The following is a 114,452-nucleotide window of genomic DNA, read 5'->3' as shown; positions in this document are numbered from 1 at the left end:
TCACATGCGTGCCGCAGCCCATGGCCTCCAGCACCGGCAGGTTGAAGCCTTCGGCGCGGTAGGGCGAGACGTAGGCGTCGGACAGCGCGTACAGCGAGCGCAACTGCGGCAGGTTGAGGCTGGTCGACAGGATGGAGATCCCGTCCCGCACCTGCGGCGAGTTCAGCTGCGGCGCGCGCGCCGCCAGCTCGGCGAAGACGCGCTCGACGCCGATGCCGTACAGGCCCTGGTGGTCCTTGAGGATCAGCCGCACCGGCAGGCCTTGCAGCCGCAGTTCGGCGAAGGCCAGCAGCAGCAGGTCGATGCCCTTGTTCCAGGTCGCGACGCCGACGTTGGTGAAGACGGTCTCGTGCGGCTGCATGCCCAGCGCCGCGCGGGCGGTCTGGCGCTGCTCGGGCGTCATCGGGAAGAAGGTGTCGGTCTTGTAGCCGTGCGGGACGACCAGGACCTTGTCCGCGTCGAAACCGAAGTCGACCAGGCGCGCCTTGGACCAGCGGGTCGGCGTGACGACGAAGTCGTCGCCCTGCGTCAGCGCGGAAGGCGCCATCTCGGGCGGGTCGAAGCTCTTGCCGGACAGGCCGAACTCGGTGACCACGAAGGTGGCGTTGCGGCGCGCGGCGGCCGGATCGCCCAGGCGCACCGGCGACGCGATGCGCAGGCGCACGTCCATCACGCGATCGCCGGGATCGGGCAGGGCGTCGATGATCGCGCGCTCCTCGGGTGCGAAGCCGGAGTCCAGCTTGCTCTTGTCCCAGTGCGGCATGAAGAAGGGCGCGTCCTTGTGGAACAGCTCGAACCGCGGGTCTTTCACCATCTCCAGGATCTGGTTCTGGTTGACCATCGCGATGGAGTGGTTCACCCCCCGCCAGCCTTCGATGCACAGTGTTTTCAACGCGGAATCCCCTTTGGATGCTCAGGACGCGCACCCCGGCGGGCGCCGTCCTTCCGATCGATCTTTGGGCCATTGTGTCGCGCCGTGGGCGGGGACCATGCCAGGATAAGGGGGACGGGGAGCGGTCAACTCCTCGCGGTGACGCGGGCGCGGTCGCTGGCGTCACGCCGCGGCCGCAGGCCTTGTGCGGGGAGCGCGGAGACGGCGGGGCGATTCAGCCCGCCATGACCATCGTGTCGTGCAGGGTCGAATCGGAGAAGACCGGGACCGCGGACAGCCGCGCTTCGTCCAGCCGGCCGGACCGGGTGTCGACGGGGGCCGTGCCCGGGCGGGGCGCGGCGTCCAGGGCGAGCAGGATGGTGCCGCCCACGGCCGTCTGTATCCGGCCGCCCAGGGCCAGGCGACCGCCTCCGAGCAGGCGGTCCGCGCCGTCGTCGCCACCCGGCTGCATCGTGACGCGGGTGTCGAGGCCGCCGGACCAGCCTTCCACCGCCTGCATCGACTGGACCACGTCCAGACCCGAGGGTCGCCAGTGAGCAGGATCCGCCACGAGGGCGGCGATCTCGCGCTGGAGGTCTTCCGCCTGGTCGAGCGCGCCCGGATCCTGTGGTGTCCCGGGCAGCGGCGGCCGCTGCAGCACGCAGAGCCGGTCCATGCAGGCGTTGATCGTCTCCGCAGCCTCCGGCGTCAAGGTCTGATGTTCACGGTAGGTGCGCGAGCCGGCGGCCGGCAGATTGACCAGCTGGTGCATGAAGTCGTCGTACTTCCGGTCGCCGCCGCGGGGCCTTCCGTCCGGGCCCGGTTCTCCGAGCGCAGTGACCCACCGCGCGCGCTGGGCATTCATGGCCCGGATGAAGTCGTCGCGGACGCTGAACTCCCGGTCGAGGGTCGACAGCTCCGGACGAAGCCGTCCCTCCTCGGTGACGAGGCGGACGAGGCCGTTCCGCGCCTGGATCACGAACTCCGTCTCGACGCCGACCCGAAAGCGCCCGAATGGCGCGATGCCCCGGCCGGACGGTATGTTCAACCCGGGATCGCCGGGACCCAGACCCCAGCCTGCGCGCAAGGCGCTGCGAGACCCGTGCTCCGCCTGGACGCTGCGGGCCATGCCGGCCACGTCCCGTGTCCGCTTGCGGTCGAACAGGGTTTGCTTCACGCCGACGCCCGCCGAGGCCGAGACGGCGAGGCCGGGCGCCAGCTTCGCGGAAGCCGACGCATCGAGGGTCACGGACATGTCCGCCGTGACGGCCCGGCCCTCATTCCAGCCGAACGAGATGTCGCGGAAGTCGCCCAGCCTGTCCACCATCTGCGCCCACATGGCGCCGCCATGGGCGGGGCGTTTGGCCTTGTCCTGGTCGGCGATCTGGAAGATCGAATTGATCACCAGCTCGTTCATGCGCTGCCAGTCGCCGGCCTTGAGGCCGGCGCGCTGCTCGGCCGACAGGGCCTCGTGCTCCCGACCTGCCTTGCGGGTGCGGATCATCAAGCCCCGCGAAACCAGGTGCGCCCCGCCGATCCGGGCCATCGCCTGGGCGGAGGCGCTCACGGTCGGACCGGCCTGCGCGCCGACTCGGAAGCCGGCGCCGACCGAACCGCTCACCTTGCGTTCGCTGCCGAGATAGAGCGTCCCGGTCTCGGCGATGCCGGCCCTGAACACCGCGGCGCGGGCATGCTCGGCGCTGACCTCCACGACCGGCGTGATGGCCGTGCCCAGCCCGCCCAGGCCGGAGACCTCCATGAGGCCGTATCCGGCCGTCACGCCGACGCCATGACGGCGGCCGTCGCTGTAGGTGCCGGGACGGCCTGTGGTGGCGGCGTTCATGACCTGCCGCAGCATGTCGCGACGCTCGGGCGGAGAGGCCGCATTGAAGCTCTGCTGAAGGCGCTGGGCGTCGTCGCGTGTGTCCAGATCGCCCTGCGGCGTCTTGATGACCGCGGCCTTGGTGACGGGACCGGCTTTCAACAAGGTCGCCAGCGGCGACTTGTCCTTGCCGGCAAGACGTCGCAACACGCGCACCGGCAGGCGGGCCTGGTGCATCCTGGTCGGCAGGCCGCCTTCCGGCGTCTTGCAGGCGAGATCGATGTAGGTGACGAACTTGCGCAGGCGCTTGGCCATCAGGTGGAAGTCCGAACCCTGGCCGCTCTTCGTGAAGCCGTTGCGCAAGGCGACGTAGGCCGGCTTGAGCTCACGATGCACGTCGGCCTGACCTGGCGCGCGCCGGAGGTTGTCCGTGGCGTAGACGAAGGCCTGGGCGGCGAGAGTGGCGGGGTCTTCTGCCTCGCGCGGCCCACCAGGGATGCGGCGCGCGTTGCCGGTTCCCAGACGGGTTGCATCGAGCAGCTTGTCCCGTTGCGGGTGGGCATCGACGGCGGCACGGATGTCGGCCATCGACTGCGTGCCTCCGACGGCGAGGCCGGAGGCGAGCAGGGCGTCCTCGGCGTGGAGGCCGAGTTTGTAGAGCTCGAGGGCTTCCTGGGCTCGGCCGCGGCGCGGATCACCAACCGGGGGCAGGACGAGGTCCTGCAGGTCGAGCAACGCCTGGAACCCGCCCGCCGTCGACGCCAGCGCGCGCCGCGCCGCATGGGTCATGCGCGCGACGGCAGGCGAGCCCCTGCCCAGGTCGGCGGGTGACGGCGAGGGCGCATCGACGCCGCGGGTCGAGAGCTCGTCCAGAGCCGGTGGTGTCTCCAGACGCAGTCGCTGGTACACCTGCGAGGCCTGCTCCGGATCGGCGGTGACGGAGCGGAGTACCGTGGCGATCAGCAAGGATTGCTCGTAACGCAGCCGGTGATCGTCGGGGTGCTGGTCCGGGTCCGGATTCGGGTGGTCGAGCAGGGTGGCCGCGAGCCGGGTCGTGGCGAGCCGGGTCGGTGGCGAGGTTGCCGGGAACATTCGAACGATGGCGGCGTTGAAGGCGACCGCGCCGCCGGAGGCTTTCCTCGCTTCAGCAACTCGACTGTCATGGCCCTTGCCGACCTGACCGGTCGGTGGCGTTGATCCCTGCGTCAGCCCTTGTGCCACGCTGCGGGCGGCGGCACCGCCGTGGCGTTCGACCGCTTGCAGGCTGCGCCCGCTGGCTGTTGTGGTGGCCTCGAAGATCTGGGGGCGTTCCTTCAACGAGATCTCGGGCGACGCGTTGCTGTGGGACAGGCTGATCGGCCCGATCGCGACATCGAGGCGCGGCATGGCCGCGCGCAACCGCAGTGCATCGAAGGGACGGCGAAGCCGATCCATCCACCGCGGCTTGGGCGCCGGGGCGGCGGTACGCGGCTCCGGTGCTGGCGGCCGAAGGGCCACGGCAAGCGTTTCGATCGATCGACGCACGGCGTCTGCAGCGGCGTCGGCCTCGACGTTCAGTTCGTCACGATGCGCCGTCGCGCGCCGCGCCGTCTCCTCGGCGGCGATGGCGATCTGTTCCCGCTCGAGCTGGGAAGTCGCCGTCGCCCGAGCCCCCGGTTCATGAGCGCCTTTGACCACGTCCCGGCGTGCCCGCGTTGCGGACCGCGCCGCGTCCAAGGCCTCTTGCGCTGCAGCCTGATGAACATCGAGCGCGGGACCATGATGGGCCAGCGTGACAGCCAGATGCTGTCGCAGCATGCGCAGGGCGTCGTGGAAGTCGTCTTCGGACGTCCCGGGCAGGGCCATCATGTCCGCCGCCTGCGCGTCGGTGGTTGTCCCCAGCCGGATGAGTTCCTCCGTGGACTGTTGCCGCGCCGCGAGAACAGTGGTCGCAGAAGCTTGCGCGTCGATGCACGCCAGCATCGCTGCATGGGTACTGGTGGCAAGGGCAGCCGCACGCTCGATCTCGGGATCGACGGGAGGGGTCTGGATCGGCGCGGCGGACCGACCTCGGCGAAGCAGGCTCGACCGGCGAGCCCGCGACGAGGGAAGGGAGCCTGTCCGGTCGCCGGCCTCGGACGGTGGCGATCCTGCCGCTTCGGACGTCCTCATCGTCGCCGCGGTGACGTCGGGTGTCGCGCTGCGGAAGGACCATCCAAAGAGACAGAATTGCATCGTCGGTCTTCCATGGCGAGACGACGCGCCGAGCGTCCCGGATCACTGTCGGACCACCCTACCTCGACGCGTGGCGGCCAGATAAGGGGGACAGTGCCGAGGTTGTCGTTCGCGGTTCGTTCGTGAACGGCGAAGCCAAGCGAAATGCAAACGTCCTGCGGTGTGCCCGCGAACGAGGTCAGAGCAAAGGCGCGTTGCCGTTGTTCTCGTCGTCCTGACGCTTCAAGACGGACAGCGCCGCATGCGTCAAAGCTGCGTGGGCATGGCCCTCGGCGCCCGACGGAGCGACGGCGGGCGTCGATCCCGACACGCCATCGGAGAGCAGCGCGGTATCGGACACCTTCGGCGACGCGAGCAACTCCGACGCGGCCGGCACCGCCGTGGTCACGCCCGTGTCCGCCGCCTTGGCGAACCAGACGTCGCCCATCTGGTGCATCACGCCGTCCGCGGTCTTGTAGCCTGAGATCAGCCCGACCAGGTTGCCGTGATCGACGGTCGAGCTCGACTGCGCGTGCAGGTCCAGTTCAACGATGCCGAGCTCGGCCAGCGACTTCAGTTCGCCCGCATCGGTCTTGCCGTTGCCGTTGGCGTCGGCCCAGATCCGCAACTGGCTGAATCCGGCGTCGAGCGCATTGAGGGCATGGTCGCCGTTGGCGTCCAGGGCCTGCATCGCCTCGTAGCCGTTGGCCGCGTGCTTGCCGTTGGCCAGCACGGTGCCGGTGCCGAAGAGTTCGGCCCCCGAGTCGATCTGACCGTTGCCGTTCAGATCGCGGGCGAGCAGACCGTTGCCCTGTGCCATCCACCCCCACTGCTGGGCGTGGCCGGTGTTGTTCATGTCGAAGCTGACGCCCTGCGCCGCGGACACCGTCCCGAGGCCGTGGCCGTCGAGGTTGAGCATGATCGGCGTGGCCAGGAACAGCGCATCGAGCTGCGCGCCGGACATCGCGTGGATGGTCTCGGTGCTGAACGCCATCACCTGGTCCATGCTCAGCGCGGCCAGATCGCGGGTCTCGAAGCCCACGATCGCGTCGCTGCCGATCGCGTGGATCTGATCCACCGTCAGCGCCTTGGCCTGATCGCGGCTCAACGCGGTCAGGTCGTCGCTGGACATCGTGGCGAAGGCTTCGGACGTGATGGCCGCGAGTTGCTGCGTCGTCAGCGACGCGACCTGCCGGCTGTCGAGCGCCTCGATCGCGTCGGAGTTCATCGCGGCGATCGCTTCGGTGTGCAAGGCGCGCAGTGTCTGCGTCGTCAGTCCGTGGATCTGGTCCGAGCCCAGCGCCGCGAAGACGTCCGTGGACAACGCGTTCAGGGTCGCCGTGCCCAGGGCGCGGAAGGCCGACGACGTCAATGCCGCGTAGTCCTCGGTGCCGAAGCCGGTCAGCTGCGCGCCGGTCATCTCGACCAGCTGCGTGCTGGTCATCGCGTGGACCTGGTCGGTGGATAGCGCCGCGAAGTCGCCGGCATCCATCACCCGGATCGCCCTGCCCGGCAGCAGCGCCACGTCCTGCGCATCCAGCGCCGCGATCTGGTCGCTGGTCCAGGCCAGCACCTGGACATTGGTCAGACCCAGCACCTGCGCGGTGCCCAGCGCCTGGATCTGGTCAGTGTGCATCGCGGCCGCCTGCTGGAAGGTCAGCGAACCGACCTGGTCCGGCCGCAGGGCGGCGATCTGATCGGTACTGAACAACGCGATCTGGTCCGAGCCCATCGCCTTCAGCGCCGTGGTGTGGAGGACGGCGAGGTCCTGCGTTTCGAGCGCGGCGATTTGCGTGCCGCTCAATGCCGCGAGTTGCGACGAACGCAAGGCCGCGAACTGCAGCGTCGACAACGCCGCCAGCGCCGTGGGATCCATGGCCGCGATCTGCAGCGACGTCAGTGCCGCGACCTGCTTGGCCGAGAGCGCGGCGATCTGGTCCAGGTCCAGCGAGCCGAACTGATCGCTGGAAAGGCCAAGCAGCGCCTGCGAGCCCAGGCTCGCGAGTTGCGCCGTGCTCAGGTGATCGATCTGGTCCGCGGTCAGTCCCAGCAACTGTTTGGAACTGAGCGCCGCGAGCTGCGTGCTGCTCAGCGCAGCGATGCTGTCGACGTTCATCGCGCCGAGCTGGGCGGAGGACAGCCCCAGCAGCGCCCGCGAGTTCAGGCCGACGACGTCCTGGAATTCGAGCTGACTGATCTGATCGGTCGTGAACGCCGCCAATTGCTTTGACGAGAACACCGCGAACTGCGCCGAGTCCAGTGCGTTCAAGTCGGCCTGTTCCATCGACGACAACTGGGCGGTCGTCAGCGAGGCGACCTGGTTGGTGCGCATCGCCGCGAACTGTTCGGGCACGAGGGCATTGAGCTGGTCGGTGGTGAAGCTCTGCAGCGCCTGCACGCTCAGGCCGCGCACACCGTCGGTCGACAGCGCGTCGATCTGCGAAGGGGTCAACGCGGCGACCTGGCCCGTGCCGAGCAGCGCCGTCTGCGCACTGCCGAAAGCGCCGACCTGCTCGCGGCTCAACACGTGGATCTGGTCGGTCGTCAGTGCGGTCAGGTAGATCGGCTTCACGCCGGCGAGAAGCTCGGGCGCCAGCGCGCCGATCTCGTCCGTGGAGATCGCCGCCAGTTGGAACGAGGTGAGCGCCGCGAAGTGGACCGATCCCAGCGCATTGAAACTGTCGTGATCGAGGCTGCGTACCTGCGCCGTGCTCAGCGCGGCGAGCTGGCCGTCGCGCAGCGTCGCGACGCCGGTCGGTCCGAGGGCATCCAGCTGATCGGCACTGAGGCCGCGGATCGCCAGCGTGGAGATCGCCTGCAGCGCCTGCGGCGACAGCGCCTGCAACTGGCTCACGGTCAGCGCGCCGATCTGCGCCGCATTGAGGGCGCCTGACTGCGAGGTGCTGAAGGCGGCCACCAGGTTGACGTCCAGGGCCTGCACCTGCGCGCTGCTCAGCGAACGGATCACTGTCGCGTTCAACGCGCCGAAGTCCTCGGGCTCGAGCTGCGAGACCTGATCGGTCGTCAAGCCACGGAACTGCGCCGAGGTGAAGGCAGCGAACTGCGCCGTCGTCAGCGTGTTCAGGTCTTCCACCGTCATCGCGGACAGCTGCGCCGTGGTGAGCGCCCGGATCTGCGCACTGGTCAGCGCCTGCAACTGGTCCGAGTTCAGCACGTCGAGCTGGTGATCGGTCAGCGTCGCGATCACCCGCGTCGTCAACGCCTGGATCGCGCCGGTGCCAAGCGCCGCCAACTGCTCGTCGCTGAGATCACGCAGTTGCGTCGTCGACAACGATCCCGTCTGGGAGCCGCTCAGCGCGGCCAGCTGTTCCGAACTCAGCGACGCCAGCTGCGCCGGCGTCAGTCCGCGCAAGGTGGCGCTGCTGAGCGCGGCGAGGTCCTCGGTGGTGAGCGAATGGAACTGATCCGGTGTCAGCGACTGCAACTGCTTGGAGCTCAGCGCCGCGATCTGCGCGGTCGACAGCGCGGCCAGGTCGTCGGTATCGAACGCGGCCAGTTGGCGCGTCGTCAGCATCGCGATTTGCACGGTCTTCAGCGCACCGAGCTGCTCGGCGCTCATCGCTCCGAGCACTTCGGGCTTCAGGCCCACGAGCGCGCTGCTGCTCAGCAGCCGCAGTTCATCGGTGCTGAAAGCTGGCAGTTGGTCGCTGCTCAGTCCGATCAGTTGGGTCGAGGTCAGGCTCTGCACCTGCCGCGAGCTCAGCGCGTCGACCTGGTCCGAGGACAGCGCGCCGAGTTGCTGCGAGTTCAGCGCGCGCAGACCCTTGGTGCCGATCGCGGCGAGGTCCTCGCCCTCGAGTGCCGCGACCTGGGTGGTACTCAGCGACTTGATCTGCAGCGTGTTGAGCGCGCCGGCCTGCTCGGTCGTCAGCGCGACGAGCGCATCGGTGCTCAGCGTGCGGAACTGCTGGCTGGTCAGCGCGGCGATCTGCTTGCTGTCCAGCGACTGCACCGCATCGGACGAGAGGTGCGACACGGCGGTGGTGCTCAGGCCGCGCACGGCGCCCGTGGTCAAGGCCTGCAGCGCCTCCGTGCTCAGCGCGCTGAGCTGGTCGCCGCTCAGGCCCTTGGTCTGGTTGCCGCGCAGCGCGCCGATCTGGGCGGTATTGAAGGCGTTGAGCTGATCGACGCTCAGCGCGCCGATCTGCACCGTGTTCAACACCTGCATCGAGGCGGTGCTGAACACGGCCACCTCGTCGGTGGTCAACATGCCGATCTGTTGACTGCCCAGGCCGCGCACCTGCACCGACGACAGCGCCGCGATCTGGGTGCTGTCGAGCGCGGTGAACTGGTCGCTGTCCATGCGGCGAAGCCGGTCCACGGTCAGGGCCGGGATCTGCGTCGTCGTGAGCGCGTGGATCTGGTCGGTGGTCAGTGCCGCTAGCGAGGCCGTCGTCAGCGTGCGGATCGCGGCGGTGTTGATCGCCTGGACGTCCTGCAACTCCATCGCCGCGAGCTGCCCCGACGCCAGGTAGTTGAGCTGCCGGGCGGAGAGCGCGGAGACCTGGACGGTCGTCAGCGCCACCACCTGCTCGGCGGTCAGCAAGGCCCACTCCGACCCCGTCAGCGTCGCGAGCTGCGTGGTGGTGAGCGCTGCGATCTCCGCGGGAGTGAGCGAACCGACGTCGAAGGTGGCCATGCGGGAGTGGAGGGTACTTCTGAAACCTGTCTGGTCTGTCGTTTGCAGCCCCTCGACAAGCGTCGAGTGGGCGAGGGCCGAAACCCGCGCGTCGTGAGCGGCAAACGGCAAACCGGGGGCGCGAGGCCCCCGGTTCCGGTCTGCCGCTTAGATCAGCGGAGCAGCGCCGTTCTGGTCGTCTTCATGCAGCTTCTTGTAGGCCGCGCTCATGACGTCGTGGTTCACCGTGTCGGTCGCCGCGGAGGTGGTCGCCGCCGCGGTGGCCGTGGCGGTGTGGGCCGTCGCGCCGCCGAGCAGGTTGGCTTCCGGCTGGGCGAGCAGGTCGCCCAGGTGCGGCGTCGCCGCCGTCGCGCCGGTGGCCGTGTGCTGCGAGCCGTCCTTGGCGAACCACACGTCGGTCATGTCGTGCGTCGTGCCGTCCGACTTGGTGAAGCTCGACACCAGGCCCAGCACGTTGCCGTTGTCGACCTCGGTGCCCTTCGTCGCCCCCAGATTCAGGTCGGTGATGCCCAGGTCCGCCAGCGTCTTGAGCTCGCCCGCGTCGGTCTTGCCGTCGTGGTTGGCGTCGACCCAGACCTGCAGCTTGCTGAAGTCCACGTCCTTGCCGTTGATGTGACCGTCATGGTTGGAGTCCAGCGAGGCGAGGGCGGCGAAGCCGTCCAGGCCCTTGCGACCGTTGACCGTGGTGCCGGCGCCGAAGAGCTCCGCACCGCTGTCGATCGAGCCGTTGCCGTTGCGATCCATCACCAGCAGACCGTCGTTGCCGCCGACCCAACCCCACTTGTCGTTGTGACCGGTGGCGTTCAGGTCGAAGTTCACGCCGTGCGACGCGGACACCGTCTGGATGCCGTTGCCGTCCAGGTCCAGCACGATCGGCGAGGCCAGGAACAGGGCATTGGTCTGTTCACCGGTGAAGCCGGCCGTCTGGTCGGAGGTCATCGCCAGCACCTGCTGCATGTTCATGCTGGCCAAGTCCTGCGTGTCCCAGCCGATGAACTGGTCGGACGTCATCGCCACGATCTGGTCGGTCGACAGACCTTGCACCTGGATGGAGGTCAGCGCGTGGATGTCGCTGGAATCCATCGCCAGGATCTGGTCGGTCGTGAAGGCGTGGAACTGCGAGGACGTCAGCGTCGCGAAGTGCGTGCTGGTCATCGACGCGATGTCTTCGGTCGACAGGGCCGCGATCTGGTCCGTGCCCAGCGAGCGCAGTTGCGCCGTGCTGAATTCATGGACCTGGTCGCTGGTCAGCGCCGCGATCTGGTCGGTGTTGAACGCGTGCAGGGCGGTCGTGCTCAACGCATGGATGCCGTCGGTCGTGATCGACGCGATGTCGGCGGTCTCGATGCCGGCCACCTGCGTCGCGCCCACCGCGCTCCACTGCTGCGAGGTCAGGGCGTGGATCTGATCCGAGGTGAAGGCCTCGAAGTCGGCCGAACCGAAGGCCACCATGTTCGCGCTGCTGATCGCCGCGAGGTCGCCCGAATCGATCGCCTGCACCTGGTCGGTGGTGAAGGCGTGCAACTGGGCCGAGCTCAGCGACACGATCTGCTGCGAGGTCAGCGCCTGCACGTCGTCGGTGGCCAGTTGGCTCACCTGCAGCGTGCTCAACGCGGCGACCTGCTGCGTGCTCAGCGCGGCGATCTGGTCGGAGCCCAGGGCTTCCAGCTGCGCGCTGTCCAGCGAACGGATCGCCAGCGTGCTCAGGCTGCGCAGGTCACCGGTCTCGAAGGCCGCCATCTGGTCGGTCGTCAGGCCGTCGACCTGTGCCGAGGTCAGCGCCGCGGCTTGCGACGAGCTCAGGGCGACGATCGCGTCGGTGCTCAGCGCGCCGACTTGGGCCGAACCGAAGGCCTGCAGTTGCGTCGAGGTCAACGCGGCGACGTCGTCCGTCGTCATCGTCGAGATCTGCGCGGTCGTCAGGGCCTGCAGCTGGGCGTTGCTCAGCGAGCGGATCTGGCCGCTGGTCAGCGCGTTCAGGTCGTCGCTGGTCAGGTTGGCGATCTGGCCGGTCGTCAGCGAGGCGACCTGTAGCGTCGTCAGCGCGGCGATCTGGTTGCTGTCGAGCGCTTCCAGCTGATCCGTGCCGAGAGCGCGCAGGGCGACCGTGGACAGCGCACGCAGATCGGCGGTTTCCATCGCGGCCATCTGATCCGTCGTCAGGCCCTTGACCTGCGCCGAGGACAGCGCGGCCACTTGGCCGGAGGTCAGCGCGACCACCGAGTCGGTGCTCAGCGCGCCGATCTGGGCCGAGCTGAACGCCTGGACCTGCTGCGAGGACAGTGCGGCGACGTCGTTGCTTTCCATCGCGGAGACCTGAGCCGTCGTCAGGGCGGCGACCTGCTGGGTCGTCAGCGCCTTGACCTGGGCGCTGGTCAGCGCGTTGAGGTCGTCCGAAGTCAGATTGCTGACCTGGCCAGTCGTCAGCGCCGCGACCTGCTGGGTCGTCAGCGCGGCGACCTGGTCGGATCCGAGGGCCGCCAACTGGTCGCTGGTCAGTGCACGCAGGGCGACCGTCGACAGGGCCTTCAGGTCACCGGTTTCGATCGCACCGATCTGGTCCGTCGTCAGGCCGGCGACCTGCTTGCTGGTCAGCGCGGCGACTTGCAGCGAGCTCAGCGCCACGACCGCTTCGGTCGTCAGGGCGCCGACCTGATCGGAGCTCAGCGCTGCGACCTGGTTCGTGGCCAGCGCGGCCACGTCGGCGGTCTCCATCGTCGAGACCTGGGCGGTCGTCAGGGCGGCCACTTGGGCGGTGCTCAGCGCCTTGATCTGCGCGCTGGTCAGCGCGTTGAGGTCATCCGAGGTCAGGTTGCTGACCTGGCCGGTCGTCAGCGCGGCGACCTGCTGGGTCGTCAGGGCGGCGATCTGGTCGCTGCCGAGCGCTTCCAGTTCGGCCGAGGTCAGCGACGCCACCTGACCGGTGGTCAGGGCGCGCAGTTGACCGGTGGTCAGCGCGGCGAAGTCGTCCGTGGCGAACTGGCTGATCTGGCCCGTCGTCAGCGCGGCCACCTGGGTGGTGGTGAGCGCTTCGACCTGATCGGTGCTCAGTGCCTGCAGCTGGTCGCTGGTCAGGGCGCGCAGGGCGACCGTCGACAGCGACTTCAGATCACCGCTTTCGATGGCGGCCATCTGGTCCGTCGTCAGGCCGGCGACCTGCTTGCTGGTCAGCGCGGCGACCTGTGCGGAGGTCAGGGCGACGATCGAGTCGGTGCTCAGCGCGCCGACCTGGGCCGAACTCAGTGCGGCGACCTGGTTGGTGGCGAGCGCCTGCACGTCAGCGGACTCCATCGCGGCGACCTGGGCGGTCGTCAGCGCGGCGACCTGCTGGGTCGACAGGGCCTTGATCTGGCCGCTCGTGAGGGCATTCAGGTCGTCGGAGGTCAGGTTGCTGACCTGGGCGGTCGTCAGCGCGGCGACCTGCTGGGTCGACAGCGCGGCGATCTGGTCGGAGCCCAGCGCTTCCAGCTGGGCCGAGGTCAGCGCCTGCAGGGCGTTGGTCGACAGGGCCTTCAGATCCGCCGTTTCGATGGCGGCCATCTGGTCCGTCGTCAGGCCGGCGACCTGCTTGCTGGTCAGCGCGGCGACCTGCGTCGAGCTCAGGGCGACCACGGCGTCGGTGCTCAGCGCGCCAACCTGGGCCGAGCTCAGCGCGGCGACCTGCTGCGAGCTCAGCGCGGCGACGTCGGCGCTCTCCATCGTGGAGATCTGCGCGGTCGTCAGCGAGGCGACCTGCTGGGTCGACAGCGCCTTGATCTGGCCGCTCGTGAGAGCGTTCAGGTCGTCCGAGGACAGGTTGCTGACCTGACCGGTCGACAGCGACGCGACCTGGTTGGTCGTCAGCGCGGCGATCTGGTCCGAGCCGAGTGCGTCGATCTGGTCGGTGCCCAGGGCACGCAGGGCCGTGGTGGACAGCGCCTTCAGGTCACCCGTTTCCAGGGCGGCCATCTGGTCGGTCGTCAGACCGGCAATCTGCTTGCTGGTCAGGGCGGCAACCTGCGCCGAGCCCAGAGCGACGATCGCCTCGGTGCTCAGGGCGCCGACCTGGGCCGAGCCCAGGGCCTGCACCTGCGCGGTGGTCAGCGCGGCGACGTCGTCGCTGGTCATCGTCGAGACCTGGCCGGTCGACAGCGCGGCGACCTGCTGGGTCGACAGCACCTTGATCTGGCCGCTCGTCAGTGCGTTCAGGTCGTCCGAGGACAGATTGCCGACCTGCGTGGTCGTCAGCGCGGCGACCTGCTGGGTCGTCAGCGCGGCGATCTGGTCGGAGCCCAGCGCGTCAAGCTGGTCGGTGCCCAGGGCACGCAGCGCGACGGTGGACAGAGACTTCAGGTCGCCCGTCTCGATGGCGGCGATCTGGTCGGTGGTCAGGCCGGCGACCTGCTTGGTCGTCAACGCGGCGACCTGGGTGGAGGTCAGCGCGACGATGGAGTCGGTGCTCAGCGCGCCGACCTGCGACGAACTGAGTGCGGCGATCTGGTTGGTCGCCAGCGCGGCGACGTCACCCGACTCCATCGTGTTGATCTGGCCGGTGGTCAGCGCGGCGACCTGCTGGGTCGTCAGCGCCTTGATCTGGCCGCTCGTGAGGGCGTTCAGGTCGTCCGAGGACAGGTTGCTGACCTGGCCGGTCGTCAACGCGGCGACCTGCTGGGTCGTCAGCGCGGCGACCTGGTCGCTGTTCAGCGCGTCGAGCTGGGCGGTGCCGAGCGCGGCGATCTGGGCGGTGCCCAGAGCACGAAGCTGACCGGAGGTGAACGCACCGAAGTCATCCGTGGCGAGCTGGCTGACCTGACCGGTCGTCAGTGCGGCGACCTGGGCGGTCGTCAGCGCCTGGACCTGGTCGGTCGACAGGGCCTGCAGCTGGTCGCTGGTCAGGGCGCGCAGGGCGGTCGAGGACAGGGAGCGCAGGTCCGCCGTCTCGATGGCGGCCATCTGGTCTGTCGTCAGGCCGGCGACCTGCTTGCTGGTCAGCGCGGCCACCTGGCCCGAGGTCAGGGCGACGACCGAGTCGGTGCTCAGCGCACCGACCTGGGCCGAGCTCAGCGCGGCGACCTGGTTGGTGGCGAGCGCCTGCACGTCGGCCGATTCCATCGTCGAGACCTGGGCGGTCGACAGCGCAGCGATCTGCTGCGTCGACAGGGCCTTGATCTGGCCGCTGGTCAGCGCGTTCAGGTCGTCCGAGGTCAGGTTGTTCACCTGGCCGGTCGTCAGCGCAGCGACCTGCTGGGTCGACAGGGCGGCGATCTGGTCGGAGTTCAGCGCCTCCAGTTGGGCGGAGGTCAGCGACTGCAGCGCGTTGGTGGCCATCGCCTTCAGGTCGCCCGATTCCAGGGCGGCCATCTGGTCGGTGGTCAGACCGGCGACCTGCTTGCTGGTCAGCGCGGCCACTTGCGTCGAGGTCAGCGCGACGATCGAGTCGGTGTTCAACGCACCCACTTGCGCGGAACCCAGCGCGGCAACCTGCGCCGTGGTGAGGGCCTGCACGTCGGCGGACTCCATCGTCGACACCTGCGCGGTCGTCAGGGCGGCCACTTGCGCGGTGCCCAGCGCCTTGATCTGCGCGCTGTTCAACGCGTTCAGGTCATCGCTGGCCAGGCCGGCGACCTGCGCGGTCGTCAGCGCGGAGACTTGGACGGTGCTCAGTGCCGCGACCTGGTCGGAGCCCAGCGCGTTCAGTTGATCGGTGCTCAGGGCGCGCAGCGCGGTGCTGCTCAGCGCGCGGAGGTCGCCGGTCTCGATGGCGGCCATCTGGTCGGTGGTCAGGCCGGCGACCTGCTTGGTCGTCAGCGCGCCCACTTGAGCGGAGCTCAGTGCGACGATCGCGTCCGTGCTCAGCGCGCCGATCTGGGCCGAGCCCAGCGACTGCAGCTGCGCGGTGGTCAGCGCGGCGACGTCATCGCTGGTCATCGTCGCGATCTGGCCGGTCGTCAGCGATGCGACCTGTGCGGTCGACAGCGCCTTGATCTGGCCGCTCGTGAAGGCGTTCAGGTCATCGGAAGTCAGGTTGCTGATCTGGCCGGTCGTCAGCGACGCGACCTGGACGGTCGACAGTGCGGCGATCTGGTCGGAGCCCAGTGCCTCGATCTGGTCGGTACCCAGGGCGCGCAGCGCCGCGGTGGACAGCGCCTTCAGATCGCCCGTTTCCAGGGCGGCCATCTGGTCGGTGGTCAGGCCGGCGACCTGCTTGGTCGTCAGCGCGCCCACCTGGGCGGAGGTCAGTGCGGCGACGTTCTCGGTCGACAGCGCGCCGACTTGCGCGGATCCCAGCGCGGCAACCTGCGCCGTGGACAGGGCCTGCACGTCGGCGGATTCCATGCCGTTGATCTGGCCAGTGGTCAGTGCGGCGACTTGGGCCGTCGACAGCGCGCGAATCTGGGCCGAGCCCAGCGCGTTCAGGTCGTCGGAAGCCAGTGCCTGAACCTGGGCGGTCGTCAGCGCAGCGACTTGCGCGGTCGTCAACGCGGCGATCTGGTCGGAATTCAGGGCGTCGATCTGCGCCGTCGTCAGGGCGCGCAGCGCATTGGTCGACAGCGCTCGGACGTCCACGGTCTCGATGGCGCCGACCTGGTCGGTCGTCAGGCCGCCGACCTGCTTGGTCGACAGCGGGGCGACCTGCTGCGAGCTCAGCGCGGCGATGTTCTCGGTCGACAGCGCGCCGACCTGGTCGGAGTTCAGCGCGGCGATCTGTTGCGTGGACAGCGCCTGGACGTCGTTGCTCTCCATCGTGGAGATCTGCGACGTCGTCAGGGCGGCGACCTGAGCGGTCGACAGCGCCTTGATCTGGGCGCTGGTCAGCGCGTTCAGGTCGTCGGAGGTCAGGTTGGCGATCTGGCCGGTCGTCAACGCGGCGACCTGGGCGGTCGTCAGCGCGGCGATCTGATCGGAGCCCAGCGCGGCGATCTGGTCGGTGGTCAGCGCGCGGATGGCCGCGGTGCCCAGCGCCTTCAGGTCGCCCGTTTCCAGGGCGGCCATCTGGTCGGTCGTCAAGCCCGCCACCTGCTTGGTCGACAGCGCGGCGACCTGTGCGGAAGTCAGGGCGACGATGTTCTCGGTCGACAGCGCGCCGACCTGGTCGGAGCTCAGCGCCTGCACCTGGCCGCTGGTCAGCGCCTGCACGTCGGCGCTTTCCATCGTCGAGACCTGCGCGGTCGACAGGGCGGCGACCTGGGCGGTGCCCAGCGCGCGGATCTGGGCGGAGCCCAGTGCGTTCAGGTCATCGCTGGCGAGCGCCTGAACCTGGCCGGTCGTGAGCGCGGCGACCTGCTGGGTCGTCAACGCGCCGACCTGGTCGGAATGCAGGGCATCGAACTGGTCGGTGGTGAGGGAACGGATCGCGGCCGTGGACAGGGCGCGCAGATCCTGCGATTCCATCGCGGCCATCTGGTCGGTGGTCAGGCCGGCGATCTGCTTGGTCGACAGGGCGGCGACTTGTGCCGAGCTCAGCGCGGCGACGTTGTCGGTCGACAGCGCGCCGATCTGGGCCGAACTCAGCGCGGCGACCTGGGCCGTGGTCAGCGCCTGCACATCGGCACTTTCCATCGCGGAGACCTGGGCGGTCGACAGCGCCGCCACCTGGGCGGTGCCCAGCGCGCGGATCTGGGCCGAGCCCAGGGCGTTCAGGTCATCGCTGGACATGGCCTGGACCTGGCCGGTCGTCAGCGCGGCGACCTGGCCGGTCGTCAACGCGCCAACCTGGTCGGAGTTCAGCGCATCGAACTGGTCGGTGGTCAGCGAGCGGATCGCGGTCGTGGACATGGCGCGCAGGTCGCCCGTTTCGAGGGCGGCGACCTGGTCGGTCGTCAGGCCTGCGATCTGCTTGGTCGACAGCGCGGCGACCTGGGCGGAGCTCAGCGCGGCGATGTTCTCGGTGGACAGCGCGCCGACCTGGGCCGAGCTCAACGCCTGGACCTGGCCGGTGGTCAGCGCCTGGACGTCGGCGCTTTCCATCGTGGAGACCTGGGCGGTCGACAGCGCGGCGACCTGGGCAGTGCCCAGCGCGCGGATCTGGCCCGAGCCCAGCGCGTTCAGGTCGTCGCTGGACATGGCCTGGACCTGACCGGTCGTCAGCGCGGAGACCTGCTGGGTCGTCAGCGCGGCGACCTGGTCGGAATTCAGCGCGTCGAACTGGTCGGTGGTCAGCGAGCGGATCGCGGCGGAGGACAGCGCACGCAGATCCTGGGATTCAATGGCGGCGACCTGGTCGGTCGACAGACCGGCCAACTGCTTGGAGGTCAGGGTCGCGAACTGGCCGGAGGTCAGCGCGACGATGGCGTCGGTGGACAGCGCGGCAATCTGGGCCGAGCTCAGCGCGGCGACCTGGCCGGTGGTGAAGGCCTGGACGTCGGCGGACTCCATGCCCGAGACCTGGTCAGTCGACAGTGCGGCGATCTGGGCGGTGCCCAGCGCACGGATCTGCGCGCTGCTCAGCGCGTTCAACTCGTCGGTGGACAGCACCGCGACCTGGCCGGTCGTCAGCGAACCGATCTGGGTGCTGGTCAGCGCCGAGACCTGGTCGGAATTCAACGCCTGGACCTGGTCGGTCGACAGAGCGCGGAGAGTGGCGGTCGAGAGCGCCTTCATGTCATCGGAGCTGATGGCCGCCATCTGGTCGGTCGTCAGGCCCTTGACCTGGGTGGAGCTCAACGCGCCGATCTGGCCGGAACTCATCGCCTCGATCGAATCGGTGCTCAGGGCGCCGACTTGGGCGGAGCTCAGCGCGCGCACTTGTGCCGTCGTCAGCGCCTGCACATCGGCGCTGTCGACGCCGGCCAACTGGTCGGTCGTCAGCGCGGCGATCTGCTGCGTGGTGATGGCACGGATCTGGTTGGTGTCCAGGGCGGCGATCTCGTCGCTGGCCAACTGGCGGATCTGCTGCGTGGACAGCGCGCCGATCTGCGCGGTGGTCAGCGCGGCGACCTGGTCGGAATTCAGCGCGGCGATCTGGTCGGTGCCCAGCGCCTTGACAGCGGCGGTGCTCAGCGCGTGCACGGCGTCCGAGGTCAGCGCGGCGGCTTGGTCCGAGGTCAGCGCGGCGGTCTGGGTGCTGCTCAGCGCGGCGGCCTGGTTGGTCGCCAGAGCGGCAACGCCCTCGGTGGAGAGGGCGGCGACTTGTTGGGAGCTCAGGGCCTTGATCTGGTCGGTCTTCAGGGCCTGCAGGTCGTCGGAGGCCAGGGTGCCGATCAGGCTGGTGGAGAGGGCGGCCACCTGCTGCGAGCTCAGCGCGCGGATCTGGTCGGAGGCCAGCGCGTTCAGGTCGTCGGACTCCAGGTTGCGCACCTGTTGCGTGGTCATCGCGACGACCTGCTTGGTCGTCATCGCGCCGAACTGGTCGGAGCCCAGGGCATTCAGTTGCGCGCTGGTGAAGGTCTGCACCGCGGCGGTGGACAGCGCCCGCAGGTCTTCCGACTCGATGGCCGCGATGTTGGACGTCGTGAACAGCGACACGGCCTTGGTGCCGAGCGTGGCGAACTGCGATGTCGTCAGCGCCTGGAACTGCTCGGTCGTGAAGGCGGCCCAGTCTTCGCTGGTCAGGCGCGCCAGGGTCGTCGACGTGAGGGCGGCGATCTGGTCGGTCGTCAGGTTGGTAATCAGCGATGCCATCTTGGAACTCCGTGAACCTATGGGGGCGGATGCGCCCATAGGCGCGAGGTGGATTGGGTCAGCTTGTTGCCGGGCACCCGAACTTCCGGACGCCGTCATTCGGTTTTCGGTCGCCGATTGACAAACTTGAGCTAGCCCGGAAATGTTATTGGCGGCGCGCTTAACGTGAACGGAACAAAAGGGCCCGGAGTCGGCCTCAGTTCACGGTTACAGAAGCGGCGTAAAGCCCGCGAACGCGGGGGAGGGGATGCTTGCCGAGGCAAGGGATTCCGGCATCGTCATTGAACGATCGTTCACTTGTCACGTGCCAGACATCCAATGGTGATCGGCACTTACGCGCGATCCTGAAATTCGAATGGACAACGCTGAGCGCATTGAGGCGCGGATAACTGCCACCAGAGGTGACTGCTACAAAATGTAAACAGTGTGAACGAAGTCTGACCGGATCCATGACTGGCACCCGCCTCGGGCGATTCCCGGGTGTGTCGGGCGTGATAAGTTCACGGGTTTCCAGCCAGTCCGCCACGCTCAGTTTCAAGGGTATGAACGTTCCCATTAGTTATTGACGTCGAATTAATATGACAACGAACGCAACGAAGCCCTTCCGGATCCTCGGCATCCAGCAGATCGCCATTGGCGGATCGGACAAGGCAGCACTGCGCCGGTTGTGGGTGGACATGCTGGGGCTGCAGGTCACCGGCAGGTTCGTGTCAGAGCATGAGAACGTCGACGAGGACATCTGTGCGATCGGTGCCGGGCCGTACCGGGTCGAGGTCGATCTGATGCAACCGCTGGATCCGGAAAGGAAGCCGGCGGTTCATGCGACACCGCTCAATCACGTCGGGCTGTGGGTGGACGATCTGCCCAAGGCGGTCGAGTGGATGACCTTGAACGGCGTCCGTTTCGCGGCGGGCGGTATCCGCAAGGGAGCGGCGGGTCACGACATCTGCTTCATCCACCCGAAGAGCAGCGGCGAGTTCCCGATCGGCGGGGAGGGCGTGCTGATCGAGCTGGTCCAGGCGCCTGACGACGTGGTGAGCGCCCTGGGCGGCCCTGCCGGACCAGGGGCCTGATCCGCGCAGCCGGTGTGCCGCCTACGCCAAGGCTGGCACCGTCACCAGAACTTCCACCAGGGCGAAGGCTCGGAACGCTCCTCCATCGTCGCCTTGCGCCGCATGCCTGAGCGCTGGAAGTGCAGCAGGGGGATGGAGAACGGATCGACGCTCGCCGCGCCGCCGCCCTCGAGTTGATAGCCGAAGCGGGCGAGCAGCACCTCCTCGCCCAACTCCAGCGGATGGAAGGGCAAGGGATAGGCGTCCTCGCCGTCGTCGCCGGTCACGCCCTGCTGCTCCGCCCAGTACGGCGCCTCAAAAGGCAAGGGCTCTCCGATGTCCTCCAGGATGCCGCTGTCAGGGGACAGGCTCAAGGAGCGGATGAGGCGTCCGTCCTCCCAGACGGCAAAGGCGAACCAGTCGACCACGCTGTGCATCGCGTGCAAGGTGATCCGGCGCTTGCCGGCGATGTCGAGGAAGCGGCCCGGTAGTTGCGAGGGGTGGTCGACCGCGAACTCGCTGGCCGCGATGACGGAGACGCCGGGGAAGCAGCCGATGAACATCAGCGGGTCCGGCGGATTGGTGTAGCTCAGGTCGCCTTCGCCGATCAGTTCGAGCGATTCTCCGGGGAAGAGCGTTTCCGCCAGCGCGCGCGAGGCGTCGCGGTCGAGCGCCGGCTGCGCTTCCAGGGCCACGCGAGCGTCGCCGTCCGCGATGACCAGCATCCAAGTCTTGGCCCCCATGCGCCATCCTCTCCGATCGATGGCGAGGATGGTAATCGCGTCAACCCTGGTACGGCCCTTTCCCGGGCAGCGCCCACAGCAGGCCGAGCGTTGCGCCGGCCGGCGCGACGGTGAGGTGGTCCTCGCCGGCCAGCACGCGGCTCTCGATGCGCAGCGACTGGTAGCGGCGCTTGCGCAGCAGCGCCTCGAACCGGCGCGTGTCGGCGACGAGGTCGTTCTCCTTGTTGAAGCGCGGTCCCGGCGCCACGGCCTCGTAGGCGCCGACGTATTGGAAGACCCGGGCCGCCAGATCGGTGTGCTGCTTCGCATAAGCCGCTTCGCGCTCGAACATCAGGTGGCGGTCGAACCAGAACGACGGACTGCCGAGGATGTAGTGGCTGAACAGCGCCGGCTTTGCGAACAGCACCTGCGCCGCGAAGAGCGCACCATAGGAATGTCCGAGCAGGACGCGGCGGTCCGGGTCGAGCCGGTACCTGGCGGAGATCGCCGGCACAGCGACCTCGGCCAGGTACTGCAGGTAGGCCGCTCCTTCGCCATAACGAGGTGCGCCATAACGATCGGCGGGCTGGCCCGGCCGGGTTCGGGGATCGCTGGGGGTGTAGTCGCGCGAACGCATGTCCACGGCGGACTCATCCGTCGGCCCGGCCAGCCCGATGACGGCGAAGTTGGCAAGGTTGCGCCCCTGCTGGCCCACCCGGTTGCGCAGGGCCCGTACGAGCGGGAACGCATACGGGGCGTCGGTCACGAAGACGGCCGGCAGCGGACCGGCGTTCTGTGATGCGTTCTGGGGCGCATTCGGCGGCAGGTCGACCCAGACCTCGTAGCGGCGGCCGGTGGCCGGATCGGGCAGCGGGTGGACGAAGGTGCCTGGGAGGGCGTAAGGCCCGGTGGCATCCGGCAGCGCGGGGGCGGCGATGGACCGGACGGTCGGCATCAGCAGCGAGCCCAGCGCCGCGGCGAGGACTTGCCTGCGGTCGGTCATGCGAGGGAGTGGGAGCAACGAAGGGTCGCGAGTGTCGCGTCCAGTCGCAGCGGGCCGCTCCCCGGAAGCCGTTACGTGCGTTACGTGCGGCGTGCGCTCGAACGCGCGCCCCGCACGGGGGGCGCCTCAGTCGACCAGGATGTTCCGGTTCTTCAGCGTCAGGTGGATCTTGTCGCCGACCGTATCCTTGTTGAAGGGCTTGACGATGTAGCCGGTCGCGCCGAGTTGCGCGGCGCGGATGATGTCCTCCTTGCGCCCCTCGGCGGTGACCAGCAGCACCGGCACCTTGCGCAGCGGATCGGACTCCGGCTTGGCGCGTAAGGCTTCCAGGAACTGGAAACCGTTCATCACCGGCATGTTCACGTCGCTGAGCACGAAATGGATCGGCTCGCCGGATTCAGCGGAGAGCTCGAGCTGGCGCAGCGCCGCCTTGCCGTCCTCGGCTTCGAGGATCTTCTTGAAGCCGAGTTCGCGCAGCAGTCCGGAAATGATGCGGCGCATGGTCGAGAAATCGTCGACCACCAGGAAACAGAACTCTTCGCGTTTGATCGTCGTGACCATGTGGAACCCCTTCAGGGGGGGAATCCTAGCGCGAGGCGGCTCAGGCGTATTCGTCGAGGAAGGCGCCCAGGGTGGCGTGAGCGGGGGAGCGCCTCGCGTCGGCTTCATCGGCCCCATCGGTCTCCTGCTCCTGAACCTGTGTCGAGCCTTGAGGGGCGGCACTCTGGCCGGAGCGCTCCGCCGCCTTCGCCTGCGCGGCCTCCGCCGCCTGTTTCTGGATCTGGGCGATCTGGTCCATCACCATCTGCATCTGGGACTGCAGCAGCTTCTGGCGCTTTTCCTTCGCTTGGGCGTCCATCGTCGAGTCCGACGCGAGGTCCTTCATCTGCTTCTGCAACTGCTTGAGCTGCGATTGCAGGCGTGCGATCTGCGCGTCGGGGCCCGTGCCGGAAGCCGCGGACGAGGTCCCCGTCGAGCTCGACGTTGAGGAGGCGGAGGGAACGGCGACGTGCATGATGGATTCCTGGGCGATGCTCCGATATCGGCCACCGGGGCCGGGTCTTGAGTGGCCCGGAACCCCCCGGGTGTGACGCGGGCGCATCCCCGGGCCCGCACCGGGGCTCGCATCGGGGTCATGGCGCAGGGGGTAGCATCCCCGGATGACTTCGACAACGCCTGACCCCGTCGCCGCCCTGTTGCGCCACGCCGCTTCCACCTGGATCGCGCCACGCTTCCGCCATCTGGCGGACGACGAGGTGATGGAGAAGGCCCCCGGCGAGTGGGTCACGACCGTCGACCGCGATGTCGAGGCCTTCCTGACCCCCGAACTGCGCGCGCTGGTGCCCGGCTCACGCGTCGTCGGCGAGGAGCAGTGCGCGGAGACGCCCGAGCTGCTCGACCAGCTCGACGAGGGCGCCGTGTGGCTGGTCGATCCGCTGGATGGGACCTTCAATTTCATCTCCGGGCGCGAACCGCTGTCCTCGATGGTGGCGCTGCTGGAAGACGGCGTGACCGTCGGGGCCTGGATGCTCGATCCGATCTCGGGCGTGCTGCATCACGCCCGTCGCGGGCAGGGCGCCTGGCGGGAGTCGGAGCGGCTGCACGCAGCGCCGGGCTCCGGGCTGAGGCGGGCCGTCGTCAAGACGCGCTTCCTGCCGCAGGAGCATCAGGACCGCGTCGCGACCTGGCAGGGCGTCGAGATCCTCCCCGGCCTCAACTGCGCCGGCGCCGAGTATCCCGCGCTCGCCGAGGGCGCGTTCGATGCGACGCTGTACTGGCGCAAGCTCGCCTGGGACCATGCGCCGGGCACGCTGTTCATCACGGAAGCCGGCGGCTTCGCGGCGCGGCTCGATGGCACACCCTATCGCGCCGGGGATCGGCAGCCGGGCTTGCTCGTGGCGCGCAGCCGGGAGGTGTGGGACGAGGCGGCTGCAGCCTGGAAGACGACTGCGTGAGGCCAGGCGCGGGCTCTCCACGGGGCATGGGGCCTCCCTCCGGGAACCCCAAGCCCCATTCCGGCCCCACTCGCAGTCGCTGACGTCGCTCCCGTCTTGCGCTCGCTGACTTCCGGGGACGGTTGCATCGGTCGGTAGCGGTGCGGAACGCCGTTTGCCGCCTGCCGTCGATGACGGCTTCCCTCGATATCGCACGCCGGCTCGATCGGCTGCCCTGGTCGCGCTGGCATTGGCGCGTGGTGCTCGCGCTCGGCGTCGCCTGGGTGCTGGACGGACTCGAAGTCACCCTCGTCGGCTCCGTCGGCGCGGTGCTGGAAAGACCTGACACCCTCGGGCTGAGCGCCGTCCAGGTGGGCTGGTCGGGGTCGCTGTACCTCGCGGGTGCGATCGTCGGCGCGCTGATCTTCGGGCGGATGTCCGACCGGCTCGGACGCAAGCGGCTGTTCCTGGCGACGCTCGCGATCTACGCCGTGGCCACGCTTGCGACGGCCTTCTCCACCGACTTCACCTTTTTCGCGCTGTGCCGTTTCGTCACCGGCCTGGGCATCGGCGGCGAGTACGCCGCCATCAATTCCGCGATCGACGAGCTCGTGCCCGCCCGCGTGCGCGGCCGTGTGAACCTCGCCATCAACGGCAGCTTCTGGATCGGCGCGGCGCTGGGCGCCGCGTCCAGCCTCCTGCTGCTGCATCCGGACGTGCTCGGCCCGGTTCAAGGCTGGCGGGTAGGTTTCGGGATGGGTGCGCTGCTGGCGGTCGGCATGGTGCTGGTGCGCCGTCATGTGCCGGAGAGTCCCCGTTGGCTGCTCCGTCATGGCCGAGTCGAAGAAGCCGGCCGGATCATCGACGCCATCGAGGCGGAAGTCGCCGCCCAGCACGGACCGTTGCCGCCGGTTCCGCCGGCGGCGCAGGGCGAGCATCGCCGCGCCGTGCCCACGATGCGCGAGGTGCTGCACGTGCTGCTGCGCCGCTACCGCGTGCGCAGCGGCGTGGCCCTGGCGCTGATGCTGGCGCAGGCCTTCTTCTACAACGCGATCTTCTTCAGCTACGCGCTGGTGCTCACGCGCTTCTACGGGGTCGCCGACCATCGGGTGGCGCTCTACATCTTCCCGTTCGCGCTCGGCAACGTGCTGGGCCCGCTGATCCTGGGGCCGCTCTTCGACCGGGTCGGCCGCCGCCGCATGATCGCGCTGACCTATGGTTTGGCGGGCGTCGGTCTGGCGGCCACCGGCGTCGCTTTCGTGGCGGACGTGCTCGATGCGCGCTCGCAGGCGCTGTGCTGGTCGGCGGTGTTCTTCTTCGCGTCCGCGGCGGCCAGTTCCGCCTACCTGACGGTCAGCGAGATATTCCCGCTCGAGATGCGCGCGATGGCGATCGCGATCTTCTACGCGGTCGGTACCGGGGCAGGGGGGTTCGCAGCGCCGCTGCTGTTCGGGTGGCTGGTGGAGAGCGCGGATCGCGGCAACGTCGCGATCGGCTACGGCATCGGCGCGGCGTTGGTGATCGTGGCGGGGCTGCTCGCGCTGCGCTTCGGCGTCGATGCGGAGTGCAAACCCCTGGAGGACATCGCGCCGTCGATGGACCATGCCTGAAAGCTCCCTTTCCCGCTCGCGGGTGAGGACAGGGGTCAGGGCCAGCGGCGATGGAGGTGCTGAAGCCGTTGAGGGTGGACGCGTCAGCGCTTCCCGAACCAGCGCCGCACGCGGCGCTTCCAGTCCAGCCACTGGCGGTGGCGCGAACGGTCGATGCGCTTCACGTCGATCAGCGTCACGTCGCCGCAGGCCGACATCGTGTGCAGGCCGCTGGCGAAGTCGCGATGCGCGAGGTCGCCGGTGAAGGTCGCCGGCAGCGCCTGGACCTCGACGGCCTCCGGTGACAGTCGGTTGAAGCGCACCCAGCGCGTCGCGCCGCCGTAGCCGGTGCGGCTGTCCTGCACGGGCAGCGTCACGAGACCGTCCGCGCCGACGAAGGGCGTGCCGGCGGGACGCGCGCCGTCATTCGCGGACCTCACCGGATTCGCGCGATGCGGCGTCCAAGGACCCTGCAGCGTATCGGCATGGGCGACGTGCAGTTCGCGCTGGTCGCGCTTGTCCGGGCCGATGACCGCATAGAACATCCACCACACCCCGTCATGCCGCAGCAGCGAGGCGTCGACCGCGCGCACGCCCGGCAGCAGCGCGCAGACCCGCTCCCAACGTTCCCAGCGCTCGGCGCCATCCACAGCGCGGTAGAGCGCGACTTCCTCCGCCTGGCTGGACTCGGGGACCATCCAGACCTGACCCTCGTACTCGAAGACGAACGGATAGGAGAGGTGGAAGGGTGTCCGCAGCACCGGCCTGGGTGCGCTCCACGCGCCGCTGCTCAGGTCGAGTGTGAGACGTTGCAGGTCGGCGCGCTTGGTGCGGTAGTCGAAGTTCTCGACGAAGACATGCAGCGCGTCGCCGTCGCGCAGAGCGAAGGGATCGGCGTAGTAGCGCCAGTCGCCGGCCTCGGGCATCCAGACGATACGGTCGCGCAGTTCGCGCAGACGTTCGGGGCTGAGCAGATCGATGCGTTCGGGGACGACGCCGACGGTCCAGAAGTCCGACTTCGGACGCTTAACCATGAACCTCAACCATGGACGTCCTCGACGCTCAGCCCGGTCAGGTCCTGCACCCGGGCGCCCTGGCGCACGAGCACGTCCTGGTAGAGCCCCAGCGTGGCCCGCACGGCGGTCGAGCGGTCGTAGCGTTGCATGTCGTAGTCGACGGGGCGGCGGTTGTCGCGTTGCCGCTGTGCGAGCGACGCGGCGATCGCCTGGCCCATCGCCGGCACGTCGTCGATCGCGACGATGGCCGACTGCGCCGGATCCAGCATCTCGCGCGCACCCAGCGTGGCGGTCGCCACGATCGGCAGGCGGGCGCGCATGGCTTCGAGGATCGCCAGCGGGAACTGCTCCTCACGCGACGAGGACACGTACAGGTCCATCTCGCCGAGCAACTCGTCGACATTCCAGCGGAAGCCGAGCAGGTGGATGCGCTTGTCGCCACCGCGCAGCGACTCGAGTTCGGCGCGCTGCGGTCCTTCGCCGATCAGCACGAGATGGGCGTTCGCCGGGGCGTGCTGCTGGAAGGCCCGGATCAAGGTGTGCATGCCCTTGGCCGCATGCAGCCGGCCGACGCAACCGATCACCGGCGCGGCCTGCGGGATGCCGAGCTCCATGCGCAAGGAGCCGGACGGCGCCTTCGCGGCGCAGGAGCCGGGACTGCGTTCCGGGGCCCAGTTGTAGATGACGCGATGCATGCCGCTGAATTCCTTCAGGTGACCGACCTGCGCCGAATTGACGCATACCAGCGCGTCCATCCGCGCATGGTGATGCGTCTTGTACCCGACATGCAGCGTGCCCACCCGGGCGCTGTGTCTGGCCGCCGCCACTGCCTTGCAGGCAGGGCCGAGGTGGCCGTGCACGACATCCGCGCCCAGCTTCGCCGCCAGGCGGCGCACGCGGGCGCCGCGGAGCAGCGGCAGACGCAGACCGTGATAGCTCACGCGCTGGTCCAGCGCATGGCGGACCGCGGATCCCGCCGGCCCGATCACATGGACCGTGTGGCCCAGCGCGGCCTGGGCGTTGGCCAGGTCGACGCAGTGATGCTCACCACCGGCGATGCGAGACGAGAAGACCACATGGACGATGGAAAGTGCGCGCATGACGTCGAATCGGCAAAAAGGATAAATAACGTCCGGAGTCTATTTCTTAACATTCAGCAATAAAGCGGGATTTCCCCCGAGAACGTGGGGTGTACGGTGCGTCAATAGCAAAGGTGTGCGCTATTTCCAGTGCGGTGTTCACGCGAGGCAAACAGTCGGCACAGAAGTGGCGCGGCCCGGTGCCCGGACAGGGCGTAGTGGCCCTGGCATGGCGGAAACGCCATGTAACCAAACCGGCAGGCTCGCTCCTGCGTGCGGCGGCGCGACGAAGCGCTGTTTCCCTGGGATGAACTGCGGGGCGTGACCACCTGCATGCAGGGTCATTGAAGTTAAGCTAGCGCGCCTTTTTGCGGCTTTCGCACGAAGGACACATCTTTACGCCACCTGCCACGTTCCCCCGGAGCCCGCTTCATGCTGCGTCTGTCGCTGATTGCCCTTGTCGTTGCGTCCCTGCTTGCCGGTTGCGGCAAGTCCTCTCCCGACAAGAAGGCGTCGCCCGCGGCCGAGGCAGCCAGCGCGCCCAGCCTGCTGGTGGCCAATGAGGACGTCCAGACCCTGGGCGTGAGCGCCTATGCCAGCGGCCCGGTCATCACCGGCTCGATCCAGCCGGAGCGCCGCGCCGACCTGCGCGCCGAAGTGCAGGCCATCGTGCTGCAGGTCTACAAGGAGAATGGCGAGCGCGTGAAGCGCGGCGACCTGCTGGTCCGCCTGGACGACACCGCCATCCGCGACACGGTCCAGTCGGCCGACGAATCCGCCCGCGCGGCCTCGCAGAGCTTCGAGCAGGCCGAGCGCCAATATCAGCGCCTGAAGACGCTGCAGGCGCAGGGCATGAGTTCCATCCAGGCGATGGAAGACGCCGAGATCCGCCGCAACAACGCGCAGAGCGACCTGGTCGCCGCCCGGGCCCGCGTGGCTACGGCGCGCCAGCAGCAGCAGCGCACCGAGGTGCGCGCGCCGTTCGACGGCGTCGTCAGCGATCGCAAGGTCTCGCCGGGCGACTCGGCGCAGATCGGCAAGGAACTGATCAAGGTGATGGACCCGGCGTCCATGCGTTTCGAAGGCCTGGTCTCCGCCGACCGCATGTCCGAGCTCAAGCTCGCGCAGACGGTCTACTTCCGCGTCAACGGTTATCCGCAGGTGGACTTCCAGGGCAAGGTGCGCCGCATCGCCCAGGCCGCCAACGCCAACACGCGCCAGGTCGAGGTGCTGGTCGACTTCGCCGGCGCCCAGCAGCCCGGTGTGGCCGGGCTTTATGCGGAAGGCCGCGTGCAGACCAACAGCGTCTCCGCACTGATGGTGGCCGACAGCGCGCTGGTGCGGGAGGGCGACAAGTCCTTCGTCTGGCGTGTGGACGGCGGCAAGGTCGCGAAGACGCCGGTGACCCTGGGCGCGCGGGACGACCGTCAAGGCTTGTACGTGGTGACGGGCGGGATCAAGCAGGGCGACCGCATCCTGCGCAGCCCGACCAGCACGCTGCTCGACGGTCAACGCGTCGAGCTGAGCAAGACCGCGGTCTCCGCCGCAGGGACCACCAGTCCGACGACGGGGTTGACCGGCTCCAGCGGCGCGCCCGCGGCAGGGTCGACGACATCGGGCTCGACCGCCGCGCCGCTGCCGGTGCTGCCGGTGGCTTCGGCCGCGTCGGCCCAGTGATGCGCACAGGAGCCTGAACCATGTTCCTTTCCAATTTCTCGGTCAAGAAGCCGATCGCGATGATCGTGATCATCATCGGCTTGATGGCCCTGGGCCTGCTGGCCCTGTCCAAGCTGCGCGTTAACGAGCGGCCCGACGTCGACCTGCCGCTGCTGGTGGTCAGCATCAGCTATCCCGGGGCGTCGCCGGAGACCTCCGAGCGCGAGATCGTCAACCGCATCGAGAAGTCGCTGCAGAGCATCTCCGGCGTGAACGAGGTCCGCTCGACCTCGGGCGAGGGCTCGGCGCAGCTGCTGCTGTTCTTCAACTTCGACAAGAACATGATCGAGGCGGCCGACGAGGTCCGCAACGCGATCGCCGCGGTCCGCCACAAGCTGCCGACCGAAATGCGCGAGCCGGTGCTGCAGCGCGTCGACCCCTCGGCGCAGCCGATCATGCAGCTGGCGCTGTCGTCCAGCAGCCAGTCGCACGCCGAGATCTCGCGGATGGCCGAGGACCAGTTCGCCGACCGCTTCCGCGCCATCCCCGGCGCCGCGACGGTGACGGTCAACGGATCGCTCAAGCGTGAACTGTCGGTGCTGCTGAACGCGCAGAAGCTGCGTGAATTCAACGTGTCCGTGACCGAGGTCGTCAACGCGCTGCGCATGCAGAACACGACGGCGCCGGTGGGCAAGGTGCGCGGGCAGCTCGAGGACCAGAGCATCCGCCTGCTGGGCCGCATCGAATCCCCGGCCGACTTCAACCAGATCGTCGTCAAGCGCTCCGGCAGCGAGCTGATCCGCCTGGGCCAGGTCGCCACGGTGCAGGACGGCTTCGCGGAGCAGACCGGCCTGTCGGTGCGCAACGGCCATCCGAACGTCGGCATCATGGTGACGCGCTCGCGCGACGCCTCGACGGTAAGCGTGGCCAAGGAAGTCCGCAAGCTGGTCGAGGAGATCGACAAGACGCTGCCCAAGGGCACCAAGCTCGAGGTGGTGCAGGACGGCGGGCAGGACGCGCAGGACAGCCTGAACAACGTGATCCACGCGCTGGTGTTCGGCGCGGGCCTGACGATCTTCGTCGTCTACGTGTTCCTGAACTCGTGGCGCTCCACGATGATCACGGCGCTGTCGCTGCCGACCTCGGTGATCGCGGCCTTCATCGCCGTCTGGCTGTGCGGCTTCACGCTGAACTTCATGAGCCTGCTGGGCCTGTCGTTGGCGATCGGGGTGCTGATCGACGACGCGATCGTGGTGCGAGAGAACATCGTGCGCCACATGGAGCGTGGCGCCGACCGCCGCACCGCCGCGCTGAAGGGCACGGCCGAGATCGGCCTGGCCGTCGCGGCGACGACCTTCTCCATCGTGGCCGTGTTCATCCCGGTGGCCTTCATGCCGGGCGTGTCCGGCGAGTGGTTCCGGCCGTTCGGGCTGACGGTGGTCGCCTCGGTGCTGGTGTCGCTGTTCATCTCGTTCACGCTGGACCCGATGCTGTCGGCGTTCTGGGGCGACCCTCCGGGGCACCATGAAGCGCCCAAGACCCATTGGGTGTCGAAGAAGCTGCATGCCTTCAACGAGTGGTTCGACCGCCAGGCCGACGGCTATGGTCACGTGATCGCCTGGGCGCTGCATCACCGCACCTGGATGGCCGTGTTTGCGGTCCTGAGCTTCGTGCTGGCGATCTTCCTGCAGGTCACGCTGGGCGGCACGAGCTTCCTGCCGGCGTCGGACTCCGGGACCATCGCCATCGAGGTCCGCACGCCGGCCTCGTCCAGCCTGGAGTACGCGCGCCTGAAGATGGGCGCCGCGTCCGCGCTGGCGCGCGAACTGCCCGAGACCGTGGCCACCAACGAGAGCGTCAACGCGAGCGGCGGGCGCATCTACGTGGACCTGGGCAAGAGCACGAAACGCAAGCGCAGCGCCGCCGAGATCGCCGCCGACCTGCGCACGCGGGTGGCGCGGCTGGTGGGCGCGGAGTACGTCGTGCTCGACGACCTGAACAACGGCGCGCAGAAGCCGGTGCAGATCCGGTTCTCCGGCGCGGACTCGCGCAAGCTGATGGAGATCACCACCGACTACATGGAAAAGCTGCGCCGCGTGCCGGGCGCGGTGGACGTGGGCCTGTCGGAACAGGATCCGCAGAACGAGCTGCAGATCGAGCTCAACCGCGGCCTGGCCAACACGCTGGGGATCTCGGTGGGCGACGCGGCGAACTCGTTGCGCGTGGCGTTCGCCGGCGTGGAAGTCGGTGACTGGATCGACCCGAGCAGCGAGACCCGCGACGTGGCGGTGCGTCTGGCGCCGGAGGACCGCGTCGACGCCAGCAACATCGAGCGCCTGCCGATCGCCGTGACCGGCGCCGGCGTGATGGTGCCGCTGGAGCAGATCGCGACGGTGACCATGGGCAAGGGCCCGGCCAAGATCCAGCACGCGGACGGCAAGCGGATGATCGCGGTGTCGGCCAACGCACATGGCCGCTCGCCTGGTGAAGTCACCAGCGACGCGTTGAAGCTGGCCAAGGCGATCAACTTCCCGCCGGGCTACGGCATCGAGCTGGCAGGCGCGGCCAAGGACCAGCAGGAGGTGTTCAGCGCGATGGGCATCGCGCTGGCCTCGGGCATCGGCCTGATGTACCTGATCCTGGTGATGCAGTTCGGCAGCTTCACCGCGCCACTGGGCGTGATGCTGTCCTTGCCGCTGTCGCTGATCGGCGTGGTGCTGGCGCTGCTGCTGACCCACGGCACGCTGAATCTGATGAGCTTCATCGGCATCATCATGCTGGCGGGCCTGGTGGCGAAGAACGCCATCCTGCTGCTGGACGCGGCCCGCCAGGAGGAGGCGGCCGGCGTGCCGCGCGAGGAGGCGCTGATGCACGCGGGCCGCAAGCGCTTCCGGCCGATCCTGATGACCACCTTCGCGCTGATCGCCGGCATGCTGCCGGTGGCGGTGGGCATCGGCGAGGGCGGCGAGTTCTACCGCCCGATGGCGGTGGCGATCATCGGCGGCACGATCACGTCGACCTTCCTGACGCTGCTGATGGTGCCGAGCTTCTACGACAGCATCGAGATCAAGCGCGACAGCTTCCTGGCGAAGTTCCATCGCCGCGAGCAGCGCTGGACGACCGCGGGCGCGCTGGTCGCGGGCATCGTGGAGTTCGTGCTGTTCCTGACCTTCATCCGCTTCGTGTTCCGTCTGGTGATGCGCGGTTGGGACATGGTCAGCGGGAAGCACCGCCGTCCGGTCGATTTCACGACCCACGGCGCAGGCGACGACTGACGCCTGACGCCTGGTCCGGTCCGACCCGGTGAGGGGTCGCTCGGCTGGACGGGCGCCGCGACGCAACGCCCAGCAATGCAACGAAAAGAGCGCCTCATCGAGGCGCTCTTTCTTTTGGGCGGTGTCTTGTCGATCAGCCGCGTCGCAGGCGGCGCCACCAGCCGTCGCCGGACATGCGGGACGTGTCCGCGCCGGACAGGTCGTAGGCCCTCGCGGCGGGTGCGCGAAGTTCGACTTCCGTGCCTGCGCCGGCGTGCGACGTGAGCCGGTAGGCGATGCCCGCGAGCTCGGCGCGCTCGCGCATCCCGGACAGACCCCAGTGGCCCGGACGGCCGCCACGGTCCTGCACCTCGTCGGGCACGCCGACGCCGTCGTCCCGCACGAAGAGCATGAAGCTCGCCTCGTCGTACCGGAGCGTGACCTCGATGCGCTGGGCCTGCGCGTGCTGGAACGCGTTGAAGATCGCTTCGCGCGCGATCAAGCAGAAGGACGCCGACAGCGCCGGCGCCAGCGCCCGGGGCGTGCCCTCGACGCCCAGCGCGAAGGCGGCGCCGTGTGTATGCGAGAGCTCGCGCCCGAGCGCTTCCAGCGTGTGCTCCAGCAGGTTGGCATCAGGCGGCGGCAGACGCAGATCGGTGACACGGTCGCGACCTTCGATGAGCAGTGCATCCGCGTCCGTCAGCACGCGTTCCATGGCCGCGCGCTCCGTGCCCGGGAGGCGGCGCGCGATGGCCTCGAAGCGCAGGATCAGGCCGTAGACACCTTGCAGCAGCGTGTCGTGCAGGTCCCGCGCGATGCGCTCACGTTCCTGCACACGCGCGGCGAGGCGCTCCTGCTCGTGCAGTCTCCGCTGGCGGGCGCGCAGTGCGGCCAGCGCGCCCAGCGTCGCGAGACCCACGAGCACGGCCGCCGCACGGAACCAGGCGGTCTGCGTCAGGGTCGGGGCGATCTCGAAGCGCAGTGCCGCGGGCGTCGTGCTCCATGGCCCGCCGTCCTGCGAGGCCTCGACCTGGAAGTCGTAGGTCCCCGGACCGAGGTTGGTATAGAAGGCGCGACGTCGCGCGCCCGCGTCCTGCCAGTCGCGGTCCTGCCCGATCAGGCGGTACCGGAAGCGTGTGCGCTCTGGCTGGGCGAGGCTGATCGCGGTGTAGGCGATCTCCAGGTCTCGCGTGCCCGATGGGAGAGGCCGCGAGCCGCTGCCGCCGTTGCCACTGCCGTTGCTGTTGCCCTCGGGACTGGCGCCCGGCATCGGTTCGCCATGCACGAACAGCCCTTGGACCTCGACCCGCGGTGCTGCCGGCTTGCCCGGGGGCAGGCGTTCGGGATCGATGCGCACAACGCCGTTGCTCAGCGAGAACCAGAGCACGCCATCCGGTGTACGTGCCGCCGTGCGCAAGGGCCACGACTGCTCGGCCCGACCGGAGAGGCCGTCGATCAGGTCGAAGCGGCGCCCCGAGGGACGAGTCGCGCCGCCGCTCGATGCGGTCAGCGCGCGGCGGACCTCGTCGGCGGTCAGCCGCGTGATGCCGTTTGCGCCGTTGAGCCACAACTCGCCTTCGGGCGTTTCGACGATGCCGGAGACGCCGTCCAAGGCATCGGTGTCCGCCAGGCGCAGCATCGGCATGCCCGGCTCGGAGGCGAGCTGCACGCCGCGTTCGCCGCCGATCCACAGGCGCGATCCGTGCCGCGCGATGACCTTGATCGCGCCGACTTTCAGGCCGTCAGCCGACGTCAGCGGCGTCGTCTTGCCGGCTTCGTGCCGCAGCACGGTGCCGTCGTTGTAGCCGATCCAGACGCGGCCGCGGTCGTCCGTGCCCATGGCATCAGGTCCCTTGAGCGGGAAACCTTCGCTGCCGGAGAGGCGCGTCACCTGACCATCGGCGTAGCGCATCAGCCCATAACGATGCGCGTTGAACCAGAGTGCGCCCGTCGTGTCCTCGGTGATCTCGAAGACAGGAACGGTCCACGGTTGCCCGTCGGGCGTGGGCACTTGAACGAAGCTCGCCCCCTCTTGCCGCCACAAGCCGGTGCGGCCGCCGACCCAGAGCCGTTGCCGGCTGTCGACGAACACGGCGGTGAAGGTCTCCATCCGAGGATCGGTGGGGATCTTCTCCGGCATCGATGCGCCAGGGCCCAGCCGCTGGATGGAGTTGCCGGAGGCGATCCAGACGCGGCCTTGCGCGTCGGCCGTCATCGCGATGCTGGCGCTGCGGTCGGGCAGTTCGACGCGATCCACGGCCGCGCCGCGGAAACGGTCCAGCCCGCCGTTGGTACCGACCCAGATCGCGCCGTCGCGGTCCTGGAACACGCGTGTGACCAGTTCCCCGGAGAGGCCCTTGTCGGTACCCAGGAACTGATGCGCCGTCGGCGCGGAGGCCGCCGCGCCCTCGATCGCGAGACGATTGAGCCCGTCCTTCGCGCCGAACCAGAGCTTGCCGCTGCGGTCGAACGCGGGCATGAAGAAGCTCTTCGGGACGGCGACCGGTGGCAGGATGGCATCGGTCGACTCGCCGGGCAGCGGCAGACGCAGCAGACCGCGGACGGCGGGCGACATGTCGTTGGCCCAGGCGCGGCCGCCGCCGATCACGAGCTGAGATTGACCGAGCGCTGGCATGTCGACGGCGGTGAAGCGCGCAGCGCGTGCCGGCTTCACGAAGATGGCGCGGTCGGTGACGACCCAGACGTTGTCGCCGCCGTCCACGGCGACATTGAGCGTGGGTGGGGGATGGCCGCTGGCATCGACGTAGCCGGACTCCGGTCCGACGGCGATCCAGGCGTCGCCCTGGCGCTTCAGCAGCGCGCGACCGGTGGCGGTCCAGAGCGTGCCGTCGCGTTCGGCGGCGAAGGCGCGCGTCGAGTACGCGAAGTGTCCGCCCGCGGGATCGACATGGAGAACGCGGCCCTGGCGCACCAGCGCGGCGCCGCCGTCGAGCAGGCCGACCCACAGCGCGTTGTCCTTCGTCGCGAAGAGCGACAGCACCTGCCGGCTCGGCAGCGACTCTCCGGCGATCGTGTCGAAACGCTCGAAGCGCACGCCGTCGAACCGGAAGAGCCCGGTGCCGGTCCCGAGCCACAGATAACCGTCGGTCGTCTGCGCGATCGCCATCACCGGGCCCGGCATCCCGTCCTTCAGCGTCCAGGTCGTGTGCTGCAGGTGCGCGAGCGGCTGCTCGGAGGGCGTCGACGATTGCGCGAGGACGAACGACGCCGAGCCGACAGTGAGAGCGAGTGCGAGGGCGAGGGCTTGAAGGGGGAGCAGGCGCGGTGCGGAGATCGGTCTCACACCACCCGCCCCGGATTGAGCAGGCCTCGCGGATCCAGCGCCTGCTTGATCTGCCGCATCAGCTGCATCGCCACCGGGCTCTTGCGCTGCGCGAGTTCCTCCCGCTTGAGCTGCCCGATGCCGTGCTCGGCGGAGATGGAGCCGCCGTGCGCCGTCACCTGGTCGTAGACGACCTCGTTGACGGCGGCCTCGTGCTCGCGCAGGAAGTCGGCGGGCGCCACGCCTTCCGGAGCCTGCACGTTGTAGTGCAGGTTGCCGTCGCCCAGGTGGCCGAAGTCCACCAGCCGCGAGCCCGGGAAACGCTCCGCCAGCAGCGCGTCGCAGCGCTCGACGAACGCGGGGATGCGCGACACCGGCAGCGCGATGTCGTGCTTGATGTTCAGGCCTTCCTCGCTCTGCGCCAGCGGGATGGACTCGCGCAGGTGCCACATCGCCTGGCTCTGCGACAGGCTCTCGGCCACTGCCGCGTCGTCGATCGCGCCGCGCTCCAGCGCTTCCTCGAGCAGCCCTTCGAATTGCGCGCGGGCGTGGTCCTCGCCTTCGCTGTCGGACAGCTCCAGCAGCACCGTCCACGGGCGAGGCCCGAGGGGCTGCGCCAACTGCGGGAAGTGCTTGCCGACCAGCGCCAGCGACAGCGCATTCATGACTTCGAATCCGGTCAACGCCGCGCCGCAGCGCGAGCGCGCCAGGTCCAGCAGCGAAACCGCGTCGCCCAGCGTGTCGCAGGCGGCCAGCGCCGTCATCCGGGCGCGCGGCAGCGGATGCAGCTTCAGCGTCGCCGCCGTGATCACGCCCAGCGTGCCCTCCGAGCCGATGAACAGGTCGCGGAGGTCGTAGCCGGTGTTGTCCTTGCGCAGTCCCGACAGGCCGTCCCAGACCGTGCCGTCCGCGGTCACGACCTCCAGGCCCAGACAGAGCTCGCGGGCGTTGCCGTAACGCAGCACCTGCGTGCCGCCGGCGTTCGTCGCGAGGTTGCCGCCGATCGTGCAACTGCCTTCGGCCGCCAGGCTGAGCGGGAACAGCCAACCCGCCTCGCGCGCCGCCTGCTGCACGTTCTGCAGCACGCAGCCGGCCTCGACGGTCATCGTCAGGTTGGAAGGATCGATGTGGCGGACGCGGTTCAGGCGCTGCAGGCTCAGCAGCAGTTGCGTGCCGGAGTCGTCGGGGACGCCGCCGCCGACCAGTCCGGTGTTGCCGCCTTGCGGCACCAGCGGCACGCCGTGCTCGCGGGCGAGCGTCACGACCGCGGCGACCTGCGCCGTGTCTGACGGCCGCACCACCGCGAGCGCGCGCCCCACGTAGCGCTTGCGCCAGTCGCGCTCGTAGCCGGAGAGATCGTGCCCGGCCGGCAGCAGCACGTGCGCATCGCCCAGCGCCGCGCGCAGCGCTTCGATCAGGGCGGCACTCATGCGGCGTCCTTCGTGGTGTTCCTCGTGCCGTTCTTCGTTGACGCGTCGACTGCCTCGACCTCATCAGGCCGGGCTTCAGCCAACCGTGCCTCGGCCAGCCGCTGCCGGATCTGCGCGGCGCACGCGACGAAGATCGTCACCGACAACACCACCTCGACCCACGCGAGCGCCATGCCGACGCCGCCTTCGGACGTGCCGCGCACGAGGCCTTCGGTCACGTAGAGCCAGATCATCAGGCTCAGCCAGCGGTAGGTGTACATGCGGTAGCGCCACAGGCCGGGCAGCGGCAGCAGCAGCGGCAACGCCTTGATCGCGAGCGTCCCGCGTCCGGTCGGCGCGAGCCAGAGCTCCCAGACCAGGCACACGAGCGCCAGCGCCAGCGTGGCGAAGAAGGCGAGCTGCCGGCTGCCGCGTTCGCGCGCGGTGGGCGCCGTGCGGGGAGACGGGGAGGCCGGTCCGGACCTCAAGGGAGTGGCCGGCGAGGCGGCATCGAGGCTTGACATGGCTGGCATCATAGCCAGCATGATCAGTGAAGTTCAGGCGCAGACGCAGAGCTGGCGCGAGGGAATCCGGGAGCTCGGACGCGAGCTGTTGACGTGGCCGTATGCGCGCACGCTGCGCCTGTTCGTGCAGCGCTTCCGCGAGGAGCGGCTGGGCCTCACGGCCGGCAGCCTGACCTTCACGACGCTGATCTCGCTGGTGCCGCTGCTGACCGTCGCACTGGCCCTGTTCACCGCGTTCCCGATGTTCTCCAGCTTCCAGTCCGCGCTGGAGAAGTACTTCCTCAAGTCGCTGATCCCCGACAACATCGCGCGCCCGGTGCTGATGTCGCTGACGCAGTTCGCGGCCAAGGCGAACCGGCTCGGCGTCGTCGGCCTGATCGTGCTGGCGGTGACCGCGCTGTCGCTGATGCTGACGATCGACCGCACGCTCAACCAGATCTGGCGGGTGCAGCGGCCGCGTCCGATCGCGCAGCGCGTGCTCGTGTACTGGGCCGCGCTGACGCTGGGCCCGCTGCTGCTGGGCGGCAGCCTGACGGTCACCAGCCTGCTGGTCTCGGCCGGCCGGGACCTCGTCGACAACCTGCCGCGCGGGCTGGTGGTGCTGCTCAACAGCGTGGACCTGCTGGTGCTGTGGGCCGCGATCGCGGGGCTCTTCCACTACGTGCCCAACACCGACGTGCGCTGGCGCCACGCGCTGACCGGCGCGGCCTTCGTCGCCGTGGCCTTCCACCTGGCCAAGCTGGCGCTGGCCTGGTACGTGAAACAGGTGCCGACCTATTCGACGCTCTATGGCGCGTTCGCGGCCGTACCGATCTTCCTGATCTGGATCTACGTCGGCTGGTCGATCGTGCTGCTCGGCGCGATCCTGGCGGCGAATGCGCCGGCCCTGGCCGGCGGTGTCAGCGTGCGCGGCAACAAGCCCGGCATGCAGATGGCGCTGGCGCTGGACGTGATCCGCGAACTCGACGCGGCGCGCGCCGGCGGCGAATCGGGGCTGTCGATGCTGGGCTTGTCGCAACGGATGTCGGTCGACCCGCTGCAACTGGAACCCGTGATCCAGCACCTGCAGAAGCTGGACTGGATCGGGCGCCTGGAAGAGGACGGCGCGCAACGTCTGGTGCTGCTCTGCGAACCGTCCTCGACGATCGCCGAGCCCCTCATCCGCGCGCTGCTGGCGGACCGCCAGCCGGGCCTGTCGGCGCTGTGGGAGAAGGCCGGCTGGGAACAGACGACCGTGGGCGTGCTGATCGGACGCACGGCGCCCGCCGCGATCGTCGGGTCCGCCGGACCCGCGATGACGCTGACGCCCGCGGCGTCCTCGACCCCGGCGGCTACCGCAGCCAGGTGACGGCCACGCCGCCGATCACCGCGAGCAGCGCCACCACCGAATAGATCGCCCGCCGGTACGGCGGCTTGGGGCGCGTCGCGCCGGTGGGTTTCATGCCGTACTTCGGCGTCGCGCCGAGCGGCAGCGCCGCCTTGTCGATCAGGGGGGTCGAGCGGTGTTCGCGTGCCCGCTGCTCGGCGACGCGCAGACGCGCGGATCCATCCAGCAGCTGGAGCTGCTTCGCCTGGGTTTCGGTATCGATCGTGGCCGGTTGGGTCGGGGTGGGGATGTGGGGGTGCTTGTCTGAAAACGAGCGTTGCTGCATGTGGACTGCCTTGACTGCAATACGCTCCCTCGCCTCCGCGAAGCGACCGATTGTCACGACACGGACGCGCGGGTCAAGTAACAGGAGGTAGGGGCGAGCGAGGGAAAAGCCGCATGCCTACGCATGCAGCACGACGAGCAGCGCCGTCGCCGCCTTCTTCGACAGGTTGCGGATCGCGTGCGCGCCGTCGACTGCGTAGCGCGCGGTCTCGCCGGTCTTGACCATCTGCCGGCTCCCGCCGGCGGTCACCTCGAGTTCGCCGCCCAGCACGCTCAGGTGCTCGCGCGAGCCGGGCTCATGCGCGGCCGACTCCAGCGCGCCGCCCGGCTGCACGGTCAGCTCGTACCACTCGAAATTGCCGGCCAGGTCGATGGGGCCGAGGATCCGCAGCCGGCACAGGCCGTCCGGGCTCGACAGCCCCGGCGTGCCGTGCGACGCGACGATCTCGATCGGCGGCGCGGCGGGTCTTTCGCCCCCCAGCAACTCTGACAACTCCACCCGCAGCGCATTGGCCAGCCGCCACACCACGGCCACCGTGGGATTGGCCTGGTTGCGCTCGATCTGCGAGAGCATCGACTTGGACACGCCCGCTCTTCGCGACAGTTCGTCCAGCGACAGGCCCTGCGATTGCCGCAGCGTCTGCAAGGTCGCGCCGACACGCGGCGGTTCCAGTTTCTCTGAGGGATTGGCGGACATCGGCGGTGGCTGGTGTTCGGTGAGGTTCGGAGAAATCAGGGAGTTCGGTTAGCGTTCCGGGGAGCGCCGACGCCTTGACCGGCTGCGGCACTTCCTTGATACTGCACGGCTGTTCGATATAACGAACACGTTCGATTTAACGGATTGTGCCGCAGGAGCACCGCATGACCAACATCGTCCCCCCGTCCATCGCTGCATCCACGGCGCCGTCCACCGACGACTTCTATCGCCACCTGCAGAACGAGCTGCAGGGCATCCGCGACGCTGGCCTCTACAAGAGCGAACGCATCATCACGAGCCCGCAGGGCGCGGTGGTGACGACGAAGGACGGTCGCGAGGTGCTCAACCTGTGCGCCAACAACTACCTGGGCCTGTCCTCGCACCCGAAGGTGGTGGAAGCCGCCCATGAGGCGCTGCGCACGCATGGCTATGGCCTGTCGTCGGTGCGTTTCATCTGCGGCACGCAGGACATCCACAAGGAACTCGAGCAGCGCCTGGCGCGCTTCCTGGGCACCGAGGACACCATCCTGTACGCGGCCGCCTTCGACGCCAACGGCGGGCTGTTCGAGCCGCTGCTGGGCGAGCAGGACGCGATCATCAGCGACGAGCTGAACCACGCCTCCATCATCGACGGCATCCGCCTGTGCAAGGCCAAGCGCTTCCGCTACAAGCACAACGACATGGCCGACCTGGAGGTCCAGCTGACGGCGGCGCGTGCCGCCGGCGCCCGCCACGTCATGGTCTTCACCGACGGCGTGTTCTCGATGGACGGCACGATCGCGCAGCTCGACAAGATCCGCGAGATCACCAACCGCTTCGGCGCTTTGCTCGCGATCGACGAGTGCCACGCCAGCGGCTTCATGGGCAAGACCGGCCGCGGCACGCACGAGCACCGCGGCGTGTTCGGCAAGGTCGACATCATCACCGGCACGCTGGGCAAGGCGCTGGGCGGCGCGTCCGGCGGTTTCACGACCGGCCGCAAGGAAGTGATCGAGCTGCTGCGCCAGCGCTCGCGTCCCTACCTGTTCTCCAACACGGTGGCGCCGAGCATCGTCGGCGCGTCGATCGCCGTGCTGGACCTGCTGGAAGGCAGCACCGCATTGCGCGACAAGCTCGAGGCCAACACGACCTACTTCCGCGAGGCGATCCAGCAGGCCGGTTTCCAGATCAAGCCGGGCACGCACCCGATCGTGCCGGTGATGCTGTTCGACGCGGTCAAGGCGCAGCAGCTGAGCGCGCGCCTGCTGGAGCTGGGCGTGTACGCGGTCGGCTTCTTCTATCCGGTGGTGCCGAAGGAACAGGCGAGAGTGAGAGTGCAGATCTCGGCCGTGCATGAGCGCGAGCATCTGGAGAAGGCGGTCGCCGCGTTCGCGCAGGCGGGCCGCGAACTGGGCCTAGTGAAGTAAGAAGAAGCGATAGAAGTAGATCCCATGACGAAGATCCTGTTGATCGGCGCGAACGGCCAGATCGGTTCCGAACTGGCGGTGGAGCTCGCGAAGCGCCATGGCAACGCCAACGTGATCACCAGCGACGTCGCGCCGCAGGGCCGCGTGCCGCAGCTGACGCACGAGATGCTGGACGTGACGGACGCGGCCGCGCTGGCGGCGGTGGTCAAGCGCCACGGCATCACGCAGGTCTACCACCTGGCGGCGGCGCTGTCGGCCACCGGCGAGAAGCACCCGATGTGGGCCTGGGACCTGAACATGAAGGGCCTACTCAACGTGTTGGAGTTGGCCCGCACGGTGAAGCTGGAGCGCGTGTTCTGGCCGAGTTCGATCGCGGCCTTCGGTCCGCGGACGCCCAAGCGCGACACGCCGCAGACGACGGCGATGGACCCGTCGACGATCTACGGCATCTCCAAGCTGGCCGGCGAGGGCTGGTGCCGCTGGTACCACGCCAACCACGGCGTGGACGTGCGCAGCCTGCGCTACCCGGGCCTGATCAGCTGGAAGACGCCGCCCGGTGGCGGCACGACCGACTACGCGGTCGAGATCTTCCACGAGGCGCTCAAGCACGGCCGCTACACCTGCTTCCTGAAGGAAGACCAGGCGTTGCCGATGATGTACATGCCCGACGCGCTGCGCGCGACGCTGGAGCTGATGGAAGCGCCGGCGGACCGCATCACCGAGTGGGGCAGCTACAACCTGGCGGGCGTGAGCTTCACGCCGGAGCAGATCGCGGCGTCCATCCGCCGCCGGATCGCGGGCTTCACGATCGACTACGCGCCGGACTTCCGCCAGAACATCGCGGCGAGCTGGCCGCAGTCCATCGACGACTCGGTCGCGCAACGCGACTGGGGCTGGAAGCTGGGTTACGACCTGGACGCGATGGCGGACGACATGCTGGCGTCGCTGAAGGCGCAGGCGGAGCAGAAGGCCGCCGGCTGATCAGGCGGGGGGCGTTTCACCTCGGACGAGGATGTGCCGCATCTGCCGCCCAAGACCTTCGATCTCCTCGAGCGTCTGCCTTCTCTGGCGCGCCCGGAGATCCCGGTCACGCGGCAGCAGTGCGACATCGTTCTCGTGCTCGCGCGCGGTGATGGCGGCAAGACGCTGCAGCCATTTCACATGACCAAAGTGGGTGATGCCGTAGCACTGACGGACTTTCCAGACGGCCTCTCCGCTTTCGATCGCCCGGCGGGCCGATGTCGCAACGGCGACCGCTTGCAGCGCAACGTTCAAGGTCTTATCGAACCCCAGTTGTGCCGTGACCCACGCCACGTTCTCGCCGCGCGAGACCGCTTCCACGGCGTCGATGCGATTCCTGGGTTCACGATGACGCAAGGTCTTCACCGAATCCGGCAGGGTGAGGGCGAGTTCTCGTAGTGCCTTGGCGGCCTTGCCTTTCTGATCGAAAGGCAGCCAGGTGAATGCCGTCCGCAGGTCCAGCAGTGCCTGGGCGCGCTCCGACGGCCTGAGATCTTCCGCTGCGGCGAGCGCAGCTTCGAAGCTGGCGGCATCGAACATCCGTGCGAACGCATGCGCGAAGCGCGCCGAGGCCGATTGATAGGCGATGGCCAATGGACGCGCGACGGCTGGGGCGATGCGCACCGGGTGGGCAAGACTCAACGCGATCATGTCCCTGGTGGGTAGGTGACCGGCAATCATCTCCAACAGCTCCGGGGGCAAGTCCGTCATCGACGTCTGGTCGTCATCGGTGGCGAAGTCGGCTGTCGCGCGGGAGGCTGGCTGCTCCTCGGTGCGCGCCAGGTCGTCGACATGCGCGCTGGGGATGGGAACGACGGAGAGTGTCATCGAGGACTCCGAGTGACCGCGTTCGGCATTGAGTGCTGCGCAAGCCACGTTGTTGGTTGGGGAGAATGCCTCTGTGCGAACACCTGGACCGCAAGTTCCGGCGCGACAATGCGATCGGCCTTTTGACTCGTGATCGCACCGCATGTCCCGACTCGCCACCGAATTCCAACGTCTCTATGCCGCCGGTCGCGAGGGATCGGTGCGCGCGCTCGTGCTCGACGTCGGTCGCCCCTCGGACTGGGACCTGCTCGGTGCCGTGTGGCGTGGCGTGCAACTCGATCTCTCGCTGCCCGCGCCGGGCATCGCCATCGCGGGAGAGAACAGCTATCAGCTGTGGTTCTCGCTGCAGCAGGGATGCCCGCAAGACGAGGCGAGGGCGTTCTTCGACGGCCTGAAGGCGCGCTACCTCAGCGACGTCGCCGCGCCGCGCATCCGTTGTCTCACGGAGCCGCCCGCGGTGCCGGCCGAAGTCAAGGAAGGTCAATGGTCCGCCTTCGTCGCTCCCGACCTGGCGCCGGTGTTCGTCGAGGCGACCTGGCTCGACATTCCGCCCGGCGTCGAAGGGCAGGCGGACCTGCTGAAGACGCTGAAGGGCATCGCGCCCCAGGAGTGGCGCGCGGCGATGGAGCAACTCGCGCCGGCAGAGGCGCAAGACCTGGCACCCAAGATTGCATCGTCGTCGCCGGAGACCCCGGCGGCAGCGTCCTCTTTCTCGTCGGCCACTAGCTTCACCGACCCCCGAGCATTCCTGCTGCAGGTGATGAACGATGCGTCGGTGCCGATGGCGTTGAGGATCGAGGCGGCGAGGGCGTTGCTGCCACTTGCTTGAGCCATCCGCGACGACTTCACCCCGCCAACACCAGATTCCCATCCGGATACTGTCCGCACATGAAATCCACGAAGGCCTTGACCTTCGGACTCGCGAGCCGGCGCGAGGTGTGCAGCACCCACAGCTCGACCTCCTTGCCGGGCACGGCGCCCCATTGCACGAGCTCGCCGCGCGTCAGCTGGCTCCAGACGATCGACTGAGGCAGCAGCGCGACCCCCGCGCCCGCGATCGTGGCGTCCCGCACCATCAGCATCGACGACAGCCGCAACACGGGTCGCGGCGCGAGCGCCGGCGCGCCGCCGTCGAGTTCCCAGACGTCCCCCTCCTGCGTGGTGCTCACCACGGCGGGGACGTCCACAGGGGTCTTCTTCGATGCGGCCTTGCCGGCGGCGGATCTGCCGGAGGCCGGCATCGCGAACGACGGTGCGGCGACCACCACCAACCTGTCTTTCGCAAAGCAACGCCCCACGAACGTGGTGTCCATCCGCGGGTTGGGACGGATCGCCACGTCGAAACGCTCTTCGACGAGGTTCACCACGCGGTCCTCTCCGACGACCTCGACGGTCACGCCGGGGTAGAGCGCCCGGAACTCCGCGCACAGGCGACCCATCGCCAGCTGTGAGAACAGCAGCGGCGCAGCGACGCGAAGCTGCCCGCGCACTTGACCGGCGCCCTCGACCGCGGACGCGAAGGCGTCGGCCACCTCGTTCATCGGACCTTCCGTCCGGCTGAGCAAGGCCTGACCCGCTTCCGTCAGCTCCAGCCCTTTGGTACTGCGCTCGATGAGGCGCACGCCGAGCTGCTCCTCCAGATCGGCGACACGCCGCGACAAAGTCGCCTTCGACCGTCGGCTGGCCCGGCTCGCCCGCCCGAAGCCGCCATGCGTCGCGACCAGATTGAAGTCCGCCAGTGCGTTCAGGTCCATATGTTCCATCCATGAGACAGCATGTATGAATTTTGGCGTCTGTGTTTATTGAATGCAACGTCCTATCGTTCATCCATCGCAACCCCACCGATGGAAAGAACTGAACCATGACCACCGTGCAAGCCCTGACCCTGAACGCCTACGGCGGTACCGACGCCGCCACGATCTCCACGACCGCCTCCCCGGTCGCGCAATCCGGCCAAGTGCTGGTGCGCGTGCGCGCCGCGGGCCTCAACGCCCTGGACTGGAAGGTGCGCGAGGGTTACGTCCGCGATGCCTTCCCGATCGTCTTGCCCGCGGTGCTCGGCATCGAATTGGCGGGCGTCGTGGAGGCGGTCGGTCCCGGCGCCTCGCGCTTCCAGGTTGGCGACCGCGTGATGGGGCCGCTCGGCGGTCTCGGCGCCTATGCCGAGCTGGTGGCCGTGGACGAATCCAACCTGGCTCCGACGCCCGGATCGCTGGATGACCTCACCGCGGCCTCGCTGCCGGTCGCCGTGCTCGCCGCCTGGCAGAGCCTGCACTTCGCCGGCCCGTTCTGGCCGTCCCAGCGCGTGCTGGTCCACGGCGCGGCCGGTGGCCTGGGCCGTTTCGCGGTCCAGTTCGCGAAGCGCGCCGGTGCCCACGTCATCGCGACCGCGTCCGGCGACGACGTCGAGGCGGTTCGCGCACTCGGCGCCGACCAGGTCATCGACTACCGGACACAGCGCTTCGAATCCGTCATCCGCGACATCGACCTGGTGCTCGACTACGTCGGTGGCGACGTGCTCGACCGCACGTGGCAGGTCTTGTCCCGGACCGGCGTCGTCGTCGGCACCTCGTCGCCCGGGATCCTCGCCAGCACGCCGTCCGGGCTGCGCGGCCTGTGGTTCGTCATGAAGCCCGACGCCGCGCTGCTGGAGCACCTCGCGCAGCAGGTCGCCCGAGGCGAACTCCAAACGCGCGTCGGCGAGGTCGTGCCCTTCGCCGAACTGCCCGCCGCCATCGAGCGCCACCGCAACGGCGCCATCCACGGCAAGGCCGTCGTCGATTTCACCGCGTGAGCGCGGCGGTCCCGACCTTCCTTTCGCCTCCTCGTTCCCTCTCGCTCCCTTCAGTTCCCAACCACCCAGGAGATTTCCATGAGCATCCTCGTCACCGGTGCCAACGGCACCATCGGTTCCCTCGTCGTCCAAGGTCTGTCGCGCCAAGGCGCCTCCGTGAAGGCGCTGGTCCGCAAGTCGGGCAAGGCGTCACTGCCGGACGGCGTCGCCGAAGTCGTCGCCGACATGTCAGACATTCCGTCGATGCGCCGTGCGCTGTCGGGCGTGCGCACCCTGTTCCTGCTCAACGCGGTCACGCCGGACGAAGTCACACAGGGCCTGCAGACGCTGAGCCTGGCACGCGAGGCCGGCATCGAGCGCATCGTCTACCTGTCCGTGATCCACGCGGACCAGTTCACCGACGTGCCGCACTTCACCGGCAAGCACACCATCGAGCGGATGATCGAGAGCCTTGATCTGCCCGCGACCGTGCTGCGCCCGGCCTACTTCATGCAGAACGATCAGCAGGTGCAATCGGTGATCGAAGGCTACGGCGTCTATCCGATGCCCATCGGCAAGGCGGGCGTGGCGATGATCGACACGCGCGACCTGGCGGACGTCGCCGTCGCGGAACTCCTGCGCCGCGACGCTGCGCCGGAACCGCTGCCGCGAGAAGTGCTCGACGTCGTCGGGCCGGAGGAACTGACCGGTGCGTCGGCGGCCGAAGCCTGGAGCCGCGTGCTGCAACGGGAGATCCGCTACGGCGGCGATGACCTGGCTGCCTTCGAGGCTCAGCTCGCCAATGCCGCGCCGTCCTGGATGGCCTACGACATGCGGTTGATGATGGCGCGCATCCAGCGGCACGGCATGAAGCCGGCGGACGGCGCCTTGCAGCGTCTGGAGGCGCTGCTCGGTCGGCCGTTGCGCCGATATGCGTCACTGGTCCGGGAACTCGCCAGCAGGGCGTGATCACTTCCGGGTGAGATTTAGCCTTTCAGGCCGGCATTCGGCGAATGCTTCTTTTCGAACTTGAGCAGGTGCTGGCCTGCGTCGGCGCGCCTGTCGATACCGTGCGCATCCAGGAAGTCCGCTGCGCGGCCTCCAGCCCGGACGGCACGTTCTCCGGGACCGAGGACAGAAGTCCAGGTCAACTGCTTGCGTGCCAGGTTGAAGCCTTCCGTCCGAATGCCGTACTTGTGGGCGACATCCTGCACATTGGCCCCCTCCGCAACTTCAAGGCCAGCCTTGCCCTTGGCCGCGATTTCTTCCAATCGTGACAGGCCGGAACGGGGGCCGTAATCCGTCTCGATGACTTGAACGGATCCTTCCTCCTGCCCGACGTCCTCTGCTTCCCCGCAATCATCACATTCGAATCCCAGACCGCCTCCAAGTGCAAGAGTGCAGTCGATATCCGTCAGGCCATAACGTTCGGCGATCTCCCGGACATTCCCGCCCGCCTTGACCTCGTCGCCGGCCGGTCCATCGCAGGCCATGGAATTGAATTTGTGGATGAGCGCATGGCCCTGGGTGTTGTCCGGCAACTGGGATGTCAGTCGGCCCATCTCTTTCAGCTTCTCCTGCTGATTCCATGGAGGCAGTTTTTCCACCTCAGCCAGCAAGCGCTGAAAATTTTCTGTGGCTGCTGCGGTGTCTGAGCTGCCCGAGACGCCGTACGCGCCGCCTGCGGAGGGGAAAGTCGGGTTCATCACATCGTCCTGATTCTCGTGAACGCGAGATCCCCGGCTGCCAGATCGTCAGACGGGGCACGAAGCGAATCAGTGATGCGTGAATCGGCAGGGGTTCAGGGAGACCACTGCACCGATATGAAGATCTAGTCGGGGAGCTTGCCAACGTGCGTTGACGCAGACGGCTTTGCATGGAGCCTTTTCAAGTACTCCGCCTCAAACGCCTCCAATTGACGAGTTGAATCGCAGTGCCTAGGAAGGCCAAGCCGGGTCCTGACCTCTTCCGCGCTCATTCCACCTTCGATGGACTTCTTTCCAGGGCCAGTGACAGCAATGTGGTACAGCGTCCAAATTGCATAACCATCAAGCCGCAAACCGAATTTGTGGGCAACGCCCTGCGGGTTGGCGCCGTCTGCGACTTCCTGCGCCGCCATGCCTTCGACAGCAAGTTCTTCCAATCGGGAGAGCCCGGACCTGGGGCCATAGTCGTAGTCGCATTCGAAAACGAAAGCAGGTGCTCCCAGCGCACGTTGGCAACTGACATCGGAGATGCCATATCGCTCGGCTATGTCTTTCACGTTTCCTCCCGCTCTGACCTCATCGCCCGCAGGGCCCTGGAGAGCAAGGGAGTTGTATTTGTGAATGAGGTCGTGACTCTGCGGATTGAAGGGGAGAAGGTGCGCCAGATCCCCCAGCTCCTTCAGCTTTGGCATCTGCCTGTCAGAGGGTAGCTTTTCCACCTCATCCAACAGGCATTGAAATTCGTGGATCGGTGAATCGGCCGAGGTGCCGGAAACGCGGGAGGTCGTGCCGACAGAGTGGGCTGTTGGGTTCATTGCATCGCATCCTGATTGTCGCGAACTCGAATCCTCGGCTGCGGAATTGCCAGTCGAGGTGCCAGGATGGATATGTCATGAGCAAATCGGCGGGGGTTCGCCGGAAATGATTCAGAAGCGAATTTTCCCCACCCAAATGTCCTTGTACATGACCCAATCGCCCATGAAGCTGTACAGCGGGCGCTTGAACGACGCGGGTTTGTTCTTCTCGAAACCGAAGTGCCCGATCCACGCGAAGGCGTAGCCGCAGAGCAGCCCGATCAGCAGGAAGCTCCACGTCTGCGTGACCAGCGCGTAGGCCAGGCACAGCAGCCCCAAGGTCGAGCCGACGAAGTGCAGCCGCCGGCAGGTCCGGTTGCGGTGTTCGCCGAGGTAGAACGGATAGAACTCGGCGAAGCTCCGCATCGCTTTCACGCGGTCGGCGCCCGCGTCCGATTCCTCGGGCGCGTGGGGCAGGGGGCTGGTGCTCATGGTCGTCTCCTGGCGCGGCCCTCTCGGGCCGTCTGCTTGGCTGATGGCGTCACCGTACGGCGCTCAGGCCAGCGCCGCCTTCAAGGCATTCAACATCCCCTCCGGCGCCTCGGTCATCAGTGAATGCCCGGCCGGCAAGGTCTGCACGCGCGCGCCCGACAGCTCGGCCAACTGCTTCGCGGCTTTCGGCGGCGTCATCGCGTCCTTCGCGCCGAGGATCATCTCCGACCGGATGCCGGCCGCGGTCACCTGCGCGACAGCCTCCGGCGCGCCCTGGTAGCGATCGCAGACGAGGAAGTCGTGCTCGAACAGGTTGCCGTGCTCGCCGTAGCCGTCCTGCATGCGTTCCATCAGCGCCAGGTTGCCGCCGTGCATCCACGCGCCCGGTCCGGGATACGAGGGCTTGCCGGCCACCGTCGAATGCGAGAACGCATTGACCATCGCCATCGCCGCCCGTGGCCGCTCGCGCGAAGTGCTCAGCAGCGCGTCCGAGACCTTCATCGGCCACGCGGTGCCGACCATGACCAGCCGCGACACGCGTGCCGGACGCCGCGCCGCAGCCTCGAGCGCGATCAGCGAGCCCATCGAGTGCCCGACCAGCGCCACCGTGCCATCGGCGTTCACGCCGGCGGCGTCGAGCACCTCGTTGATCCAGTCGCCAAGCGTCTCCACGTCGCCCAGCGCCGGGCCCTCGCTGCGCCCATGCCCCGGCAGATCGACCGCCAGCACGCCGTGCCCGTGATGGGCGAAGTGGCGCGCCAGCAGCGTCCACACGCTGTGGTCGTGCAAGGCGCCGTGGATGAACACGACGCAGGGCAGGGCCGCGTCGAAGCGCTTGCCGCCGGTGTATGCATAGGCCGCGCGGCCCTGGACCTTGAGCTTGTTCGCACTCATTTCGAAGCCACCTTCAATGCGGACTTCAGATCGGCGATCAGGTCGTCGGGGTCTTCGAGGCCGATCGACAGGCGGATCGTCCCGGCACCGATGCCCGACGCCGCGAGCGCCGCGTCGTCCATCCGGAAATGCGTCGTCGACGCCGGATGGATCACCAGCGAGCGGGCATCGCCCACGTTCGCCAGGTGCGAGAACAGCCGCAGCGATTCGATGAAGCGCCGGCCCGGCTCGCGTCCGCCTTTCAGGTCGAAGCTGAACACCGCGCCGCTGCCCTTGGGCAGCAGCTTCTGCGCCAGTGCGTGGTCACGGTGCGAGGCCAGGCCCGGGTAGTTCACGCGCTCGACGATGTCCTGCGCCTCGAGGAACTCCGCGATCTTCTGCGCGTTGCTCACGTGGCGCTGCATCCGCAGAGGCAGTGTCTCGATGCCCTGCAGGATCAGCCACGCGGTGTGCGGGCTCATGCAGGCGCCGAAGTCGCGCAGGCCCTCGCGGCGTGCGCGCAGCAGGAAGGCGCCGACGGTGCTTTCCTCCGAGAAGACCATGCCGTGGAAGCCGTCGTACGGCTCGCACAGTTCTGCGAAGCGGCGGCGCTCACCGCTCGCCGCGTGCGCGCGATCCCAATCGAAACGGCCGCCGTCGACCAGCAGCCCGCCGACGACGGTCCCGTGTCCGCACAGGAACTTGGTCGCCGAGTGGTAGACCAGGTCCGCCCCCAGCGCGATCGGCTGCTGCAGGTAGGGCGTCGCGAAGGTCGCATCGACCAGCAGCGGGCGATGCGCGTCATGCGCGATCTGTGCGATCGAAGGAATGTCCAGCACGTCCAGACCGGGATTGCCGAGGCTCTCGCCCAGCAGCAGCTTCGTCTGCGGACGGATCGCCGCGCGCCAGCCGTCCAGGTCGCCGGGGCGCACGAAGGTCGTCGCTATGCCGAAGCGCTTGAGCGTGTAGTGCAGCAGGTTGTGCGATCCGCCGTACAGGGCGCTCGACGCCACGATGTGGTCGCCGGCCGCCGCGATCGTCGCGATCGCCAGGTGCAGCGCCGCCTGGCCGCTGGCCGTGGCCAGGCCGCCGATGCCGCCGTCCAGCGCGGCGATGCGCTCCTCCAGCACCGCGGTCGTCGGATTCGACAGCCGCGAGTACACATGCCCGCTGCGCTCCATGTTGAACAGGCCCGCGGCCTGCTCGGCGCTCTCGAACACGAACGAGGTCGTCAGATGCAGCGGCACCGCCCGCGCGCCGGTGGTGGGGTCGGGCGCGGCCCCGGCGTGTAGCGCCAAGGTATCAAAGCCCGGGTCGGATGGACCTGACATGGGTGTCTCCTGCTTGTTATGGTGTCCAGTCGTGTCTGGCGCCGGGCATTGTGTGCTATGTTGGCAGTCAACATTTCTCTCTCGCGGCCATGAAAGTCTCCGACATCCTGCGCGTCAAGGGCAGCACGCTCTTCACCGTCTCCCCCGACACCCCGCTGGCCCAGGCCGCCGAGACCATGGCCGAGCGCGACATCGGTTCGCTCGTGGTGATGGAGTTCGGCGACCTGGTTGGCATGCTGACCTTCCGCGAGGTCATCCAGGCCGTGGTCGGCAACGGCGGCAGCGTCGGGACGCGGCTGGTGCGCAGCGTCATGGACGACGCGCCGCTGACCTGCACGCCCGAGACCGAGATCGACGAGGTCCGCCGCATGATGCTCGGCCGCCACGCGCGCTACATGCCGGTGCTCAACGGACGGCAGCTGATGGGCGTGATCTCGTTCTACGACGTGGCCAAGACGGTCGTCGACGCGCAGGACTTCGAGAACCGCATGCTCAAGGCCTACATCCGCGACTGGCCGGCGGAAGACGGCGCGAACGCCGCCTGATCGACAGCTGTCCGTCGCCCCAAGAAAAAACGCCCCGGTCTCCCGGGGCGTTCTTCATTGCAGGATCGATGGCCCTTGCTCGAAGGCAAGGGCCGGGGGCTTTTACATCCAAGCCACGCCGTAGTAGTCGTAAACCTTTCGACCGTATTCATCGGAGTACTCGGGACGGTCGGTCTGCGCATACCGCGGCGCCTTCTCGAGCTGGTCCTCGCGCAGCGGCACGACGTAGCCGTCCAGGCTGGTGTCGTACTTCAGCATGTTCCAGGGGATCGGATACCGGTCGGTCCCGATGCCCATGAACCCGCCGAACTCGAGCGCCGCATAACGGACCAGGCCCGAGCGCTTGTCGATCACGAGGTTGTCGATCGAGCCGAGCTTGTCGCCGTTGCCGTTGTAGACCTTGGTGCCTTCGACGCGGTCGGAAGCGATGGTGGTGCTTGCCATGAGGGTCTCCTGGTGGGTTGGGATAGGAGGTTCAAGGCAATCGCCGTGCCGCCGTCGACGCAGGCAGGGGAGCGGGAATTTCTCTTGCCTCGACAAGGGACATCCTCCCCACCTCCGACCGCGTTCCGCCGCGGCCGCCTTGCATGCCCAAGCTGCCCCATGCCGTTCAGGAAGCCATCGACATCGTCGGCGAAGCCGCGCAAGGCTGGAGCGACGACAACGCGCCCAGCATGGGCGCAGCGCTGGCCTACTACACGCTGTTCTCGATCGCGCCGCTGCTGCTGATCGTCATCAGCGTGGCAGGCCTGGTGTTCGGCGAGCAGGCCGCGCGCGGCGAGGTCATGGCGCAGCTCTCCGACCTGCTCGGCACCGACGGCGCCATGGCGGTCGAGGACCTGCTCAAGCGCGTCAACCGGCCGGAGGAGGGCGGCTGGGCCGCCGCGATCGGCACCATCGTGCTGCTGGTGGGCGCGACCTCGGTGTTCGCCGAACTGCAGAACTCGCTCAACCGGATCTGGAAGGCGCCGATGGCGCGCAGCGGCCCGGTCTGGCAAGGCCTGGTGACGCTGCTGCGCAAGCGTCTGCTGTCGCTGGGCCTCATCCTCGGCCTGGGCTTCCTGTCGATGATCTCGATGGTGGCCAGCGCCGCGCTCGCCGCGATCAGCAAGTGGTGGACGCCGTGGCTGGGCACCGAGTTCGTCCTGCTCGCCCAGATCCTGAACGGCACGCTCGCCTACGCGTTGATCACCCTGATGTTCGCCGTCATCTACAAATGGGTGCCCGACGTCCCCGTGCGCTGGCGCGATGTCTGGGTCGGCGCGCTCATCACCTCGGCGCTCTTCAGCCTCGGCAAGACGCTGATCGGCCTGTACATCGGCCGCAGCGGCGTGAGCTCCGCGTACGGCGCCGCGGCCTCGCTGGTCGTCATGATGCTGTGGGTCTACTACTCGACCCAGGTGTTCCTGATGGGGGCGGAACTCAGCTGGGCCTTCGCCAAACGCCACAGCCTGCGGGAGCAGGCGGCGGAGACCGCCACGCGCGCGCTGAAGGCGGGTTGACGATCGGCCACGGGGCCGATGGACACGGCGATCCCGGCGATCCGTCGCCGCGGACGCGGCATCGACGCTAGCGGACGATCACCCGGAAACCCGCGCCGATCCTCGTTCTTCGTCCGGCATGCCGCTTGCCACGTGGACGGGATGATCGCCACGTCCCTCGAGCAGCGCGCCCCCGCCGCGCCCAGTCCTCCGGAGCTGGGTGAAGCGGCCGCGTTGCTGCGCGAGGGACCGCTGCCCATCGACGCGCTCACGCTGGCCGAGGAACGCCATCGCCGCTGGTGCAACGTGCGTCGCGTGCTGCTGATCCGGCTGGACGGCGTGGCGGGCGTGCTGGCCTCGACGGCCTCGTTCGCGGCGGTGCACGAGACGATGCCGTGGACGCAGCTGACGCTGCTCGCGGCGCCCGACGCCCTGGAACTGCGGCCGCATCTGCAGGCGGTGGACGACGTCATGACCTTCAACGCGCCGTGGACCGCCGGCGGCGCCGCCGCGCTGGATGCCGAGCCGCCGACCATGCGCGGCGACGCCGAAATGCACCTGGTGCGCCGACTGCGCCGCAGTCACTTCGATGCGGCGGTGCTGTTCGCTCCGGCCAGCCAGAGCGCCTTGCCGGCCGCCTTGCTGTGCCGCATGGCGGGCATTCCGCTGACGCTGGCCCATGTGCGCGAGCCGGCGCACGGCCTGCTCAGCGATGAACTGCTGGTCGCCGATGACCGGGCCGGCGACGGCCACGACGACACGCGTCGCCAGCTGGCCCTCGTGGCGCATGTCGGCATGCACACCGCCGACGAACGGCCCCGCCTGCGGCTGCTGCCCAAGGACACCCACCAGATGCGGAACGTCTTGCAGCAAGCCGGCTTGCGCTTCGGTCAGCGCTACGTCCTGGTGTGCCCGGGTGGAGGGGGGGCGCGCCACTGCGCGCCCGCGGCGTTCGCCGCGGCGGCGGACGTGCTGCTCAACGCCTGGGCGGACGACACGGCGATCGTGATGTGCGCGCTGCCGGCGGAAGAAGCGGCCCTGGCGGAACTGCGCGCGACCTTGCCTCAGCGGGGTCACGTCTTGCTTCCGGCCGCGTCGATCGGAGAACTCGCCGCACTGGCCGCCGGCGCCCGCGTGATCGTCGCCACGGACGATCTGCCGCTCACGGTCGCGGCCGCCGCGCGGGTGCCCGCCGTCCTTCCCGGCGAGGCATTGCGGCGGGATATGAACTTTTCCTGAACTGCCGGGCGTTCGGCATCGACACATCGCTATCGAGCCCCGGTCGAGGGGACGGGCCACTTCAGCGAAAGGAAAGTCATGTTCAGTCAGTTCGGATCGGCCTGGGGGCCGTCGCGATCATTCGCCGGTGACGCCGATGCGCCAATGTTTCCCTCCACCTCCACCTCGACCTCGACCTCGACCCAGGGGACTGACGCGCCCGATGGCGTGCCGGCCGACGGCAGCCAGGATCCCTTCGACAGGAACAGCCCTGAGGTGAAAGCGTTCCTCAGCGAACTGCAGACGAAGCAGCGCAATGAGCAGGCTCGCCTGCTGGCAGGCTTTCGTCGCCAGATGGCCGGACAGCAGCCGCCAGCCGCGCAGTCGACGCAGCAGCAGGCCCAGCAGCAGCAGGCTCAGCAGCAGCAGGCTCAGCAACAGCAGGCTCAGCAACAGCTGCGATACGCCCAGCAGCAGTTGCAACAGGCGCAGCAACAGCTGCAGCAGGCGTTCCACCAGGTGCGGCAACTGCAGCGTCCGTGCTCGCCTTGGGCCGCGCCGAACCCGTGGTCCATGCCGGATCAATGGGCCGTGCCGAACCGCTGGACGTGCTTCGATCCTTACGGCTGCGGCTCGTTCACCCCCGCCTACCGGTACGCGTACACGTCGCCCTTCACGCCGAGCTGCTCGCCCTATGGCATGAGCTTCGCGGACCGCTGCGCGTTTTCGCCGTTCGGTTCATTCGGATCGGCGATGGGGTCCGGGCTGGGCGGCTTGGCCGGCGCCGGAATCGGCGCGGCACTTGGCGCTTTTCTGAGCGCCTGACCCCCTTCGCCTGGCAACGAAATCGTCACAGGACGTTCGAACGGGCACGGTGCTTGCCTCTCCTGCGAGCCGCGCGTGGACGCTCGGCGATGGCGATGGCCGGACGGATGTCCGACCGCGCTCCGTTTCCATCACAGGAGGTTTTCATGCACCTGCACAAGCTCGCCTGGGCGATGCCGCTGTTGCTGGCCGCGACTGTGGCCCATGCGGAGAGTTCCGGCAGTTTCCTGGAGGGTGCCAAGCTCGCGGCCCTGGTCCGTCCGGAGGCCGCGGCCCCGGCGAACGGCCCTTCCCACCACGCTCCCGCCGGTGTCCGTCCCGTCCCGCAGGGACAGACGCCGTCGCCGACCACCTCTGCGCCGCCGAGCCCGTCCTCCGTCATCGACGCCGACAACGAGCCTGCCGGCGCGTCGTTCGAGATCCGCAACTTCTTCACCCTGGTCGTCGCCTTGGCCCTGGTGGGATGGGTCCAGCGACGCCGTCGGGACGCCTGAGTCGCGTCGATTCCAGCGGTCCCGCGGACCGCTTGCCGGCACCGGCGTGGTCCTCGGACCGCTGCCGGTGTCGTTTTGTGGGGCGTGCTGTTCGCATGTCGTTTGCGTGTGGACGCTCATCGACCAGCGCTGACCGGAATATTTTTCAAATCAAATCGCCAAGGGGCTGGCAAGCGGGCCGCTTGCTGCAAGAATGAGTTAGACGAGTTCAGCGGACCTACTTCACGACATGCTGAACTCACCGATGTGACCCACTCCCAGAACGAAGGAAGACCCGGTGACCCATGCGTTGATCGTGGATGACGATATCGATTCCGTCGCCACCCTGCAGGAACTGATCGCGAGCGAGAAATTCACCGTGTCGGTGGCCCATACCTTGCGCGATGCCCGCCGGCACATCGCGCTGCAGCAGCCCGACGTGGTGCTGCTGGACCTGCAACTCCCGGACGGCAACGGCATGGAGCTGTTCCAGGATCCCCAGCTGGTGGCCAACTCCGAGGTGGTGCTGATCACCGGCCACGCGAGCCTGGACACCTCGATCCAGGCCCTGCGCCTGGGCGCGGCCGACTACCTGGTCAAGCCGATCAACATCAAGCAGTTGCAGGGCGTGCTGTCGCGCGTGATGAAGCCCGCCGCGCTGCAGGCGGAAGTCTCCGAGCTGAACGCCAACCTCGCCAACAGCGGCCACTTCGGCCTGCTGTGGGGCCGCACCCAGCCGATGCAGCGGATCTACGACCAGATCTCGCGCGTGGCGGGGACCAGCGTGTCGGTGTTCATCAACGGCGAGAGCGGCACCGGCAAGGAGCTGGTCGCGCAGACCGTCCATGACCTGAGCCGCCGCCGCAAGAAGCCGTTCCTGGCGGTCAACTGCGGCGCCATCTCGCCCAACCTGATCGAGAGCGAGATCTTCGGCCACGAGAAGGGCGCCTTCACCGGCGCGGACAAGCAGCACGAGGGCTTCTTCGAGCGGACGAGCGGCGGGACGCTGTTCCTCGACGAGCTGACCGAGATGCCGATGGAGCTGCAGGTCAAGCTGCTGCGCGTGCTCGAGACCGGGCGCTTCATGCGCGTGGGCTCGACGACGACGCTGGACGCCGACGTGCGGGTCATCGCCGCGTCCAACCGCCCGCTGTTGCAGGCGGTGCAGGCGGGCAAGCTGCGCGAGGACCTGCTGTACCGCCTCAACGTCTTCCCGATCGAGATGCCGCCGCTGCGCGACCGCCTGGACGACGTGCCGCTGCTGGCCGACCACTTCCTGCGCCAGATCGCGGCCAAGGAAGGCAAGAACAAGCGCTTCACCGCGAAGGCGCTGGCGCAGCTCCAGACCTACCACTGGCCCGGCAACGTGCGCGAGCTGCGCAACGCGGTCCAGCGCGCGTACGTGATGGCGGCGGCCGATGTCGTCGACGAGCAGTGGCTGCCCAAGGGCGAGGGCGTCGATCCGCAGTCCACGGCCGCCTCGGCCGCGGCGTCCACCAGCCTGGGCGTGAGCGTGCCGGTACCCGCGGCAGGCGGCGCGGCGGCACCGGCCTTCGTGACGTCGGCGGAGTCGTCGGGGCCGTCGATCACGATGCCGCTCGGCAGCTCCATGGCGCAGGTGGAGAAGGCCTTCATCCTGGCCACGCTGCAGCACTACAAGCACCACAAGGAGCAGACGGCGGCCGTGCTCGGCATCAGCCTGAAGACGCTCTACAACCGGCTGAAGGAATACGCGGCGGAAGACGCGGCGGCGGCGGACAAGGCCGAGCAGTAAGGGAAACCGCCCGACTCCGCCTGGCCAGGCGCGGGCACTCCACGATGCAGGAGGCCTCGCGTCCGCGAACCTCCCGCATCGTTCCGGCCCCACCGGAAGTTGCTGACTTCCGTTCTTCGGTGAGGGCGCGCGGTGCTGGCATGCGGCCTGCCTTGGGAAAGGCAGGAGGACTCGTATGTCGTTGCGTTGGGTGTCCGATTGCGAACCCGGGCTGCGCCGAAAGCGCGCGGCCAAGGGCTTCCGTTATGTCGATGCCGCAGGACGGCCGGTGCGCGACGCATCGACGCTCCAGCGCATCCGCGCGCTGGCGATTCCGCCAGCCTACGAGGACGTCTGGATCTGCACGCGCGACGACGGCCACATCCAGGCCACGGCGCGCGACGCGCGCGGTCGCAAGCAGTACCGCTATCACGCGGACTGGATGGCCCTGCGCGGCGAGAACAAGTTCGGCCTGTTGCTGGACTTCGGCCAGCGGCTGCCTCGTCTGCGGCGGCAGGTGCAGCGGCGCCTGCGCGAGCGCGGCGTCGACCGCGAACGCGTCATCGCCGCGCTGGTCCGTCTGCTCGACCGCACCTGGATGCGCATCGGCCATCGCGAGTACGCGCGCAGCAACGGCTCCTACGGCCTCAGTACCTTGTTGTGCCGGCATGTGAAGGTCAAGGGCGACGCGCTGCTGTTGAGCTTTCCCGGCAAGAGCGGCGTGCGTCATCAGCTCGCCGTCCGCGACGACAGGGTGGCGGCCCTCGTGCGCCGCTGTCGCGATCTGCCGGGGCAGGAACTGTTCGGCTACGAAGACGAGGCGGGCGAGCCGCATCGCATCGATGCCTCCGACGTCAACGACTGGCTCGCCACCGCCGGCGGTCCGACCTGCAGCGCGAAGGTCTTCCGCACCTGGCATGCGAGCGTGCTCGCGCTCGATCTGCTCTCGGACCACGCACGCGCAGGCAGCGCGCCGGCGGACGCATTGAAGCAGACGGTGAAGGAGGTCGCCGCGCGGCTGGGCAACACCGTGGCGGTCTGTCGCAAGTCGTACATCCATCCGGCGGTGCTGGCGTGGGGCCAGCCGGATCAGTGGGCGTCGCTGACGTCGCAACGCTGGATGAGCGCGCCGCCGGCGGTGCCCGGCCTGAGCGCCGCGGAACGGCGTCTGATGGGACTGCTCCGCACGCAGCCGCGCGTGGAGGTCGCTACGCCTGCGCCTGCGCCTGCGGCGTCATCGGCGAAGGCGTCGACGCCGCGTTCATCCGGCTCAAGGGGTCGTCGAGCGGGTCGTCCATCAAGGGCGAAGGCGAGGCCGCCGACGACGTTGCCGACGCCGCCTCGCGCAGCAGATGATCGGCCAGCGACGGCCAGTCGCTGAAGATGCCCGCGGGCTCGCGCAGCGGCGAGCGCCGCCAGACGGTCTCGCCGCCGGTGTCGAGCAGCAGACCGGTCGCTCCCGCACGATGACCCGCTTCGACGTCGTCGAGCAGGTCACCCACCATCCACGACCGTCTCGGATCGAGGCCGTGCGCCCGTGCCGCGCGCGTCAGCATGCCGGGCGCGGGCTTGCGGCACAGGCAGGCCGGGCGACCCTGCGCATCGGGCGCGTGCGGGCAGACCGCGACGTCGGCGAGCGTCACGTCGAACTCGTCCTTCAGGCGCCGCAGCAAGGCGCCCTGCAGCCGCGCGAACTGGACACGGGTGAACGCGCCGCGCGCGATGCCGCTTTCGTTGGTGACCAGGACCAGGGCCAGTCCCGCCGCGCTCAGCCGCGCGAGCGCCTCGCCCGCACCCGGCATCAGCCGAAGCCGCGAAGGATCGTGGATGGCGGCGTCGTCGGGTTCGACCAGCGTGCCGTCCTTGTCGAGGAAGACCGCCGGACGCAGCGATCCCGGCGAGGGGCCGTCGGGCCGCTCGCGGGAGAAATCGAGGTCGTGGAGGGAGAGGGTGGTGAGGGGGGCGTCGAGCCAGGCAGTCACGGGATCAGCCTCCGCGACGCGCTCAGCGCACCCAGCCGTAGTCGGTCTGGCGCGGCGCCAGCGACTGTTTGTGCCGGGCCATCAGGCCCGGCTCCCGTCGAGCGCCGTCGCCGGCCGGATCGATCATGACGCCGGTCTGCAGGCCGTCGACCGGCGCGGCGATCGCGTCGGCCGGCCGCGCGTTTCGCGGCGGCGGCAGCAGCTCCGCCAGGCGGGCCAGGGTCTTGCGCACGTCCAGCGGCTTGGCCCACAGCTCCAGGAAGCCGCAGCCGAGGGCGTCGAAATCGGAATCGGCCGTCACCGCGATCGCGGGCACCTGCGCCCAGCCGCGCCGCATGCGCAGCAGCTTCAGCAGGTCCGAGCCGTGGCAGTCGGGCAGGTGGAGGTCGATCAGCAGCAGCGAGGGCTGCAACTGCGCGCTCAGGCGCCAGGCCGGCATGCCGGCCTCGGCGACGTGCAGGCGCAGGTCGCGGCGCTGCTCGAACATCGCCTCCATCACGATGACGTTGAGCGGGCTGTCTTCGACGTACAGCACCGACGTGAGACCCTCGTTCATCGTTCGCTCCTTCCCTGTTCGAATCCAGTTGGTCGCGAGATATGGCAATCGCCGTGCCTGAACGTCTCCCCAAGTCTGGGGATTCCACGTGTGGGCATCAGTGATTCGGCCCGTCCGGTGTAACCGCTCGATGAGCCATCCGTCAATCTCGGTGACATGTTCAGTGGGCCTTCTTTTTCCGTCGGTTCGCGTCCGGGGAAGACGGCGTACGCAATGGGTACGAGGCTTGCCTTGCCAGGAAGACTCAGGCCTTACTTCTCAGGCCTCACCTCTCAGGTCTCACCTCAAGGAGCTCCCATGGCCACCAGCCTCCGACCGGGCGCCGACGACAGCCCCGATGCCTCCGGCAGTCCCGGGAACGAACGCCCCACCAGCTTCGGCGTGCACAAGCCGGTGGATCACCTGGTGATCAGCTTTCCCGGTGCGCCCGACGCGGGTCAGGCGCGCGCGGCGTTGAGCGCGCACGGCATCGCCGACGCCGATCTGCATGCGATCGGCGACCGCGAGATGGTCGAGCTGGTCGAGCGCGACCTGAAGCGCGCCAGTCCGCTGGCCGCGATCGGTCAGGAGATCAACCTGCTGCGCAGCCATGGCGAACTGGCCGAACGGGGCTACCACTTCCTCGTCGTCAAGGCCAAGGACGACGCGCAGGCGCGCGAGATCGCCGAGATCGCGCGCCGCAACCGCGCCGAGCGCGCGCAGTACTACGGGCACTTCATCATCGAGGAGATGCTGGAGCCCGAAGGCGGCCGGCCGCAGGTGGCCGAGTCGCCGCACCGCGGCCTCGACACGCATCCGAAGCCGCCGCTGCCGCGCTGAGCGGACGGTCGCGGCCCGTGCCGGATCTCGCTGCACATCGGCCTTCGCATCGGCCTTCGCAACGAGGCACGCCGCTTGCCGTTCCGCTCTCCACCGATCCCTGCCCGCGCTGCCACGGCGCACCACGAAAGGAAACGTCCCATGAGCACCACGCCCAACAACGAGAAGAGCGACAAGACCGTGCCGTTCACCACCGCCGAGGATGCGGCGAAGCTGGCCAACGGCACCGCCTCGTCGAGCGCGGCGTCGAGCGCGGCGTCGAGCACCGCGGCCGCCGATCTGGTGAACCGTGTTGCCGACAAGGCGCATGCCACGATCGATCGCCTCGCGACCACCGCGGCGCCGAAGGCGCAGCAATTGCAGAAAAGCCTGGAGGACACGAACGAGCTGCTGCACGACCGCGCCGAGCGTCTGCGGATGACCGGCAACGAGTGGTGCGACAGCCTGCGCTCGAACGTGCGCGAACACCCGCTCATGGCCGTGGGCACCGCGCTGGCGGTCGGCCTGCTGATCGCGCGCCTGACGCGCTGATCGCGGCGCGCCCATGAGCGACGTGCCGCACGCGACGCCTTCCTTTCCGCCGCCGTTCCCGCCACCCCCGCCGCCCCGGTCCGGGCCTCCCCCCGGATCGGCAGCCGGGGCGGCTGAGGGATCGACCCCCGGATCGCCGCCCGGATCGAATGCCGGATCGACGTCCGGACCTCCGCCTGCGGGCGAAGGTCCGTCGTCCGCCGGCAGCTGGTTCGGCGAACTGCAAGGCATGGCCCGCGCGGCGCGCGGCATGCTGTCCGGGCGCCTGCTGCTGCTGGCGTTGGAACTGCAGCGCGCCAGGCACGGGCTGGTGAGTCTGGTCATCCTGGGCGTGGTGGCGGCGATCGCCGGCGCCACCGCCTGGCTCGCGCTGTGGGCCTTGCTGGTCGCGCTGGCGGTGCACTTCGGCCTCACCTGGCCGTGGGCCTTCGCCGGCGTGCTGGTGATCAATCTGCTCCTGCTGGTCTGGGTCGCCGCCGCGATGAAGGCGCTCACGCCGATGCTGGCATTGCCGGCGTCCCGCCGCCAGTTCCACTGGCTGTTCAACGATCCGATGGATCCCGAGGAACCGAGTCCCGATGGCCGCAGCCCCAGACCGTCCTGACCCCCGCCGCATCCCCGATGTCCCCGACCCCGGGGGCGCGGCCGAGTCGATCGAGGCGCTGACGCTGCGCATCGAGATGGCGGAGTTGCGCGTCGTTCGCCGCGACCTGGAATTCCAGCTGCACTGGGACGCGTTGCAGCAACGCAGCAAGGCGGTGCTCGTGCCGGGCCGCTGGGTGCTGCCGGCGCTGGGCACCGGCGCGAGCTGGCTGTTCTGGCGCCTGGTGCGCGGCAAGCGGCGGCGTCACGAACGGCATCGCGAGGACCCGTCTCCGCGGCATGCGTTCGGCGCGCCGCGTGACTCGCACGCCGATCACGGCAGGCCGGCCGCGGATCGTCCGGAAGTCGGCACGCTGCAGCTGCTGACGCTGCTGTGGAGCTTCATGCCGACGCGTCTGCGCGGGCAGGTCGGACCGGAGATCACGCAGCTCGTGCTGGGCGTGATCGCGGGGTTCATGCAGGGGCGCAAGAAGCAGCGGGAAGAACAACGGGAAGGAAAGCGCGAAGACGCCCGATAGCCGATGGGAAGCGGCGCAAGTGTGCCTGGCCTGTCCCTCGATGACCCATGAAAAAGGCGCACCCTCGGGTGCGCCTTGTCGTTGAGGGCATGGCGCGCGCGGCGGCGCGCCGACTGCCCGTCAGACCTTCTCGGCATTGCGCGCCTGGTCGCGCAGCAGCTTGATCTGGTCGTGGTTGCGCAGCGTGCCCGCGAGCTGGCGCTGGACGACCTCCAGCACGCCGGCCGGCAGGTCCTTCTGCGCCGCCTTGCGGTAGCGCGCGACCGCGACGTCTTCGCCGCGCTCGCATTCCTCGAGCATCGCCTTGTCGCTGTAGCCGGTCAGCGTGCCTTTCACGGCGACCCAGCCGCGATGCATCGCGCCCGAGGCGCTCCCGTCGTCTTCCGGCGTGCCGCCGTGCTGGCGCACGAGTTGCTGGAGCTCCGAGCAGGCCTGGCGGCAGTCCGCCGCGCGCTGCGCGAAGACCTCGCGCAGGCTGGCGCCCTTGACGTGTTCGGCGGAGCTCAGGAATCCGTACTCGCCGTCCTTGCAGGTTTCGATCAGCGTGTTCAGTTCGTCGATGACGTCCTTGTTGTCCATGGCAGTCCTTTCCGATCAGGGGAGTGGTGATGCCATGAAACAGCAAGTCACGTACCCGTCGGCAACCCCATCGCGCGCCGCAGCGCCTCCAGGATCTGCGACGGCGACGCGGGCTTGCGCAGGACGATGAAGGAGGACTCCGCCGTCAGCGCCTCGCTGTAGCCGCTGATCAGGACGACGGGCAGTCCGGGGCGGCGCGTGCGCAGCTCCCGGGCCAGCGCCTGGCCGTCCATCGAGCCCGGCATCACCACGTCCGACAGCACGATGTCCACCGCCGCGCCGCTGCCGAACAGCTGCAGCGCCTCGTCCGCGTCCTTGGCGCTCAGCACCTGGCAGGAGAAGCTGCGCAGCAGGCCGGCGGTGACGCGGTTGAGTTCCTCGTTGTCCTCGACCAGCAGCACGCGCACGCCGGCCAGGCTGTTGGCGGGAGCGTCGTCGCGCGTGCGCTCGGTCCCGTCGACGCGGGCGCCGTCGGGCACGAGACGCGCGCTCGTCTGCGCCGGCAGCAGCAGCGTCACCGTCGTGCCCGCGCCCGGCTGGCTCGCGATGCGCGCCGTGCCGCCCGCCTGCACGCAGAAGCCCAGCACCTGGCTCAGCCCCAGGCCCGTGCCCTTGCCGACGGGCTTGGTGGTGAAGAAGGGCTCGAAGACCCGTGCCAGCAGATCGTCCGGGATGCCGGGACCGCGGTCGGTGACGCTGATCGCGACGTACTCGCCCGGCGCGAGGTCCTGCACGTCGCCCGGCGATGCGCGGCCGGCCTCGACGGTGATCTCGCCCATGCCGTTGGTCGCGTCGCGCGCGTTCAGCGCGATGTTGATCAGCGCGAGCTCCAGCTCCGACGGGTCGACGCGCACGCTGGGCAGGTCTGGCGCCATCGTCATGGCGAGCTGCATGCGCTTGCCGAGCACGGTGACGAGCAGCTCCTTGATCTCGCCGAGGGTCGAGCGCAGGTCCACCACCTGCGGATGCACCGGCTGGCGGCCCGCGACGCGCAGCAGATGCTGGGTCAGCCGGCTGCCGACGTCGACGGACCGCATGATCGCGCCCAGCGGCATCGCCAGCGATTCGGCATGCGGGCTGCGCTGGATCAGGTGGGCGCTGTTGCTGATCACGCCCAGCAGGTTGTTGAAGTCATGGGCGACGCCGCCGGTGAGCCGGCCCAGCGCCGCCGTGCGCTGCGAGCGGGAGCTGAGCTGCTCGGCCTCGCGCGTGCGGTCGATCGCCTCGTTGACGCGCTCCTCGAGTTCGTAGCGGCCCTGGTGGATCGCCGCGCTTGCGTCCTCGAGCGCGAGCGCGACCTCGTCGCACTCGACCATGCCGGTCTTGCGCGCGCGCACCGGCTCGCCGGCGCGCAGCTCGCTGGCGATCTCGTTGAGCGCATGGATCGGTCCCGAGATGCGGCGGCTGATCCACAACGCGCCGAACATGCCGACCAGCACCAGCAGCAGCGCGCCGATCGCGATCGGCTGCAACGCCGCGCGCGCGCCGAATCCGCCGGGGCCGCCGTCGCGCGGCACGGCGGTGACCACCGTCCAGCCCTGCGGCGATTTGCTGAAGTAGCCCAGCACCGGCTTCCCGTCGAGGTTGACCGATTCGAACTGCGCCTCGTCGCGCGTGGCCATCAGACGCTTGAGGTCGTCGGTGCCCGGACGTCCGGCGTAGCTGATGCCGCCCGGATGCCGCGCCACGACGGTGCCGTGGCCGTCCATGATCGTCGCGGTCCAGTCCGGCGGCAGCCGCTGTCCGTCGATGATCTGCTGCAGCTCCTGCGGCAACACGGCGATGCTCATGTTCAGCCAGACATGGCCGCCGCGCTCGATCGGCTGGATGATCTGCGCGCGCAACTGGCCGGTGGCCGGATCGGGGCCGAGGTCGCCCATGACGGCCTGCTCGGCCAGCGGCACGCCCTCGCGCACGAGCACCGGGCGCGAGGCGGCGGCGGTCGGCAACTCCGGCGGGGGCGTGGCCGCGGTGGCGGTGCCAGCGGTCGCGCCGGGAGGAGGAAGCGTGGGCGGCGGCGCGGAGGCCGCCGCCGCCACGGACGGCACCGTCGCGGGCTCGGGCAGGCGGCCCGGCGCCAGGCGCGTGCTGAACAGCGTCCGGTCGGGCGCGTTGAGCTCCACCCAGCCCGACAGTCCCTGCATCGCGCGACGCGACTGCAGCTCCAGCATCGCGAGGTCGTCGGGCGGGATCTGCGGCGACGCATCCAGGATCTGCGACAGCGACAGCACCCGGGCGATGCCGGCGCGGCGGGCCAGTTCCTTGTCGACCACCATGGACAGCGCGCGCGTGCTGTCGCGCATGTGGCGCACGGTGGCCTCCTGCTCGTCGCTCCAGGTCTGCCAGCTCACCCACAGCGCCGCGATGATGCCCGGCAACATCACGGACAGGACGAGCACGAGCAGGCGGGAACGGATCGGCAGGGGCATGGGCGGTCGGTCGGAGGAACGGTCGGTCCGCCGCGGCCAGAAGCCGGCGGCGAGGACGAGCCCGCGGGCGAGGGAACGTCGCGGCGGCAGATTATGGGCGGTGCTGTTCAAGGGCGTTCGGATGGATCGCCGGGGTGGCACCATCGGCGAGAGTCAGGGGGATGTGCGCGGCGGGTCCTGCGGACGCATCGACGGAGGCGTTGGCGGCCGCGTTGTTGATCGCGCTGGCCGTCATGTTGGCGGGCGTATGTGCCGGCACGTAGCCGGGAACGGCCGGCGGCGCGTGCGGGGGGCGGGGCGGGCGCAACAGTGTGCTCAGCGGCGTGCAGGGCCGGTCGCTGCCGCGCAGGTAGACGGCGACGGGTCGCATCTGCCGGTTGCGCTGGCTGATGCTGCGCAGGCAGATCAGCAGCGGCACGGCCAGCACCGCGCCGGCGACGCCCCAGAGCCAGCCCCAGAACATCACTGAGAGCAACACCGACAGCGGATTCATCGACAGGCGCTTGCCGATGACCAGTGGGGTCACGAAGTTGGATTCGATCGCGTGGATGCAGAGGTAGGACAGCACCGGCGCGAACAACGCGGTGAGGCCCGCGTCGCCGAGCGAGGCGGCCAGCGAGGCCGCCAGCAGCAGGCCGCACATGATCAGCGGGCCGAGGTAGGGGATGAAGTTGAAGATCGCGGCCATCGCGCCCCAGAAGCCGGGGTTGGGCAGGTCCACGAACCACATCGTGCCGGACACGACCAGGCCCACGCCGATGTTGATCGCGCCGACCGAAGCGACGTAGCGCGAGATGTCCCGCTGGGCTGCGCGCAGGCCGCCGAGCACGACGGCCCGCAGCCGCTGGCGATGCGGCAGCAGCTCGATGCAGCGCGACAGCACCCAGTGCTCGGAGGCGAGCAGGAAGTAGAGGAGGATCGTCGTCGCGGCCGTGGAGACGAGGAACTTCAGTCCGATGCCCAACGCCTGCGCCGTCAGCGCCACGCCTTCGCTGGCGATGCGCTCGCGCACCGGATCCGTCGGCGGCGGCGGCGCGGCGCGGTTCGAGCTGCGCCGCTCGACCGGCGGCCCGAAACCCGGGATCGCCGCACGCCACTTGTCCACCTGGTTCAAGGCCTGCGACACCGCCACCGGCGCGCGCTGCCACCACTGCGCCACCGGCTCGGCCAGCAGCGCCACGCTCAGCACCGTGCAGCCCACCACCGTGGTCACCAGCATCGCCGCGCTCACCGATTCCGGGATGCCGTGGTGACGCATCGTCCGCACCGCCGGCGCCAGCACGAAGGTCAGGATCAGCGCCACCAGCACCGGCAGCACGATCGCGCTCGCCTCCTTCAGCAGGAAGACCAGCGCAATCAACAGAAGGCCTCGCGTCGCCCAGCGGCGCATCGTGGTCGGGGGCAGGGCGGAGGGGCGCAAGATGGTAAGGATGACGGAAGAGGGGGCCGGGCAGGCTGTTGAAGCAAGGGCCGGGCCAGGAGAGAGCGGGGGAGGGAGCGGTACCACTGGGTGGCAAGGGCCCCGACTCCGTTGGGTCGAGCGCGGGCGCTCCACGAGGCAGGGGGCATCGCGTCCGCGAACCCCCAGCCTCATTCCGGCCCCATGGAGGTCCTCGGACTCCGAAAGACGCGGTGCGCGGAGATCAGTGGACGTGGCAACGCCGGCCGTCGGTAAAAGGTGCCGAAAGCCTTGCGAGGAAGGGCGGGTGTAGCGGCGGTGGCGGACGTTGGGCGAACCGGCGCGGTGGCATCGAGGGGCGTCGAGGTTCGCCGGAGCTCGATGCGCCGATTCCCGGCAGGCCCCATGCCTGCTGCGTTTGCGGCGTTCGGGCGGGCACGCCGAATGACGGACGCTCCGCCATATGAAAACGCGGCGGCGAGGTGGCATGGTCCTTGCGCTGATGGCTCCATCAGGCCGGTTCGCCGGCACTGCCTACAACCCGTTCCCGTCCTCGCCGGCGGGGACCTTCCGGAACCGGTTGTCGGCAGCTTCACCCTCTACCGGACAGGAGTGTCACAAGTGGGAGCAATGGAACTCAGGCACGAGCACAGGCAGACACAGACGCTGTCGCCCCGCCTCCAGCACGCCGTGCGGCTGCTGCAGATGTCCTCGCTGGACTTCACCACCATGGTCACCGACATGCTGGGGCGCAACCCCTTCCTCGAGGTGACCGAAGGGTCGGACGATTCGTCGCCGCTGGACGCCGACGTGCCGGTCGCCGCGTCGCCGGTGATGTCGGACACGCCGGAACCGTTCCCGGACGACCGCGAGATCTGGCGCGCGGAGAGCTCCGGCTCGATGCGCCGCGCGGAGGACGGCGAGCTCAGCGCGCTGGAGATGACCGCGGCGCAGACCTGCCTGCGCGAACACCTGCGCAGCCAGCTCAACGTGCTGCGCCTGTCGCCGCGCGATCTGGTGCTGGCGACCATCGTGGCCGAGTCGGTCGACGACGACGGCTACCTGCGCAGCTCGCTGGAGGAGCTGGCGGCGGTCGCGCAGATGCAGCCGACGGTGGCAATCGAGGAAATGCAGATCGCGCTGAAGCGCGTGCAGGCCCTGGACCCGCTGGGCGTGGGCGCGCGCAGCGTCGCCGAATGCCTGTTGCTGCAGCTGCCCAAGATCGAGGACACGCGCAGCCGCCTGCTGGCCGAGCGCATCATCTCGCAGCACTTGAACCTGCTGGCGTCGCGTGACATCCCGTCGCTGGCGCAGCTGCTGGACGTGAGCGTCGCGGAAGCGGAGGCCGTGTGCCTCAAGCTGCGCCGCTTCGATCCGCGGCCGGGCTGGCGCTACGAGACCACGCAGGCCGCCTACATCGTGCCGGACGTGCTGACCACCAAGGTCCGCGGCCAGTGGCGCGTGCAGCTGAATCCGGCGGTGATCCCGAAGGTGCGGATGAACCAGGTGTATGCCGAGCTGTTCCAGCGGCATCGCCAGCAAGGCCATGCGGAGATGGCCACCCATCTGCAGGAAGCGCGCTGGACGATGCGCAACATCGAGCAGCGCTTCTCGACCATCCTGGACGTGGCCGACGCGATCGTGCGCCGCCAGCGCCACTTCCTGGAGTTCGGCGCGATGGCGATGAAGCCGCTGGGCCTGAAGGAGATCGCCGACGAGGTCGGCATCCACGAGTCGACGGTCTCGCGCGTGACCAACAACAAGTACCTCGCGACGCCGAGCGGCGTGTACGAGCTGAAGTACTTCTTCTCGCGCGCGATCGTGAGCAGCAACGGCAGCGCGTGCTCGGGCACGGCGATCCGCGGGCTGATCAAGGACATCATCGAAGCCGAACGCGCGGACAACCCGCTGTCCGACGCCGAGATCACCCGTCAGCTCGCCCGCCAGGGCCTGGTGGTGGCGCGCCGCACGGTGACCAAGTACCGCCAGATGCTGCGCATCGACGCGGTCGAACGCCGCAGACAGCACAGCTGACGACTCGAACCGATTTCCCGAGGCGCGATGGAGACAAGGACGGAGCCCCATGAGGCTCCGTTTTCATTGGCGCCGCGAGCGCCGCCGCCTTCGATGTCAGAGATGTCGTGGAGGGACGAATTCGTCTGCGGGCCTCCGTCGTATGTCAGCGGGCAGGACCCTTGGCCGGGTCGGTCTTCTTTCCGTCCTTGACCAACTGATCCCGCCGCTCGGCATCGAGCCCCGGTGTCGATCGCAGGTCGGTGTCCACCTGGCCCTGCTTCAGGTCCTCGTGCGCCTGGCCGATGACCGCGCGCTGGTCCTCGCCTGCCGCGCCGGAACCCATGCCGCCGGTCGAGTCGCCGCCGGTGCTCTGATCGCGCTCATGCGGCAGTTGCACGTCGTCGTTGTGCATCGGGGCCGCGTCGGGTTCGATCTGCCCCGGCGCCACCGGCGCCTTGTCCAGCATGCGGCGCGAGGCGGGGGCGTCGTCCGGGCGACCGGTCTTGTTGTCGGTGGTGCTGGCCATGGCGAGCTCCTGGTTCATTGCGATGCCCTGTCGAGGCAATCGGCCCACCCGCGCCTGAACCGCGCAGTGAGCGGTCGACAGCGCGGCCCAGGCGCATTCCGGGGCGTTGGCGCCGGAACGGCGCTTGCCCGCCCGGCGCCATGCAAGCCTGGAAGACCCGTTTCACGATCCTCGACACCGACCTCATGCTCTGGGGTCAGCTGTTGCTCGGCGCGCTGGTGATCATTGCCGGCGCGCTGTTGCTGCACGCGATCCTGCGGCCGATCGCGCAGCGCCTGACGCGCTTCTCGCCGCTGCTGAGCTCGGTCGTGCGGCGTTGCGACAACCCGGCCCGATGGGCGCTGCCCATCGTCGGCCTGCTGATCGCCGCACAGGGCGTGCCCGACACGATGCCGGGCATCAACGGCGTGCAGCATCTGCTGGGCGTCCTGTGCATCGTCGCGATCGCGGCGGTGGCGGCCGGCGCGATCACCGGCGTCGCGAACGGCGTCGCGCTGATGAATCCCGCGGACGTCGAGGACAACCTCGCCGCGCGCCGCATCCAGACGCAGACCAAGGTGCTAGCGCGTGTCGCCAAGGGCGCCGTGATGCTGACCGCGCTGGCCTTCATCCTGATGACCTTCCCCCGCGCCAAGCAGGTCGGCGCCAGCCTGCTGGCCTCGGCAGGCATCGCCGGGCTGGTCTTCGGCCTGGCGGCGAAATCCGTGTTCGGCAACCTGCTCGCCGGCCTGCAGATCGCCATGGCGCAACCGATCCGGCTCGACGACGTGCTCATCATCCAGGGCGAGTGGGGCCGGGTGGAAGAGATCACCTCCACCTACGTCGTGCTCAAGATCTGGGACGAACGCCGGCTGGTCATCCCGCTGCAATGGTTCATCGAGAACCCGTTCCAGAACTGGACACGCACGAGCTCCAGCATCCTCGGCACGGTGATGCTGTGGGTCGACTTCACGCTGCCGGTCAACGAACTGCGCGACAAGGCGACCATCATGTGCAAGAGCTCCGCCCATTGGGACGGCCGGGTCTGCGGCGTCCAAGTCGTCGAGACCACCGAACGCACGATGCAGATCCGCGTGCTCGTCAGCGCCAAGGACTCGGGGAAGGCCTTCGACCTGCGCTGCGAATTGCGCGAAGGGCTGATCGCGTGGCTGCAGAAGACGCACCCGCAGTCGCTGCCTCGCGTGCGGGCGCTCGTGGAAGACATCCCCGCACCCGCGGCACCCGTGCTCAAGCCTTCGCTGCCACCGTCACCAGCCCCTTGAAGGGCTCCGGTAGGACTCCCTCTCCCGCTTGCGGGAGAGGGTGGGGGTGAGGGCCAGCGGCCGCGGAAGTGCTGAAGCCTTTTGGACTCTCGCCAGCCCTCGACTGCCGACGCTGCGCACGGCTCGGGGCGACCGGGTCCCCTTTTCTCCATCTCCCTCCTTTGTCGGCCGCCCCGGCCGACAAATTCCCTCCTTAAGTTCCGAAAAGGGGACCCGGTCGCCCCTCTCCCGAATCACCGAGGTGTTCCAGCATCAGACGGAGCACGACGTCGATCTCCGCTTGTTCGTTGAGGTAGTACCTCGCGTGGCTGTGATCGAGTCGGGGGCCCACGCGCACGGTGACCCAGTCCGCGCTTGCGCGTTGGAACGCCGGCTCGTCGTTGGTGTCGTCGCCGACGTAGAAGCCCGTGTCGGCGCCGTAGCGCGCCGTCAGGCGTGCCATCGCATCGCCCTTGTCGGGCGCGCCTTCGACGAGCACGTTGACGACGCGCTTGCCGGGCTCGGTGATGACACCCGCCGGCAGATCCGCGATGAGCTCGGCGATCACCTCGCGCGCAGCCACGGGATTCGGCGCCATCCGGTAATGGATGGCGATCGAGGCGCCCTTGTCCTCGATCGTCGCGCCAGCCTGGTTGAGCCCCGGCTCCATGCGCAACATGCGCTCACGGAAGGTGCCCAGGGTCATCACGACGTGCGGGTCGGGGCCGTCGAATTCGTCCTCCGCGCCGTGGTTGCCGACGATGTGCGTGGGCTTGAAGCCCAGCCGGTGCCGCACGTCCAGGACCTGGCGGCCGCTGACCACGGCGACCGGCACGCGCGCGACCAGCCGTTCCAGCAGCTTCGCGGTGGGCTCGGGCAGCCGGGCCTCGTCGGGATGCATGACGATGGGCGCCAGGGTGCCGTCGAAGTCGAAACCCAGCAACGGGCGGCGTGTCATGAGGCGGGCGACCGCGGCGCGGCCCTCCGCGTCGAGCAGATATCGCACCGGCATCATGGCGTCAGCGCCTCCTCTCCAGACTCTCTCGATCGCCGCTGCACGCGGCGCGTGATGCGCTCGCGCAAGCGCCATTGACCGGCATCGGTCAGCATGCGGCCAGCCCAGCGGTAGACGTTGAACTCGCGCACCGTCATGCGCAGGCTGGCCATGCGCTCGCGTTGCTCCTGCGGCGGCATCAGCGCCGCGCGGTGCAGGGCGTCGGTGGTCTCTTCCACGTGGTAGGGGTTGATGACCAGCGCCTCCTGCAACTCGCGCGCCGCGCCGGCGAAGCGGCTGAGGATCAGCACGCCCTGATCGTCGTCGCGTGCGGCGATGAACTCCTTGGAGACCAGGTTCATGCCGTCATGCAGGCTGGTCACCACGCACATGTGCGCGGCGCGGTAGAGCGTCATCAGCGCCGCATGGTCGTGATGCTCGGCCAGGAGCACGACCGGCTTGTAGCCGGCGCCGCCGAAACGCAGGTTGATGCGCTCGGTGACGCGATGGATGCGGTCCTGGAATTCACGGTATTCCTCCAGCGCGTTGCGCGTCGGCGCCGCCACCTGCACGAGCACGAAGCGTCCCTGCCACTGCGGATGCTTCTCCAGCAGGCGCTCCACCGCGTGCAACCGCTCCAGGATGCCCTTGGTGTAGTCGAAGCGGTCCACGCCGACCGCCAAGACTGTGTCGGGCGCGAGCTTCAACCGCTCGAACACCGTGGCGCGCGCGTCCGCCGGGGACTGCCAGCCGGCGCGTTCCTCGTCGGTCGGCCACGCGATCGAGATCGGATAACTCTGCACCAGCGTCGGCTCGTCCCGGTAGCTGATGGTCGAATGCTCGTGCTCGATGCGCGCCTCCAGGTAGCGGTCCACCGTCTCGGTGAAGTTCTTGCAGTGGAAGCGGGTGTGGAAGCCCAGGATGGTGCTGCCCAGCATGCCTTGCAGCAGCTCGCGACGCCAAGGGCAGATGCCGAAGGACTCCGGGTTGGGCCAGGGGATGTGCCAGAAGGTGATGATGGTCGCCTTGGGCAGCTTCTCGCGGACCATCGCGGGCAGCAGGGCGAAGTGGTAGTCCTGCACCAGCACCACCGGATCGTCGCCGCGGGCCTCGGCGACCACCGCGTCGGCGAAGCGCTGGTTCACGGCCTTGTACTGCGCCCAGTCCGACTCGCGGAAGACCGGCCGCACGTGCGCCACGTGGCACAGCGGCCAGAGGCCTTCGTTGGCGAAGCCCTGGTAGTAGCCGCGTTCTTCCTCCTCGCTCAGCCAGACGCGGCGCAGCAGGTAGTCCTGCGTGTCCGGCGGCACCGCGACGCGGTCATGCGCGTCGACGACGTCCCGGTCCGCGCTGCCGCTGCCGTGCGCGATCCAGGTGCCGGAGCACGCGCGCATGACGGGCTCGACCGCGGTGACCAGGCCGCTGGCGGGGCGGCTCACGGTGATGCCGTCGGGGCCGCGCTGGTGGATGTAGGGCTCGCGGTTGGAGACCACGATCACCTGGTCGCCGCGCAGCTGCGTGCGCAGCAGGCCGCGCAGGCGCTCGGGATCCCAGGGCGTGAGCGGGCCGTGCTCGCGGTAGAGGTTGTCCTCGAGCTCACGGATGTGCTGGCGGATCTCGACCTCCAGCGGCTGCAGTTCCGGCGGGGCCGTCTCCGGTCCGCCGCGGAAACCGGAGGTGTTGAGCAGCGGACGTACCAACCCCTCGCCGCGCAGGATGGCGCGCATGCCGGAGACCCAGCCGCGCCAGCTCAGCTGCGCCACGATCATCGTGATGCCGGCGATGGCCAGGCCCAGCACCGTGATGAAGATGATCATGTAGCGCCGCGTGTCCAGGCTGCGGCGGTCGGGCAGGCTGAGGTCGTGCAGCAGCACCAGCCGCTCGGCCTCGGGCTGCTGCGGGTTGACCGGGAAGACGCCGATGTGGACCGCGCCGCTGGCCAGTTCCAGGCGCGGGTCCTTCTGGGCGGCGCTGAGCTCGGCCTCCTTGCAGCTGAGCGAGCCCGGGAAGCCCTTGGTGCTCATGACCTGCGTGCCGTCGGGCGAGCACAGCGCGATGCCCACGAGGCGCTCGTCCAGCACGCCGCGCTCGAGCAGGTTGCGCAGGCGTTCGCGCTGGGCGCTGGGGTCGATGTCGCTGATCGCGACGGACAGGGTCTTGGCGACCATCGCGCCGCGCAGGCTCAGGTCGCGGGAGAACCAGCGCAGCGTCATCCGGTCCAGCAGCGGCAGCGCCAGCAGCGCCGCGAGCGTCAAGGTGATCAGCAGCGGGACGAGGAAGCGGATCTGGAGGTGAAGCGACTTCATGCCCGGCTCCCCGCGCGACGCGGCGCAGGGTCTGCAAGGAAGAAGTCCTCGTCACCGTTGTCGTCGTGCGCATCGCCGCCTTCATCGGCACCGATGTCGTTGTCGAGAGCGGCCGGATGCCGTTTGAGCGCATGCATGCCGCCGAGCGCCAGACCGGCGGCGAAGGCGCCGTAGACCAGGAGCAGGCTGGCCGCCGACGGCGGGCGCGTGCCCGAGGCCGTGGCGCGCTTGTCCGCGCCGGGGGTGAGCACGCTGGGCGTGACGACGCGATCGACGCCCACGGCGACCGCCGTGAGCAGCAGCGCGTCGGTCACCGCGTTGCCGCGCGTGGGCCGGCGGCGCATCGCGCGCAGCCGGTCGTAGAGCGCGCCCCAGACCAGGCCGGTGGCCGCGTGCAGCGCGATGTCGGCGGCGGAGGTCTTCAACGGCGGGCGGCCGACGCGGTATTCGGAACGACCGACCAGATGGGCATGATCGGACCGGCTGCCGCGCAACAGCGCCAGTCCTGAGAACAGGCTGGCCAACACGCCATCGGCGCATGCCCGGCGCAGCGCCGGGAGCAGCAATGCATTCAAAGGCGACTCCTGTGTCAGAGGGAAACAAGCCCCTGAGGATGGCAATCGCCGTGCCGCCCAGGCACGGTGCGGGCCGGCATGCGCCCGGGCTGCCGCGGAGGCCTCAGTTCACGGCCGTGGGCGGCGGCATGTAGGGCGGCTCGCGCACGGGCACGGGGTTCTCGCCCGGGATCGGCGGATCGATGACGCCGGGCGGGTTGTCGCCGGGCTCCGGCGCCGGGCCGTGCGGCGGCGGCGGAACGAAGGGGACTTCGTTCGGATGCGGCGGGCTCGGCGGCACCGTGTGGGCGTCGAAGGGCAGGGGCAACTGGTGCATGGCGTTCCTTGTCGTTGCGCCGGCCATTGCAAGCGGCGCGCCCGATGGCATCGGGGTTCCGGAGGCCGGGGATCGGGAGTTCTGTCGGCAAGCGCTGCTGAAGGTCCGCGCGATCCACTGGCGGCCGGAACCTGCACTCAGACCGGACCCGTCGCCCGGGGTGCGGACCGTCCCCGGCGCGGAGGCGGGGGCAGGGGCGGCACCGCATTTGCCAGAAACCGGCAGAACCCCGCAGTACCCGGTCGAATCGGGTCCCACGCCCCTCGATCCCCAAGGAAGGCCCGTCTCATGAACGACATGGCACTTGAGTCGTCCCGGACGCCGGCGACGGCGGCCTCGCCGAAGCCCGATCAACCGCGACGCCAGGACGAGGAGCGTCCGGCCGGGCCGCCCGCGCCCGGACCCGATCAGGCGCCGCACGAGCATCCCGACGATCCCGGCGTGCATCCGGACGGACCGAAGCGTTATCACGACGACCACGCCGCGCCGGCCCGCCAGCGGCTGGATCAGACGATGGATGAGGGTGTGGAGGAAGGCGTGGCGCAAGGAGAACCCGCATGAGGGCGCATGTCCTGCCGCAAGCCGGCTTCCACGCGGACCTGATGGCGCGCGACGAGGTCGTGGCGCTGCTGGTCGACGATCATCAGCGCGCGCAGCACGCCTTCCACCAGTTCGACCGGCTCTGGACGCTGGGGGACCACGAATCGTGCGAGGCGCTGGTGCGCCGGACCTGCGCGTTGCTGACGGTGCATGCGACGCTGGAGGAAGAGCTGTTCTACCCCGCGGTCCGCAAGTGCCCGGAGATCGGCGCGATCGAGCGTCGCCTGATCAACGAGGCGGAGATCGAGCACCTGGTCGTGCGCATCCTCATGTCGCAACTGCGGCGGATGCGCGCGGAGGACACGCAGTTCGCGCCGCTGGTCGGCGTCCTGGGCCGTTACGTCAGTCATCACGCGCAGGACGTTGAGCAGGGCATCCTGCCGCGGCTGACGCACGCGTCGTCGGTGGACTGGCGCGCGCTGTCCAGCGCGCTGCGCCGCCGCCGCGACGAGCTCGACCGCCAGTGGCGCGACGAACTCAGCCTGGAGAGCCAGGAGTACGAGCGTCAGCAGGACGCGTGAGCGTTTCTGCGCGGGATCAACCCTCAGTGACGCCGCTGGCGCGTCGCGGCGATAGTGTCTCCATTGCCGTTGCTCGTGCTGCCTCCGATCGCGCAGCGGCCCGTTCAACCCGGCGAGCCAAAGAGGCGACCAGATCGTGCGACAGGAAGTGCGCCATCAGACGCTGCTTCTGGTGAGGCAGAAGCGCTGACTGCTCGATCATCGCGGGCCATGCGGCGTAGGCAGCTTTCACGCAATGAGAGACCACCGTCTCGGCGGGCTTGATCGGAATGCCTGCCTCCAGGCAGAACGCCTTGAGCAGGTAGGGTCGGATGGCCTGCCGTGCGGCTGGGCTCGCGTCGCGCAGGTCGCCACGACGCGGTGCAAGGCTTTCCGGGACCGTCAGCAACGCATGACCGCGGATCCGGTGGAAGACGGAGTACGCGACCAGATCGTAGGCCGGGGAGAGCGTCGGTGTGACACCGTCGACATAACGGACACCGATGTTCTTGAGGTGCATGTCGGGATTGCCGATCATCTCGTTGACGACCAGTCGCCTGAGCAGCTCGTGCACCGCGGCTTCTCCCATCGTGGGTTGCGTCATCAGCGCCAGCGCGATGTCGACATAGGTGATGGTCCGTCCGTCCGGGCCGCGACCGTACTTGTCCTCCGGCATGCGTCCCAGGATCTGGCCGAAGTCCTCCACGTGAATGCGCCCTTGAGGTGACCGGTCGAAGCGCGTCACCGCCAGGAAATTCGTGCTGACCGTCGCGTCGCCCAGATCGTAGTCGTGCGGCAGGCCCAGGCGTTCCAACGGTTCGAGCCTCGCTTCACAGGCATCGACGCCAGCGGCGCGGGCCAGCCGCAACGTGAGTTCCTCGACCTCTGGCAGCAGTGGCTGCGCGATCACCGGCAGCTTGGCGATGATGTGCGTGTCATGGTCCTTTGTCCTGGCAACGTAGCGCTCGCCGTCCCGGACGACGCCCAGCTTGGGCTGCACGCCCGACAGCGAGACGCCTTCGTCGAGCGGCTCGGCGGTCACTGACATCTCGAGCGCGTCCTGCCCTTGTGTCACATAGCGCGCGAGTTCGTCCCGTGACAGTTCGACCGGCAGTGCGTAGACATTCCCAGGCAGGTCCTTGCCGCAGGCCGCTAGCATTTCGAAGTGATCGGTCGGTGCGCAATCGCGCAGGGCCGCAACGTGGTCGCGGAACACGCCTTCCGGCAACAGGTTCTGGAAGAAGGCCGGCAGCAGCCAGTCGCTCCTCGACGAGCGGCGGCCGTTGAAACTCAGCGACTGGATGTCACGCCAGAGCCTCGCCTGGTCTTGAGGCGTGGCGGCATGCATGGACAACGAGAGCGTCGGTAGCGCCGAGCCTGCGCGTGCGAGTAGGCCCTCATCGATGACAAACCGGTTGGTCACGACGTCTTCGGACAGGGCGTACTGGAACAGTACGCCGACGCGCAGTTCTCCGAGATGGATCGCCAATGCCTTGACGTTCATCCGCGCTCCTTGCCGGCTCGCGATTCACGACGCGCATGAGCGGCGTCCAATGCTTCCGTGATGACGGAACGAACCGGAGGCCCGATGGTGTCGCCCGCCGCTATCGCAGCCGCAGCCCCCTTCGGTACCACCAGGATCGCAAGTCCCAGACGCTCCGCGAGGGCCATGAGCGTCGTCAACCGGAAGTCCTCCTGGCCGCTCAGCACGTGGCTGAGTGTCCGGGGAGAGATGCCAGCCGCCTCTGCCAGGCGCGCCTGCGTCAGACCATTGCGACGGGCCGCATCCCGGAGCGTGTCGGCGATGTCTGGGAGCGTGATGGAAAGTATGGTCATGGCAATAAAGTTCCAAATCGTCCTGAAAAGGTACTTTATTGCTGATCGCCGGTCAAGCGAATTAGAAATAAAGTGCCATATCAGGCGAATATAGAACTATGTTGCCATGTCAGCGAGACGCCGGCGTGCTCGCGGCGCCAGCCGCCGCCGGGAAGGCCGCCTGCGGGCCCGCGGCTCCCGCCGCGGTGACGCGCCAGATCACGTTGCCGACGTCGTCCGCCACCAGCAGTGCGCCCTGGCGGTCGAGCGCGACGCCGACCGGCCGGCCCATCGCCTGCCCCTGGGCATCGAGGAAGCCGGTCACCACGTCGACCGGCAGGCCGCTGGGCTTGGCGCCGACGAAGGGCACGAACACCACCTTGTAGCCCGCCGGCACCTTGCGATTCCACGAGCCGTGCTGGCCGATGAACATGCCGTGCGCGAAGTCCTGCGTCAGCTTGTTGCCGTCCGAGGACGCCAGCCCCAGCGAGGCCGTGTGCGCGCCCACCGCGAAGTCGGGCACCAGCGCCTTCTCGACGAGTTCCGGACGCTGCGGCTTGACGCGTTCGTCGACGTGGCTGCCGTACCAGCTGTACGGCCAGCCATAGAAACCGCCGTCCTGCACAGAGGTGATGTAGTCCGGCACGAGGTCGTCGCCGAGCTCGTCGCGCTCGTTCACTGCCACCCACAGCGCCTTGCTCGTGGGCTCCCAGGCCAGGCCGACCGGGTTGCGCAGTCCCGACGCGAACACGCGCGTGGAGCCGCTCTGCAGGTCGATCTCCAGGATCGCGGCGCGGCGCTGTTCGTTCTCGATGCCGTTCTCGGCGACGTTGCTGTTGGAGCCGATCCCCGCGTAGAGCTTCGTGCCCTCGGCGTTGGCGATCAGGCTCTTGGTCCAGTGGTGGTTGATCGTGCCGCCGGGCAGGTCCGCGATCTTGGTGGGCTTGCCGGCGAGCCGGGTCTGGCCGGTCGCGTAGGGGAAGCGCACGACGGCGTCCGTGTTGGCCACGTAGAAGCTGTTGCCGACCAGCGCCATGCCGAACGGCGAGTTCAGGCCCTCCGCGAACGCGAAGCGCTGGTCCGCGACGCCGTCGCCGTCGGTGTCGCGCAGCAGGGTGATGCGGTTGGCGCTCTTGGGCGTGGCGCCGGCCTTCTTCTGGAACTGCTTGGTGATCCAGGCCTTGGGGCCCTTGCCGTCATCGGGGCGCACCGGCGCGTTGGTCTCGGCGATCAGCACGTCGCCGTTGGGCAGCACGTAGAGCCAGCGCGGATGGTCGAGCTTGTCGGCGAAGCGCGTGACCGCCAGCCCCGCCGCGGCCTGCGGCTTGGCGCCCGCGGGCCAGCCGACGGCCTTGGCGACGTTGATCGTCGGCACCAGGCTCTTCTGCGGCTCGGGCAGCGCGGGATTGGGACCGTAGCCGGGCGGGGTCGCGGGTTGCGCTTCGAGCGCCAGCACCACGCGCGCGCCGCCGGCCAGGGCCATCAGCGCGGCGGCCGCGACAGCGGCGCGGGTGATCCGCCGGGAACGGGCGGACAGGCCGGAAGCGGGCAGGGAGGACAGGGAGGACGCGGGCATCTTCTTGTTCATCGGCTTCTCCGTCGAGGAGCCGCCCCGGGCGGGGCGGCAGCAGCCGACGGATCAGCAAGCGGGATGCCCGGCCGCTGTCAGCAGCCCCGGCGCTTCAGCGCCGGAACTCCTCGGCGTCGATACCCTCCAGGCAATCGGCGGCTTTGCTCATCAGCATCTCAAGTGGCAGCCGTGGATCTGTGGTCGCGATCGCCTGCTGCAGCGCGCGCAGCGGTGCCAGCAGTTGTGCCACGGTCCTGCGCGAGGGGTCCAGCATGTTCTCGGGCAGGAGCGGCCCCAACTCCGCCCTGCAGTGCACGAGCGCCTTCTCCACGTCGAGCACCTGGAGCTCCAGCAGGGCTGCGCGCAGGGATTTATCCAGCGGCTTGCCGGCCAGGATGCTCATGGCTTTCCCGTTCGGGGTGCGGAAGAGTGGCGACACGCCCTTGTCCGCTTCCTTGCAGATCGCGCTCAAGGGCTCGTCGTGCTCTTTGAGCTTGCTGGCCACGATCCGACCGTCTGGCGTCCGATTGAACTCCTTCCAATCCGGTCTCGGGCGTCCGATGATCCATTGACCGAGCAGTGCCCCTTGAAGCGTCGGTCCATCCTCTGCATGCGTCGGGTAGTTTTCGTCCGTCAGCGGTGTGCCGGTGACCTCGTCGAGGATCACCACGGGCGGTTCACGAGGCACCTTCGGCGAGGCGTCGATCGTGGCCCTGGGCAGGCAGAAGTCGATGCGAGTCAGACGCTGCGTTGTCTGATGCAGCGTCGACGCCATCGCCGCCCTTGTGGCCCGGAAGGTCACTTCATCGTCGTGTCCGGCCGAGGTGATCGGAAGAAGGCGATACACCGAACAGCCCTCTCCAGCGAGTACCGTCGTCTCGCCATAGCCGACCGGCAGATCCAGATCAGGGTGCGCGGCCCGGATCCTGCGCACATGCGCGGCACGCGCGGCCGCCGAGCTTTCCTGTTCCACGTGCGGGGGAGCCTTCGGGGGGATGATCGCCGGCCGTGCGGGCTCGACGGCGGACCGGGCTGCCGGCGAGGCGGTCGACGCCTGGGGCCCCCTGACGCCATGCCGATGCGGGACCAGCGCCCGCACTTCCTTGGCCACCTTGTGCGCGGCGCCCTTCATCCGCCTCTTTGGTACCTTCAGCGTCTGCTTCAAGGACTTCAAGTGCCGAGCGATCACGCCCTTGGTGAAACTCGCCTGAACCGGTGTGAACGACGCGGGGCGATCCGACGCGTCATCCGAGGGAGAGAGGATCTCGCTTTTCGAGGCGAGGAAGGACGAACTGAAAGGGGACTTCATGCGTGCGCACTCCGGGCCGCCCGACCGCCCTCCCGGTGGGATCGTTGCGGGGGCATGGAGGTTTTGTCGTCATGAGACAACCATCAGTTCTGCGAACCTGATTGCCATGGGACAACACCTGGCACCCCGCTTGCTCTGGCAGCGGCCGGTTCGAACGTCGGTGATGTGCGGCCACGCCGGACGAACTGCGGTACACAGGCATCCCTGGGAGGACGATGAAGACGATTCGACACACCGCCTGCGCGAGCGCGGTCATGGGGCTGCTCTGGGCGCCTGCCTTCGCGCAGCAGGCGCCGGCCGCGGCCGCCCAGGCGCTGCCCACCGTGGTCGTGTCCGGCAGCGTGGCGGAACGCCGGCTGGACGAGGCACCGTACGCGGCGTCGGTCGTCGATGCCGACGCGCTGCGCGGCGCGGGGCCGATGATCAACCTGTCCGAGGCGCTGAACCGCGTCCCCGGCCTGACCGCCAACAACCGGCAGAACTACGCCCAGGACCTGCAGCTGTCCTCGCGCGGTTTCGGCGCCCGCGCGCCGTTCGGGGTGCGCGGGCTGCGGCTCTACACGGACGGCATCCCGGCCACGATGCCGGACGGGCAGGGTCAGGTCACGCACTTCGACCTCGCGTCCGCCGCGCGCGTCGAAGTGCTGCGCGGGCCGTTCTCGGCGCTCTACGGCAACAGCTCCGGCGGTGTCATCGCGCTGGTGAGCGCACCGGTGCGCGAGCGCTTCGCGGAACTGGACCTCGACGCCGGCAGCGCCGGGCTGCGTCAGGCGCGCCTGACCGCCGGCACACCCTTCGGCGAAGGATGGGAGGCGCAGGGCGGCGTGTCGCGCATGGAGACCGACGGCTTCCGGCCGCACAGCGCCGCGCGGCGCACGCTGGTCAACGGTCGCCTCGCCTGGACTGGAACGCGCGACCAGGTGCTGCTGCTGGTCAACGACATCGACCAGCGCGCGCAGGACCCGCTCGGACTGACCGCCGCGCAGTTCGCCGCGGATCCGGACCAGACCGCCTCGCAGGCCGAGCAGTTCAACACCCGCAAGAACGCCAGCCAGACACAGCTCGGCGCGCGCTGGCGGCATCGCTTCGACGACGCGAGTGTCTTGTCCGAGAGCGTGCTGACCGCCTACGGCGGCCACCGCTCGGTGACGCAGTGGCAGTCCATCGCCGTGGGCGCGCAGACACCGGCGGGCAGCGGCGGCGGGGTCGTCGACTTCAGCCGGCGCTACGACGGTGTCGACGCGCGCCTGCTGTGGCGGCTGGGACCGGCCACGTTGGTGACCGGCGTGAACGTCGAGCGCCAGAAGGACGATCGTCAGGGCTACGAGAACTTCCTCGGCACCGGCGCATCGCAGCAGCTTGGCGTGACCGGCGCGCTGCGCCGCGACGAGGAGAACGAGGCCGTCACGCGCGAGGCCTATGCCCAGGCGGAACTGCCGCTGACGACGACGCTGTCCGCCAGCGCCGGCGTGCGCGCCGGCCGCGTGTCGCTGTCCGCCCGCGACCGCTTCCTGAGCAATGGCGACGACTCCGGATCGCTGCGTTATGACTACGCGAATCCAGCAGTCGGGCTCGGATGGAAGGTGGCGCCGTCGCTGTTGCTGCACGCCGCGCTGGGTCGCGGCTTCGAGTCGCCGACGCTCAACGAGCTGGCCTATCGCGCGGACGGGCAGGGCGGTTTCAACACCGCGTTGCGGCCACAGAAAAGCCTGCAGCAGGAGATCGGCGCGAAGTGGCGCGGCGGCGACGTCGAACTCGACGCCACGGCCTTTCACGTCGCCACGCGCGACGAGATCGGCGTGCTGTCCAACAGCGGCGGACGCTCGAGTTACCAGAATGTCGGCCGCACGCGGCGCAGCGGCGTGGAGCTGTCCGGCGCCTGGGACGTCGCGCCGCGCTGGCGCGCGCAGATGGCGATTGGCACTTTGAAGGCGCGTTACCGCGACGGGTTCCTGACCTGCACCGGTACCCCATGCCCGACCGCCAATGTGCCGGTGTCCACGGGCAATCGCATCGCGGGCACCAACGGCGGCAGCGCCTACGCCGAAGTCGCGTGGCGCCCCTTCGAGGCGGCGCGCGACGGCGAGCTCGCCGTGGAATGGCGCGGCGTGAAGCGCACCGCGGTGAACGACATCAACAGCGAATGGGCCGGCGGCTACGGCCTGCTCAACCTGCGTGCCCGTCATGGCTGGACCGTCGGCGCGATGCGTGCCGAGCTGATCGCGCGCGTCGACAACGCCGCCGACCGGCGTTACGTCGGCAGCGTCATCGTCAACGACGGCAACGGCCGGTTCTACGAGCCGGCACCGGGCCGGTCGTTCTGGCTAGGCCTCTCGCTGCGCGCGGCGTCGCCACGGGAACCATGATCGCCCGGACGGCTCCGGCTCCTCCGTCCGCGCCGCCAAGGCGGGCAGGCCGTGGCGCGTCTCGATATCGTGGATCAGACGCAGGACCGTCGGCAGGCGAAAGTCGCCGGTGTCGATGGGCGGCTGCCCGAGGGTTCTCCGCTGCGCCATCGCCGACTGGATCCGCCTGCTCGCCGCGACCGACGCATCCCTCAGCTTGAGCGCGGCCCGCGCGCGCTTGGGGCCGTCCTTCATCCAGCGCAGGGCGATGGCATCGCGGAGCAGCGGGGCGAGTTCCTTGTCCCGCTTCTTGAACGGGCTGAACGGGGACGCCTTGCGCAGCAGGTCGGAGAGTTCCAGATCGCCGATCAGAGGTGGCGTGCGCGTCGGGGACGGCGTCCCGGCATCGACCGCCACGGTGTGCCTCAAGGCCGATGCCGATGCCGATGCCGATGCCGATGCCGATGCCGACGTTGGCGTTGGAGTTGGAGTTGGAGTTGGAGTTGGCGCCGGTCGGGGTGGTCGGAGCGAGGGGGTGTCGAGCCAGTCGAGGCGATGCGGGAAGCGTCCCAGCAGCAGGCGCAATGAGAGCGTCGGATCTTCCTTGACGAGCAGCTGCACCACGCGGATGGCGTCGACCGAGCGACGCACGGCCTCGTGCTGCGCCACGACGCCCGGCGCTTCGCCCGCGGTGCGGGCGGGCGCGTCCCGGCGTCGGTGGGCCAGGTCGGTCATCAGGGTCTGATACAGCTGGCGCGTATCGATGCCCAGCACCTTGGCCGCGAGCGCCGGGTCCAGCGGCTGCTCCCAGGCCGGCCCCGCGTCGTCCGGGACGCGGAACAAGGGCGCCAGTCCGTACAGACGCTGCATCGCCGACAACGGCAGCAGCAGGGACCGGTCATCGGGAAAGGCGGTGCCGAGGTCCAGCGGCCAACAGCGACCCTGGGTATCGACGAGATGTCGATCCTCCCAGGACGACTGCCAGTCGTTGGTGAACAGCCGGCGCAGCGCCTGCGTCTGAAGCAGGGTCGCCGAGGGGTCACTGGCGGCTTCCCGGAGCGCTAGCTCGAGCATGGCGTTCGCCTTGGCGTCTTCGCGCCGCAGCGCGGCAAAGGCCAGCTGCAGGGGCTCCGACAGGACGCCGGGTGCCGGGACGAGGTGGCCCGCGCCCAGACCGGGCAGGACGTGAGGCACCGGATGGGCGATGCCGAGCGACAGGTCGTGATCGAGGCGCAGCGTCTCCTCCATGGCGGCGGATAGCGACGCGCGAGACGCCGGGGCCACGCCCCGCAAGGGAAGGAAGGCGAGCAGCGGTTGTCCCCGGAAGCCGCACAGCAGGTGGTCTTCCGGACGGCCCGGTACGGCGACGACGGAGCCGCGGCGCACCAGCGCGTCGGCAAGTTCCGGCAGGCGCCGCTTCAAGCCGGGGTTGGCGGCAGCGTGGAGAAGGAAGCGGGCCGAGACGTTGAACTCCCGCGCGCGTTGCGCATAGCCCGGCGGGATCTCGAGCATGGTCCGACGGTACTTCCGCGCTGCCTTGCCAAGCCGCTGGTAGTCGCGGTCCCGCCGCTCCGCCAGGCGTTGTGCGAAGGGCAGGAGGGCATCGTCCCGGCGCCCGCTGTCCCGGTCGGGCGCAGGGCAGGTCGCGGGAACGATGCCGTGGAGGCTGCCAGCGTCGAAAAGGGGAAGCGTCATGGCATCAGACCTTGCCGGGGAGACCTGCCGAGGGCGCGGGCTCGGCCTGCCGTTCGGGTGTGAATCCAGGCGCCGGATGCCCGCCGAGCTGCCGCGCGATCTCCGCGAGCGCCGCATCCAGACCCGACCGCAGGCCCAGTTCGATGAAGCCGTTGGTGTCCATCAGTTCGACCAGGTCGTCGCTGGCGAAGCGCGCGCGGCCGTCGGCAACATGCTGCCCGACGCGTCGCAGCACGTCGTCGCGGACCTCGCGGTCGGCGGTGTTCTCCACGGCCTCGAGCAGCTCGATCAGCGGCCGGTCGAACCCGTCGATCAGCGTCTCCAGGTCGGCGACCGCGTCGTCGAGCGCGACGGTCAGGCGCGCCCGGTCGGGGTGTGTCTCGCAGCGTTCGATCACCGCGCGCCGCAGATCGTCCACCGCCAGCCGCAATCGTCGGCGTGTCTGCGACCAGGTCTGGCGCGGCGCGGGCGAGGGCGCCTCGGGGCGCCCGGGGCGCGCCTTCGGCGGGAAGGCATCGACGCGCCCGGGGCGCGGGAGGGAGGAGGTCGTCATCCCCGTATGTCGCCTGGCAACGCGCGGCGGTTCAGCCCTCCGGGCGCTCGCCCGCACCCGTCGGACCGAACGTCGACAGGAACCACCGGATCGAATTGACATTCGTCAGCGAACGAACTGCCGCGCAGGAGAGATCTGCCGAACCGGCTCAGTTCGCCGCGAGCTGCTCCACCAGCCGCATCAGCAACTGCGGCTTGAGCGGCTTGGCCAGGTGGGCGTCGAAGCCGGCCTGCAGCGCCTGGCGCCGGTCCAGGTCGCGCGAGAACGCCGTCAGCGCGATCGCCGGCAGACGCTCGCCCGGCGCCTCCAGCGCGCGGATGTCGCGGACCAGCTCGTAGCCGTCGCGGCCCGGCATGCCGATGTCGCTGATCAGCAGGTCGAAGGCGTTGCCGCTGAGCGCCAGCAGCGCCTCGTCCGCGCTGTGGACCACGGTCACCCGCGTGTCGCGCTCCTCGAGGATCAGCTTCAACATCGCGCCCGCGTCGACGTCGTCCTCGACGACCAGCACGCGCAGCCCGGTCAGCGAGATCGCCGGCCCGTCCGCCGGACCGCCGTCGCCCGATGCGCCGAGGGCGCCGAATGCGCTCAGGCCGCTCAGCCCGCCGGAGGCGGTGTCTGCCTCGGGCAACGTCGGCGCCGTCGCTTCGCCGGGCAGCCAGAACCGGATCGCCGCCCCGCGCCCGCGGCCCTCGCTGCGCACGTCGACCCAGCCGCCGTGCGCCTCGATCAGGCTCTTGACGATCGCCAGGCCCAGCCCGAGCCCGCCGTGCGCGCGGCTGCTCGCCGCGTCGCTCTGCGTGAAGCGGTCGAAGACATGCGGCAGGAATTCGGGCGCGATGCCCTGACCCTCGTCGCGTACCTCGACCAGCACGCCCGCGTCCTGCGCCCGCAGCGACAGCGTGATCGCGCTGCCGCGCGGCGAGAACTTGGCCGCGTTGCCCATCAGGTTCCAGATCACCTGCTGCAGCCGGCCGCTGTCGGCCAGCAACACGGTGGATTCGTCCCGCAAGTCGAGTTCGATCCGATGCCCGCTGCTGTCGAGGTTGTGCTGGATCACCGCCACCGCGGCGCGCAGCACGTCGCCCGCCTCGACGCGCTCGCGCGCCAGCGGCAGCTTGCCGATGTTCAGGCGTGACATGTCGAGGATGTCCGTGATCATCCGCGCCTGGATCGACACGTTGCGGTCGATCGCCGCGAGCCCCTTCGCGAGCAGGTCCGGCGGGCTGTGCCGCTGCAGCACGTGCGTCCAGCCCATGATCGCGTTCAGCGGCGTGCGCAGCTCGTGGGACAGCACGGCGATGAGGTCGTCCTTCATCCGCGACAGCGCCTCGGCCTCGCTGCGCGCGCTGCGCTCGCGATCGAGCAGTTCCTGGCGCTGTTGCGCGAGCAGGCGCCGCTGCGAGATGTCCACGGCCATCGCCATGCACACGCCGGATTCGATCGGGGGAGAGGCCGTCCATTCGACCGGCACGCCGGGGTCGTCGTCCGATGGCTGCGGAGATTGCAACGGGAATTCGGCGTGCAGCCCGTCGATGCCCAGCGCCGCGATGAAGGCGTGCGCGGCGGGCAGGTCCGCGACGCCCACGAAGTCCGTCAGCGGCCGGCCGATGACGGCCTCGCCTTCGTCCGGACCCAGGCCGAGCAGCGCGAGCATCGCCGGATTGGCGTCCAGCACGGTGCCGTTGCCGGCCCTGAGCAGGCAGATGCCGCCGGGCGCCTGCGCGTACACGGCGCGGAACTTGGCCTCGCTGCGGCGCATCGCGTCCTCGGCGGCGCGCGTGCGCACCAGCGCCTGGATCGTCGACACCAGCACCGCCGGCTCCACCGGGTGCGTGAGGTAGGCGTCGGCGCCGGCGTCCAGGCCGCGCACCTTGTCCTCGTCGGTGAGGTAGGCGGCGGTCAGGTGGATCACCGGCAGCCGGAAGGTGCTCTCCTGCGCGCGCAGACGCCGGCACAGTTCGAAGCCGTCGATGTCGGGCAGGTGGATGTCGAGCACGACGGCCGACAGGCCCTGGTCCGCGACGCGCAAGGCGTCCGCCCCGGTGCCGGCTTCCAGCGTCGGGAAACCGGCAGCGTTGAGCAGGCGCACCGTCGTGTAACGGCCGATCGGGTCGTCGTTGACGACCAGCAGCCGATGCCGGGAGCGGTCGATGACACGCGCCTCGCTCATGCGTCGGGCACCTCCGTGGCGACGCCCGGTGCGGCGTCGTTGGCGGCGCCATCGCCATCAAGGGCGGCGTCCTGTGCGCCGGGCAGGCGCAGCGGCAGCGTCACCGAGAACACCGAGCCCACGCCCGGCTCGCTGCGCAGCCCGACGCGGCCGCCGAGCAGTTCCGCCAGCCGCTTGCTCAGCGACAGGCCCAGGCCCGTGCCGCGCAGCCGCTTCTGGATCGGCGAGCCGATCTGGGTGAAGTCCTGGAAGATCGCGTCGTGGAACTCCGGCGCGATGCCGATCCCGGTGTCGGTCACGGAGAAGGTGATCTCGCCCTCCGCATGCGGACCGTCGGGGCCGGGAACGCCCGGGACCATCACGGCGCTCACGCGCACCTCGCCCTGCGCGGTGAACTTCAGCGCGTTGGAGATGTAGTTGCGCAGGATCTGGGACAGCTTGGCGTCGTCGGTGAAGAGCTGCGCGACGCCTTGCGGCTCCTCGAAGATGAGCTGCACGTCCGGGTTGACCAGCACCGGCTTGAACATGCCGCGCAGCGCCGCGAAGAGGTCGACCAGCTCGAACCAGGCCGGCGACACGTCGATGCGGCCGGCCTCGACCTTGGCCAGGTCGAGCAGGTCGTTGACCATGTCGGCAAATTCTTCCGACGTGGTGCGGATGAAGTTGATCTGCTTTTCCTGCTCGTCGGTGAGCGGCCCGTCGATGCGGTCCAGCAGCAACCGCGTCAGGCTGCGGATCGACGAGATCGGCGTGCGGAACTCGTGGCTCATGTAGGCCAGGAAGCGGCTCTTGAGCTCGGTGGCCTGGCGCAGCTGCTGCGCCTGCGTGTCGAGCTCCGCGTACAGCGCGAGCACGCCGCGGTTGGTCTCGTCGAGCTCCGCCTGCAGCGCCTCGACCTGCGCCTGGGACGTGTTCAGCGCGTCGCGCAGGGTGGCGGGGTCGTCGGTGGGCATCGTGTCCTTCCTGTGCGTCATGCGCGTTCGACCGGGGCGTGGCCCGGGTCGCCGCCGCGTTCGTGGCGCCGCTCCTGGCGGCGGACCACCACCACGGTCGCATCGTCCTTGCCGCGCAGATGGTCCCGGAGGATCCAGCCGGCGATCACCGCGGGGTCGGCCTGCAGCAGTCCGGGCGTGTCTTCCAGCGACCAGCGGCTGACGATGCCGTCGGAGTGCAGCACCAGCACCGCATGCGCCGGCCAATCGTAGACGACATCCTGCAGGCGGCGGATCTGCAGACCCAGCGTGCCGTGCTGGGACAGCAGCGTCCGGTCGGACACGCCCGAGATCAGCCGGCCCGAGATGTTGCCGGCGCCGGCGAACAGCAGCGGGCCGTCCGGCGTGAGCGACAGCGCCGCCGACGCCGCGCCGCGCGTGCTGCGCAGGCTGTCGTGCGAGCGCTCCAGGAAAGCGGCCGGCGAGACGAGGTGGGCGGCATCGGCGCGCGCGAGCAGCGCCATGAGCTTGTCCGCCGCCTCGGCCGCGTCGACCCCATGACCCAGTCCGTCGGCCACGGCGATCGACCAGCGCTCGCGGTGCTCGTCATGATCGCGGCGCAGCGCCCAGGCGTCGCCGCTGACCGTCTCGCCCGGGGCGGCCAGCGACAGGCCGCCGACGTCGAAGGCGGTGTCGGCGGCGACGTTGATCGCGGAGGCGGCGCCAGGCGGCGTGGCCGCCGGCGCGCCGAGCCGGCTCCGGTCGGTGCGCGGCCCGAAGCGGGCGGCCAGGACCGTGCCGCGCTGCGGCGCGGAGAAACCGCCGAAGCGGTCGGCCATGCGACGGATCGCGCCGAGTCCGGTCCCGGACGTGCCGCCGCTGCTGTAGCCGTCCTGCAGGCAGCGCGACAGGTCCATGCCGTTGCCCTGGTCCAGCGAGAGCACCTGCACGGCGGCGTCGCCGGCGTCGGCCCTGCCGTCCTGACGGACTGGCGCCTCCACGCCGATCAGCAGCGCGGCCTGCCGGCCGGGGCCGGCATGGCGGAACAGGTTGGTGCCCAGCTCGGTGACCGCCAGCGCGAGCCGGCCTGCGGCGTCCTCGTCGAAGGCGAGCTCGGTCGCGAGCGCCAGCGCGGCACGCCGGGCTTCGCCCACCTGACTCGCGTCGTCGATGGGGAAGCGTCGATGCGCGCGCATGGCTACTTCCAGCGCGTGATGGTCACGCGCGTCCCGCGTCCGGGCGCGGACTCGAGTTCGAAATCGTTCACCAGCCGCTTGCTGCCGGACAGGCCCATGCCCATGCCGTTGCCCGAGGTCCATCCATCCTTCATCGCCAGCTCCAGATCCGGAATGCCGGGTCCCTGGTCGACGAAGGCAAGGCGCAATCCCGTGCGCACGCCCGACTGGACGATGGTCCATTCCATGTCGCCGCCGCCGCCGTAGACCAGCGTGTTGCGGGACAGCTCGCTGGCGGCCGTGATCATCTTGGTCTGGTCGACCAGCGAGAACTTCAGCTCCTGCGTGAGCTTGCGCACCAACTGGCGCGAGAGCACGATGTCCGGCTCGCCGCGGATCGGCAACGAGCCCGACGTGGTGTCGGGCGCCGTCACCGGCCCAGCCCTGGTTCGAGGGCGTCACCGTCGCCCATGCCGGGATCCAGGTTGGTCTCGAGGGCGGCGTCGGTCTCGTCCGCATGACGCAGCAGTTCCATGCCGCGCTCGACGTTCAATGCCGTGCGCACGCCGTGCAGCGACAGCCCCAGTTCCACCAGCGTGATCGCCACGGCCGGCTGCATGCCGACGACGACCGAGTTCGCGCCCAGCACCTTGGCGATGCTGGAGATGCCGGCCAGCATGCGGCCGATGAAGGAGTCGACGATCTCCAGCGCGGAGATGTCGATGAGCACACCGGTCGCGCCGGTGTCCTGGATCCTGTTGGCGAGGTCGTCCTGCAGCGCGAGCGCGGTCTGGTCCTGCAGGTCGACCTGGATGGTGACCAGCAGCGTCCTGCCCATGCGCAGGATGGGGATGCGCGTCGTCATGCCGCGCCCAGGCCGCCCGCCGCGCCGGCGGCGGGCCGGCCCTTGGTGACGATGAAGCCGGTGCGCTTCAGGGCCACCGACAGGGCGTCGGCCAGCGTCGCCTTGGTCGTGATGCCTTCCAGGTCGATGCCCAGGTGCACGATGGTCTGGGCGATCTGCGGCCGGATGCCGCTGATGATCGCGTCGGCGCCCATCAGGCGGATGGCGGTGACGGTCTTGAGCAGATGCTGCGCGACCAGCGTGTCGACGGTGGGCACACCGGTGATGTCGATGATGGCCAGGGCGGAGCCGGTCTCGACGATGCGCTGCAGCAGCGCCTCCATCACCAGCTGCGTGCGGCCGCTGTCCAGCGTGCCGATCATGGGCACGGCCAGGACGCCCTCCCACAGCTTCACGACCGGGGTCGACAGTTCCAGCAGTTCCTGCTGCTGGCGGCCGATGATCTCCTCGCGGCTGCGCTGGTAGGTCGTGACGGTGAACTGGGCCATGTTGTCCAGCAGCGTCGAGATCGCCCAGGTCGCGTCGCCCAGGGCCGCCGCGTCGCCGGCGAACTTGCGCTGCACGCCGGCGAAGAGCGGCTTCTTCAGCGCCAGCACGAAGCGGCTGGTGTCGGCGGCGGTGGAGCCTTGCGCGGCCCGGGACGCCGACAGCTGGGCGAGCGCCGAGCGCACGTTCGACCAGGCCGCGTCGTCGAAGTCCTCCGTGCTGCCATTGGCGCGCACGCCGCCCAGGATGGCGTTCAGCAGGTCGCCGGTCTCGCGGCCTTCGGTGGACAGGGCCCGGCCGCCGCCGCCGGCGGTCAACTCGGCCTGCCATTCGGCCAGGACCTGGTCGCGGTGGACGGACAGGAGTTCTTCGACGGCGGCGCTGTTCTGTTTCATCGTGTCCTCTCGGGGAATGGGGTCCTGCGGACGGACCGCACGGCGGCGCGATCCTACTCTCGGCGAAGTTCGCCCAAGACCATCCCGGGGCGAGGATTGGGGGAGGGTATCTCCCAGGGCGCGGTGGGCACGCGGGTTGCCCAATGCCGCTGTCAGACATTCAAGACCAAGATTGGGAGAACGACGTGGCGGATCAGATGAGCGTGCTGGTGGTGGACGACAAGCCTCAGAACCTGCTCGCGATGAAAGCCCTGCTGGCCGATTCCGGCCTGGCGGTGTTGACGGCGGATTCCGGTCCCGCCGCGCTGGAACTGCTGCTCACCCACGACGTGATGCTGGCCCTGCTGGACATCCAGATGCCGGGCATGGACGGCATCACGCTCGCCGAACTGATGCGGGGCACGGAGCGTACCCGACATGTCCCGATCATCTTCCTGACCGCCGGCTCGCAGGAGGCGCAGCGCAGCTTCAAGGGCTACGAGGCCGGGGCAGTGGACTTCATCTACAAGCCGGTCGACGCCCACGTGCTGCGCAGCAAGGTGGCCGTCTTCGCCGACCTGCACCGCCAGCGCCAGCTGCTGGCCGAGCGCATCGTCGAGCAGGAGCGTCTGGCGCGCGTCAACGCGTTGATGCTGAGCGCGCTGAGCCACGACATCCGCAGTCCGCTGTCGGTCATGATGCTCAACGCCGAGCTGCTCATCCGCCAGACCGAATCGCCGTCGCTGCAGAAGGCCGGCCAGCGGGTCAAGGCCGCCGCGACGCTGCTGGGCCGCCAGGTGGACCACCTGGGCAGCCTGGCGCGCCGGCCGTGCGAGCTGCTGCAGGTCCAGCCGGTGCGCGGCGACCTGGGGACGCTGGCCGCGCAGCGGCTGGACGTCGAGAGCAACCAGGCCGTGATGTGGGCGCCGCCGGCTTTCGACCGTATCGGCGACACGAGCGGCGACTTCGACGTCGAGCTGATGGCGCAGGCCCTCGACCAGTTGCTGATGCAGGCCGCGACCCATGCCGGCGACAGCGCGATCCGCATCCAGGTCGACGGGAGCGCGCAGCGCTCGCTGATGCTGCGCATCAGCTTCGACACGGTGCTGGATCCGGAGGCCTCCATCCATCTGTTCGGCGGCAACGAGCCGGTGTCGGGCATGTCCTCGGCCCAGGTCGGGCCGGGCCTGCAGGAACCCGAGCGCGTCGCGCGGGCGCACGGCGGCTCGCTGATCGGCCTGTCGCGGGCGCGGCAGGGGACGATGTTCGAACTGCTGCTCCCGCGTCTGCAGGCGGAACGCTGAACGCATGGCCGTCGGTCTCCGGTCTCCGGTTTTCAGTCATTGCCGATGCGGCGGTGCAGCAGTCACGCTGTCCGGACCGCGCGTGGCGCGGCGTCCTACACGCAGCCCCAGCGCGGCCCGACAGACCGGGTGCGCGCGCCGGCCCACAGTGGTGGCATCACAGCAACCACGATGGGGACTGCCATGAACCGATCCTCCGCACCGACCACCGCAACCGGGCTGAAGCTCGCGCTCAAGGTCGCCGTCGCGGCGAGCGCCTGCGCGCTCGCCGGCCACGCGATGGCCGACATCACCTTCTATGAGAACGAGAACTTCCGGGGCCGCAACGCGGGCGCGGAGTCGCAGATCAACTTCCTCAAGGAGATCGGCTTCGACGACCGCGCGTCCTCGATCGAGGTCCGTGGCGAGCGCTGGGAGGTCTGCGAGGACCCGGGCTACAGCGGCCGCTGCCGCGTGCTGCAGCCGGGCAGCTACCCGTCGCTGCGCTCGATGGGACTGGACAACCGCATCAGCTCCGCGCGCCGCGTCGGCGAGGACGTGAGCCGGGACCGCTACGGCCCCGATCCGCAACCGACCTACCTCCGCCGCGGCGACGAAGGGCTGTACCAGGCGCAGGTCGTCTCGGTGCGTGCCGTGATGGGCGACGAGCAGCAGCGCTGCTGGATCGAACAGAAGGAAGTGCGCGATCGGCCCAACGTCGGCGGCGCGGTGATCGGCGGCGTGCTGGGCGGCATCCTGGGCCACCAGTTCGGCGGCGGTTCGGGACAGGCCGTGACGACCGCGGCCGGCGCCGTCGGCGGCGCGGTGGTCGGCAGCAACGTCAACCGCGACAAGGAAGTGCGCAACGTGCAGCGCTGCGGCGCGGCGCCCAACAACGGCAACCCCCAGTACTGGGACGTGACCTATCGCTTCAAGGGACAGGACCATTACATGCAGACCCGGCGGCCGCCGGGAGCGACCGTGACCGTCAACGCGCGCGGCGAGCCGCGCGAATGACGGGCACGGTCATCGATCGATAGCCCCTAGTGAGGACTGCTGGGGCCGGCCGGGGAGGGGACGCGATAGCATGCGCCCCCGCCCCGGCCGCCCCGTTTTCGTTTCCATGAACACCACGACGTCCACCGCCGCTTCCAGAGCCTATTCGGGCAACGACCTCCACCTCGCGCATGGCGTGCGCCGCCACGACTGGTTGCCGCTGCCGACGCTGCTCGGCTTCGCGCTGGCGGTGGTCACGATCCTGATCACGGCGGGGTTCTCGTACCGCTCGCAGCAGGCGCAGTCCGATTCCGCCGACGCGATGGCCCGCACGCTGGTCGTGCAGGAGCAGATCCAGGCGCTGGGCTCGGCGATGAAGGATGCGGAGACCGGCCAGCGCGGCTACCTGATCACCGGCATCGACACCTACCTGGTGCCGTTCAACACGGCGCAGGTGACCATCCCCGCCGCGGCCGAGCGGCTGCGCGCGAGCTTCCAGAACTACCGGCCCCAGCTGGCGCGTCTGGAGACGGCGGAGCAGCTCTTCAAGGCCAAGCTCGCGGAGATGGAGGAGTCCATCGCCCTGCGCCGCAAGGGCGACGCCGATGCCGCCGTGAAGACCGTGCAGGGCGACCGGGGCCGCATCCTGATGGAGCGCATCCGCACGATGCTCGGCGAGATGGAACGCGAGGAGCGCGACCGTGCCGCCGAACGCCGCGCGCTGTGGGACGGCGCGGTGCAGCAGACGGTCGGCGTGATGTGGGGCGGCTCGGCCCTGCTGCTGCTGTTGACGGCCGTCGCGGCCGTGCTGAGCTCGCGCGCCTACCGGGCCGCCAAGACCGAGGAATGGCTGAAGGCCGGCATGGCCGGGCTGGGCGTGGAACTGCAGGGCGATCCGCATGTCGAGCGTCTGGCCGACATCGCCACCGGCTTCCTGGCGCGCTGGACCGATGCGCGCGTCGGCGCCTTCTACGTCGCGCACGAGGACGGCACCTTCCTGCGGGTGGGTGGCTACGCGCTGCCGGTAGCGACCGGCACGGAGGCGGCACCGCCGGTCGTGCGCGGCGGCGACACGCTGCTGGGGCAGGCCGCGCGCGACCGCCGGCCGGTGCATGTGACGCAGCTGCCGGCGGACTATCTGCCGATCACCTCGTCGCTGGGCAAGGCGGAGTCGGCCGAGCTGCTGATCGCGCCGGCCGGGCTGGATAAGCGCGTGCAGTGCGTGATCGAGCTGGGCTTCCTGCATCACGTCGGCGAGGCCGAACGCGAGCTGCTGGCGCGCGTCGCCGAGCCCATCGCGATGGCGTTGCGCGCCGCCAAGGATCGCAGCCGGCTGGAGGCCCTGCTCGAGGAGAGCCGCCGCCAGGCCGAGGAACTGCAGATGCAGCAGGAGGAACTGCGGGCCAGCAACGAGGAACTCGAGGAGCAGGGCAATGCGCTGCGCGACTCGCAGCTGCGGTTGGAGAAGCAGCAGACCGACCTCGAGGAAAGCAACACGCAGCTCGAGGAGCAGGCACGGCAGCTCGAGCTGCAGCGTTCGGAGCTGACCAGCGCGCAGGGCCTGCTGACCGAGCGCGCCGAGGCGCTGGAACGTTCCAACCAGTACAAGAGCGAGTTCCTGGCCAACATGAGCCACGAGCTGCGCACGCCGCTGAACTCGACGCTGATCCTGGCCAAGCTGCTGTCGGACAACAAGGACGGCAACCTGAGCGAGGAGCAGGTCCGCTTCGCGCAGACCATCAGCTCGGCCGGCAACGACCTGCTGATGCTGATCAACGACATCCTGGACCTGTCCAAGATCGAGGCCGGCAAGGTCGACATGGCGATCGAGCGCGTCTCGGTGCCGCGTCTGCTGCAGCAGCTGACGCAGGTCTTCGCGCCGGTGGCGGCGCAGCGCAACCTCGCGTTCGGCCTGCAGCTCGCGCCGGGCGCGCCGGAATGGATCGAGACCGACGAGGCGCGCCTCGGCCAGGTGCTCAAGAACCTGCTGTCCAACGCGCTGAAGTTCACCGAGCGCGGCTCGGTGCGCATGGAGGTCGGCGCCACCACCGACGGCCGCCTGGCCTTCACGGTCAAGGACACCGGCATCGGCATCCCGCAGCACCAGCAGGCGCTGATCTTCGACGCCTTCCGCCAGGCCGACGGCAGCACCCACCGCAAGTACGGCGGCACGGGGCTGGGCCTGTCGATCTCGCGCGACCTGGCGCGGCTGCTGGGCGGCGACATCCATCTGCAGAGCACGCCGGGGCAGGGCTCGGTCTTCAGCCTGGTGCTGCCGCTGGCGCACGAGGCGCCCGTCGGCGACGAGCGGCCGCGGCCGCTGTCCCCCGCGCAGGCGCCGCTGCACGGCGCGGTCAAGCCGCCGCCGGCGGTGCCCGCCTTCGACGCGGTGCTGCCGGCGCTGGGCGCCGAAGAGGAGGACACGGCCACGACCGAAGCCCTGCTGCGCGAGCCCGCGCCGGCCGCGCCCGAGCCGCGCCTGCCGCAGCTCGACGACGACCGCCTGTCCTGGGTCCCGGGCGATCGCGCGATCCTGATCATCGAGGACGACCCGCGCTTCGCGCTGATCCTGCGCGACCTGATCCGCGAGATGGGCTTCGTCTGCCTGATGGCGCACACGGCGGAGAACGGCCTGTCCATCGCGCAGCGCTACGCGCCCAGCGCGATCCTGCTCGACATGAACCTGCCCGACCACTCCGGCCTGGGCGTGCTGGACCAGCTCAAGCGCGAGCCGCTGACACGCCACATCCCCGTGCACGTGATCTCGGTGGCCGACTACACGCACGAGGCGATGGAGCGCGGCGCGATCGGCTACGCCTTCAAGCCGGTCAAGCGCGAGGAGCTCGAGATCGCGTTGAACAAGCTCGAGGCCAAGTTCTCGCAGCGCCTGCGCACGGTACTGGTGGTCGAGGACGACGCGCGCCAGCTCGACAGCATCCGCCATCTGCTGGCCGCGGACGAGGTCCGCATCGAGGGCGTCGCGACCGCGGCCGAGGCGCTGGAGGCGCTGCGCCGCTCGACCTTCGACTGCATGGTGATGGACCTGAACCTGCCCGACATGAGCGGCTACGACCTGCTCGACCAGATGGCGGCGCAGGACGACGTCGCCTTCCCGCCGGTGATCGTCTACACCGGCCACTCGCTGACCGCGCAGCAGGAGCAGCAGCTGCGGCGCTACTCGCGCTCGATCATCATCAAGGGCGCGCGCTCGCCGGAGCGGCTGCTCGACGAGGTCACGCTGTTCCTGCACCAGGTCGAGTCGCAACTGCCGCCGGAGCGGCAGAAGATGCTCAAGGAGGTCCGCGCGCGGGACAACATGCTGGAGGGGCGGCGCGTGCTGGTCGTCGAGGACGACGTGCGCAACATCTTCGCGCTGTCGGCGGTGCTGGAGCCCAAGGGCGTGAAGGTGGACATCGCGCGCAACGGGCGCGAGGCGCTGGAACGGCTCTCCGCGCCGCTGCAGGGCCCCGGCGCGATGCCGCCGGTGGACCTGGTGCTGATGGACATCATGATGCCGGAGATGGACGGCTACACCGCGATGCGCGAGATCCGCGCGCGCGCCGACCTGCGCCGGCTGCCGATCATCGCGCTCACCGCCAAGGCGATGAAGGACGACCAGGAGAAGTGCATGGCCGCCGGCGCCAACGACTACATCGCCAAGCCGCTGGACATCGAGAAGCTGCTCTCGCTGGTGCGGGTGTGGATGCCGCGCTGAGGGCACGCGGCGATGACGACCGGCCGGCACGAGGCCCCGCACGGGCCTCCGGATCCCGATGAGCCCGACAGGCATGGCAGGCATGCGGACGATCTCGAGGTCCGGCTCATCCTGGAGGCGATCTACGCGCGCTACCACTACGACTTCCGCGACTATGCGGGCAGCTCGCTGCGGCGCCGGCTGAAGGCCGGGCAGCAGCGCTTCGGCTGCGCGAACCTGTCGCAGCTGCAGGGGCGCATCCTGCACGAGCCGGAGGTCTTCCGCTCGGTGCTGGGCGACCTGACCGTGCAGGTCAGCGAAATGTTCCGCGACCCCGAGTACTTCCGCGCGCTGCGCGAGCAGGTCGTGCCGGTGCTGCGGACCTTCCCGTCGCTGCGCATCTGGGTGGCGGGCTGCAGCGGCGGCGAGGAGGCGTACTCGATGGCCATCCTCATGAAGGAAGAAGGCCTGCTGGACCGCACGCTGATCTACGCGACCGACATCAGCCAGGAGGCGCTCGCGCAGGCGCAGGCGGGCGTGTACCGGGTGGACCAGGTGCCCTTGTATTCGGAGAACCACCGCGCATCGGGCGGCGTGGGATCGCTGTCGGAGTACTACACCGCCGCCTACGACCACGTGCTGATGGACAAGTCCCTGAAGGAACGCATCGTCTTCAGCGACCACAGCCTGTCCACGGACAGCGTCTTCGCCGAGGTGCAGCTGGTGTCCTGCCGCAACGTGCTGATCTACTTCAACCGCACGCTGCAGGACCGCGCGCTGGGGCTGTTCACCGAGGCGCTGTGCCGCAACGGCTTCCTCGGCCTGGGCGCGCGCGAGACGCTGCGTTTCTCCGCGCACGCCGGCGAATTCGTCGAGATCGCGGCGAAGGAACGCGTCTACCAGAAGCGATCGGCCTGAACGTCACGCGACGTCGGGCTCGGGGCTTGCCGAACTCCTGCATCGACCCTCGGGTCTCACAGGAGAATCATCATGGCGACCAGCAGCATCCTCGGCGGCACGCAGGCACCCGCGCAGGTGAAGGGACGGGGCACGGATTCGCTCGGCCCGAGCGACAGCTCCGACAGCGGCAGCGATGTGTCGGGCGAGCGCCAGATGAGCACGGGCCCGGACGATCCGGACGAACTCGGCGCGACGCCGTCGAACCCCGGCAGCGACACCGATCGCTTCGGTACCGGAGAGCGCGGCTCGGCGACGCCAGGCAGGGATCATGAAGCCGCCGACATCCTGCCCGATCGCGTCAGCCGCTCGCCGACGCCGGACGACATCGACGCGAGCATCGACGTGGAAGACCTGGCCAGCGGGGACGATCCTTCGGCCGGGCCCGATCCCGAGCACGCCGATGACGACGAGGATCTGGAGGAATGAGGTCGACGGAGGACGTCCGGAGGACGTCGACAGGAAGCGCTGGCGGACAGCGCTTGTGAACGGCGCCTCCCGGCGCCGTTTTCACTGTTCAGAACGAGCCGGCAGCCACCATCGACGCGAACACGCCCAGCGCGAGCGCGCCGATCCACAGGCGCAGCGGCGCCGGTTCGTTGCGCGGACGACGTTGCTGATGCCGATGTGCCAGGAAGCAGGCGACCGACGCGCCGCCGGCCAGCAGGAACACGAGCGCGTAGCCCAGCCCCTCGACGGAGCGGCCATGGTGCAGCGCCAGCGCCAGGACGATCTGCCCGAGCATCAGTCCCGCCACGCCGGAAACGGCGGTGGAGGACAGGGCAGCGGAGGTGGCGGTGCGGGTGGGCTGGGACATGGTGTTCGGAGCTCGTGGAAGGCGGGGAAGCGATGCCGGATTGTCCTGTCGACCCCACCTCGCAAGCCCTTTGAAAAGCGCCCCGCGAGCGCAGTAATTCGCGTCGGGCCGCCGCATGGCGACGATGCGATGCGAATCCACACCTCTCGACACGACTTTCGCCAGGATCCATCGCGTTCTGTCGTGTTTTTGCTGCGGCGCAGCACCCCCTGGATGCGGGGTGTTTTCAGGCACGCCGGGGCCTGTTCGTAGCACCTTCCGGGTACATCCGGAAGAGGGCCAGTTTTTATGTGGGTGGACGAACAGACTCCCTCTGTGGCGGGTGGTGAACTGCGATGTCCGCAATTCGCGGATTTTCCTTTCGGAGCAACCACCATGACCCTGCCTTTGCTCTCCCGGAAGCCCGTGGCGTTCCAGCGTACCCTGCTGGCTCTCGCCCTGGCGGCCGTCAGTGCCAGCGCTTCCGCGCTACCGCAATTCACCTGGGACCCGGGTACCGCCGGCCTGAACGGTTCGGCCTTCACGGCTGACAACCTGCTGGTGTCGAATTATTCGACCATCACCTTCGGTGCCGGCAACTCGTTCACCGAAGCGGGCTACCTGTCGATCAGCGCGGCCCAGCTGGGCGGCCTGACGCTGCCCTCCAACGGCCTGAACTCGGACTACGGGTTCTACATCCAGTTCAGCGGCACCGGCACGCTCACGCAAGGCGGCAACCCCGGCAGCACCGTGACGCTGGGCACGCTGAACACGCTGAACTACACGCTGTACGGCTACAACGGCACCTCGTCGTTCGGCTTCGCCGGCAACACGCCGACCGAAACCGCGACCGGCGAAGTGGCCCTGGCCAGCGGCTCGCTGGTGCTGGGCACCGTGGCGACCACGCCGCTGGGCGACGGCACCTTCAATCCGTCGGCCAACGCCAAGCTGACGATCGACTGGCTGGTGCCGGGCTTCCAGAGCTCGTCGCCGGCCTACACGATCGCGCTGACCTCGTTCTCCAACACGACGTCGCAGGTCGAGCCCTTCGCGGGCGGCTTCCGCATCCGTCAGGGCGGCGGATCGATCAACTTCGCGGCGGTGCCGGAACCGTCGACGTACGCGATGTTGCTGGCCGGTCTCGGCGCGGTCGGCTTCGTGGCGCGTCGTCGTCGTCAGGAGAAGTGATGACACGACCGGTCCTTCGGGGCCGGTCACGGTGTCGGAACACGAGGGCATGCGGGTGCCCGGAGGTTCCGGCGCTGCACTGACCACGTGAGAGGGCGCCGGCGCGAGCCGGTTCCTTTGAGCGTCGACTGGCGTGCCGGGTTCGTCCACGGCGCGCTCGACGAGTTCCCGTCATCGACGGGCAACTCGCCGCGGTGCTTCAACAGCGATGCAGCGCCCTCAGGCCTGCACGGCGACGGATGCGAAGGTGGCAGAGGTGGCCGCGTTCTCGTCGTCCAGGTCCTGAGGCAGCAGACGCTGGAAGTCCTGCTTGAGCAGGGCGTAGCACTCGCAAGCCCGGGCCTCCAGCCCCGGCCGGTCCAGCACCGCGATATGTCCGCGGGAGTAACGGATCAGGCCGGCGGCCTGGAGGCGCTGGGCGCTTTCCGTGACGCCTTCCCGGCGCACGCCCAGCAGGCTGGAGATCGCCTCCTGCGTCACCGACAGCTCGCAATGCCCATGCTGGCGGTCCAGGCTCAGCAGCAGCCAGCGGCACAGCTGCCGCTCCAGGGAGTGGTGACGGTTGCAGACCGCCGTGTGCGCGATCTGAGCGATCAACGACTGGAGATAGCGCAGCACCATCGGCAGGGCCGCGGCGCCGCGCGTCAATTCCTCGCGGACCAGGCTCACGCGCATGCGGTAGGCCAGGCCGGCCCGCTGCACCACGGCGCGGCAGGCGGGAGACTCCCCGCCCATCGCGGCCGCCAGGCCCGCGGCGCCTTCGGAACCGATCATCGCGACCTGCGTCGAATCGCCGGAGTGCGTCGTGTGGATCAGCGAGACGATCGCGGTGATCGGGAAGTACACATGGGTGGCGGGGGCGCCGGCCTCGAAGAGCACGCGGCCCTTCAGCAGCTCGACGGTCTCGAGCTGCGCGGACCAACGCGCCTGATCCTCGACGGGCAGCTGCAGCAGCAGCAGGTTCGCGCGAGGGATCATGGCGGAAGGGTTTGCGGCAAGGGACAGGGACATCGATAGGCTCCAGGAACTGCACATCCGTTCCAGCGGACCACTATGGCAATCACCGTGCCCGTCGGGGTATCGGAGCGTGTCTTCGGTGCCATTGCGTATGCGTCCTGCAGCCGGTCCGGCGGGACATTTCCCGGCGTGTCTCCCTCGTGTCGTGGCCGTGTTTCCGCGCGAATGCCCCGATGCCGGGCGACTGTCCCCGTCTGCGTGTGCCAGCGCACCGGATTGTCGATGCTGTCCGCACAGCGATCTAGGGGGGAGCCCGGCCGGGCCCTGCCGGACGGCGTCCCGCTCCCTATAACGGAGAAGCGCACGGGCCGATGGACATTGGCATCGCGCGCATCCACCACGACAACCGAGGAAGACAAATGATTCGATCCACCACCCGGTTCCCAGGGACCCTTCGCACGGCCCGCCCGCTGGCGGGCCTCGTGCTCGCGCTGTCCTTCGGCGCGGCGCAGGCCGAGAGCATCCTGTTCGTCGGCAACAGCTTCACCTACGCGCAGGGCTCGTCGGTGATGCAGTTCAATCCCGGCTCCGTGACGGACCTCAACGGCACCGGCATCGGCGGCATCCCGGCGCTGTTCAAGGCCTTCACCGCGCAGGCAGGCCTCAGCTACGACGTCAGCCTGGAGACCGTCGGCGGCAGCGGCCTGGACCTGCACTACAACACCAAGATGGGCCTGATCAACAAGCCGTGGGACCGCGTCGTGCTGCAGAGCTACAGCACGCTGGACGCGTCCCAGCCCGGCAATCCGGCCAAGCTGATCCAGTACTCGGGCCTGCTGGCCGACGCGCTGCACGCGCAGAACGCCAACGTGAAGATCAACCTCATGGCGACCTGGTCGCGCGCGGACCAGACCTATCCGCCCAGCGGCGCCTGGTACGGCCAGTCGATCTACAAGATGGCGGAGGACGTCTACACCGGCTATCTGCAGGCGGACCAGGCGTCCGACAAGATCGACGGCGTGATCCCCGTCGGACTGGCGTGGAACCGCGCGATGTCCCAGGGCTTCGCGGACACCAACCCTTACGACGGCATCGACGCGGGCAAGGTCAAGCTGTGGGCCAGCGACAACTACCACGCCAGCATGTACGGCAGCTACCTGGAGGCGCTGACCATCTTCGGCAAGATCACCGGCCTCGATCCCCGCAGCCTGGGCACGGGCGAGACCGCGGCGGCGCAGCTGGGCATCTCCGAGGCGCAGGTGCGGGTGATGCAGCAGCTGGCCTTCGAGCAGCTCGCCGCGCCGGTGCCGGAACCCTCGACCTGGGCGATGCTGATGGCGGGCGTGGGTCTGCTGGCGGTCTGGCGCCGCCGCAGCGCTGCCAGTGCCGCTCACGCCCCGCGGCTCTCCAGCACGTAACCCATGCCGCGCACGGTGTGCAGCAGCACGGCGTCGAAAGGCTTGTCGAGCTTGCCGCGCAGCCGCCGCACGGCGACTTCGACGACGTTGGTCTCGCTGTCGAAGTTCATGTCCCAGACCTGCTCGGCGAGCTCGGTCCGGGACATGACCTGACCCTGGCGCCGCAGCAGCAGCGTCAGCAGGCTGAATTCCTTCGGGGTGAGGTCCAGCCGCTGTCCCGCGCGGTGGACCTTGCGCCGCAGCAGGTCGACCTCCAGGTCGGCCAGTTTCAGCACGGTGGCCTCGGCCGGCGGGACGCGGGTCGCGCGACGCAGCAGCGCCTGGATGCGGGCGACGAGCTCAGAGAATGCGAAGGGCTTGCACAGATAGTCGTCGGCCCCGGCCTGCAGGCCGCGCACGCGGTCCTCGACCTCGGCGTGCGCCGTCATCATCAGCACCGGCAACGCGTGCGTGTGGTCCTGCTGGCGCAGCGCCGCCAGCACGGCCAGGCCGTCGATGCCCGGCAGCACGCCGTCCAGCAGCACGAGGTCGTACGCGCCCTCGCTCGCCTGATGCAGGCCGTCGACCCCGTCGCGCACCAGGTCGACGACGAATCCCTCCTGCGTCAGACCGCTGCGCAGGTAGTCGCCGTGCTTGTCCTCGTCCTCGATCACCAGCAGTTTCATCGGATGGGCTCCATGCGGACATCGGGCAAGCGGCGCACCGGGCCGGCGGCGCGCCGGGAACCCCGTCGAGCACCCCCTCGAAGGCAGGGCGGGCGATCGGCGATGCCGAACGGGAGTGCCCTCTAGAATCCGCCCACCATGCCCCTCCGGACCCCTTTCTCTTCCGCGCCGCGCGCCGGGTCCGTCAGCCGCAGGTTGCGCGCCATGGTGTGGCTGATCGTGCTGCCGCCGCTGCTGTTGTCGGTGATCGCCGGCATGGCCGTCTTCCATACCGAACGTCGCGCGGCCGTCTCCGCCGCCACCGAGACCGCCGAGGCGCTGAGCCTGGTCGCCGACCGCGAGATGGCCGTGCGCACGGCGCTGTTGCAGGCGCTCAGCGTCTCGCCCAGCCTGGCCGAGGGACGGCTCGAGCAGTTCCACGGCGAAGCCGCCCGGCTGGTCGCCGGCTCGCCCAACACCATCGTGCTGACGACCACCGGCGGCCGTCAGCTGATCAACACCCGCATCGCCTGGGGTCAGCCCTTGCCCGCGGCCGGCGGGTTCACGGACGGCATCGACGCCTCGCGGCGGCTGCTGGTCTCCAACCTCTATGTCGGGCCGGTGGACCGCAGGCCCAGCTTCGCCGTCCGCGTGCCGGTGACGGTCCTGGGCCAGCCGATGTACCTCGGCTACGGCAGCCCCGTCAGCGAGATGCAGCAGATCTTCCGCCAGCAGCCGCTGCCCGAGGGCTGGCTGGGTGTCGTGCTGGACCGCAACGCCGTCGTCGTCGCGCGCACCCGCGATCCGGAGAAACGCGTCGGCCAGCGGGCCAGCGCGAACATGCTGGCCGCGCTCAGCCGCGGCGACCGGGGTGTCGTCGACGCGCGCACGCTGGACGGCGAGCCGGTCTTCACCGTCTTCAGCCGCGCGCCCGACTCGGGCTGGGTGGTGCTGATCGGGCTGAGCCAGTCGGAGCTCGCCAAGGGCGCCTGGACCGCCTTCGCGATGATGCTGTCGCTGTCGCTGGCCTTCATCGTGCTCGCGCTGGTGCTGGCGCGGCGCATGAGCCGCGCGATCGCCGACCCGCTGCGGCGTCTGCGCAAGGACGCGATCCGCATGGGCGGCGGCGCGACGATCGTCGAGGTCTCCGGCGGCGTCGACGAGATCGACGTCGTCCAGCACGCGCTGGCCACCGCCAGCCGCGAACGCGCGGGCAACGAGCAGCGCCTGCGCGAGGAGATAACCGCAGCGGTCGAGCAGACGCGCCGCGCGCAGCAGGCAGCGCTGCGCAGCCAGAAGCTGGAGGCGCTGGGCCGGCTGACCGGCGGCATCGCGCACGACTTCAACAACCTGCTGCAGACGATGACGACGGGGCTGCAGCTGGCGCGCCGGCTCAGCACCGACCCGCGCGCCGACACGGCGCTGGACGCCTGCCAGCGCGCCACGGGCAAGGCGGCGCAGCTGACGCGGCAGTTGCTGGCCTTCGGACGGCCGCAGGTGGGGCACGAGGCGGTCATCGACCTGCGCCGCCGGCTGCCCGAGTTGCTGGCGCTGGCCGGCGGCGCGGTGGGGAGCGCGGTCGAGGTCGAGCTCCACATCGACGAGGACCTGTGGCCCGTGCGCACGGACCCGATCCAGCTCGAGCTGGCGGTGCTCAACCTCGCGCTGAACGCGCGCGACGCGATGCACGGGCGGGGCCGGCTCACCGTCTCCGCCCGCATGCGCGTGCTCGCGGAGGGCGATCCGGTGGGCCTCGCGCCGGAGCTGCTGCCGGGCGACTACGTCGCGATCGCGGTGCGCGACACCGGCGACGGCATGTCGCAGGAGCAGATGGAACGCGCGTTCGAGCCGTTCTTCACCACCAAGCCGGTGGGGCAGGGCACGGGTCTGGGCCTGGCGCAGGTGTACGCGCTGGCGCGATCGGCGGGCGGCACCGCCGGCATCGTCAGCAAGATCGGCCTGGGCACGGAGGTCACGCTGTGGCTGCCGCGTTCGCACGGCAGGACGGAGGAGGAGGGTCAGGTCTTGCCGCCCAGCTCGGAACTGGCCGGCACGCAGCGGCGCTTCGCCGGCACCGTGCTGCTGGTGGAGGACGAGCCCTCGGTGCGCGAACTGACCGCCCAGGCGCTGGAGGACCGCGGCTTCACCGTGAAGACCGCGCCGACCGCCGATCACGCGCTGGACCAGCTGCGCGGCGGTCTGGCGGCGGACGTGGTGCTGACCGACATCGTGATGCCGGGCGCGCGCAGCGGCGTGGATCTGGTGCGGACCTTGAAGGTCCTCAAGCCGACGCTGCCGGTGGTGCTGGCCAGCGGCCACCCCGTGCGCATCGAAGAGGCGCCGAACGTGCCCCTGGTCCCCAAGCCCTATGACGTGGATGAGCTGGCCGCGGTGCTCGCCGAGGCGATGAATCCGACGCGTGAAGCCGTCTAGGGCTCGGCACCGGACAACTGGTGGGGACCGACGAGCGTGTTCGCATGCATGAACCTGCGGGGCTCCGTGAACGACTGATTCGTCTCCTTCCACGGAGTCAACGGCATGTTCGGATTCACACCAAGCTGCGCGGCACACTGTTTTGCAGACATCGTCTCTCCATCCTCATCGCGCCCGTCGACGCGGCCCGTCGACGTCGATGACACCGGCGCGTCTCCCGAGCGGTCGGGGTGGCAAGCCCATTCGGACGAGTTGAAGGCACTGTTCAACGAGGAAGGGCCGACACCTCAGTCGAAACGGCTGCTGGAATGTTGCGCGCTCGGCGGGCTGTTGAAAGCCGCGCTGATGGACCCGCAGCACGGCGCCAAGGCCGCGGCGGATCTGGCGGCCCTGCGGCCCGACCGCCGGGCGGACTGGATCGCCGCGCTGATCCTGGACGGGTATGCGGTCAATCACGAGGACCGCGAAGACGTGAAGGACCGCCCCACCGTCGCGGCCTGCAAGGCGGCCGCGTCGCTGGCCCCGGAGGTGAAGCAACGCCTGAGCCGGCTGCTCGGCGCTTCGGAGGTCCACCGGATGGAGGCGCAGCCCCACAAGTTGACGCACGGGACGCGGGTCATGTTGGAGGGCCTGGGAATCAGTCCGGAACCGGGCCAGCCGTTGCCGGAATATCGGCCCCGGAAGTCCCCGAGGCAGCAACGCCTGGAGCAGTTGGAGGCGGAGCTGCGCGCCCTGGTACCGAATTACGCCGAGCTGGCGCAGGACTTCATTCAAGGCCGCATGCGGCCACACGCCATGCCGGCACGGCCTCCCGAACGGGCGAGGCCGGCGCGGTTGCAGCAGGCCGCGCTGGGCATCGTCGAGCCACTCGCGTTCGGCATGCCGAGGCGGCTGAAAGACGACCTCTGCCGGAACCTCGGGAATCTGTTCCGTGCAGGATGCGGATTTCCGCGCACGCCCTTCATGTAGGACCCCTGAGCACTTGTCCGCTGGATGGCATCGGCGAACCGCCCTGTGAACTGCGGCACTGAAGCCCCCTTCTACAACGCAAGAAGGATGACATCCATGTATTGGCAATCAGGCGAGATCCAATTTGACGTCGAGGTCATTTACGACAGCGATTACAGCGAGGAACTGGATCGTGATCAGCAGTCTCCGGCGGCCTCGGCCCCGCTTTGCAACGAGACGCTCAGTGCGATCAAACTGGTGGACGAGCGTTCGGCGCTGCCTGCGGACAGCATCGCCGGCAAGGCGCTCTGCGAGGCTTTCCTTCTCCCTGCCGTCGCGCTCGATCTCCGAGATCCGCTGACGCACGACGACGACTGCAGATCGACCTCGGTGCCTGCGGCGATGACGTCTCCCGGCGGTGCCGTGCCGACCTTCGAACTGGTCCGCCGTCGGATCGACGAGTGGGGATGTCGGTTTCTTCAAGCCCTCAATGCCGACGATCCCGGCAGCGAGTGCAACGGTTCCCTGGCCGCACGCACCAGCTCTGCCGAGGCGCTGTATTCGGAACTCCGCGGAAGCCCCTTGCTGTTGGAGCGGGCGCTGCCGATGCTGTTTCGCGCGAGCATGATCGACATTGATGTCGATCACCACAGCGCTGGCGGCAGGCGCGCACTGAACTTGTGTGAGGCCCTGCCCCGAGAGAGGCGTACGGTCCTGATCGGATTGCTCAATGGCTATGAAGGCATGGATACGAAGGGCCGGGCGATTCATCGCGATATCGAGCGCCGCCAAGACACGTCCTGGCTCACGCTCAACCCGAAACGAATGCCCAGTCTGACGCGGGAAATGTTCAAGGCCCTGGGGCTTGAGCAACTGCGACAAGCGACAGGGATCTCCTACGTCAAGCCACCTTCGGCAAGTCCTTGAGCAGCTTGTCGAGCGTGACCGGATAGTCCCGCACCCGCACCCCGGTGGCGTTGTAGATCGCGTTGGCGACCGCGGCGGCGACGCCGCAGATGCCCAGCTCGCCGACACCTTTGGCCTTCATCGGCGACGACAGCGGATCGGTCTCGTCGAGGAACACGACCTCCTGGTGCGGGATGTCGGCATGCGCCGGCACCTCGTAACCCGCGAGGTCGTGATTGACGAAGAAGCCGCGCCGCTCGTCGACGTGCAGCGCCTCCATCAACGCTGCGCCGACGCCCATCGTCATCGCGCCGATGACCTGGCTGCGCGCCGCCTTCGGGTTGAGGATGCGCCCCGCCGCACACACGGCCAGCATGCGCCGCACGCGGACCTCGCCGGTGAAGGCGTCGACCGCCACCTCGACGAAATGGCCGCCGAAGGTCGACTGCTGGTACTTCTTGTCGAGGTCGCCGAACTCGATCTTTTCCTCGGCCGCGAGGCCCTCGTTGCCGGCGACTTCGCCCAGCGGGACGCTGCGGCCGCCGCCGTGCACCTGGCCGTCGGCGAAGACGGCGTCCTTGGCGTCGATACCCGCCTTCTTCGCGATCACCTCGCGCAGCGCGACGCAGGCCGCGTAGACGCCCGACGCCGAGCTGTTGGCGCCCCATTGACCGCCCGAGCCTGCCGACACCGGCAGCGCCGAATCGCCCAGCCGCACGACGACCTGCTCGAGACCGACGCCCATCATCTCCGCCGCCGTCTGCGCGAGGACGGTGTAGGTGCCGGTGCCGATGTCGGTCATGTCGGTCTCGACGGTGACGATGCCGCGGCGGTCCAGCCGCACGCGGGCGGCGGACTTCATCACGATGTTGTTGCGGAAGGCCGCCGCGACGCCCAGGCCGATCAGCCAGCGTCCGCCAGGTCCCTCACGTCGCTGCCCCGGTGCAGTGCGCCTGCTCCATCCGAAACGCTCCGCGCCGGTGCGCAGGCATTCGGTCAATCGCCGCTGCGAGTACGGCCGCTCCGGCTTCTCCGGATCGACCTGCGTGTCGTTGGTGATGCGGAACTGGACCGGGTCCATGCCGAGCTTCTCGGCGAGCTCGTCCATCGCGATCTCGAGCGCCATCAGCCCCGGCGCCTCGCCGGGCGCGCGCATCGCGTTGCCCTCGGGCAGGTCCAGCACAGCGAGCTTCATCGCGGTCATCCGGTTCGCGCCCGCGTAGAGCAGCCGCGTCTGCGCGACAGCCGTCTCCGGCCCGCCGCCGGGCAGGTCGCCCGACCAGCTCTCATGCCCGATCGCCGTGATCTTCCCGTCCCGCCCCGCGCCGATGCGCAGGCGCTGGAGGGTCGCGGGCCGGTGCGTCGTGTTGTTCATCATCAGCGGCCGCTGCAGCGCGACCTTCACCGGCCGGCCGCTGGCCTTCGCGCCCAGCGCGGCCATCAGCACGTCCGCGCGCAGGAACAACTTGCCGCCGAAACCGCCGCCGATGAAGGGCGAGATCAGCCGCACCTTGTCGCGGCCCAGCCCCAGCGTCTTCGCCAGGTCGCCGCGGCCCCAGTCGATCATCTGGTTGGCGGTCCAGACGGTGAGCTTGTCGCCTTCCCAGACGGCCAGCGTCGCGTGCGGCTCCATCATCGCGTGCGACTGGTCCGGCGTCGTGTAGGTCTGGTCGACCTTCACCGCGGCCTGCGCGAAGGCGGTGTCGAAGTCGCCGACCTTCGTCTCCGGCGGCGTGCCGCCGGGACCGTCCGCTTCCTTCGGAGGCTTGGCCTGGTCCTTGGCCTTGGCCAGGCTGAAGGCGCCAGTCTCGGGCGCGTACGCGACGCGGATCAGCGCCGCGCCCGCGCGCGCCTGCTCGAAGCTCTCCGCGACCACCACGGCGATCGCCTGGTGGTAGTGCTCGATCTCCGGCCCGCCGAGCAGCTTGGCCGTGTTCATGGTGCCCTTGCCCAGCTTGCCCGCGTTGTACGCGGTGACGATGGCCAGCACGCCGGGCGCGGCTTCCGCTGCCTGGACGTCCAGGGTCGAGATGCGGCCCTTGGCGATGCCGGCGCCGACGACGACGCCGTAGGCGACGTTCTTGGCCACGTCATGGCGCTCGTACGCGTAGGGCGCGGTGCCGGTGGTCTTGCGCGGTCCGTCGATGCGATCGGTCGGCTTGCCGACGACGCGCAGCTGGTCGATCGGATTCGTGGTGGCGGGGGTGTCGAACTTCATGCGGTCCTCCCGGTGACCTTCGCTTGCGCCAGCACCGCGGCGAGCGTGCGCTCCACCAGCGGCAGCTTGAAGGCGTTCTCTGCGGTCGGCGTCGCGCCGGTCAGCAGCGCGTGCGCGGCCGCGGGCGCGCCTTGGCGCACGGCTCGCTCGGCGGCTTCGGCGCGCCACGGCTTCGGCGCGATGCCGCCGACGGCAAAGCGTGCACTGCCGTCGCGCTGGACGATCGCGCCCACCGAGACCAAGGCAAACGCATACGACGCCCGGTCTCGGACCTTGTGATACAGGTGCGTGCCACCCACCGGCTTAGGCAGTGTCACCGCGGTGATCAGTTCCCCGGCCTCGAGCGTGGTCTCGATGTGCGGGGTGTTGCCGGGCAGCCGGTGGAAGTCCGCGATCGGGATGCGCCGCGACTGGCCGTCGGGGCGCATCGTCTCGACGGTCGCATCCAGCAGGCGCATCGCCACCGCCATGTCGCTGGGATGCGAGGCGATGCAGGCCTCGCTGACGCCGATCACCGCGAGTGGCCGGCTCATGCCGCCGATGGCCGAGCAGCCGCTGCCGGGCTTGCGCTTGTTGCAAGGCTGGTCGGTGTCGTAGAAGTAAGGACAGCGCGTGCGCTGCAGCAGGTTGCCGGCGGTCGTCGCGCGATTGCGCAACTGGCCGGACGCCCCGGCGAGCAAGGCCCGCGACAGCACCCCGTAGTCGCGCCGCACGCGGGCGTCGGCGGCGAGGTCGGTGTTGCGCACCAGCGCGCCGATGCGCAAACCGCCATCGGCGCCGGCCTCGATGCGGTCGAGGCCGAGGCCGTTCACGTCGATCAGGTGGGTGGGGGTCTCGACCTGCAGCTTCATCAGGTCGAGGAGATTGGTCCCGCCGGCGATGAATCGCGCGCCGGGCTGCTTCGCGGCGGCGGCCACGGCGGCGGCGGGAGAGGCCGCGCGCTCGAAGGTGAAGGGCTTCATGCGGGCCTCCGTTCGCCGGCGCCCGGCAGGGGGACGCCGGCCACCTCGGCCATCGCGTCGATGATGTTGGAGTAGGCCCCGCAGCGACAGAGGTTGCCGCTCATGCGCTCGCGCAGCTCGTCGATGGACAGGAGCGGGCGGACGTTGAGGTCGGGCGTGACGTGACTGGGCACGCCGGCCTTGATCTCGTCGAGCACCGCGACCGCCGAACAGATCTGCCCCGGCGTGCAGTAGCCGCACTGGTAGCCGTCGTGCCGCACGAAGGCCGTCTGCATCGCGTGCATCTTCTCGGGGGTGCCGAGGCCCTCGATGGTCACGACCTTCGCGCCCTCGTGCATCACCGCCAGCGTCAGGCAGGCGTTGACGCGCCGGCCGTCGAGGTGGATGGTGCAGGCGCCGCACTGGCCGTGGTCGCAGCCCTTCTTGGTGCCGGTGAGCTGCAGATGCTCGCGCAGCAGGTCCAGCAGCGAAGTGCGGTTGTCGACGACCAGCGTGTGCGGCTGGCCGTTGACGCTGAGCGTCACGCGGGAGGTGGCCACGAGGTTCTCCTGGGGCTTGGGACCGGCAGGCGAGGGGGCTTGCGCGGCGGCCTCCAGCGGCGCGCCGGCGGCCACCGCGGCGGACGCGCCCGCGCCGGCGATCAGCAGGCCGCGGCGCGAGATCGCGCAAGGCTCAGCGTCGCACGGGGGGTTGTCCGGTGGAGACAGGGAAGACGCGAGGTGCGCGTCCGAACGATCCGTGTCGAGATCCATGCTGGGGACTCCTGGCTGGCCGGGATCGGCAAGCTGAGGAGTTGGCAATCGCTGTTCCCAGCGGCGATTCCGTCATCGGGATTCGCACGGCGGCGATCAGCGGTGCGCCTGCAGCCACTCCTCGACGGAGCGGGCGCTGGTCCCGACCGCATCGACCGCATGCCGCAGCAACTCGGGCGACACGCCGAAGCGCTCACCCCAATACCGCAGCTCGTAATCGTCCTGCACGTTGACGCGATGGCGTTCGCTGTTGTGCGGACTGGAGGTTTCCTCGGACATGACGATCTCCCGGCTCAACCAGGTTCAACCCGGCTTGCGCGACGGCGGCACGCGGCTGCTGTCCTCGCCGTCGAGCGTGGCCCCGGGATCTTCCTCCCCGGCGACCGATTCGTCGAATGAATGATCCGGGACGGCCGGCGGACCAGGGTCGTGCGGACGCGGCGACGACGGTGCGGCGCGCCTGTCCTTCGGGTTACTGGCGTTCTCCGTCCCTGGCTCCGGCGCGGGCCCGGAGGGCGTGTCGATCGCATCCACCGGGGTGGGGGCATCGGGGCCGACCGAGGTCGACGGTGAATTCGTGGCGTTCATGGCGTTCCCCGGCAGGCTGCTGGCCGACACGAAGCGGCGCTTGCCCGCGCGCTTGGCCGTCGTCATCGCCGTTTCGGCGAGCCGCATCAGCGACTCCGCCTGGCGGCCGTGGTGAGGGGCAAACGCGATGCCGATGCTGGCCGTGATCGACCCGTGGTCGCCGTCGGGCAGCCGGATGGGCTCGGCCACCGACTCCAGCATGCGGCGCAACGCCGGCTCGGCCTCGTGCTCGGCGCGCAGCGCGGTGAGCAGGATGGCGAACTCGTCGCCCCCCATCCGTGCGACCAGGTCATGGCTGCGCACGCCCGCCAGCAGCCGCTGTCCCACCACGCGCAGCACCACGTCGCCGGCCTCGTGGCCGAACTGGTCGTTCAGGTCCTTGAAGCCGTCCAGGTCCACCCAGCACACCGCCACCAGGCCCACGCGCTCGCCCAGCAGCGTCATCGCGCCCGCCAGCCGCTCGGTGAAACGCACGCGGTTGGGCAGCCCGGTCAGCGCGTCGTGCACTGCCAGGTGCTGCGCGGTGGCCTCGCTCTCCTTGAGCGCGGAGATGTCGATCATCATCCAGAGCGACTCCCGCTCGGACACCGACGCGCCGCTCAGATCGATCCACACCGGCGTGCCGTCCTTGCGCCGCATCCGCAACTGCCGGCGGTAGCGGCGGCCCGCGGCGATCGCCGGATAGGCCGCATCGCCGACCTCGCGGAAACTGTCGTCGTCGAGGTAGAGCGGCCGGGTCGTCTGGCCGTTCAGCTCGCCCGGCGCGTAGCCGAACAGCGAGGCCAGCGCGCGGTTCTTCCAGACCACCGTGCGGTCGCGCAGCCGCATCATGCCGACCATGTCGTTGTCCAGCATCAGCGCCTGCTCCAGCGCGAGCTGCTGCAGCCCGATCGCCGCGCGGCGGTCGCGGCGCTGCTGCAGGAAGACCAGCACCGAGCAGCCCAGCACCGTCAGGATGACCACCCCGGCCAGCGCCGCCTGCTGCACGACCTCGCCGCGCCAGGCGGCCAGGAACTCCGCGGTGCTCGCGCCGGTGAAGATCGTCAGCGGATAACCGCGCACCTGGCGGTAGCAGGTGATGCGCTCGATGTTGTCGAGCTTCGTCCGCGTCATGTACCAGCCCTGCTGCGGGTTGGCGGCGATCTTGCGCATCAGGTCCTCGGACACGATCACGTCGCCGACGCCCCGGATCGAATGCGGCTCGGTGGCCGAGTAGCGCGCGATCAGGCGCTGGCTGCGCGTGCGCAGCGAGATCGCGCCCTCCGCCCCGATCGTCAGGCCCTTGAAGCTCTCGATGAAGTGTTCCGTCGACAACGTCGTGTAGACCACGCCGGCGAAGCTGCCGTCCTCGCGCTCCAGCCGGCGGGAGACGGCGATGCCCCACTTGTGCTGCACGCGGCCGAACAACGGTTCGGAGATGACGACCGCGTCGCCGTCGAGGTCCCGGGCGCGCTGGAAGTAGTCGCGGTCCCCGACGTTGAGCGCGCCTTCCTCGCCCGCCAGTCCGTACACGACCTGACCCCGCGCGTCGGTGATCCGGATCGCGTCGACCTGCGGCAGCAGGCTGCGCTGGTCGGCCAGCGCCCGTTCCACCGCGCGCCGGACCACTTCCGGATCGCCGGTGGTGCGCCGGAACTGCAGCGCGAGCGTGGACAGCGCGTTGTCGACCTGCTTGAGCTCGGCACCGATCTCGATGCTGAGGCTGGCGGCCAGGTTCTCGGTGGTCTCGCGGGCGCGGGTGAGGTCGGACTCGCGCCCGGCCTGCAAGGCCAGCCAGGTGGCCGTCACGATCGCCGCGGCGATGACGAGGTTGCCCGCCGCGAGCCACAGGGCCAGTCGCGTCAGTGAGCGGGGGGCGTAGAGGGGCGGTCGGTCCATCGGAAGCACGCGGGCGAAGCGGTCATCCTAACCGCGCCGCACGCTGTCCGGCTCCTCTGGGGGATCGGTGCCGACCCGACCCCGGACTCACCCGCGCAACTGGCGTTCCAGGCCGTCGAGCACCCGGTAGCAGGGCAGCACCTGGGCGACGCTGGCGTCGGGTTCGCGACCCTCCCGGATCGCGGCGACGAATTCCCGGTCCTGCAGCTCGATGCCGTTCATCGACACCGCCACGCGGCTGACGTCGACGGTCTCGTCGCGGCCGGTGACGAGGTCGTCGTAACGCGCGAGGTAGGTGCCGGTGTCGCCGATGTAGCGGAAGAACGTCCCCAGCGGTCCCTCGTTGTTGAAGGACAGCGATAGCGTGCAGATCGCCCCGTTGGCGGCCTGCAACTGCAGGCTCATGTCCATCGCGATGCCGAGCGTCGGATGGATCGGCCCCTGCAGCGCGTTCGCCCGCACGACCGGGCTGCCGCACTGCCAGGCGAAAAGGTCCACCGTGTGCGCGGCGTGGTGCCACAG

Annotated in this window: 90 protein-coding genes and 1 pseudogene (2 of these 91 running past the window's edge); 37 read left to right on the top strand and 54 right to left on the bottom strand. The window is 69.3% G+C overall.

Annotation, left to right across the window (positions count from 1 at the left end):
• The 4 genes from AC07OZ_RS04690 to AC07OZ_RS04675 all read right to left on the bottom strand — a co-directional run.
• Positions 1-859 carry the 5' portion of a glycosyltransferase gene (locus tag AC07OZ_RS04690; RefSeq protein WP_495465987.1) on the bottom strand. It extends 263 nt beyond the left edge of the window, so the window shows 859 of its 1,122 coding nt (coding positions 1-859); it begins with the start codon at positions 857-859; its stop codon lies off the left edge, out of view.
• Between the two features lie 247 nt (positions 860-1,106).
• A complete protein-coding gene (locus AC07OZ_RS04685; protein WP_495465986.1) occupies positions 1,107-4,907 on the bottom strand; it encodes a hypothetical protein in 3,801 nt (1,266 codons plus the stop codon).
• A gap of 178 nt (positions 4,908-5,085) precedes the next feature.
• Positions 5,086-9,546, bottom strand: a complete 4,461-nt coding sequence (locus AC07OZ_RS04680) for an SPM autocatalytic domain-containing protein (protein ID WP_495465985.1) — start codon at positions 9,544-9,546, stop codon at positions 5,086-5,088.
• Between the two features lie 147 nt (positions 9,547-9,693).
• Positions 9,694-19,146 (bottom strand): SPM autocatalytic domain-containing protein, encoded by a 9,453-nt coding sequence (locus AC07OZ_RS04675; protein WP_495465984.1) that lies wholly within the window; start codon positions 19,144-19,146, stop codon positions 9,694-9,696.
• A 578-nt stretch (positions 19,147-19,724) separates the two neighbouring features.
• On the opposite strand from AC07OZ_RS04675, the gene AC07OZ_RS04670 reads away from it, so the two are divergent.
• Complete coding sequence (locus AC07OZ_RS04670; protein ID WP_495465983.1) at positions 19,725-20,219, top strand: VOC family protein; 495 nt, start codon at positions 19,725-19,727, stop codon at positions 20,217-20,219.
• Between the two features lie 41 nt (positions 20,220-20,260).
• Here AC07OZ_RS04670 and AC07OZ_RS04665 read toward each other — a convergent pair whose 3' ends face one another.
• From AC07OZ_RS04665 to AC07OZ_RS04650, 4 genes are all read right to left on the bottom strand, one after another.
• Complete coding sequence (locus tag AC07OZ_RS04665; RefSeq protein WP_495465982.1) at positions 20,261-20,941, bottom strand: DUF6928 family protein; 681 nt, start codon at positions 20,939-20,941, stop codon at positions 20,261-20,263.
• A gap of 40 nt (positions 20,942-20,981) precedes the next feature.
• Positions 20,982-21,923, bottom strand: a complete 942-nt coding sequence (locus tag AC07OZ_RS04660) for an alpha/beta hydrolase (protein WP_495465981.1) — start codon at positions 21,921-21,923, stop codon at positions 20,982-20,984.
• Between the two features lie 126 nt (positions 21,924-22,049).
• Positions 22,050-22,484, bottom strand: a complete 435-nt coding sequence (locus tag AC07OZ_RS04655) for a response regulator (protein WP_495465980.1) — start codon at positions 22,482-22,484, stop codon at positions 22,050-22,052.
• Between the two features lie 40 nt (positions 22,485-22,524).
• Positions 22,525-22,938, bottom strand: coding sequence for a FlxA-like family protein (locus AC07OZ_RS04650; RefSeq protein WP_495465979.1), 414 nt, complete (start codon positions 22,936-22,938; stop codon positions 22,525-22,527).
• Between the two features lie 145 nt (positions 22,939-23,083).
• Between AC07OZ_RS04650 and AC07OZ_RS04645 the strand changes: the two genes are divergently transcribed.
• Positions 23,084-23,878 carry an inositol monophosphatase family protein gene (locus AC07OZ_RS04645; RefSeq protein WP_495465978.1) on the top strand — a complete coding sequence of 265 codons (795 nt, stop codon included), beginning with the start codon at positions 23,084-23,086 and terminating at the stop codon, positions 23,876-23,878.
• A 170-nt stretch (positions 23,879-24,048) separates the two neighbouring features.
• The gene (locus AC07OZ_RS04640; protein ID WP_495465977.1) at positions 24,049-25,467 is read left to right on the top strand and encodes an MFS transporter; all 1,419 of its coding nucleotides are present in this window, start codon (positions 24,049-24,051) and stop codon (positions 25,465-25,467) included.
• Between the two features lie 83 nt (positions 25,468-25,550).
• On the opposite strand, the gene AC07OZ_RS04635 is transcribed toward AC07OZ_RS04640, so the two are convergent.
• Positions 25,551-26,480 (bottom strand): glucosamine inositolphosphorylceramide transferase family protein, encoded by a 930-nt coding sequence (locus tag AC07OZ_RS04635; protein WP_495465976.1) that lies wholly within the window; start codon positions 26,478-26,480, stop codon positions 25,551-25,553.
• A 5-nt stretch (positions 26,481-26,485) separates the two neighbouring features.
• Entirely contained in the window at positions 26,486-27,562 is a 1,077-nt protein-coding gene (locus AC07OZ_RS04630) for a glycosyltransferase (RefSeq protein ID WP_495465975.1), read from the bottom strand.
• 411 nt (positions 27,563-27,973) lie between these two features.
• On the opposite strand from AC07OZ_RS04630, the gene AC07OZ_RS04625 reads away from it, so the two are divergent.
• Together AC07OZ_RS04625 and AC07OZ_RS04620 are read left to right on the top strand one after the other, a co-directional pair.
• The gene (locus AC07OZ_RS04625) at positions 27,974-29,218 is read left to right on the top strand and encodes an efflux RND transporter periplasmic adaptor subunit (RefSeq protein ID WP_495465974.1); all 1,245 of its coding nucleotides are present in this window, start codon (positions 27,974-27,976) and stop codon (positions 29,216-29,218) included.
• Between the two features lie 20 nt (positions 29,219-29,238).
• The gene (locus AC07OZ_RS04620; RefSeq protein WP_495465973.1) at positions 29,239-32,472 is read left to right on the top strand and encodes an efflux RND transporter permease subunit; all 3,234 of its coding nucleotides are present in this window, start codon (positions 29,239-29,241) and stop codon (positions 32,470-32,472) included.
• Between the two features lie 133 nt (positions 32,473-32,605).
• Here AC07OZ_RS04620 and AC07OZ_RS04615 read toward each other — a convergent pair whose 3' ends face one another.
• The 3 genes from AC07OZ_RS04615 to AC07OZ_RS04605 are packed head-to-tail and all read right to left on the bottom strand — an operon-like array spanning position 32,606 to position 37,667.
• A complete protein-coding gene (locus AC07OZ_RS04615; protein ID WP_495465972.1) occupies positions 32,606-35,755 on the bottom strand; it encodes a sensor histidine kinase in 3,150 nt (1,049 codons plus the stop codon).
• Complete coding sequence (locus AC07OZ_RS04610; protein WP_495465971.1) at positions 35,752-37,164, bottom strand: FAD-binding oxidoreductase; 1,413 nt, start codon at positions 37,162-37,164, stop codon at positions 35,752-35,754. Before AC07OZ_RS04610 ends, AC07OZ_RS04615 begins: the two co-directional genes overlap by 4 nt.
• Positions 37,161-37,667, bottom strand: coding sequence for a DUF2069 domain-containing protein (locus AC07OZ_RS04605; protein ID WP_495465970.1), 507 nt, complete (start codon positions 37,665-37,667; stop codon positions 37,161-37,163). The genes AC07OZ_RS04610 and AC07OZ_RS04605 overlap by 4 nt, the downstream gene beginning before the upstream one ends.
• 19 nt (positions 37,668-37,686) lie before the next feature.
• On the opposite strand from AC07OZ_RS04605, the gene AC07OZ_RS04600 reads away from it, so the two are divergent.
• Entirely contained in the window at positions 37,687-39,015 is a 1,329-nt protein-coding gene (locus AC07OZ_RS04600; RefSeq protein ID WP_495465969.1) for a YihY family inner membrane protein, read from the top strand.
• Here AC07OZ_RS04600 and AC07OZ_RS04595 read toward each other — a convergent pair.
• Entirely contained in the window at positions 38,999-39,319 is a 321-nt protein-coding gene (locus AC07OZ_RS04595; RefSeq protein ID WP_067272555.1) for a hypothetical protein, read from the bottom strand. The genes AC07OZ_RS04600 and AC07OZ_RS04595 overlap by 17 nt on opposite strands.
• Positions 39,320-39,436: 117 nt before the next feature.
• On the bottom strand, positions 39,437-40,015 hold the full coding sequence (locus AC07OZ_RS04590) for a helix-turn-helix domain-containing protein (protein WP_483106597.1): 579 nt from the start codon (positions 40,013-40,015) through the stop codon (positions 39,437-39,439).
• Between the two features lie 164 nt (positions 40,016-40,179).
• On the opposite strand from AC07OZ_RS04590, the gene kbl reads away from it, so the two are divergent.
• Both kbl and AC07OZ_RS04580 read left to right on the top strand, forming a co-directional pair.
• Entirely contained in the window at positions 40,180-41,421 is a 1,242-nt protein-coding gene (kbl, locus tag AC07OZ_RS04585) for a glycine C-acetyltransferase (protein WP_495465968.1), read from the top strand.
• A 24-nt stretch (positions 41,422-41,445) separates the two neighbouring features.
• Complete coding sequence (locus AC07OZ_RS04580; protein ID WP_495465967.1) at positions 41,446-42,402, top strand: NAD-dependent epimerase/dehydratase family protein; 957 nt, start codon at positions 41,446-41,448, stop codon at positions 42,400-42,402.
• Here AC07OZ_RS04580 and AC07OZ_RS04575 read toward each other — a convergent pair whose 3' ends face one another.
• Positions 42,403-43,269 carry an F-box protein gene (locus AC07OZ_RS04575; RefSeq protein WP_495465966.1) on the bottom strand — a complete coding sequence of 289 codons (867 nt, stop codon included), beginning with the start codon at positions 43,267-43,269 and terminating at the stop codon, positions 42,403-42,405.
• Between the two features lie 142 nt (positions 43,270-43,411).
• Here AC07OZ_RS04575 and AC07OZ_RS04570 point away from each other — a divergent pair, with 142 nt between their 5' ends.
• On the top strand, positions 43,412-44,098 hold the full coding sequence (locus AC07OZ_RS04570; protein WP_495465965.1) for a hypothetical protein: 687 nt from the start codon (positions 43,412-43,414) through the stop codon (positions 44,096-44,098).
• Positions 44,099-44,114: 16 nt separating this feature from the next.
• Here the strand turns inward: AC07OZ_RS04570 and AC07OZ_RS04565 are convergent, their stop codons facing one another.
• Positions 44,115-45,023 (bottom strand): LysR family transcriptional regulator, encoded by a 909-nt coding sequence (locus AC07OZ_RS04565; protein ID WP_495465964.1) that lies wholly within the window; start codon positions 45,021-45,023, stop codon positions 44,115-44,117.
• 107 nt (positions 45,024-45,130) lie between these two features.
• Here AC07OZ_RS04565 and AC07OZ_RS04560 point away from each other — a divergent pair, with 107 nt between their 5' ends.
• Positions 45,131-46,063, top strand: a complete 933-nt coding sequence (locus AC07OZ_RS04560; protein WP_495465963.1) for an NADP-dependent oxidoreductase — start codon at positions 45,131-45,133, stop codon at positions 46,061-46,063.
• A 78-nt stretch (positions 46,064-46,141) separates the two neighbouring features.
• Positions 46,142-47,011, top strand: a complete 870-nt coding sequence (locus tag AC07OZ_RS04555) for an NmrA family NAD(P)-binding protein (RefSeq protein WP_495465962.1) — start codon at positions 46,142-46,144, stop codon at positions 47,009-47,011.
• 17 nt (positions 47,012-47,028) lie between these two features.
• Here AC07OZ_RS04555 and AC07OZ_RS04550 read toward each other — a convergent pair whose 3' ends face one another.
• The 5 genes from AC07OZ_RS04550 to AC07OZ_RS04530 all read right to left on the bottom strand — a co-directional run bounded on the left by AC07OZ_RS04550 (position 47,029) and on the right by AC07OZ_RS04530 (position 51,238).
• Positions 47,029-47,748, bottom strand: coding sequence for a hypothetical protein (locus tag AC07OZ_RS04550; protein WP_495465961.1), 720 nt, complete (start codon positions 47,746-47,748; stop codon positions 47,029-47,031).
• Positions 47,749-47,873: 125 nt separating this feature from the next.
• Positions 47,874-48,563 carry a hypothetical protein gene (locus AC07OZ_RS04545; RefSeq protein ID WP_495465960.1) on the bottom strand — a complete coding sequence of 230 codons (690 nt, stop codon included), beginning with the start codon at positions 48,561-48,563 and terminating at the stop codon, positions 47,874-47,876.
• 111 nt (positions 48,564-48,674) lie between these two features.
• A complete protein-coding gene (locus AC07OZ_RS04540) occupies positions 48,675-49,034 on the bottom strand; it encodes an Mpo1-like protein (protein ID WP_495465959.1) in 360 nt (119 codons plus the stop codon).
• 63 nt (positions 49,035-49,097) lie between these two features.
• On the bottom strand, positions 49,098-49,928 hold the full coding sequence (locus tag AC07OZ_RS04535; RefSeq protein ID WP_495465958.1) for an alpha/beta fold hydrolase: 831 nt from the start codon (positions 49,926-49,928) through the stop codon (positions 49,098-49,100).
• Positions 49,925-51,238, bottom strand: coding sequence for an O-acetylhomoserine aminocarboxypropyltransferase (locus tag AC07OZ_RS04530; RefSeq protein ID WP_495465957.1), 1,314 nt, complete (start codon positions 51,236-51,238; stop codon positions 49,925-49,927). Before AC07OZ_RS04530 ends, AC07OZ_RS04535 begins: the two co-directional genes overlap by 4 nt.
• Positions 51,239-51,327: 89 nt before the next feature.
• Between AC07OZ_RS04530 and AC07OZ_RS04525 the strand changes: the two genes are divergently transcribed.
• The gene (locus tag AC07OZ_RS04525) at positions 51,328-51,783 is read left to right on the top strand and encodes a CBS domain-containing protein (RefSeq protein ID WP_088404153.1); all 456 of its coding nucleotides are present in this window, start codon (positions 51,328-51,330) and stop codon (positions 51,781-51,783) included.
• 102 nt (positions 51,784-51,885) lie between these two features.
• Here the strand turns inward: AC07OZ_RS04525 and AC07OZ_RS04520 are convergent, their stop codons facing one another.
• Positions 51,886-52,227, bottom strand: coding sequence for a PRC-barrel domain-containing protein (locus AC07OZ_RS04520; RefSeq protein ID WP_088404154.1), 342 nt, complete (start codon positions 52,225-52,227; stop codon positions 51,886-51,888).
• 143 nt (positions 52,228-52,370) lie between these two features.
• Here AC07OZ_RS04520 and AC07OZ_RS04515 point away from each other — a divergent pair, with 143 nt between their 5' ends.
• The 6 genes and pseudogenes from AC07OZ_RS04515 to AC07OZ_RS04490 all read left to right on the top strand — a co-directional run.
• On the top strand, positions 52,371-53,285 hold the full coding sequence (locus tag AC07OZ_RS04515) for a YihY/virulence factor BrkB family protein (RefSeq protein WP_495465956.1): 915 nt from the start codon (positions 52,371-52,373) through the stop codon (positions 53,283-53,285).
• Positions 53,286-53,426: 141 nt separating this feature from the next.
• Positions 53,427-54,503 carry a glycosyltransferase family 9 protein gene (locus AC07OZ_RS04510; RefSeq protein WP_495465955.1) on the top strand — a complete coding sequence of 359 codons (1,077 nt, stop codon included), beginning with the start codon at positions 53,427-53,429 and terminating at the stop codon, positions 54,501-54,503.
• Positions 54,504-54,581: 78 nt separating this feature from the next.
• A complete protein-coding gene (locus AC07OZ_RS04505; RefSeq protein ID WP_495465954.1) occupies positions 54,582-55,307 on the top strand; it encodes a hypothetical protein in 726 nt (241 codons plus the stop codon).
• A gap of 146 nt (positions 55,308-55,453) precedes the next feature.
• Positions 55,454-55,801: a hypothetical protein gene (locus AC07OZ_RS04500; RefSeq protein WP_495465953.1), complete on the top strand. Its 348-nt coding sequence runs from the start codon at positions 55,454-55,456 to the stop codon at positions 55,799-55,801.
• A 277-nt stretch (positions 55,802-56,078) separates the two neighbouring features.
• Positions 56,079-57,554 (top strand): sigma-54-dependent transcriptional regulator, encoded by a 1,476-nt coding sequence (locus AC07OZ_RS04495; protein WP_495465952.1) that lies wholly within the window; start codon positions 56,079-56,081, stop codon positions 57,552-57,554.
• A 175-nt stretch (positions 57,555-57,729) separates the two neighbouring features.
• Positions 57,730-58,572: pseudogene (locus AC07OZ_RS04490) on the top strand (DNA topoisomerase IB); the annotation flags it as partial.
• A gap of 169 nt (positions 58,573-58,741) precedes the next feature.
• On the opposite strand, the gene AC07OZ_RS04485 reads toward AC07OZ_RS04490, so the two are convergent.
• Both AC07OZ_RS04485 and AC07OZ_RS04480 read right to left on the bottom strand, forming a co-directional pair.
• Complete coding sequence (locus AC07OZ_RS04485; protein WP_495465951.1) at positions 58,742-59,515, bottom strand: D-glycero-alpha-D-manno-heptose-1,7-bisphosphate 7-phosphatase; 774 nt, start codon at positions 59,513-59,515, stop codon at positions 58,742-58,744.
• 22 nt (positions 59,516-59,537) lie between these two features.
• The gene (locus tag AC07OZ_RS04480) at positions 59,538-60,071 is read right to left on the bottom strand and encodes a response regulator (RefSeq protein WP_495465950.1); all 534 of its coding nucleotides are present in this window, start codon (positions 60,069-60,071) and stop codon (positions 59,538-59,540) included.
• Between the two features lie 297 nt (positions 60,072-60,368).
• On the opposite strand from AC07OZ_RS04480, the gene AC07OZ_RS04475 reads away from it, so the two are divergent.
• The 4 genes from AC07OZ_RS04475 to AC07OZ_RS04460 all read left to right on the top strand — a co-directional run bounded on the left by AC07OZ_RS04475 (position 60,369) and on the right by AC07OZ_RS04460 (position 62,542).
• A complete protein-coding gene (locus AC07OZ_RS04475) occupies positions 60,369-60,890 on the top strand; it encodes a hypothetical protein (protein WP_495465949.1) in 522 nt (173 codons plus the stop codon).
• 141 nt (positions 60,891-61,031) lie between these two features.
• On the top strand, positions 61,032-61,421 hold the full coding sequence (locus AC07OZ_RS04470; protein WP_495465948.1) for an ElaB/YgaM/YqjD family protein: 390 nt from the start codon (positions 61,032-61,034) through the stop codon (positions 61,419-61,421).
• Positions 61,422-61,650: 229 nt separating this feature from the next.
• On the top strand, positions 61,651-62,025 hold the full coding sequence (locus tag AC07OZ_RS04465; RefSeq protein WP_495465947.1) for a hypothetical protein: 375 nt from the start codon (positions 61,651-61,653) through the stop codon (positions 62,023-62,025).
• Positions 62,000-62,542, top strand: coding sequence for a hypothetical protein (locus AC07OZ_RS04460; protein WP_495465946.1), 543 nt, complete (start codon positions 62,000-62,002; stop codon positions 62,540-62,542). Before AC07OZ_RS04465 ends, AC07OZ_RS04460 begins: the two co-directional genes overlap by 26 nt.
• Before the next feature lie 120 nt (positions 62,543-62,662).
• On the opposite strand, the gene AC07OZ_RS04455 is transcribed toward AC07OZ_RS04460, so the two are convergent.
• The 3 genes from AC07OZ_RS04455 to AC07OZ_RS04445 all read right to left on the bottom strand — a co-directional run bounded on the left by AC07OZ_RS04455 (position 62,663) and on the right by AC07OZ_RS04445 (position 66,910).
• The gene (locus tag AC07OZ_RS04455; RefSeq protein WP_495465945.1) at positions 62,663-63,121 is read right to left on the bottom strand and encodes a PA2169 family four-helix-bundle protein; all 459 of its coding nucleotides are present in this window, start codon (positions 63,119-63,121) and stop codon (positions 62,663-62,665) included.
• A 47-nt stretch (positions 63,122-63,168) separates the two neighbouring features.
• Positions 63,169-65,550, bottom strand: coding sequence for an ATP-binding protein (locus AC07OZ_RS04450; RefSeq protein ID WP_495465944.1), 2,382 nt, complete (start codon positions 65,548-65,550; stop codon positions 63,169-63,171).
• A 91-nt stretch (positions 65,551-65,641) separates the two neighbouring features.
• Entirely contained in the window at positions 65,642-66,910 is a 1,269-nt protein-coding gene (locus tag AC07OZ_RS04445) for an AI-2E family transporter (protein ID WP_495465943.1), read from the bottom strand.
• A gap of 669 nt (positions 66,911-67,579) precedes the next feature.
• Between AC07OZ_RS04445 and rpoN the strand changes: the two genes are divergently transcribed.
• A complete protein-coding gene (gene rpoN / locus AC07OZ_RS04440; RefSeq protein ID WP_495465942.1) occupies positions 67,580-68,983 on the top strand; it encodes an RNA polymerase factor sigma-54 in 1,404 nt (467 codons plus the stop codon).
• A gap of 145 nt (positions 68,984-69,128) precedes the next feature.
• Here the strand turns inward: rpoN and AC07OZ_RS04435 are convergent, their stop codons facing one another.
• The gene (locus tag AC07OZ_RS04435) at positions 69,129-69,491 is read right to left on the bottom strand and encodes a hypothetical protein (RefSeq protein ID WP_495465941.1); all 363 of its coding nucleotides are present in this window, start codon (positions 69,489-69,491) and stop codon (positions 69,129-69,131) included.
• Between the two features lie 140 nt (positions 69,492-69,631).
• Between AC07OZ_RS04435 and AC07OZ_RS04430 the strand changes: the two genes are divergently transcribed.
• Positions 69,632-70,753, top strand: coding sequence for a mechanosensitive ion channel family protein (locus AC07OZ_RS04430; protein WP_495465940.1), 1,122 nt, complete (start codon positions 69,632-69,634; stop codon positions 70,751-70,753).
• 193 nt (positions 70,754-70,946) lie between these two features.
• Here the strand turns inward: AC07OZ_RS04430 and otsB are convergent, their stop codons facing one another.
• The 4 genes from otsB to AC07OZ_RS04410 all read right to left on the bottom strand — a co-directional run bounded on the left by otsB (position 70,947) and on the right by AC07OZ_RS04410 (position 74,923).
• A complete protein-coding gene (gene otsB / locus AC07OZ_RS04425; RefSeq protein WP_495465939.1) occupies positions 70,947-71,747 on the bottom strand; it encodes a trehalose-phosphatase in 801 nt (266 codons plus the stop codon).
• Positions 71,744-74,032 carry an alpha,alpha-trehalose-phosphate synthase (UDP-forming) gene (locus AC07OZ_RS04420; RefSeq protein ID WP_495465938.1) on the bottom strand — a complete coding sequence of 763 codons (2,289 nt, stop codon included), beginning with the start codon at positions 74,030-74,032 and terminating at the stop codon, positions 71,744-71,746. Before AC07OZ_RS04420 ends, otsB begins: the two co-directional genes overlap by 4 nt.
• Positions 74,029-74,607, bottom strand: a complete 579-nt coding sequence (locus AC07OZ_RS04415) for a hypothetical protein (RefSeq protein ID WP_495465937.1) — start codon at positions 74,605-74,607, stop codon at positions 74,029-74,031. Before AC07OZ_RS04415 ends, AC07OZ_RS04420 begins: the two co-directional genes overlap by 4 nt.
• A gap of 103 nt (positions 74,608-74,710) precedes the next feature.
• Positions 74,711-74,923 carry a hypothetical protein gene (locus AC07OZ_RS04410; protein WP_495465936.1) on the bottom strand — a complete coding sequence of 71 codons (213 nt, stop codon included), beginning with the start codon at positions 74,921-74,923 and terminating at the stop codon, positions 74,711-74,713.
• Positions 74,924-75,211: 288 nt separating this feature from the next.
• Between AC07OZ_RS04410 and AC07OZ_RS04405 the strand changes: the two genes are divergently transcribed.
• Both AC07OZ_RS04405 and AC07OZ_RS04400 read left to right on the top strand, forming a co-directional pair.
• Positions 75,212-75,484, top strand: coding sequence for a hypothetical protein (locus AC07OZ_RS04405; RefSeq protein ID WP_495465935.1), 273 nt, complete (start codon positions 75,212-75,214; stop codon positions 75,482-75,484).
• Positions 75,481-76,044: a hemerythrin domain-containing protein gene (locus tag AC07OZ_RS04400; RefSeq protein WP_495465934.1), complete on the top strand. Its 564-nt coding sequence runs from the start codon at positions 75,481-75,483 to the stop codon at positions 76,042-76,044. Before AC07OZ_RS04405 ends, AC07OZ_RS04400 begins: the two co-directional genes overlap by 4 nt.
• Positions 76,045-76,060: 16 nt before the next feature.
• On the opposite strand, the gene AC07OZ_RS04395 is transcribed toward AC07OZ_RS04400, so the two are convergent.
• From AC07OZ_RS04395 to AC07OZ_RS04380, 4 genes are all read right to left on the bottom strand, one after another.
• Entirely contained in the window at positions 76,061-77,527 is a 1,467-nt protein-coding gene (locus AC07OZ_RS04395; RefSeq protein ID WP_495465933.1) for a type II toxin-antitoxin system HipA family toxin, read from the bottom strand.
• Entirely contained in the window at positions 77,524-77,859 is a 336-nt protein-coding gene (locus AC07OZ_RS04390; RefSeq protein ID WP_495465932.1) for a helix-turn-helix domain-containing protein, read from the bottom strand. Before AC07OZ_RS04390 ends, AC07OZ_RS04395 begins: the two co-directional genes overlap by 4 nt.
• Before the next feature lie 109 nt (positions 77,860-77,968).
• Positions 77,969-79,321: a PQQ-dependent sugar dehydrogenase gene (locus AC07OZ_RS04385; RefSeq protein ID WP_495466485.1), complete on the bottom strand. Its 1,353-nt coding sequence runs from the start codon at positions 79,319-79,321 to the stop codon at positions 77,969-77,971.
• A 199-nt stretch (positions 79,322-79,520) separates the two neighbouring features.
• Positions 79,521-80,717: a hypothetical protein gene (locus AC07OZ_RS04380; RefSeq protein WP_495465931.1), complete on the bottom strand. Its 1,197-nt coding sequence runs from the start codon at positions 80,715-80,717 to the stop codon at positions 79,521-79,523.
• Positions 80,718-80,932: 215 nt separating this feature from the next.
• Between AC07OZ_RS04380 and AC07OZ_RS04375 the strand changes: the two genes are divergently transcribed.
• Complete coding sequence (locus AC07OZ_RS04375; RefSeq protein ID WP_495465930.1) at positions 80,933-83,083, top strand: TonB-dependent receptor family protein; 2,151 nt, start codon at positions 80,933-80,935, stop codon at positions 83,081-83,083.
• Here the strand turns inward: AC07OZ_RS04375 and AC07OZ_RS04370 are convergent.
• The 8 genes from AC07OZ_RS04370 to AC07OZ_RS04335 form a co-directional block, all read right to left on the bottom strand.
• Positions 83,042-84,757 (bottom strand): hypothetical protein, encoded by a 1,716-nt coding sequence (locus AC07OZ_RS04370; RefSeq protein ID WP_495465929.1) that lies wholly within the window; start codon positions 84,755-84,757, stop codon positions 83,042-83,044. The genes AC07OZ_RS04375 and AC07OZ_RS04370 overlap by 42 nt on opposite strands.
• 4 nt (positions 84,758-84,761) lie before the next feature.
• Positions 84,762-85,310 (bottom strand): hypothetical protein, encoded by a 549-nt coding sequence (locus AC07OZ_RS04365; protein WP_495465928.1) that lies wholly within the window; start codon positions 85,308-85,310, stop codon positions 84,762-84,764.
• Positions 85,311-85,458: 148 nt separating this feature from the next.
• The gene (locus tag AC07OZ_RS04360) at positions 85,459-87,480 is read right to left on the bottom strand and encodes a hybrid sensor histidine kinase/response regulator (RefSeq protein WP_495465927.1); all 2,022 of its coding nucleotides are present in this window, start codon (positions 87,478-87,480) and stop codon (positions 85,459-85,461) included.
• Positions 87,477-88,454 carry a sensor histidine kinase gene (locus AC07OZ_RS04355; protein ID WP_495465926.1) on the bottom strand — a complete coding sequence of 326 codons (978 nt, stop codon included), beginning with the start codon at positions 88,452-88,454 and terminating at the stop codon, positions 87,477-87,479. Before AC07OZ_RS04355 ends, AC07OZ_RS04360 begins: the two co-directional genes overlap by 4 nt.
• Complete coding sequence (locus AC07OZ_RS04350) at positions 88,451-89,608, bottom strand: ATP-binding protein (protein ID WP_495465925.1); 1,158 nt, start codon at positions 89,606-89,608, stop codon at positions 88,451-88,453. The genes AC07OZ_RS04355 and AC07OZ_RS04350 overlap by 4 nt, the downstream gene beginning before the upstream one ends.
• A gap of 2 nt (positions 89,609-89,610) precedes the next feature.
• Positions 89,611-90,021, bottom strand: coding sequence for an anti-sigma regulatory factor (locus AC07OZ_RS04345; protein WP_495465924.1), 411 nt, complete (start codon positions 90,019-90,021; stop codon positions 89,611-89,613).
• On the bottom strand, positions 90,018-90,452 hold the full coding sequence (locus tag AC07OZ_RS04340; protein WP_495465923.1) for an STAS domain-containing protein: 435 nt from the start codon (positions 90,450-90,452) through the stop codon (positions 90,018-90,020). The genes AC07OZ_RS04345 and AC07OZ_RS04340 overlap by 4 nt, the downstream gene beginning before the upstream one ends.
• The gene (locus AC07OZ_RS04335) at positions 90,449-91,333 is read right to left on the bottom strand and encodes an STAS domain-containing protein (RefSeq protein ID WP_495465922.1); all 885 of its coding nucleotides are present in this window, start codon (positions 91,331-91,333) and stop codon (positions 90,449-90,451) included. The genes AC07OZ_RS04340 and AC07OZ_RS04335 overlap by 4 nt, the downstream gene beginning before the upstream one ends.
• A 185-nt stretch (positions 91,334-91,518) precedes the next feature.
• Here AC07OZ_RS04335 and AC07OZ_RS04330 point away from each other — a divergent pair, with 185 nt between their 5' ends.
• From AC07OZ_RS04330 to AC07OZ_RS04310, 5 genes are all read left to right on the top strand, one after another.
• Complete coding sequence (locus AC07OZ_RS04330) at positions 91,519-92,616, top strand: ATP-binding response regulator (protein WP_495465921.1); 1,098 nt, start codon at positions 91,519-91,521, stop codon at positions 92,614-92,616.
• Between the two features lie 183 nt (positions 92,617-92,799).
• Positions 92,800-93,612, top strand: coding sequence for a beta/gamma crystallin-related protein (locus tag AC07OZ_RS04325; RefSeq protein ID WP_495465920.1), 813 nt, complete (start codon positions 92,800-92,802; stop codon positions 93,610-93,612).
• A 106-nt stretch (positions 93,613-93,718) separates the two neighbouring features.
• The gene (locus tag AC07OZ_RS04320; protein WP_495465919.1) at positions 93,719-97,306 is read left to right on the top strand and encodes a response regulator; all 3,588 of its coding nucleotides are present in this window, start codon (positions 93,719-93,721) and stop codon (positions 97,304-97,306) included.
• Positions 97,307-97,318: 12 nt separating this feature from the next.
• Positions 97,319-98,203 carry a CheR family methyltransferase gene (locus tag AC07OZ_RS04315; protein WP_495465918.1) on the top strand — a complete coding sequence of 295 codons (885 nt, stop codon included), beginning with the start codon at positions 97,319-97,321 and terminating at the stop codon, positions 98,201-98,203.
• 72 nt (positions 98,204-98,275) lie between these two features.
• Positions 98,276-98,671: a hypothetical protein gene (locus tag AC07OZ_RS04310; RefSeq protein ID WP_495465917.1), complete on the top strand. Its 396-nt coding sequence runs from the start codon at positions 98,276-98,278 to the stop codon at positions 98,669-98,671.
• A gap of 88 nt (positions 98,672-98,759) precedes the next feature.
• On the opposite strand, the gene AC07OZ_RS04305 is transcribed toward AC07OZ_RS04310, so the two are convergent.
• Positions 98,760-99,059: a hypothetical protein gene (locus tag AC07OZ_RS04305; RefSeq protein WP_495465916.1), complete on the bottom strand. Its 300-nt coding sequence runs from the start codon at positions 99,057-99,059 to the stop codon at positions 98,760-98,762.
• 375 nt (positions 99,060-99,434) lie between these two features.
• Between AC07OZ_RS04305 and pepA the strand changes: the two genes are divergently transcribed.
• Positions 99,435-100,226 carry a flocculation-associated PEP-CTERM protein PepA gene (gene pepA / locus AC07OZ_RS04300; RefSeq protein ID WP_495465915.1) on the top strand — a complete coding sequence of 264 codons (792 nt, stop codon included), beginning with the start codon at positions 99,435-99,437 and terminating at the stop codon, positions 100,224-100,226.
• 219 nt (positions 100,227-100,445) lie between these two features.
• Here the strand turns inward: pepA and AC07OZ_RS04295 are convergent, their stop codons facing one another.
• A complete protein-coding gene (locus tag AC07OZ_RS04295) occupies positions 100,446-101,237 on the bottom strand; it encodes a Crp/Fnr family transcriptional regulator (protein WP_495465914.1) in 792 nt (263 codons plus the stop codon).
• Positions 101,238-101,602: 365 nt separating this feature from the next.
• Between AC07OZ_RS04295 and AC07OZ_RS04290 the strand changes: the two genes are divergently transcribed.
• A complete protein-coding gene (locus tag AC07OZ_RS04290) occupies positions 101,603-102,601 on the top strand; it encodes a PEP-CTERM sorting domain-containing protein (RefSeq protein WP_495465913.1) in 999 nt (332 codons plus the stop codon).
• Here the strand turns inward: AC07OZ_RS04290 and AC07OZ_RS04285 are convergent.
• Positions 102,574-103,266: a heavy metal response regulator transcription factor gene (locus AC07OZ_RS04285; protein WP_495465912.1), complete on the bottom strand. Its 693-nt coding sequence runs from the start codon at positions 103,264-103,266 to the stop codon at positions 102,574-102,576. The two genes, AC07OZ_RS04290 and AC07OZ_RS04285, sit on opposite strands and share 28 nt — an antisense overlap.
• Positions 103,267-103,470: 204 nt before the next feature.
• On the opposite strand from AC07OZ_RS04285, the gene AC07OZ_RS04280 reads away from it, so the two are divergent.
• From AC07OZ_RS04280 to AC07OZ_RS04270, 3 genes are all read left to right on the top strand, one after another.
• The gene (locus AC07OZ_RS04280; protein ID WP_495465911.1) at positions 103,471-105,678 is read left to right on the top strand and encodes an ATP-binding protein; all 2,208 of its coding nucleotides are present in this window, start codon (positions 103,471-103,473) and stop codon (positions 105,676-105,678) included.
• Between the two features lie 105 nt (positions 105,679-105,783).
• The gene (locus AC07OZ_RS04275) at positions 105,784-106,647 is read left to right on the top strand and encodes a hypothetical protein (RefSeq protein WP_495465910.1); all 864 of its coding nucleotides are present in this window, start codon (positions 105,784-105,786) and stop codon (positions 106,645-106,647) included.
• Positions 106,648-106,743: 96 nt separating this feature from the next.
• Positions 106,744-107,553, top strand: coding sequence for a hypothetical protein (locus AC07OZ_RS04270; protein WP_495465909.1), 810 nt, complete (start codon positions 106,744-106,746; stop codon positions 107,551-107,553).
• On the opposite strand, the gene paoC is transcribed toward AC07OZ_RS04270, so the two are convergent.
• The 6 genes from paoC to AC07OZ_RS04240 all read right to left on the bottom strand — a co-directional run.
• Positions 107,528-109,750, bottom strand: coding sequence for an aldehyde oxidoreductase molybdenum-binding subunit PaoC (paoC, locus tag AC07OZ_RS04265; protein WP_495465908.1), 2,223 nt, complete (start codon positions 109,748-109,750; stop codon positions 107,528-107,530). The two genes, AC07OZ_RS04270 and paoC, sit on opposite strands and share 26 nt — an antisense overlap.
• Positions 109,747-110,712 (bottom strand): FAD binding domain-containing protein, encoded by a 966-nt coding sequence (locus tag AC07OZ_RS04260; RefSeq protein WP_495465907.1) that lies wholly within the window; start codon positions 110,710-110,712, stop codon positions 109,747-109,749. Before AC07OZ_RS04260 ends, paoC begins: the two co-directional genes overlap by 4 nt.
• Positions 110,709-111,464 (bottom strand): aldehyde dehydrogenase iron-sulfur subunit PaoA, encoded by a 756-nt coding sequence (gene paoA / locus AC07OZ_RS04255; protein ID WP_495465906.1) that lies wholly within the window; start codon positions 111,462-111,464, stop codon positions 110,709-110,711. Before paoA ends, AC07OZ_RS04260 begins: the two co-directional genes overlap by 4 nt.
• 96 nt (positions 111,465-111,560) lie before the next feature.
• Entirely contained in the window at positions 111,561-111,743 is a 183-nt protein-coding gene (locus AC07OZ_RS04250; RefSeq protein ID WP_067272360.1) for a DUF3606 domain-containing protein, read from the bottom strand.
• A 24-nt stretch (positions 111,744-111,767) separates the two neighbouring features.
• Positions 111,768-113,930: a sensor domain-containing diguanylate cyclase gene (locus AC07OZ_RS04245; RefSeq protein ID WP_495465905.1), complete on the bottom strand. Its 2,163-nt coding sequence runs from the start codon at positions 113,928-113,930 to the stop codon at positions 111,768-111,770.
• An 87-nt stretch (positions 113,931-114,017) separates the two neighbouring features.
• On the bottom strand, positions 114,018-114,452 hold the 3' portion of the coding sequence (locus AC07OZ_RS04240; RefSeq protein ID WP_495465904.1) for a Gfo/Idh/MocA family oxidoreductase. It continues 522 nt past the right edge of the window; the window shows 435 of its 957 coding nt (coding positions 523-957); its start codon lies off the right edge, out of view; its stop codon occupies positions 114,018-114,020.

The organism is Roseateles sp. GW821-FHT09G03, assembly GCF_059416045.1.
Note: the sequence above shows the minus strand (reverse complement) of the source record. Positions and strands in the feature narration are given on the sequence as shown.

What these genes read in the sequence shown, in the direction of transcription:
- AC07OZ_RS04685 (WP_495465986.1), bottom strand. Translation starts at nt 4,907, where the DNA reads ATGCAATTCTGTCTCTTTGGATGGTCCTTCCGCAGCGCGACACCCGAC.
- AC07OZ_RS04680 (WP_495465985.1), bottom strand. Translation starts at nt 9,546, where the DNA reads ATGGCCACCTTCGACGTCGGTTCGCTCACTCCCGCGGAGATCGCAGCG.
- AC07OZ_RS04675 (WP_495465984.1), bottom strand. Translation starts at nt 19,146, where the DNA reads ATGGCATCGCTGATTACCAACCTGACGACCGACCAGATCGCCGCCCTC.
- AC07OZ_RS04670 (WP_495465983.1), top strand. Translation starts at nt 19,725, where the DNA reads ATGACAACGAACGCAACGAAGCCCTTCCGGATCCTCGGCATCCAGCAG.
- AC07OZ_RS04665 (WP_495465982.1), bottom strand. Translation starts at nt 20,941, where the DNA reads ATGGGGGCCAAGACTTGGATGCTGGTCATCGCGGACGGCGACGCTCGC.
- AC07OZ_RS04660 (WP_495465981.1), bottom strand. Translation starts at nt 21,923, where the DNA reads ATGACCGACCGCAGGCAAGTCCTCGCCGCGGCGCTGGGCTCGCTGCTG.
- AC07OZ_RS04655 (WP_495465980.1), bottom strand. Translation starts at nt 22,484, where the DNA reads ATGGTCACGACGATCAAACGCGAAGAGTTCTGTTTCCTGGTGGTCGAC.
- AC07OZ_RS04650 (WP_495465979.1), bottom strand. Translation starts at nt 22,938, where the DNA reads ATGCACGTCGCCGTTCCCTCCGCCTCCTCAACGTCGAGCTCGACGGGG.
- AC07OZ_RS04645 (WP_495465978.1), top strand. Translation starts at nt 23,084, where the DNA reads ATGACTTCGACAACGCCTGACCCCGTCGCCGCCCTGTTGCGCCACGCC.
- AC07OZ_RS04640 (WP_495465977.1), top strand. Translation starts at nt 24,049, where the DNA reads ATGACGGCTTCCCTCGATATCGCACGCCGGCTCGATCGGCTGCCCTGG.
- AC07OZ_RS04635 (WP_495465976.1), bottom strand. Translation starts at nt 26,480, where the DNA reads ATGGTTAAGCGTCCGAAGTCGGACTTCTGGACCGTCGGCGTCGTCCCC.
- AC07OZ_RS04630 (WP_495465975.1), bottom strand. Translation starts at nt 27,562, where the DNA reads ATGCGCGCACTTTCCATCGTCCATGTGGTCTTCTCGTCTCGCATCGCC.
- AC07OZ_RS04625 (WP_495465974.1), top strand. Translation starts at nt 27,974, where the DNA reads ATGCTGCGTCTGTCGCTGATTGCCCTTGTCGTTGCGTCCCTGCTTGCC.
- AC07OZ_RS04620 (WP_495465973.1), top strand. Translation starts at nt 29,239, where the DNA reads ATGTTCCTTTCCAATTTCTCGGTCAAGAAGCCGATCGCGATGATCGTG.
- AC07OZ_RS04610 (WP_495465971.1), bottom strand. Translation starts at nt 37,164, where the DNA reads ATGAGTGCCGCCCTGATCGAAGCGCTGCGCGCGGCGCTGGGCGATGCG.
- AC07OZ_RS04605 (WP_495465970.1), bottom strand. Translation starts at nt 37,667, where the DNA reads ATGTCAAGCCTCGATGCCGCCTCGCCGGCCACTCCCTTGAGGTCCGGA.
- AC07OZ_RS04600 (WP_495465969.1), top strand. Translation starts at nt 37,687, where the DNA reads ATGATCAGTGAAGTTCAGGCGCAGACGCAGAGCTGGCGCGAGGGAATC.
- AC07OZ_RS04595 (WP_067272555.1), bottom strand. Translation starts at nt 39,319, where the DNA reads ATGCAGCAACGCTCGTTTTCAGACAAGCACCCCCACATCCCCACCCCG.
- AC07OZ_RS04590 (WP_483106597.1), bottom strand. Translation starts at nt 40,015, where the DNA reads ATGTCCGCCAATCCCTCAGAGAAACTGGAACCGCCGCGTGTCGGCGCG.
- kbl (WP_495465968.1), top strand. Translation starts at nt 40,180, where the DNA reads ATGACCAACATCGTCCCCCCGTCCATCGCTGCATCCACGGCGCCGTCC.
- AC07OZ_RS04580 (WP_495465967.1), top strand. Translation starts at nt 41,446, where the DNA reads ATGACGAAGATCCTGTTGATCGGCGCGAACGGCCAGATCGGTTCCGAA.
- AC07OZ_RS04575 (WP_495465966.1), bottom strand. Translation starts at nt 43,269, where the DNA reads ATGACACTCTCCGTCGTTCCCATCCCCAGCGCGCATGTCGACGACCTG.
- AC07OZ_RS04570 (WP_495465965.1), top strand. Translation starts at nt 43,412, where the DNA reads ATGTCCCGACTCGCCACCGAATTCCAACGTCTCTATGCCGCCGGTCGC.
- AC07OZ_RS04565 (WP_495465964.1), bottom strand. Translation starts at nt 45,023, where the DNA reads ATGGACCTGAACGCACTGGCGGACTTCAATCTGGTCGCGACGCATGGC.
- AC07OZ_RS04560 (WP_495465963.1), top strand. Translation starts at nt 45,131, where the DNA reads ATGACCACCGTGCAAGCCCTGACCCTGAACGCCTACGGCGGTACCGAC.
- AC07OZ_RS04555 (WP_495465962.1), top strand. Translation starts at nt 46,142, where the DNA reads ATGAGCATCCTCGTCACCGGTGCCAACGGCACCATCGGTTCCCTCGTC.
- AC07OZ_RS04550 (WP_495465961.1), bottom strand. Translation starts at nt 47,748, where the DNA reads ATGAACCCGACTTTCCCCTCCGCAGGCGGCGCGTACGGCGTCTCGGGC.
- AC07OZ_RS04545 (WP_495465960.1), bottom strand. Translation starts at nt 48,563, where the DNA reads ATGAACCCAACAGCCCACTCTGTCGGCACGACCTCCCGCGTTTCCGGC.
- AC07OZ_RS04540 (WP_495465959.1), bottom strand. Translation starts at nt 49,034, where the DNA reads ATGAGCACCAGCCCCCTGCCCCACGCGCCCGAGGAATCGGACGCGGGC.
- AC07OZ_RS04535 (WP_495465958.1), bottom strand. Translation starts at nt 49,928, where the DNA reads ATGAGTGCGAACAAGCTCAAGGTCCAGGGCCGCGCGGCCTATGCATAC.
- AC07OZ_RS04530 (WP_495465957.1), bottom strand. Translation starts at nt 51,238, where the DNA reads ATGTCAGGTCCATCCGACCCGGGCTTTGATACCTTGGCGCTACACGCC.
- AC07OZ_RS04525 (WP_088404153.1), top strand. Translation starts at nt 51,328, where the DNA reads ATGAAAGTCTCCGACATCCTGCGCGTCAAGGGCAGCACGCTCTTCACC.
- AC07OZ_RS04520 (WP_088404154.1), bottom strand. Translation starts at nt 52,227, where the DNA reads ATGGCAAGCACCACCATCGCTTCCGACCGCGTCGAAGGCACCAAGGTC.
- AC07OZ_RS04515 (WP_495465956.1), top strand. Translation starts at nt 52,371, where the DNA reads ATGCCCAAGCTGCCCCATGCCGTTCAGGAAGCCATCGACATCGTCGGC.
- AC07OZ_RS04510 (WP_495465955.1), top strand. Translation starts at nt 53,427, where the DNA reads ATGATCGCCACGTCCCTCGAGCAGCGCGCCCCCGCCGCGCCCAGTCCT.
- AC07OZ_RS04505 (WP_495465954.1), top strand. Translation starts at nt 54,582, where the DNA reads ATGTTCAGTCAGTTCGGATCGGCCTGGGGGCCGTCGCGATCATTCGCC.
- AC07OZ_RS04500 (WP_495465953.1), top strand. Translation starts at nt 55,454, where the DNA reads ATGCACCTGCACAAGCTCGCCTGGGCGATGCCGCTGTTGCTGGCCGCG.
- AC07OZ_RS04480 (WP_495465950.1), bottom strand. Translation starts at nt 60,071, where the DNA reads ATGAACGAGGGTCTCACGTCGGTGCTGTACGTCGAAGACAGCCCGCTC.
- AC07OZ_RS04475 (WP_495465949.1), top strand. Translation starts at nt 60,369, where the DNA reads ATGGCCACCAGCCTCCGACCGGGCGCCGACGACAGCCCCGATGCCTCC.
- AC07OZ_RS04470 (WP_495465948.1), top strand. Translation starts at nt 61,032, where the DNA reads ATGAGCACCACGCCCAACAACGAGAAGAGCGACAAGACCGTGCCGTTC.
- AC07OZ_RS04465 (WP_495465947.1), top strand. Translation starts at nt 61,651, where the DNA reads ATGGCCCGCGCGGCGCGCGGCATGCTGTCCGGGCGCCTGCTGCTGCTG.
- AC07OZ_RS04460 (WP_495465946.1), top strand. Translation starts at nt 62,000, where the DNA reads ATGGCCGCAGCCCCAGACCGTCCTGACCCCCGCCGCATCCCCGATGTC.
- AC07OZ_RS04455 (WP_495465945.1), bottom strand. Translation starts at nt 63,121, where the DNA reads ATGGACAACAAGGACGTCATCGACGAACTGAACACGCTGATCGAAACC.
- AC07OZ_RS04450 (WP_495465944.1), bottom strand. Translation starts at nt 65,550, where the DNA reads ATGCCCCTGCCGATCCGTTCCCGCCTGCTCGTGCTCGTCCTGTCCGTG.
- rpoN (WP_495465942.1), top strand. Translation starts at nt 67,580, where the DNA reads ATGGAACTCAGGCACGAGCACAGGCAGACACAGACGCTGTCGCCCCGC.
- AC07OZ_RS04435 (WP_495465941.1), bottom strand. Translation starts at nt 69,491, where the DNA reads ATGGCCAGCACCACCGACAACAAGACCGGTCGCCCGGACGACGCCCCC.
- AC07OZ_RS04430 (WP_495465940.1), top strand. Translation starts at nt 69,632, where the DNA reads ATGCAAGCCTGGAAGACCCGTTTCACGATCCTCGACACCGACCTCATG.
- otsB (WP_495465939.1), bottom strand. Translation starts at nt 71,747, where the DNA reads ATGATGCCGGTGCGATATCTGCTCGACGCGGAGGGCCGCGCCGCGGTC.
- AC07OZ_RS04420 (WP_495465938.1), bottom strand. Translation starts at nt 74,032, where the DNA reads ATGAAGTCGCTTCACCTCCAGATCCGCTTCCTCGTCCCGCTGCTGATC.
- AC07OZ_RS04410 (WP_495465936.1), bottom strand. Translation starts at nt 74,923, where the DNA reads ATGCACCAGTTGCCCCTGCCCTTCGACGCCCACACGGTGCCGCCGAGC.
- AC07OZ_RS04405 (WP_495465935.1), top strand. Translation starts at nt 75,212, where the DNA reads ATGAACGACATGGCACTTGAGTCGTCCCGGACGCCGGCGACGGCGGCC.
- AC07OZ_RS04400 (WP_495465934.1), top strand. Translation starts at nt 75,481, where the DNA reads ATGAGGGCGCATGTCCTGCCGCAAGCCGGCTTCCACGCGGACCTGATG.
- AC07OZ_RS04395 (WP_495465933.1), bottom strand. Translation starts at nt 77,527, where the DNA reads ATGAACGTCAAGGCATTGGCGATCCATCTCGGAGAACTGCGCGTCGGC.
- AC07OZ_RS04390 (WP_495465932.1), bottom strand. Translation starts at nt 77,859, where the DNA reads ATGACCATACTTTCCATCACGCTCCCAGACATCGCCGACACGCTCCGG.
- AC07OZ_RS04385 (WP_495466485.1), bottom strand. Translation starts at nt 79,321, where the DNA reads ATGGCCCTGGCCGGCGGCGCGCGCGTGGTGCTGGCGCTCGAAGCGCAA.
- AC07OZ_RS04380 (WP_495465931.1), bottom strand. Translation starts at nt 80,717, where the DNA reads ATGAAGTCCCCTTTCAGTTCGTCCTTCCTCGCCTCGAAAAGCGAGATC.
- AC07OZ_RS04375 (WP_495465930.1), top strand. Translation starts at nt 80,933, where the DNA reads ATGAAGACGATTCGACACACCGCCTGCGCGAGCGCGGTCATGGGGCTG.
- AC07OZ_RS04370 (WP_495465929.1), bottom strand. Translation starts at nt 84,757, where the DNA reads ATGACGCTTCCCCTTTTCGACGCTGGCAGCCTCCACGGCATCGTTCCC.
- AC07OZ_RS04365 (WP_495465928.1), bottom strand. Translation starts at nt 85,310, where the DNA reads ATGACGACCTCCTCCCTCCCGCGCCCCGGGCGCGTCGATGCCTTCCCG.
- AC07OZ_RS04360 (WP_495465927.1), bottom strand. Translation starts at nt 87,480, where the DNA reads ATGAGCGAGGCGCGTGTCATCGACCGCTCCCGGCATCGGCTGCTGGTC.
- AC07OZ_RS04355 (WP_495465926.1), bottom strand. Translation starts at nt 88,454, where the DNA reads ATGACGCACAGGAAGGACACGATGCCCACCGACGACCCCGCCACCCTG.
- AC07OZ_RS04350 (WP_495465925.1), bottom strand. Translation starts at nt 89,608, where the DNA reads ATGCGCGCGCATCGACGCTTCCCCATCGACGACGCGAGTCAGGTGGGC.
- AC07OZ_RS04340 (WP_495465923.1), bottom strand. Translation starts at nt 90,452, where the DNA reads ATGACGACGCGCATCCCCATCCTGCGCATGGGCAGGACGCTGCTGGTC.
- AC07OZ_RS04335 (WP_495465922.1), bottom strand. Translation starts at nt 91,333, where the DNA reads ATGAAACAGAACAGCGCCGCCGTCGAAGAACTCCTGTCCGTCCACCGC.
- AC07OZ_RS04325 (WP_495465920.1), top strand. Translation starts at nt 92,800, where the DNA reads ATGAACCGATCCTCCGCACCGACCACCGCAACCGGGCTGAAGCTCGCG.
- AC07OZ_RS04320 (WP_495465919.1), top strand. Translation starts at nt 93,719, where the DNA reads ATGAACACCACGACGTCCACCGCCGCTTCCAGAGCCTATTCGGGCAAC.
- AC07OZ_RS04315 (WP_495465918.1), top strand. Translation starts at nt 97,319, where the DNA reads ATGACGACCGGCCGGCACGAGGCCCCGCACGGGCCTCCGGATCCCGAT.
- AC07OZ_RS04310 (WP_495465917.1), top strand. Translation starts at nt 98,276, where the DNA reads ATGGCGACCAGCAGCATCCTCGGCGGCACGCAGGCACCCGCGCAGGTG.
- AC07OZ_RS04305 (WP_495465916.1), bottom strand. Translation starts at nt 99,059, where the DNA reads ATGTCCCAGCCCACCCGCACCGCCACCTCCGCTGCCCTGTCCTCCACC.
- pepA (WP_495465915.1), top strand. Translation starts at nt 99,435, where the DNA reads ATGACCCTGCCTTTGCTCTCCCGGAAGCCCGTGGCGTTCCAGCGTACC.
- AC07OZ_RS04295 (WP_495465914.1), bottom strand. Translation starts at nt 101,237, where the DNA reads ATGTCCCTGTCCCTTGCCGCAAACCCTTCCGCCATGATCCCTCGCGCG.
- AC07OZ_RS04290 (WP_495465913.1), top strand. Translation starts at nt 101,603, where the DNA reads ATGATTCGATCCACCACCCGGTTCCCAGGGACCCTTCGCACGGCCCGC.
- AC07OZ_RS04285 (WP_495465912.1), bottom strand. Translation starts at nt 103,266, where the DNA reads ATGAAACTGCTGGTGATCGAGGACGAGGACAAGCACGGCGACTACCTG.
- AC07OZ_RS04280 (WP_495465911.1), top strand. Translation starts at nt 103,471, where the DNA reads ATGGTGTGGCTGATCGTGCTGCCGCCGCTGCTGTTGTCGGTGATCGCC.
- AC07OZ_RS04275 (WP_495465910.1), top strand. Translation starts at nt 105,784, where the DNA reads ATGTTCGGATTCACACCAAGCTGCGCGGCACACTGTTTTGCAGACATC.
- AC07OZ_RS04270 (WP_495465909.1), top strand. Translation starts at nt 106,744, where the DNA reads ATGTATTGGCAATCAGGCGAGATCCAATTTGACGTCGAGGTCATTTAC.
- paoC (WP_495465908.1), bottom strand. Translation starts at nt 109,750, where the DNA reads ATGAAGTTCGACACCCCCGCCACCACGAATCCGATCGACCAGCTGCGC.
- AC07OZ_RS04260 (WP_495465907.1), bottom strand. Translation starts at nt 110,712, where the DNA reads ATGAAGCCCTTCACCTTCGAGCGCGCGGCCTCTCCCGCCGCCGCCGTG.
- paoA (WP_495465906.1), bottom strand. Translation starts at nt 111,464, where the DNA reads ATGGATCTCGACACGGATCGTTCGGACGCGCACCTCGCGTCTTCCCTG.
- AC07OZ_RS04250 (WP_067272360.1), bottom strand. Translation starts at nt 111,743, where the DNA reads ATGTCCGAGGAAACCTCCAGTCCGCACAACAGCGAACGCCATCGCGTC.
- AC07OZ_RS04245 (WP_495465905.1), bottom strand. Translation starts at nt 113,930, where the DNA reads ATGGACCGACCGCCCCTCTACGCCCCCCGCTCACTGACGCGACTGGCC.